Origin of the sequence: Amycolatopsis australiensis, from assembly GCF_900119165.1 — a bacterium.
In the GTDB taxonomy this organism is placed as follows: domain Bacteria; phylum Actinomycetota; class Actinomycetes; order Mycobacteriales; family Pseudonocardiaceae; genus Amycolatopsis; species Amycolatopsis australiensis.
In genome coordinates, this window is record NZ_FPJG01000006.1 from 4,843,015 (window position 1) to 4,955,171 (window position 112,157).

Annotated in this window: 110 protein-coding genes, 4 tRNA genes and 3 pseudogenes (2 of these 117 only partly in view); 79 read left to right on the top strand and 38 right to left on the bottom strand. The window is 71.6% G+C overall.

Annotated features, from left to right (window positions below; all coding sequences use genetic code 11):
• Positions 1-624 carry the 5' portion of an AraC family transcriptional regulator gene (locus BT341_RS23935; RefSeq protein WP_218177765.1) on the bottom strand. 339 nt of this gene lie to the left of the window's left edge, so the window shows 624 of its 963 coding nt (coding positions 1-624); its start codon is at positions 622-624; its stop codon lies beyond the left edge, outside the window.
• Positions 625-774: 150 nt separating this feature from the next.
• Here BT341_RS23935 and BT341_RS23940 point away from each other — a divergent pair, with 150 nt between their 5' ends.
• The 11 genes from BT341_RS23940 to BT341_RS23990 all read left to right on the top strand — a co-directional run bounded on the left by BT341_RS23940 (position 775) and on the right by BT341_RS23990 (position 13,955).
• The gene (locus tag BT341_RS23940) at positions 775-978 is read left to right on the top strand and encodes a hypothetical protein (protein ID WP_072478410.1); all 204 of its coding nucleotides are present in this window, start codon (positions 775-777) and stop codon (positions 976-978) included.
• A 14-nt stretch (positions 979-992) separates the two neighbouring features.
• The gene (locus tag BT341_RS23945; RefSeq protein WP_072478411.1) at positions 993-3,020 is read left to right on the top strand and encodes a hydantoinase/oxoprolinase family protein; all 2,028 of its coding nucleotides are present in this window, start codon (positions 993-995) and stop codon (positions 3,018-3,020) included.
• Between the two features lie 5 nt (positions 3,021-3,025).
• A complete protein-coding gene (locus BT341_RS23950) occupies positions 3,026-4,948 on the top strand; it encodes a hydantoinase B/oxoprolinase family protein (protein ID WP_072478412.1) in 1,923 nt (640 codons plus the stop codon).
• Positions 4,945-5,670: a hypothetical protein gene (locus BT341_RS45465; protein WP_072478413.1), complete on the top strand. Its 726-nt coding sequence runs from the start codon at positions 4,945-4,947 to the stop codon at positions 5,668-5,670. The genes BT341_RS23950 and BT341_RS45465 overlap by 4 nt, the downstream gene beginning before the upstream one ends.
• The gene (locus tag BT341_RS23960) at positions 5,667-7,118 is read left to right on the top strand and encodes an aldehyde dehydrogenase family protein (protein WP_177328886.1); all 1,452 of its coding nucleotides are present in this window, start codon (positions 5,667-5,669) and stop codon (positions 7,116-7,118) included. The genes BT341_RS45465 and BT341_RS23960 overlap by 4 nt, the downstream gene beginning before the upstream one ends.
• Positions 7,115-8,647 carry a class I adenylate-forming enzyme family protein gene (locus BT341_RS23965; RefSeq protein ID WP_072478414.1) on the top strand — a complete coding sequence of 511 codons (1,533 nt, stop codon included), beginning with the start codon at positions 7,115-7,117 and terminating at the stop codon, positions 8,645-8,647. The genes BT341_RS23960 and BT341_RS23965 overlap by 4 nt, the downstream gene beginning before the upstream one ends.
• The gene (locus BT341_RS23970; RefSeq protein ID WP_072478415.1) at positions 8,644-9,426 is read left to right on the top strand and encodes an SDR family NAD(P)-dependent oxidoreductase; all 783 of its coding nucleotides are present in this window, start codon (positions 8,644-8,646) and stop codon (positions 9,424-9,426) included. Before BT341_RS23965 ends, BT341_RS23970 begins: the two co-directional genes overlap by 4 nt.
• Positions 9,427-9,526: 100 nt before the next feature.
• Positions 9,527-10,414, top strand: a complete 888-nt coding sequence (locus BT341_RS23975; RefSeq protein ID WP_072478416.1) for an HpcH/HpaI aldolase/citrate lyase family protein — start codon at positions 9,527-9,529, stop codon at positions 10,412-10,414.
• Between the two features lie 28 nt (positions 10,415-10,442).
• Positions 10,443-10,907 (top strand): MaoC family dehydratase, encoded by a 465-nt coding sequence (locus BT341_RS23980; RefSeq protein ID WP_072478417.1) that lies wholly within the window; start codon positions 10,443-10,445, stop codon positions 10,905-10,907.
• The gene (locus BT341_RS23985) at positions 10,900-12,798 is read left to right on the top strand and encodes an AMP-binding protein (protein ID WP_072478418.1); all 1,899 of its coding nucleotides are present in this window, start codon (positions 10,900-10,902) and stop codon (positions 12,796-12,798) included. The genes BT341_RS23980 and BT341_RS23985 overlap by 8 nt, the downstream gene beginning before the upstream one ends.
• Complete coding sequence (locus BT341_RS23990) at positions 12,795-13,955, top strand: acyl-CoA dehydrogenase family protein (protein ID WP_072478419.1); 1,161 nt, start codon at positions 12,795-12,797, stop codon at positions 13,953-13,955. Before BT341_RS23985 ends, BT341_RS23990 begins: the two co-directional genes overlap by 4 nt.
• On the opposite strand, the gene BT341_RS23995 is transcribed toward BT341_RS23990, so the two are convergent.
• The 3 genes from BT341_RS23995 to BT341_RS24005 are packed head-to-tail and all read right to left on the bottom strand — an operon-like array spanning position 13,949 to position 16,288.
• Positions 13,949-15,061 carry a low temperature requirement protein A gene (locus BT341_RS23995; protein WP_218177766.1) on the bottom strand — a complete coding sequence of 371 codons (1,113 nt, stop codon included), beginning with the start codon at positions 15,059-15,061 and terminating at the stop codon, positions 13,949-13,951. The two genes, BT341_RS23990 and BT341_RS23995, sit on opposite strands and share 7 nt — an antisense overlap.
• A 2-nt stretch (positions 15,062-15,063) precedes the next feature.
• Positions 15,064-15,432, bottom strand: a complete 369-nt coding sequence (locus BT341_RS24000) for a DUF2255 family protein (protein WP_072478421.1) — start codon at positions 15,430-15,432, stop codon at positions 15,064-15,066.
• Positions 15,416-16,288, bottom strand: a complete 873-nt coding sequence (locus tag BT341_RS24005) for a helix-turn-helix domain-containing protein (RefSeq protein WP_072478422.1) — start codon at positions 16,286-16,288, stop codon at positions 15,416-15,418. The genes BT341_RS24000 and BT341_RS24005 overlap by 17 nt, the downstream gene beginning before the upstream one ends.
• A 132-nt stretch (positions 16,289-16,420) precedes the next feature.
• On the opposite strand from BT341_RS24005, the gene BT341_RS24010 reads away from it, so the two are divergent.
• Genes BT341_RS24010 through BT341_RS47375 form a run of 3 tightly spaced genes read left to right on the top strand, consistent with a single transcriptional unit; the run spans position 16,421 to position 18,021 of the window.
• The gene (locus BT341_RS24010; protein WP_072482158.1) at positions 16,421-17,332 is read left to right on the top strand and encodes an alpha/beta hydrolase; all 912 of its coding nucleotides are present in this window, start codon (positions 16,421-16,423) and stop codon (positions 17,330-17,332) included.
• Between the two features lie 27 nt (positions 17,333-17,359).
• A complete protein-coding gene (locus tag BT341_RS47370; RefSeq protein WP_218177768.1) occupies positions 17,360-17,704 on the top strand; it encodes a nitroreductase family protein in 345 nt (114 codons plus the stop codon).
• Entirely contained in the window at positions 17,689-18,021 is a 333-nt protein-coding gene (locus BT341_RS47375; RefSeq protein WP_218177769.1) for a nitroreductase, read from the top strand. Before BT341_RS47370 ends, BT341_RS47375 begins: the two co-directional genes overlap by 16 nt.
• A gap of 229 nt (positions 18,022-18,250) precedes the next feature.
• On the opposite strand, the pseudogene BT341_RS44455 reads toward BT341_RS47375, so the two are convergent.
• Positions 18,251-18,505 (bottom strand): annotated as a pseudogene (locus BT341_RS44455) (M1 family peptidase); the annotation flags it as partial.
• 420 nt (positions 18,506-18,925) lie between these two features.
• Between BT341_RS44455 and BT341_RS24025 the strand changes: the two are divergent.
• Complete coding sequence (locus tag BT341_RS24025; RefSeq protein ID WP_072478424.1) at positions 18,926-19,297, top strand: hypothetical protein; 372 nt, start codon at positions 18,926-18,928, stop codon at positions 19,295-19,297.
• Positions 19,298-19,474: 177 nt separating this feature from the next.
• On the opposite strand, the gene BT341_RS24030 is transcribed toward BT341_RS24025, so the two are convergent.
• From BT341_RS24030 to BT341_RS24045, 4 genes are all read right to left on the bottom strand, one after another.
• On the bottom strand, positions 19,475-20,395 hold the full coding sequence (locus BT341_RS24030; protein WP_072478425.1) for a hypothetical protein: 921 nt from the start codon (positions 20,393-20,395) through the stop codon (positions 19,475-19,477).
• Positions 20,392-21,741 carry a hypothetical protein gene (locus tag BT341_RS24035; RefSeq protein WP_072478426.1) on the bottom strand — a complete coding sequence of 450 codons (1,350 nt, stop codon included), beginning with the start codon at positions 21,739-21,741 and terminating at the stop codon, positions 20,392-20,394. Before BT341_RS24035 ends, BT341_RS24030 begins: the two co-directional genes overlap by 4 nt.
• Positions 21,734-22,036: a DUF6403 family protein gene (locus tag BT341_RS24040; RefSeq protein WP_072478427.1), complete on the bottom strand. Its 303-nt coding sequence runs from the start codon at positions 22,034-22,036 to the stop codon at positions 21,734-21,736. The genes BT341_RS24035 and BT341_RS24040 overlap by 8 nt, the downstream gene beginning before the upstream one ends.
• A 248-nt stretch (positions 22,037-22,284) precedes the next feature.
• Positions 22,285-22,767, bottom strand: coding sequence for a MarR family winged helix-turn-helix transcriptional regulator (locus tag BT341_RS24045; RefSeq protein ID WP_072478428.1), 483 nt, complete (start codon positions 22,765-22,767; stop codon positions 22,285-22,287).
• A gap of 88 nt (positions 22,768-22,855) precedes the next feature.
• On the opposite strand from BT341_RS24045, the gene BT341_RS24050 reads away from it, so the two are divergent.
• Together BT341_RS24050 and BT341_RS24055 are read left to right on the top strand one after the other, a co-directional pair.
• Positions 22,856-23,260, top strand: a complete 405-nt coding sequence (locus BT341_RS24050; protein WP_072478429.1) for a RidA family protein — start codon at positions 22,856-22,858, stop codon at positions 23,258-23,260.
• 393 nt (positions 23,261-23,653) lie between these two features.
• A complete protein-coding gene (locus BT341_RS24055) occupies positions 23,654-23,950 on the top strand; it encodes a hypothetical protein (RefSeq protein ID WP_072478430.1) in 297 nt (98 codons plus the stop codon).
• A 58-nt stretch (positions 23,951-24,008) separates the two neighbouring features.
• On the opposite strand, the pseudogene BT341_RS24060 reads toward BT341_RS24055, so the two are convergent.
• The 4 genes and pseudogenes from BT341_RS24060 to BT341_RS46680 form a co-directional block, all read right to left on the bottom strand.
• Positions 24,009-24,749 (bottom strand): annotated as a pseudogene (locus BT341_RS24060) (DDE-type integrase/transposase/recombinase).
• Between the two features lie 355 nt (positions 24,750-25,104).
• The gene (locus tag BT341_RS24065) at positions 25,105-28,077 is read right to left on the bottom strand and encodes a PDZ domain-containing protein (protein ID WP_084742983.1); all 2,973 of its coding nucleotides are present in this window, start codon (positions 28,075-28,077) and stop codon (positions 25,105-25,107) included.
• A 1,259-nt stretch (positions 28,078-29,336) separates the two neighbouring features.
• Entirely contained in the window at positions 29,337-29,780 is a 444-nt protein-coding gene (locus BT341_RS46675) for a Rossmann-fold NAD(P)-binding domain-containing protein (protein ID WP_245805086.1), read from the bottom strand.
• Positions 29,781-29,794: 14 nt separating this feature from the next.
• Positions 29,795-30,109, bottom strand: coding sequence for a Rossmann-fold NAD(P)-binding domain-containing protein (locus BT341_RS46680; RefSeq protein ID WP_245805087.1), 315 nt, complete (start codon positions 30,107-30,109; stop codon positions 29,795-29,797).
• A 64-nt stretch (positions 30,110-30,173) separates the two neighbouring features.
• Here BT341_RS46680 and BT341_RS46685 point away from each other — a divergent pair, with 64 nt between their 5' ends.
• The 4 genes from BT341_RS46685 to BT341_RS45470 all read left to right on the top strand — a co-directional run bounded on the left by BT341_RS46685 (position 30,174) and on the right by BT341_RS45470 (position 31,593).
• Complete coding sequence (locus BT341_RS46685) at positions 30,174-30,437, top strand: hypothetical protein (RefSeq protein WP_245805088.1); 264 nt, start codon at positions 30,174-30,176, stop codon at positions 30,435-30,437.
• 127 nt (positions 30,438-30,564) lie between these two features.
• Positions 30,565-30,993 (top strand): DUF5994 family protein, encoded by a 429-nt coding sequence (locus tag BT341_RS24075; RefSeq protein ID WP_072478432.1) that lies wholly within the window; start codon positions 30,565-30,567, stop codon positions 30,991-30,993.
• Between the two features lie 241 nt (positions 30,994-31,234).
• Positions 31,235-31,438, top strand: a complete 204-nt coding sequence (locus BT341_RS45980; protein ID WP_072478433.1) for an RGCVC family protein — start codon at positions 31,235-31,237, stop codon at positions 31,436-31,438.
• Positions 31,435-31,593, top strand: a complete 159-nt coding sequence (locus tag BT341_RS45470; protein ID WP_177328887.1) for a DUF6307 family protein — start codon at positions 31,435-31,437, stop codon at positions 31,591-31,593. Before BT341_RS45980 ends, BT341_RS45470 begins: the two co-directional genes overlap by 4 nt.
• 387 nt (positions 31,594-31,980) lie before the next feature.
• Here the strand turns inward: BT341_RS45470 and BT341_RS24090 are convergent, their stop codons facing one another.
• Positions 31,981-32,184, bottom strand: coding sequence for a hypothetical protein (locus BT341_RS24090; protein ID WP_072478434.1), 204 nt, complete (start codon positions 32,182-32,184; stop codon positions 31,981-31,983).
• Between the two features lie 777 nt (positions 32,185-32,961).
• Here BT341_RS24090 and BT341_RS24095 point away from each other — a divergent pair.
• The 6 genes from BT341_RS24095 (at position 32,962) to BT341_RS24120 (ending at position 40,073) form a co-directional block, all read left to right on the top strand.
• Complete coding sequence (locus BT341_RS24095) at positions 32,962-33,768, top strand: alpha/beta fold hydrolase (RefSeq protein WP_072478435.1); 807 nt, start codon at positions 32,962-32,964, stop codon at positions 33,766-33,768.
• 80 nt (positions 33,769-33,848) lie between these two features.
• Positions 33,849-35,339, top strand: coding sequence for an ABC transporter substrate-binding protein (locus BT341_RS24100; RefSeq protein ID WP_177328888.1), 1,491 nt, complete (start codon positions 33,849-33,851; stop codon positions 35,337-35,339).
• Positions 35,336-36,349: an ABC transporter permease gene (locus BT341_RS24105; RefSeq protein ID WP_072478437.1), complete on the top strand. Its 1,014-nt coding sequence runs from the start codon at positions 35,336-35,338 to the stop codon at positions 36,347-36,349. Before BT341_RS24100 ends, BT341_RS24105 begins: the two co-directional genes overlap by 4 nt.
• A complete protein-coding gene (locus tag BT341_RS24110) occupies positions 36,336-38,003 on the top strand; it encodes a dipeptide/oligopeptide/nickel ABC transporter permease/ATP-binding protein (RefSeq protein ID WP_072478438.1) in 1,668 nt (555 codons plus the stop codon). The genes BT341_RS24105 and BT341_RS24110 overlap by 14 nt, the downstream gene beginning before the upstream one ends.
• Positions 37,996-38,832: an ABC transporter ATP-binding protein gene (locus tag BT341_RS24115; protein ID WP_072478439.1), complete on the top strand. Its 837-nt coding sequence runs from the start codon at positions 37,996-37,998 to the stop codon at positions 38,830-38,832. The genes BT341_RS24110 and BT341_RS24115 overlap by 8 nt, the downstream gene beginning before the upstream one ends.
• Positions 38,829-40,073, top strand: coding sequence for a metal-dependent hydrolase family protein (locus tag BT341_RS24120; RefSeq protein WP_072478440.1), 1,245 nt, complete (start codon positions 38,829-38,831; stop codon positions 40,071-40,073). Before BT341_RS24115 ends, BT341_RS24120 begins: the two co-directional genes overlap by 4 nt.
• Before the next feature lie 198 nt (positions 40,074-40,271).
• On the opposite strand, the gene BT341_RS44465 is transcribed toward BT341_RS24120, so the two are convergent.
• Complete coding sequence (locus BT341_RS44465) at positions 40,272-40,517, bottom strand: hypothetical protein (RefSeq protein ID WP_143168629.1); 246 nt, start codon at positions 40,515-40,517, stop codon at positions 40,272-40,274.
• Between the two features lie 990 nt (positions 40,518-41,507).
• Between BT341_RS44465 and BT341_RS45475 the strand changes: the two genes are divergently transcribed.
• Positions 41,508-41,747 (top strand): hypothetical protein, encoded by a 240-nt coding sequence (locus tag BT341_RS45475; protein WP_177328889.1) that lies wholly within the window; start codon positions 41,508-41,510, stop codon positions 41,745-41,747.
• 624 nt (positions 41,748-42,371) lie between these two features.
• Here BT341_RS45475 and BT341_RS24130 read toward each other — a convergent pair.
• From BT341_RS24130 to BT341_RS47675, 3 genes and pseudogenes are all read right to left on the bottom strand, one after another.
• Entirely contained in the window at positions 42,372-42,815 is a 444-nt protein-coding gene (locus BT341_RS24130; protein ID WP_072478441.1) for a DoxX family protein, read from the bottom strand.
• A 1,017-nt stretch (positions 42,816-43,832) separates the two neighbouring features.
• Positions 43,833-44,510 carry an AAA-type ATPase lid domain-containing protein gene (locus BT341_RS47380; RefSeq protein ID WP_281256003.1) on the bottom strand — a complete coding sequence of 226 codons (678 nt, stop codon included), beginning with the start codon at positions 44,508-44,510 and terminating at the stop codon, positions 43,833-43,835.
• 424 nt (positions 44,511-44,934) lie between these two features.
• Positions 44,935-45,531: pseudogene (locus BT341_RS47675) on the bottom strand (GAF domain-containing protein); the annotation flags it as partial.
• Between the two features lie 124 nt (positions 45,532-45,655).
• Between BT341_RS47675 and BT341_RS24145 the strand changes: the two are divergent.
• The 10 genes from BT341_RS24145 to BT341_RS24190 all read left to right on the top strand — a co-directional run bounded on the left by BT341_RS24145 (position 45,656) and on the right by BT341_RS24190 (position 55,469).
• On the top strand, positions 45,656-47,293 hold the full coding sequence (locus tag BT341_RS24145) for a ferritin family protein (RefSeq protein ID WP_072478443.1): 1,638 nt from the start codon (positions 45,656-45,658) through the stop codon (positions 47,291-47,293).
• A 67-nt stretch (positions 47,294-47,360) separates the two neighbouring features.
• Positions 47,361-48,407, top strand: coding sequence for a 2Fe-2S iron-sulfur cluster-binding protein (locus tag BT341_RS24150; RefSeq protein WP_072478444.1), 1,047 nt, complete (start codon positions 47,361-47,363; stop codon positions 48,405-48,407).
• 11 nt (positions 48,408-48,418) lie between these two features.
• A complete protein-coding gene (locus BT341_RS24155; protein WP_072478445.1) occupies positions 48,419-49,522 on the top strand; it encodes an aromatic/alkene monooxygenase hydroxylase subunit beta in 1,104 nt (367 codons plus the stop codon).
• Complete coding sequence (gene mimD / locus BT341_RS24160; protein ID WP_425426400.1) at positions 49,519-49,869, top strand: propane 2-monooxygenase effector subunit MimD; 351 nt, start codon at positions 49,519-49,521, stop codon at positions 49,867-49,869. The genes BT341_RS24155 and mimD overlap by 4 nt, the downstream gene beginning before the upstream one ends.
• Positions 49,870-49,962: 93 nt before the next feature.
• A complete protein-coding gene (locus BT341_RS24165; RefSeq protein ID WP_072478447.1) occupies positions 49,963-50,997 on the top strand; it encodes an amidohydrolase family protein in 1,035 nt (344 codons plus the stop codon).
• Positions 50,994-51,719: a metal-sulfur cluster assembly factor gene (locus BT341_RS24170; protein ID WP_072478448.1), complete on the top strand. Its 726-nt coding sequence runs from the start codon at positions 50,994-50,996 to the stop codon at positions 51,717-51,719. The genes BT341_RS24165 and BT341_RS24170 overlap by 4 nt, the downstream gene beginning before the upstream one ends.
• The gene (locus tag BT341_RS24175) at positions 51,716-52,741 is read left to right on the top strand and encodes an NAD(P)-dependent alcohol dehydrogenase (RefSeq protein ID WP_072478449.1); all 1,026 of its coding nucleotides are present in this window, start codon (positions 51,716-51,718) and stop codon (positions 52,739-52,741) included. Before BT341_RS24170 ends, BT341_RS24175 begins: the two co-directional genes overlap by 4 nt.
• A gap of 16 nt (positions 52,742-52,757) precedes the next feature.
• Positions 52,758-54,404, top strand: a complete 1,647-nt coding sequence (gene groL, locus BT341_RS24180; protein ID WP_072478450.1) for a chaperonin GroEL — start codon at positions 52,758-52,760, stop codon at positions 54,402-54,404.
• 57 nt (positions 54,405-54,461) lie between these two features.
• On the top strand, positions 54,462-54,923 hold the full coding sequence (locus BT341_RS24185) for an MmyB family transcriptional regulator (RefSeq protein ID WP_143168630.1): 462 nt from the start codon (positions 54,462-54,464) through the stop codon (positions 54,921-54,923).
• A 93-nt stretch (positions 54,924-55,016) separates the two neighbouring features.
• Positions 55,017-55,469, top strand: coding sequence for a MaoC/PaaZ C-terminal domain-containing protein (locus BT341_RS24190; protein ID WP_072478452.1), 453 nt, complete (start codon positions 55,017-55,019; stop codon positions 55,467-55,469).
• Here the strand turns inward: BT341_RS24190 and BT341_RS24195 are convergent.
• The 3 genes from BT341_RS24195 to BT341_RS24205 are packed head-to-tail and all read right to left on the bottom strand — an operon-like array spanning position 55,466 to position 57,895.
• Positions 55,466-56,584 carry a zinc-dependent alcohol dehydrogenase gene (locus tag BT341_RS24195; protein WP_072478453.1) on the bottom strand — a complete coding sequence of 373 codons (1,119 nt, stop codon included), beginning with the start codon at positions 56,582-56,584 and terminating at the stop codon, positions 55,466-55,468. The two genes, BT341_RS24190 and BT341_RS24195, sit on opposite strands and share 4 nt — an antisense overlap.
• Complete coding sequence (locus tag BT341_RS24200) at positions 56,581-57,105, bottom strand: nuclear transport factor 2 family protein (protein WP_072478454.1); 525 nt, start codon at positions 57,103-57,105, stop codon at positions 56,581-56,583. Before BT341_RS24200 ends, BT341_RS24195 begins: the two co-directional genes overlap by 4 nt.
• A gap of 1 nt (position 57,106) precedes the next feature.
• Complete coding sequence (locus tag BT341_RS24205; RefSeq protein WP_084742985.1) at positions 57,107-57,895, bottom strand: SDR family NAD(P)-dependent oxidoreductase; 789 nt, start codon at positions 57,893-57,895, stop codon at positions 57,107-57,109.
• Positions 57,896-57,999: 104 nt separating this feature from the next.
• On the opposite strand from BT341_RS24205, the gene BT341_RS24210 reads away from it, so the two are divergent.
• The 5 genes from BT341_RS24210 to BT341_RS24230 are packed head-to-tail and all read left to right on the top strand — an operon-like array spanning position 58,000 to position 63,989.
• Positions 58,000-59,568: a class I adenylate-forming enzyme family protein gene (locus BT341_RS24210; protein WP_084742986.1), complete on the top strand. Its 1,569-nt coding sequence runs from the start codon at positions 58,000-58,002 to the stop codon at positions 59,566-59,568.
• Between the two features lie 26 nt (positions 59,569-59,594).
• The gene (locus BT341_RS24215) at positions 59,595-61,508 is read left to right on the top strand and encodes a flavin-containing monooxygenase (protein ID WP_072478456.1); all 1,914 of its coding nucleotides are present in this window, start codon (positions 59,595-59,597) and stop codon (positions 61,506-61,508) included.
• Positions 61,505-62,254, top strand: coding sequence for an SDR family NAD(P)-dependent oxidoreductase (locus BT341_RS24220; RefSeq protein WP_072478457.1), 750 nt, complete (start codon positions 61,505-61,507; stop codon positions 62,252-62,254). Before BT341_RS24215 ends, BT341_RS24220 begins: the two co-directional genes overlap by 4 nt.
• Complete coding sequence (locus tag BT341_RS24225; protein ID WP_072478458.1) at positions 62,254-63,177, top strand: alpha/beta hydrolase; 924 nt, start codon at positions 62,254-62,256, stop codon at positions 63,175-63,177. The genes BT341_RS24220 and BT341_RS24225 overlap by 1 nt, the downstream gene beginning before the upstream one ends.
• Positions 63,178-63,218: 41 nt before the next feature.
• Positions 63,219-63,989, top strand: a complete 771-nt coding sequence (locus tag BT341_RS24230) for a FadR/GntR family transcriptional regulator (RefSeq protein ID WP_072478459.1) — start codon at positions 63,219-63,221, stop codon at positions 63,987-63,989.
• A 1,137-nt stretch (positions 63,990-65,126) separates the two neighbouring features.
• Here BT341_RS24230 and BT341_RS24240 read toward each other — a convergent pair.
• From BT341_RS24240 to BT341_RS24255, 4 genes are all read right to left on the bottom strand, one after another.
• Positions 65,127-65,201, bottom strand: a tRNA-Val gene (locus BT341_RS24240).
• 1 nt (position 65,202) lies between these two features.
• Positions 65,203-65,273: transfer RNA gene (locus BT341_RS24245), tRNA-Cys, on the bottom strand.
• A 24-nt stretch (positions 65,274-65,297) separates the two neighbouring features.
• Positions 65,298-65,370: transfer RNA gene (locus BT341_RS24250), tRNA-Gly, on the bottom strand.
• A gap of 113 nt (positions 65,371-65,483) precedes the next feature.
• A complete protein-coding gene (locus BT341_RS24255) occupies positions 65,484-65,909 on the bottom strand; it encodes an SsgA family sporulation/cell division regulator (RefSeq protein ID WP_033293569.1) in 426 nt (141 codons plus the stop codon).
• A gap of 390 nt (positions 65,910-66,299) precedes the next feature.
• On the opposite strand from BT341_RS24255, the gene BT341_RS24260 reads away from it, so the two are divergent.
• The 13 genes from BT341_RS24260 (at position 66,300) to BT341_RS24320 (ending at position 76,915) form a co-directional block, all read left to right on the top strand.
• Positions 66,300-66,371, top strand: a tRNA-Val gene (locus BT341_RS24260).
• 621 nt (positions 66,372-66,992) lie between these two features.
• On the top strand, positions 66,993-68,519 hold the full coding sequence (locus BT341_RS24265) for a sugar transferase (protein WP_072478460.1): 1,527 nt from the start codon (positions 66,993-66,995) through the stop codon (positions 68,517-68,519).
• A gap of 163 nt (positions 68,520-68,682) precedes the next feature.
• Complete coding sequence (locus BT341_RS24270) at positions 68,683-69,297, top strand: malonic semialdehyde reductase (RefSeq protein ID WP_072478461.1); 615 nt, start codon at positions 68,683-68,685, stop codon at positions 69,295-69,297.
• 132 nt (positions 69,298-69,429) lie between these two features.
• Positions 69,430-71,457 (top strand): threonine--tRNA ligase, encoded by a 2,028-nt coding sequence (gene thrS / locus BT341_RS24275; RefSeq protein ID WP_072478462.1) that lies wholly within the window; start codon positions 69,430-69,432, stop codon positions 71,455-71,457.
• Entirely contained in the window at positions 71,454-71,996 is a 543-nt protein-coding gene (locus tag BT341_RS24280) for an HIT family protein (protein ID WP_072478463.1), read from the top strand. The genes thrS and BT341_RS24280 overlap by 4 nt, the downstream gene beginning before the upstream one ends.
• A 74-nt stretch (positions 71,997-72,070) precedes the next feature.
• Entirely contained in the window at positions 72,071-72,592 is a 522-nt protein-coding gene (locus BT341_RS24285; protein ID WP_072478464.1) for a MarR family winged helix-turn-helix transcriptional regulator, read from the top strand.
• An 89-nt stretch (positions 72,593-72,681) separates the two neighbouring features.
• The gene (pgsA, locus tag BT341_RS24290; RefSeq protein WP_072478465.1) at positions 72,682-73,305 is read left to right on the top strand and encodes a phosphatidylinositol phosphate synthase; all 624 of its coding nucleotides are present in this window, start codon (positions 72,682-72,684) and stop codon (positions 73,303-73,305) included.
• Positions 73,302-74,219 carry a phosphatidylinositol mannoside acyltransferase gene (locus tag BT341_RS24295; protein WP_072478466.1) on the top strand — a complete coding sequence of 306 codons (918 nt, stop codon included), beginning with the start codon at positions 73,302-73,304 and terminating at the stop codon, positions 74,217-74,219. The genes pgsA and BT341_RS24295 overlap by 4 nt, the downstream gene beginning before the upstream one ends.
• Positions 74,220-74,236: 17 nt before the next feature.
• A complete protein-coding gene (locus tag BT341_RS24300) occupies positions 74,237-75,382 on the top strand; it encodes a glycosyltransferase family 4 protein (RefSeq protein ID WP_072482161.1) in 1,146 nt (381 codons plus the stop codon).
• On the top strand, positions 75,379-75,861 hold the full coding sequence (locus tag BT341_RS24305) for an NUDIX hydrolase (RefSeq protein ID WP_072478467.1): 483 nt from the start codon (positions 75,379-75,381) through the stop codon (positions 75,859-75,861). Before BT341_RS24300 ends, BT341_RS24305 begins: the two co-directional genes overlap by 4 nt.
• 10 nt (positions 75,862-75,871) lie before the next feature.
• Complete coding sequence (locus BT341_RS24310; protein WP_245805089.1) at positions 75,872-76,132, top strand: hypothetical protein; 261 nt, start codon at positions 75,872-75,874, stop codon at positions 76,130-76,132.
• Entirely contained in the window at positions 76,129-76,386 is a 258-nt protein-coding gene (locus BT341_RS24315; protein WP_072478469.1) for a hypothetical protein, read from the top strand. The genes BT341_RS24310 and BT341_RS24315 overlap by 4 nt, the downstream gene beginning before the upstream one ends.
• A 19-nt stretch (positions 76,387-76,405) precedes the next feature.
• Positions 76,406-76,915, top strand: a complete 510-nt coding sequence (locus tag BT341_RS24320) for an XdhC family protein (protein ID WP_072478470.1) — start codon at positions 76,406-76,408, stop codon at positions 76,913-76,915.
• A 59-nt stretch (positions 76,916-76,974) separates the two neighbouring features.
• Here BT341_RS24320 and BT341_RS24325 read toward each other — a convergent pair whose 3' ends face one another.
• Positions 76,975-79,083 (bottom strand): elongation factor G-like protein EF-G2, encoded by a 2,109-nt coding sequence (locus tag BT341_RS24325; protein WP_072478471.1) that lies wholly within the window; start codon positions 79,081-79,083, stop codon positions 76,975-76,977.
• Positions 79,084-79,211: 128 nt separating this feature from the next.
• Between BT341_RS24325 and BT341_RS24330 the strand changes: the two genes are divergently transcribed.
• The 3 genes from BT341_RS24330 (at position 79,212) to pdxS (ending at position 82,682) form a co-directional block, all read left to right on the top strand.
• Positions 79,212-80,654 carry an FAD-binding oxidoreductase gene (locus BT341_RS24330; protein WP_072478472.1) on the top strand — a complete coding sequence of 481 codons (1,443 nt, stop codon included), beginning with the start codon at positions 79,212-79,214 and terminating at the stop codon, positions 80,652-80,654.
• A 31-nt stretch (positions 80,655-80,685) separates the two neighbouring features.
• On the top strand, positions 80,686-81,669 hold the full coding sequence (locus BT341_RS24335) for an ArsR/SmtB family transcription factor (RefSeq protein ID WP_072478473.1): 984 nt from the start codon (positions 80,686-80,688) through the stop codon (positions 81,667-81,669).
• Between the two features lie 89 nt (positions 81,670-81,758).
• Positions 81,759-82,682 (top strand): pyridoxal 5'-phosphate synthase lyase subunit PdxS, encoded by a 924-nt coding sequence (gene pdxS, locus BT341_RS24340; RefSeq protein WP_218177770.1) that lies wholly within the window; start codon positions 81,759-81,761, stop codon positions 82,680-82,682.
• Positions 82,683-82,686: 4 nt separating this feature from the next.
• Here the strand turns inward: pdxS and BT341_RS24345 are convergent, their stop codons facing one another.
• Entirely contained in the window at positions 82,687-83,250 is a 564-nt protein-coding gene (locus BT341_RS24345) for a helix-turn-helix domain-containing protein (RefSeq protein WP_072478475.1), read from the bottom strand.
• 68 nt (positions 83,251-83,318) lie between these two features.
• Here BT341_RS24345 and BT341_RS24350 point away from each other — a divergent pair, with 68 nt between their 5' ends.
• From BT341_RS24350 to BT341_RS24370, 5 genes are all read left to right on the top strand, one after another.
• Positions 83,319-84,011, top strand: coding sequence for an AzlC family ABC transporter permease (locus tag BT341_RS24350; RefSeq protein WP_072478476.1), 693 nt, complete (start codon positions 83,319-83,321; stop codon positions 84,009-84,011).
• Positions 84,011-84,331, top strand: a complete 321-nt coding sequence (locus tag BT341_RS24355; RefSeq protein ID WP_072478477.1) for an AzlD domain-containing protein — start codon at positions 84,011-84,013, stop codon at positions 84,329-84,331. The genes BT341_RS24350 and BT341_RS24355 overlap by 1 nt, the downstream gene beginning before the upstream one ends.
• Positions 84,332-84,747: 416 nt before the next feature.
• A complete protein-coding gene (gene pdxT, locus BT341_RS24360) occupies positions 84,748-85,365 on the top strand; it encodes a pyridoxal 5'-phosphate synthase glutaminase subunit PdxT (protein ID WP_084742987.1) in 618 nt (205 codons plus the stop codon).
• Positions 85,366-85,406: 41 nt separating this feature from the next.
• Positions 85,407-86,162, top strand: coding sequence for a YebC/PmpR family DNA-binding transcriptional regulator (locus BT341_RS24365; protein ID WP_072478478.1), 756 nt, complete (start codon positions 85,407-85,409; stop codon positions 86,160-86,162).
• Between the two features lie 86 nt (positions 86,163-86,248).
• Positions 86,249-86,797 (top strand): DUF4262 domain-containing protein, encoded by a 549-nt coding sequence (locus BT341_RS24370; protein ID WP_072478479.1) that lies wholly within the window; start codon positions 86,249-86,251, stop codon positions 86,795-86,797.
• Here BT341_RS24370 and BT341_RS24375 read toward each other — a convergent pair.
• A complete protein-coding gene (locus BT341_RS24375; protein ID WP_072478480.1) occupies positions 86,794-87,234 on the bottom strand; it encodes a cupin domain-containing protein in 441 nt (146 codons plus the stop codon). The two genes, BT341_RS24370 and BT341_RS24375, sit on opposite strands and share 4 nt — an antisense overlap.
• Before the next feature lie 74 nt (positions 87,235-87,308).
• On the opposite strand from BT341_RS24375, the gene ruvC reads away from it, so the two are divergent.
• From ruvC to BT341_RS24415, 8 genes are all read left to right on the top strand, one after another.
• Entirely contained in the window at positions 87,309-87,893 is a 585-nt protein-coding gene (gene ruvC / locus BT341_RS24380; RefSeq protein WP_072478481.1) for a crossover junction endodeoxyribonuclease RuvC, read from the top strand.
• Positions 87,890-88,486: a Holliday junction branch migration protein RuvA gene (gene ruvA / locus BT341_RS24385; RefSeq protein ID WP_072478482.1), complete on the top strand. Its 597-nt coding sequence runs from the start codon at positions 87,890-87,892 to the stop codon at positions 88,484-88,486. The genes ruvC and ruvA overlap by 4 nt, the downstream gene beginning before the upstream one ends.
• A 9-nt stretch (positions 88,487-88,495) precedes the next feature.
• Positions 88,496-89,569 carry a Holliday junction branch migration DNA helicase RuvB gene (ruvB, locus tag BT341_RS24390; RefSeq protein ID WP_072478483.1) on the top strand — a complete coding sequence of 358 codons (1,074 nt, stop codon included), beginning with the start codon at positions 88,496-88,498 and terminating at the stop codon, positions 89,567-89,569.
• A gap of 119 nt (positions 89,570-89,688) precedes the next feature.
• Entirely contained in the window at positions 89,689-90,087 is a 399-nt protein-coding gene (gene yajC, locus BT341_RS24395; protein WP_177328890.1) for a preprotein translocase subunit YajC, read from the top strand.
• 220 nt (positions 90,088-90,307) lie between these two features.
• The gene (gene secD, locus BT341_RS24400; RefSeq protein WP_072478485.1) at positions 90,308-92,107 is read left to right on the top strand and encodes a protein translocase subunit SecD; all 1,800 of its coding nucleotides are present in this window, start codon (positions 90,308-90,310) and stop codon (positions 92,105-92,107) included.
• A 1-nt stretch (position 92,108) separates the two neighbouring features.
• Positions 92,109-93,338: a protein translocase subunit SecF gene (gene secF / locus BT341_RS24405; RefSeq protein WP_072478486.1), complete on the top strand. Its 1,230-nt coding sequence runs from the start codon at positions 92,109-92,111 to the stop codon at positions 93,336-93,338.
• 1 nt (position 93,339) lies between these two features.
• Positions 93,340-93,858: an adenine phosphoribosyltransferase gene (locus BT341_RS24410; RefSeq protein WP_072478487.1), complete on the top strand. Its 519-nt coding sequence runs from the start codon at positions 93,340-93,342 to the stop codon at positions 93,856-93,858.
• 131 nt (positions 93,859-93,989) lie between these two features.
• Positions 93,990-96,344, top strand: coding sequence for a RelA/SpoT family protein (locus BT341_RS24415; RefSeq protein ID WP_072478488.1), 2,355 nt, complete (start codon positions 93,990-93,992; stop codon positions 96,342-96,344).
• On the opposite strand, the gene BT341_RS24420 is transcribed toward BT341_RS24415, so the two are convergent.
• Positions 96,320-97,606, bottom strand: coding sequence for an amidohydrolase family protein (locus tag BT341_RS24420; protein WP_072478489.1), 1,287 nt, complete (start codon positions 97,604-97,606; stop codon positions 96,320-96,322). The two genes, BT341_RS24415 and BT341_RS24420, sit on opposite strands and share 25 nt — an antisense overlap.
• A 71-nt stretch (positions 97,607-97,677) precedes the next feature.
• Between BT341_RS24420 and BT341_RS24425 the strand changes: the two genes are divergently transcribed.
• Entirely contained in the window at positions 97,678-98,103 is a 426-nt protein-coding gene (locus tag BT341_RS24425) for a MarR family winged helix-turn-helix transcriptional regulator (RefSeq protein WP_072478490.1), read from the top strand.
• On the opposite strand, the gene BT341_RS24430 is transcribed toward BT341_RS24425, so the two are convergent.
• Together BT341_RS24430 and BT341_RS24435 are read right to left on the bottom strand one after the other, a co-directional pair.
• On the bottom strand, positions 98,100-98,501 hold the full coding sequence (locus tag BT341_RS24430; RefSeq protein WP_072478491.1) for a DUF1304 domain-containing protein: 402 nt from the start codon (positions 98,499-98,501) through the stop codon (positions 98,100-98,102). The two genes, BT341_RS24425 and BT341_RS24430, sit on opposite strands and share 4 nt — an antisense overlap.
• On the bottom strand, positions 98,498-98,911 hold the full coding sequence (locus BT341_RS24435; RefSeq protein WP_072478492.1) for a cupin domain-containing protein: 414 nt from the start codon (positions 98,909-98,911) through the stop codon (positions 98,498-98,500). The genes BT341_RS24430 and BT341_RS24435 overlap by 4 nt, the downstream gene beginning before the upstream one ends.
• Positions 98,912-98,998: 87 nt before the next feature.
• Between BT341_RS24435 and BT341_RS24440 the strand changes: the two genes are divergently transcribed.
• Entirely contained in the window at positions 98,999-100,018 is a 1,020-nt protein-coding gene (locus tag BT341_RS24440; RefSeq protein WP_072478493.1) for a helix-turn-helix transcriptional regulator, read from the top strand.
• Here BT341_RS24440 and BT341_RS24445 read toward each other — a convergent pair.
• Complete coding sequence (locus tag BT341_RS24445; RefSeq protein ID WP_072478494.1) at positions 100,015-100,848, bottom strand: alpha/beta fold hydrolase; 834 nt, start codon at positions 100,846-100,848, stop codon at positions 100,015-100,017. The genes BT341_RS24440 and BT341_RS24445 overlap by 4 nt on opposite strands.
• Positions 100,849-100,921: 73 nt before the next feature.
• Here BT341_RS24445 and BT341_RS24450 point away from each other — a divergent pair, with 73 nt between their 5' ends.
• Positions 100,922-101,701, top strand: a complete 780-nt coding sequence (locus BT341_RS24450) for an enoyl-CoA hydratase-related protein (RefSeq protein ID WP_072478495.1) — start codon at positions 100,922-100,924, stop codon at positions 101,699-101,701.
• Positions 101,702-101,712: 11 nt separating this feature from the next.
• Here BT341_RS24450 and BT341_RS24455 read toward each other — a convergent pair whose 3' ends face one another.
• From BT341_RS24455 to BT341_RS24470, 4 genes are all read right to left on the bottom strand, one after another.
• A complete protein-coding gene (locus BT341_RS24455) occupies positions 101,713-102,273 on the bottom strand; it encodes an ATP-binding protein (RefSeq protein ID WP_072478496.1) in 561 nt (186 codons plus the stop codon).
• 65 nt (positions 102,274-102,338) lie between these two features.
• On the bottom strand, positions 102,339-103,136 hold the full coding sequence (locus BT341_RS24460; RefSeq protein WP_072478497.1) for a LysM peptidoglycan-binding domain-containing protein: 798 nt from the start codon (positions 103,134-103,136) through the stop codon (positions 102,339-102,341).
• A 322-nt stretch (positions 103,137-103,458) separates the two neighbouring features.
• The gene (locus tag BT341_RS24465; RefSeq protein WP_072478498.1) at positions 103,459-104,241 is read right to left on the bottom strand and encodes an aminotransferase class IV; all 783 of its coding nucleotides are present in this window, start codon (positions 104,239-104,241) and stop codon (positions 103,459-103,461) included.
• A complete protein-coding gene (locus BT341_RS24470) occupies positions 104,238-105,113 on the bottom strand; it encodes a peptidylprolyl isomerase (RefSeq protein WP_072478499.1) in 876 nt (291 codons plus the stop codon). The genes BT341_RS24465 and BT341_RS24470 overlap by 4 nt, the downstream gene beginning before the upstream one ends.
• A 147-nt stretch (positions 105,114-105,260) precedes the next feature.
• Between BT341_RS24470 and BT341_RS24475 the strand changes: the two genes are divergently transcribed.
• Together BT341_RS24475 and BT341_RS24480 are read left to right on the top strand one after the other, a co-directional pair.
• Entirely contained in the window at positions 105,261-105,827 is a 567-nt protein-coding gene (locus tag BT341_RS24475; RefSeq protein ID WP_072478500.1) for an MBL fold metallo-hydrolase, read from the top strand.
• A 2-nt stretch (positions 105,828-105,829) separates the two neighbouring features.
• On the top strand, positions 105,830-106,471 hold the full coding sequence (locus BT341_RS24480) for a hypothetical protein (protein ID WP_072478501.1): 642 nt from the start codon (positions 105,830-105,832) through the stop codon (positions 106,469-106,471).
• Here the strand turns inward: BT341_RS24480 and BT341_RS24485 are convergent.
• Positions 106,443-108,170, bottom strand: a complete 1,728-nt coding sequence (locus tag BT341_RS24485) for a YibE/F family protein (protein ID WP_072478502.1) — start codon at positions 108,168-108,170, stop codon at positions 106,443-106,445. The genes BT341_RS24480 and BT341_RS24485 overlap by 29 nt on opposite strands.
• Positions 108,171-108,243: 73 nt before the next feature.
• Positions 108,244-109,221 carry a GlxA family transcriptional regulator gene (locus BT341_RS24490; protein WP_072478503.1) on the bottom strand — a complete coding sequence of 326 codons (978 nt, stop codon included), beginning with the start codon at positions 109,219-109,221 and terminating at the stop codon, positions 108,244-108,246.
• A gap of 98 nt (positions 109,222-109,319) precedes the next feature.
• Here BT341_RS24490 and BT341_RS24495 point away from each other — a divergent pair, with 98 nt between their 5' ends.
• Both BT341_RS24495 and BT341_RS24500 read left to right on the top strand, forming a co-directional pair.
• Positions 109,320-110,024, top strand: coding sequence for a DJ-1/PfpI family protein (locus tag BT341_RS24495; protein ID WP_072478504.1), 705 nt, complete (start codon positions 109,320-109,322; stop codon positions 110,022-110,024).
• A 101-nt stretch (positions 110,025-110,125) separates the two neighbouring features.
• On the top strand, positions 110,126-112,157 hold the 5' portion of the coding sequence (locus BT341_RS24500) for an AfsR/SARP family transcriptional regulator (protein ID WP_084742989.1). The gene runs 1,340 nt beyond the window's last position; 2,032 of the gene's 3,372 nt are visible here — the first part of the coding sequence; the start codon lies at positions 110,126-110,128; its stop codon lies off the right edge, out of view.

Genomic DNA, 112,157 nt, shown 5'->3' on the forward strand with positions numbered 1-112,157 from the left:
CCGGCTGTGCAGGCTTTCGGTGAGCTGGCTCGGCACCGTCATCAGCAGCTGCGTCATCAACGCCGACTCCAGCTCGTGGCACGCCGCCGGGATCGTCGAGATCCCGCCTTCGCGGCTCAGCTCGGCGTACAGGAACCCCGCGGTCGCCACCAACGCCTGTCCCGTGCTCGACGCCAGCGGGAACGTCAGGTCGAACCGGATCTCCTCGCCGGCGGGGTGCCCGGTCAGCTTCGCCGCGTGCGCCTCCAGGAGGTCCTTCGGCAGCTTCACGTGGTACTGCCACGAATCCGCGCTCCAGCGCACCAGCACGGGCGCGCGCGGCACGAACGCCACGCCGGCCTCACCCGCCGCGAAGGTCCGGCGGACACCGTTCTGCTCCACCGTGCTTTCGCCGGTGACCGGCAGGTTGACGTGGTAGCACAGCCGCATCGGCGGGCCGACGATCGTGGTGTCCGCGCCGTAGGACATCCGGCCGATCGTCAGGCGGGGCGCGGGCGCGATGTCCAGCCGGAATTTCAGCTCGCCCTGGTCGGCGACGTGCACGTCGTGGCTCGCGAACGTCTTGGTGACCTGTTCGCGCGCGACGTCGAGGTCCGCGGTGCGGAAGCTGAGCGGCTGAGCCACCGTTCGAATATATCATATTTGACTCGGCGATGCCGTCACCTGCGGAAAGTGGACAGCCGGCTTCGCTGCACGGATGGTGGCGGCCGCCACCCCGGACTTACGGTCACCTTCGTCCAGTGACCTCCGGCACACCACCGAAAGCTGTGCGACATGACTGAACAAGCTCCGGTCCTCGACCGGATCCCCGTGGCCGGACCCTGTCCCCGGTGCGGCGCCGAAGAGCTGCACCGCTACCCCGTGGTGTCCGAAGGCGGCTGGTTCCAGGTCGTCAAGTGCCGGAACTGCCTGCTGTCGGTCGAGCGCGAACCGTGGTCGCGGCTCGGCCCGATCCAGCTGCTCTCCGACCTGCTGTAGCGAAGGGATCGACGATGATCGCAGTCGACGTCGGCGGCACGTTCACCGATGTGGTGGCCCTCCAGGACGGGCGCATCCGCACGGCGAAGGTCTCCACCGACTACACCGGGGTCCACGGGCCGGTCCTCAAGGGCGCCGCGACCCTCGGCGTCGAGGACGCCACCGTGTTCAACCACGCCAGCACCCACGGCCTCAACGCCGTGATCACCCGCCGGCTGCCCAAGATCGGCTTCCTGGCCACCGAAGGGCACCGCGACATCCTCGACATGGGACGGGTCTGGCGGCCCGCGTCGGCCATCCTCGACCCGCGCTGGCGGCGCAGCTTCGGCGACGCCGCCCGCCCGCTGGTCGAGCGCTACCTGCGCCGCGGCATCCGCGAGCGGATCACCGCCGGCGGCGGCGTCCTGTTCGAACTGGACGAGGAGCAGGCCCGCGCCGAACTCGAGGTGCTGCGGCGCTGCGACGTCTCCGGTGTCGCGATCTGCCTGCTCAACGCCTACGTCAACCCGGCGCACGAGCTGCGGCTGCGCGAGCTGGTCCGCGAGGTCGTCGGCGACGTCCCGTGCTCGGTCTCCAGCGAGGTCTCGCCGCTGGCGAAGGAGTACGCGCGGGCTTCGACCACGGTCGTGGACACCTTCATGAAGATCATCTACGCCGACTACACCGCCAAGCTCGAGAAGGGCCTCGCCGACCTCGGGTTCACCGGGCGGCTCAACTTCGCCGACTGCGCGGCGACGCTCGTCCCGGCCGGGCGGGCGATGGAGCAGCCGTTCCGGATCGTCTTCTCCGGCCCGGCCGCGGGCACCGTGGCGTGCGCGCACTTCGGCGCCCTCATCGGCGAGACCGACCTGCTCTGCGCCGACGTCGGCGGCACCTCGTGCGACATCAGTGTCGTCACGGCGGGGGAGCCGTTCGTCAACACGACGTTCGAGCTGGAGCACGACCTCGTGGTCAACGCGCTGGCCAACGACATCTCCAGCATCGGCGCCGGCGGCGGCAGCATCGTCGCGGTCGGGCCCGGTGGCGAGATCCAGGTCGGCCCGGACAGCGCCGGCGCGGCCCCCGGCCCGGCCTGCTACGGCCGGGGCGGCACCCGGCCGACCACCACCGACACCTGCCTGATGATCGGCATCCTCGACCCCGGCCGGTTCGCCGGCGGCGAGGTCGCCCTCGACCCGGAGCTGGCGAAGCAGGCTTTCGAGAACCTCGATTCGGAGTTCACGCTCGCCCAGCGCGTGCGCTACGCCTACGAGATGGCCGTGAACAACATGGCCGAAGGCGTCTTCAACATCGCCATCAAGAACGGTGTCGACCCGCGCGACTACAGCCTCGTCGCCTACGGCGCGGCCGGCCCGATGCTGCTGCCCGCGGTGCTCGGCACCGTGCACTGCAAGCAGGTGATCGTGCCGCCGAACCCCGGCCTGTTCTCGGCGCTCGGCCTGCTGTCGGCCGACCAGGTCTTCACGGTCAACCGCAGCGCCTACCTCGTGCTCACGCCGGACGCGGCCCCGCGGATCGGCGAGCTGTTCGCCGAAATGGAAGCCCGGCTGCGCGAACGCCTCGACCCGGGCACCCGGGTGACGCTGCACCGCAGCATGGACGCCCACCTGGTCGGGCAGAGCTGGGAGACGCCGTTCGTGCCGGTGCCGGACGGCGAGATCGACGAGGCCGCCATCGCCGCGATGATCGCGTCGTTCCACGACACCTACGAAGGCCGGTCGGGCAACCGCTTCGAGATGCTGCCCGTGGAAGGCGTGACCTTCCGCGTGCGGGCGGTGCTGGACACCCCGAAGGTGACCTACCCCGAGGTGCCCGGGCGCGGCGACGAGCCGCTCACGCCGGTCCGCACGACGGAGCTGCGCTACCTCGGCGAGGGCGAAAGCACCCAGGAGGCCGCCGTCTACGACCGCGCGGCGCTGCGCGCGGGCGACGTCCTCGACGGACCGGCCATCGTGGACGAAGGACTGTCCACCACGCACATCGGCGCCGGCCAGCGCGCGAGCGTCGGCCGCTACGGCGAACTCGTCATCCGGAGGAAGTGACCACCATGGACACTCGTCTGCGCGACCTCTCCGACGAGGACTTCGCCGCCGCGTACGGCGGTGACCGGTTCACCTCGGCGGTCATCCTGAACCGCCTGCGGTACGCGGTGGAGCACATGTCGACCGGCTTCATGCGGGAGGCGTTCTCGCCGATCATCCGCGACTGGTACGACTTCGCCTGCACGATCAGCGGCCCACCGTCGGCCGGGTACCCGATGGCGGTGGTGAGCAACAGCCTGGTCGTCTTCCTCGGCACGCTCGGCGACGCCGTGCGCAACACCGTCGAGGAGTACGGGCCGGAGAACCTCTCCCCGGGCGACGTGCTGATCTGCAACGACCCGTACCGCGGCGGCACGCACGTCAACGACGTGTGCTTCATCCGCCCGGTCTTCGCCGGCGGCGAGATCGTCTCGTTCGTCAACATGCGCGCCCACCAGCTCGACATGGGCGGCACCGTGCCCGGCGGCTTCTCCGCCACGAAGTCCAATGTGTACGAAAACGGCCTGGTCATCCCGCCGATGCTGCTGTGGGCCGGGGACGAGCCGGTGCGCTCGACGTTCAGCCTGATCTTCGACAACACCCGCTGGGGCGGCATGCTGCTGCCGGACTTCAAGAGCATCCACCAGCAGCTCAAGCTCGGCGAGCAGCTCGTGCTGGAGAACATCGGGCGCTACGGCCTCGACGCCTACCTCGGCACCCTCGCCTACGCCTGCGACACCTCGGCCGAGCGGATGCGCGAGGCCATCGCGCTGGTGCCGGACGGCGACTACACCGGCTCGGCGCTCATCGACGCCGACGGCCTGGACGACACCGTCGACTACACGGTGCGCGTCACCCTGCGCAAGCGCGGGCAGGACGTCGAAGTCGACCTGTCCGGCACGTCGGCGCAGGCGCGGACGTGCATCAACTGCGGCGTGCTCGACGCCAAGACCGCCGCCGGGGTGGCGCTGACGATGCTGCTGGACCCCGAGGTGCCGTTCACCTCGGGCACCTGGCGCACCATCGACCTGGCCGTGCCGCCCGGAACGCTGGTGTCGTCGCTGCCGCCGGACGGCGGGATCATGATGTTCTGGGAAGCGTCCGGCGCGGTCGTCTCGGCGATCTTCGACGCGCTCAACCCGGTGCTCGGCGCGAAGGGCGTCGCGGGCGACTACGGCTCGACGAACACGCACAACGCGTCCGGCCTGACCGCCGGCGGCACCCCCTGGACCAGCGCGACGCAGTGCGGTGGCGAGCACGGCCCGTGGGGCGCCACGAAGGAAGGCGACGGTGACAGCTACACCGTCCTGTTCTTCCTGAACAACCTCGACCCGGCGACCGAGACGATCGAGCACGACGCCCCGGTCGTCATGCTCCGCAAGGAACACGCGATCGACACCGGCGGGGCCGGCACGTTCCGCGGCGGCGCGGCGAACCTCAAGGACACGCTCTGGCTGGCCGACGCCAACCACTACCTTTCGCCGTTCCGGACGAAGGTGCCCAGTGGCGTGGGCGCCAACGGCGGCCAGGCCGGCCCGGCCGGGGCGATGTGGTTCTTCCCGCCCGGCGACCGCGAGCCGGGGCTGCTCGGCACCGGTAAGGACGTCTACGCGGCCAGCGTCCCCGTCGCGGGCGTGCTCGACCCGGAAACCAAGGCACTGGACCCGGAAAACGGCGTCTACCACTACTTCGCCAGCCGGCCGGTGTGGCAGACGAAGGCCGGCACGGTCCTGCGGTGCGTCACCAACGGCGGCGGTGGCTGGGGCGACCCGTTCGCCCGCGACCCGGCCAGGGTGCTCGCCGACGTCCGCAACGAGTACGTCAGCGTCGAGGCCGCCGCCCGCGACTACGGCGTCGTCGTCACCGGCGACCCGCACCACGACCCGGAAGGCCTGCGCGTCGACGAGCAGGCCACCGCGAAACTCCGGACGAAGAGGACAACGGAATGATTCCCGCCTTCGAGCACCGCACGCTGTTCTTCGCCTTCTGCACCTTCACCGGCGAACGCGAGACGTTCGACCGCTGGTACGACGAAGAGCACATCCCGCAGGTGATGGACACGACCGGCATGGTCGGCGCCCAGCGGTTCGTGGTCGCGGACACCAAGCCGCTGGCCGGCACCGAACCGGTCGACTTCGGGCACGCGGCCCTGTACGAACTGGACGGCAGCCCCGCGGGCTTCCGCGAAGAGGTCAAGCGGATGCTCATGTCCGGCGACATGGTGCTGCCGGAGTTCATGGTCCAGCCGTTCACGGCCCTGTTCCTGGAGCCGGTGAGCGAACCGCACCACAGCGACCGCTTCGCCGGGCTCACCGACCTCGACGACCGGCATCTCTGGCTGGTCTTCAGCGAGCGCCCGGAGCAGCCCGAAGCCTACGACAAGTGGTACGACGAGGAACACATCCCGCAGGTCCTGGCCGCGCCGGGGTTCGTGCGCGCGCAGCGGTTCGTCACCTCCGGCGTCAAGCCGCTGCCGGGTGTCGTGACGCCCGAAGTGAGCCACCTGGCGATCTACGAGACCATCGGGGACCTCGGCCCGATGCGCGAGGACGTCAAGCGGCAGCTGGTCTCCGGGGAGATGGTCCTGCCCGAGTTCATGAAGCTGCCGTTCGGCTCGATGTTCCTGCGGCCGGTGAGCCCGTTCTTCCCGGCGAAGGGAGCCGGCTCGTGATCGTCGCCGACGTGGTGGTGCCGCACCCGGACGAGGTGTTCGTGGCCGGGGAGTGGGTGGCCGCCGGAGACTCCGGCGAGGTCGTCTCGCCGGCCACCGGCCGCCCGGTCGCCGAGGTCGGGCTGCCGTCCGAGAAGCACGCCCTCGCCGCCGTCCAGGCCGCCCGCGACGCCCTGGCCACCTGGGCCGAACTGCCGGTGGCTCGCCGCGTCGAGATCTGCGGCCGGTTCTGCGCGGCGATGGAAGCCCGCCTGGACGACCTCGGGACCGTGTGGGCGGTCGAGTCCGGGATGCCGGTCCGCTACAGCCGCACCCTGCACAGGTTCGCCGCGGTCGCCGCTTGGCGGACGCTGCTGGAGTCCGCCGGGAACGTCCTGTGCGACGACTCCCGCGAGTCCGCGCTCGGCGCCATCGTGCTGCGGCGCGAGGCGGCGGGCGTGGTCGCGGCCGTCATCGCCTACAACGGCCCCCTGGTCACCGTCGCCAGCAAGGTCCTCCCGGCCCTGCTGGCCGGGTGCCCGGTGATCGTCAAGGCCGCGGTGGAATCGCAGCTGATCATGCGCATCGTCGCCGACTGCGCGGCCGGGGCCGGCTTCCCGGCGGGCGCGCTGAGCATCCTCTGCGGCGACGCGGAGCTCGGCCGGACGCTCACCGCGCACCCGGCCGTCGACATGGTGTCGCTGACCGGCGGCCGGATGGCCGCCCAGGCGATCATCGAGGCCACCCGGCACCGGTTCGCCCGCACCCACCTGGAGCTGGGCGGCAAGTCCCCGGCGCTGATCCTCGACGACGCCGACCCGGCCGTCGTGCTCAAGACGCTGGTCCCCGGCGCGACCAGCGGCGGCGGCCAGGTCTGCGCGGCACTGTCGCGGATCCTGGTGCCCGAGCGGCGCCACGACGAGTTCGTCGCGCTGCTCGAGCAGGCGTGGGAGGGCCTGGTCATCGGCGATCCGCTGGACCCGCGCACCCAGCTCGGGCCGCTGGCGTCGCCGGCGGTCGTCGAGCGCACCGAGGGCTTCCTCGCCCGTGCCGTCGCCGACGGCGCCCGCGTGGTGACCGGCGGCCGCCGCCCGGCCGGGTTCGACGGCGGCTGGTGGTTCGAGCCGACGCTCGTCACCGGCGTCGCCCGCGACTCCGACCTGGCGCAGAACGAGGTGTTCGGGCCGGTCACCGCCGTGCTGACGTACGCGGACCCCGAAGACGGGCTGCGGCTGGCCAACGACACGTCGTACGGGCTGTCCGCCAGCGTCTACACCGCCGACGAGGCGAAAGGCGTCGAGTACGCCCGCCGGATCCGGGCGGGCTCGGTCGCGGTCAACGCGTTCGGCCCGGCGCTCACCGCGCCCTTCGGCGGGGTGAAGGGGTCGGGCTGGGGCCGCGAGGCGGGCCCGGAAGGCATCCTCGAGTTCACCGAGCTGAAGCAGATCCTGCTCGGAGGCCGGCGATGACGTTCCCGTGGATCCTCGACGCCGCGCCGCGGCGCGACCGGGTCGCGCTCAGCTTCGACGCCCGGGTCCGGCTCACCTACGGCGAGCTGGACGAGCTGACCCTGCGCTACGCCCGCGCCCTGCGCGAACTCGGGCTGCGCAAGGGCGACCGGCTCGGCCTGCTGCTGTACAACGACCCCGAGTACGTGCCGCTGTACCTCGCGGCCGCGAGGCTCGGGCTGATCACCGTCCGGCTGAACTTCCGGCTCGCACCCGCCGAAGTGGAGTTCATCCTGGCCGACTCCGGAGCGTCGGTGGTCGTCGTGCACGGCAGCCTGGCCGGCCGCGTCGAGCCGGTGCCGGCGCGGACGTACGTGGTGCTGCCGGACACCGGCGTGGTGCCGGAGTGGGCGCGGCCGTTCGACGTCCTTCGCGGACACCGGCCGCTGTCCCGGGACCAGCTGCCGGAGCTGTCCGAACGGGACCCGATGAGCCTGCTCTACACCTCCGGCACCACCGGTTCGCCGAAGGGCGCGGTGTGGACGCACCGGAACACCGTCGCGGTGGCGACGGCCCAGGCCCTGCGGTGGCAGTTCGCCGAAGACACCGTCGCGCTCGTGCCCGGCCCGACCTACCACGCGGGCGGGTTCGAGGCGGTGATCGCGCCCGCGTTGCTGATGCACGGCCGCGGCGTCTTCCTGCCTTCGGGGAACTTCACGGTCGACCGGCTGCTCGCCGTGCTGCGTGCCGAGCGGGTGACCGATTGCCTGCTGTTCCCGTTCATGCTCGACGAACTCCTGCACAAGCCCGGCCTCGAGCTGCCGCCGCCGGTGCGGCGGCTGATCCTCGGCGGTGACACGCTGATGCCCTCGACCGCCCGGGAAGTCAAGCGGCGCTGGCCGGACGTCAAGCTCACCCAGGTCTACGGCCTCACCGAAGGCGGCGCGATCGCGACCACCCTGGAGGACGCGGACTTCCTGGCGCAGCCGAAGAGCATCGGCCGCCCGGTGCCGCTGGCGGAGGCGCGGGTGGTGGGCCCGCTCGGCGACGCGGCCGCGGTCGGCGAAGTGGGCGAGATCGAGGTACGCGGCCCGGCGGTGAGCGAGGGCTACTGGAACCGCCCGGAAGCGACGCGGGCGACGTTCCACGACGGCTGGTGCCGCACCGGCGACCTCGGCTACTTCAACGCGGACGGCTTCCTGCACCTCGCCGGCCGGGCGAAGGACATGATCCGCAGCGGCGGGGAGAACATCTACCCGGCCGAGGTCGAAAAGGTGCTGGCGACGCACCCGCGGGTGCGGGAAGCGGCGGTGGTCGCGGTCCCGGACGAGCGCTACAGCGAGGTCGGCTGCGCGATCGTCGTGCCGGAGCCGGGCGCCGCGCCGGACGACCTGGCGGCGTTCTGCCGGGCGCGGCTGGCCGGGTACAAGGTGCCGCGGTACTTCGTCTTCGTGACCGAGCTGCCGCGCAACGCCTCGGGAAAGATCCTGAAATTCCGGCTGCGCGAGGAATACGCGGCCATCGGTTCCGCGGAAAGGGCGGCGACATGAGCAAGCTGGTGCTGGTGAGCGGTGCGGCGGGCGGCGTCGGCTCGGCGACGGCCCGCCGCTTCGCCGCGGACGGCGCGAAGGTGGCCCTGACGGACATCGACGCGGACCGGCTGAAGGTAGTGGCGGACGAAGTCGGCGGGCTCGCCCTGCCCGCGGACGGCACCCGGCGCGACGAGGTCGCCGCGGTGGTCCGCCGGGCGGTCGCCGAGCTGGGCGGCCTGGACACGGTGATCGCGGCGCAGGGCGCGGCGGTGTCGGGCACCGCGAGCCCGAAGGCGGACGACGCCTGGTTCCGGGCGTTCGACGTCAACCTGCACGGCTCGTTCTACCTGGCGAGCGAGGCGCTGCCGCACCTGGTTCCGCGCCGCGGCTCGCTGGTGCTGTTCGCGTCGACGGCGGGCTTGCTCTCGGGGCCGCCGGGTACCGCCGGCTACAGCGCGGCGAAGGCGGGGGTGATCGGCCTGGTGCGCTGGCTGGCCCGCGACTTCGGGCCGCGGGGCGTGCGGGTCAACGGCGTCTGCCCCGGCTGGGTGCGCACCCCGCTGGGCGACGGCGCGATGCGGTACCTCGCCGAGCGGGAGGGCATCGCGGTCGAGGAGGCCTACCGCCGCGTGGCCGAGCACGTCCCGCTGCGGCGGGTGGCCGAGCCGGCGGAGATCGCCGCGGTGTGCGCGTTCCTGGCGTCGGCGGACGCGTCGATCGTGACCGGGCACGTCCTGGTCGCCGACGGCGGCGGCGCGGCGGTCGACCCGGCGACCACGCTGTTCGACCAGGGGTGATCGGGCCGGGACCTCGAGCGGGCGCGATCCGCGGGGGATGACAGCCTGGTGCCTCGTAGTATATATTTTATATTCAGCACCGGATGTCGAAGGAGATGCGATGAAGCCCTACCGCTCGATGCTTTTCGTCCCCGGGCACAAGGGATCCTGGGCGGACAAGGGTGTCGCGTCCGGGGCGGACGCCCTGATCCTCGATCTCGAGGACTCCGTTCCCGCCGCCGGGAAGGAGCAGGCCCGGGTCACGGTCGCCGAGACGATCGACCGGCTGCACGGCGCCCGGCCCGATCTGTGGGTGCGCGCCAATCCCGAGGTCAGCGGCCTGCTCGGCGCCGACCTCGAAGCAGTCGTCCGGCCGGGCCTGACCGGGCTGTTCCTCGCGAAGGTCTTCGACGCCCAGGAGATCGTCCGCCTCGACGCCGTCCTCACCCACATCGAGCAGCGGGACGGCCTCGAACCCGGAGCCGTGCGGCTGATCGTCTCCTACGAGACCGCGTCCTCGATGGCGCACTGCGAGGAAATCGCGGGCGCCAGCCCGCGAGTCGCTTCGCTGCTGGGGGCCACCGGGCCGAACGCCGACGTCGGCCGCGAGCTCGGGTTCGAGTTCACCCCGGCCGGCCTGGAGACGCTCTACCTGCGCAGCCGGCTCGTCCTCGCCGCCCGTGCGAACGGCCTGCACCACCCGGTCACCGGCGTCTGGCAGGACATCAAGGATCTCGACGGCTGTCGGCGGTTCTGCCTGGACAACCGCGCCCTCGGCTACCGCGGCCTGGTCGCCATCCACCCCTCGCACGTGGCGGTCGCCAACGAGGTGTTCTCGCCGACGCCGGAGCAGGTCGACCACGCGCGCCGGATGATCGCCGCCTTCCGGGCGGCCGAGGCCGCGGGCAGCGCCGCCGTCGACTTCGAGGGCCAGCACATCGACATCGCGCACGTGAAGACCGCCGAGGGCGTGATCGCGCTCGCCGACGCGATGGCCGTGCACGCCTGACCACCTCCACCGAGAAGGGAACCCCGCCATGCCAGGTCTGTACTTCGAAGAGTTCGAGCCCGGGATGGTCATCGACCACCCGACCCGCCGCACGGTCACCGAGGCCGACAACACGCTGTTCAGCGTCATGACGCTCAACCTCGCCCCGCTGCACCTGGACGCCGAGTACAGCAAGAACTCGATCTACGGGCAGCGGCTGGTCAACAGCCTGTTCATCCTCGGCCTGGTCTCCGGGGTCACCGTGCCGGAGACCACGCAGGGCACCACGCTCGGCAATCTCGGCTTCGAGCAGATCAAGTTCCCCAAGCCGGTGTTCCACGGCGACACGATCCACGTGCGCACCGAGATCGTCAGCAAGCGGGAGTCGAAGAGCCGCGGCGACTCCGGCATCGTCATGTTCCGCCACCTCGGGCTCAACCAGCGCGACGAGATCGTCTGCGACGCCCTGCGCGCGGGCCTGATGCTGAAGAAGCCGGTCGCGGCGCATGCCTGAGTTCGCCTGGGTACCGGACGACGCGGTCCGGCAACGCAGCAGGCTGCCGGCCGCCTTGCGGAAGTGGGGCATCGCCGACGTCACCGAGCTGAACGAGCGGGCCATCGCGGACCCCGAGTGGTTCTGGCGCGCGGTCGTCGAGGACCTGGACATCGGCTTCACGACGCCGTTCGAGCGCGTGCTCGACGAGTCCGCGGGCAAGCCGTTCCCGAAATGGTTCCCCGGCGGCCGGATCAACGTCGCCGACCTCGCCGTGCGCGGCGAACCCGGAAAACTCGCCGTGGTCTACGAAGGCGACTCCGGGCAGCGCCGGACGCTCACCTTCGCCGAGCTGGACGCGCAGGTGCGCCGGTTCGCCGCCAACCTGGCCGCGCTCGGGGTGTCCCGTGGTGACCGCGTCGTGCTGTTCATGCCCGTGGTGCCCGAAGCCGCCGTCGCGTTCCTGGCGGTCGCGAAGCTCGGCGCCATCTCGGTGCCCGCCTTCAGCGGCTACGCGGCCGACGCCCTGGCGACCCGATTGCAGGACTCCGAAGCCGTCGCGCTCATCACCGCCGACGGCACCACCCGGCGCGGCAAGGAGGTCCCGCTCAAGGCGACCGCCGACGCCGCGCTCGAGGACGCGCCGGACGTGCGCACGGTGGTCGTCGTCCGGCACCTGGGCACCGACGTGCCGATGCGGGCCGGCCGGGACGTCTACTTCGACGAACTCGGCGAAGCACCGCCGGTCGAGACCGCGCCGACCGAGTCGAACGACCCGCTGACGATCGTCTACACCTCGGGCACCACCGGCCGTCCCAAGGGGATCGTGCACTCACACGGCGGTTTCGCGGTGAAGACGGCGACCGACTTCGCATACGGCTTCGACACCCACGCCGACGACGTCGTCTGCTGGATCACGGACCTCGGCTGGCTGGTCGGCCCGATGCTCATCACCGGGCCGCTGCAGCTGGGCGCGACGATCGTCATGGCCGAAGGCCTGCCCACGCATCCCACGCCGGAGCGGCTGTGGGACGTCGCCGAGCGCAACGGCGTCACCGTGCAAGGCATCGCGCCGACGGCGGCCCGGGCACTGCGGGCGGCTTCGGAAACGCCGTCGCACACCCTGAGCACGCTGCGGTCGTTCGTCTCCACCGGCGAAGCCTGGGACGAGCCGACGTGGTGGTGGCTGTTCGACCAGGTCGGCAAGCGGCGCGTGCCGATCGTCAACTACAGCGGCGGCACCGAGGTCGGCGGCGGCATCCTGGTCGGCTACCCGTTCCTGCCCGCCGCGCCCGCGGCGTTCACCGGCGCCTTGCCCGGCGTCGACGCGGCCGTCCTGGACGACGACGGCAAGCCGGTGACCGGCGCGATCGGCGAGCTGGCCGTGCGGAACACGTTCCCCGGCATGACGCACGCGTTCTGGCACGACCGGGAGCGGTACCTGGAGACGTACTGGTCGCGCTTCGACGGCGTGTGGGTCCACGGCGATCTGGCCAGTGTGGACGCTGACGGCTCGTGGCTGATCCACGGTCGTTCCGACGACACGCTGAAGCTCGCCGGCCGCCGGGTCGGCCCGGCCGAGATCGAGGCCGCGCTGCTGCGCGACGAGCGGATCGCCGAAGCCGCGGTGATCGGCGCACCCGACGAACGTCGTGGCCAGCGCGCGGTCGCGTTCGTGGTGGTGAAGGGGTCAGTGGACCTCGACGATCTGCGCGCGACGGCGCTGGCGAACGCCGGGCGGTCGTTCGCCCCTGAAGTGCACGTCGTGGCGACGCTGCCGAAGACCAAGAACGGCAAGATCATGCGCCGCGCGATCCGGGCGCGGTTCACCGGATCCCCGGTGGGCGATCTGTCCTCTTTGGACCCGTCGACCCCGCTCGAGGCCATCCCCGAAGACCAGGAGAAACGATGACGGACACCGAAAGCACGGTCGAGATCGTCCGGAAGGCCACCCGCGAGCTGGCCCGCAAGTTCGACAACGACTACTGGCTGGACAAGGACCGCAAGCACGAATACCCGTGGGACTTCGTCAAGGCGTTCGCCGCCGGCGGCTGGCTCGGCGCGATGATCCCGGAGGAGTACGGCGGAATCGGCCTGGGCCTGCGGGAAGCCGCCGCGATGATGACGGAGATCTCGTCGTCGGGTGCCGGGATGAGCGGCGGCTCGGCCATCCACTTCTACGTCTTCCCGCCCGCGCCGGTCGTCAAGTACGGCTCGGAGGAGCTGAAGCGCGAGTTCCTGCCGCAGCTGGCGTCGGGCGAGCTGCTGATGGCGTTCGGTGTCACCGAGCCCGACGCGGGTGTCGACACGTCGCGGATCAAGACCAAGGCCGTCAAGGTGGACGGCGGCTGGAAGGTCAACGGCCAGAAGGTGTTCATCACCAACGCCCAGAACGCGCAGAAGATCCTCCTGCTGGCCCGGACCTCCCCGCGTCGCGAGGACAAGCCGTTGTGGGGCATGTCGTTGTTCCTGGCCGACATGGACCGCGCGCACATCGCGGTGCGGGAGATCGACAAGCTCGGCCGGGCGGCGATCGACACGAACGAGCTGTTCATCGACGACCTGTTCGTGCCCGAAGAGCGGCTCGTCGGTGAGGTGGACAAGGGGTTCTACTACCTGCTCGACGGGCTCAACCCCGAGCGCATCGTGGTCGGGCTCGAAGGTGTCGGCCTCGGCCGCGCGGCGCTGGAACTGGCCACCGAGTACGCGAAGAACCGCGTCGTGTTCGACCGGCCGATCGGGCAGAACCAGGCCGTGGCGCACCCGCTGGCCGACTCGTGGATCCGGCTGGAGGCGGCCGAGGGCATGGCGATGCGGGCGGCGGAGCTGTTCGACGCGGGACAGCCGTGCGGACCGGAAGCGGCGGCGGCGAAGTACCTCGGCGCGGAGGCCGGGTTCGAGGCGTGCGATCGCGCGTTCTCGACCCTGGGTGGTTACGCGTACGCGAAGGAGTACCACATCGAACGGCTGTGGCGAGAGGTCCGGTTGCTGCGCAACGCGCCGTTCTCGCAGGAGATGGTGCGCAACTACGTGTCGCAGCAGGTCCTCGGTCTGCCGCGGTCCTACTGATTCCGCAAGGCGGCGGCCAGGGCGGCGAGGACCACGACCAGGAGCGCGACCACGGCGTAGCCGGGCAGCCAGTACGCGGCCACCGCCGCCACGGCGAGCACTCCGGTGCCGATCGCGCGGGGGCGCCAGCCGGTTCCGGTCTCCACGCGGAAGTAGATCGTCTGGGACAGCAGGTAGATCGCGGGCCCGGCGAGCGCCAGGGCACCGCCGACGCCGGCGCGCGCGTCGTGGACGTGCGCGAGGACCAGCTCGATCCCCGCCGCGAACGTGACCAGCCCGGTCAGGACGCCGTAGAGGACGTTCATCCCGATGTGGACCGACCGGACCGGGTCTTCGGCGGCTTCCGTGTGCTGTTCGACCTGTTCCTCGGAGCGTCCGAAGTAGACCGCCCACAGGCCGACCAGCGACGCGAAGCCGCCGACGGCCACCAGCACCGTGAGGACCTCCGGGGTGTGTTCGGAGAGCACCCGGCCCAGCGCCAGGACCGTCTCGCCGAGCAGGATGATGAGGAACAGCCGCATCCGCTCCAGCATGTGCCGGGCGTCGAACTCGATCCGCTCGGTGGCGGTCGTCCGGCCCGGGAAAGGGTGCGCGGTCCAGGTACCGGCCAGGTCGACCAGCGCCGCGGCGGCCCACCACCACAGCCGGGTTTCGGGGTCGGCGGCGGCGCCGACGACCCACAGCGGCGTGGACACGGCGAACCAGAGCAGCACGCGGGCGAAGTGCCGGCGCAGTTCCGCGTCCGGTGCGGCGAGCGCCGCGTAACCGCCGGGGCCGACGAGCGCGACCAGCATCGGGACCGCGAACAGCCACGGGCCCCCGGCGAACGCACGCGTGATGCCCGCGTTCATGAACAGGCCGAGGCCCATCACCACGACCGTGATCACCCGGGTCGCGCCGCGCTCGACGTCGAGCAGGGTGACTTCGAAGGACGTGAACGTCCAGACGCCGCACACCGCGACCAGCGCCACCAGCGTCTCGGCGGCGCCCCGCCGGCCCAGGTGGGCGAGCAGGTGGTGGGTCAGCTGGCCGACCGCGAAGACGAAGACGAGGTCGAAGAAGAGTTCGAGCGGAGCGACCTCGCGCCGGACGTTCGGAGTGGTCACGCTCAGCCCGCGGCGTCCAGCCGCACGGTGGACCCGGCCGCCGCCGGGGCGAGCATCGGCTCCAGCGAGCTCGGCTGGCTCCGGTACTTGGCCCGGTAGGCGGCGTCGACCTCGGTGTTCGCCGACGGCTCGGGCGTGAGGGTCACGTCGGTCTCGACGCCGTTCGCCCGGATCCGCGCGGCCCGGTTCTTCATCGCATTGCGGTACCAGCCGCCTTCGGAACCGTAGGCGGAGCGGATGTACAGCTCGTCACCCACACGGACGACCCAGATCGGTGTCCAGCGGCGGGCGGTGCCGTCCTCCCGCAGGCTCGTGATGTGCAGCTCCGGCGTCGAGCCGAGGCGGTCGAGCACGTCATTGTCCCAGGTCATGGCGTTCCTTTTCGGGGGCGATCTCGGTCGCGGTCCAGCTCGCCAGCAGCTGCAGGGCCTCCGCGGACGGCGAGCCCGGCTCCGCGGTGTAGCCGATCAGGGTGAGCCCCGCGGCGCTCGTGACCTCCAGGGCCTCGAAGCGCAGCGTCAGCTCGCCGACCACCGGGTGGCGGAACCGCTTGGTCCCGCGCCGGTGGGCGACCACGTCGTGGGCGGCCCAGCGCGTGCGGAATTCGTCGCTGCGGGTCGCCAGGTCGCCGACCAGGCCGGTGACCGCTTTCGAGTACGGCGAGCGCGCCGCTTCGACGTGCAGCAGCGCCACCGAGTCGTCGGCGGCCTTCGCCCAGTCGGGGAAGAGCTCGTCCGCCCGGCCGTCCAGGAAGATGAACCGCGCCAGGTTCGGCGCGCCGGTCGCGCGGGCGAAGACGTCGCCGTAGAGCACCCGGCCGAGCGCGTTCGCGGCGACGATGTCGAGGTGCCCGTTCTGGACGATCGCCGGGGCGGTCACCATCGAGTCCAGGAGCGCCTGGACGCTCTCCGGCACCGACGGCCGCGCCCGGGTGGGCCGCTTGCGCCGGGTGGCCGCGCGCGCCAGGTCGAACAGGTGCGCCGTCTCGACGTCGTCGAGCTGCAGGGCGGTGGCGATCGCGTGCAGGACCTCGTCGGAGACGCCGGCGACGTGCCCGCGCTCGATCTGGACGTAGTACTCGGCGCTCACGCCGGCCAGGCTCGCGACTTCCTCGCGGCGCAGGCCCGCCACCCTCCGGCGGCCACCGGCGACGAGCCCGGCTTGCTCAGGAGTGATCTTCGCGCGGCGCGTCATCAGGAACTCCCTGATGTCCTTGGCGATCTCCATGACCCGAGCCTAAGCCCGCTCCGGGCGTCGATGCAGGGGCTGGCGGTACCCCCGATAGGCGGCCTCTGCCACGCGCACGTGAACCGCCGCAGGGTGGAAGGCGAACCACCACCGACGACACAAGGAGTGACCGTGGAGGCCATCACCTTCCCCAACGGCCCGATCACCATGGCCGGGAACCTCTACCTGCCCGAGGGTTTCGACCCGAAGGGCAGCTACGCCGCGATCGTCACCGTTCACCCCGGCGGGGGAGTGAAGGAGCAGACCGCGGGCCTGTACGCGAGCAAGCTGGCCGAGCGGGGTTTCGTGGCCCTCGCCTACGACGCGTCCTACCAGGGCGACAGCGGCGGCGAGCCGCACTTCCTGGAAGACCCGGCGGCCCGCGTCGAAGACGTCCGCGCCGCGGTGGATCACCTGCAGACGCTGGACTACGTCGACTCGGGGCGCATCGGCGTCCTCGGCATCTGCGCCGGCAGCGGGTACGCGGTCAGCGCGACCATGACCGACCACCGGATCAAGGCCCTCACCACGGTCAGCGCCGTCAACATCGGCAGCGCGTACCGCAAGGGCTGGTTCGGCACCGACGCCGACTCCGCCGCGGTGCCCACCCTCGAAGCCGCCGCCCAGCAGCGCACGGCCGAGGCCGGGGGCGCCGACGCCGCGTATATCCCGTACGTGCCCGCGGAAACCGACGAGAACACCCCGCGCGACATGGTCGAGGCGCACGACTACTACCTGACGCCGCGCGCGCAGCACCCCAACGCGCAGAACAAGAAGCTGTTCACCAAGAGCATCTCGCGGATCTTCGCGTTCGACGCCTTCCACCTGGTGGAGGACCTGCTGACGCAGCCGGTCCTGATGGTCGCGGGCAGCGAGGCGGGGTCGTTGTGGCACACCACCGAGCTGCACGCGAAGGTGCGTTCGCCGAAGAAGCTCGTGGTCGTCGACGGCGGCACCCACATGGACTTCTACGACGTGCCGCAGTACGTGAAGCGGGCCGTCGAGGAGGCAGTGCCGTTCTTCACCGAGAATCTGTCCGAATAAAATATATTATTTGCTAGGCTGGGTGGCATGGACTTCAGGAAGCTGGTCAGCGAGCGCTGGAGCTGCCGGGCGTACCTGCCCGACCAGGTGCCGGACGACGTCATGCGCGAGATGTTCGAGATCGCGCAGCAGACGGCCTCCTGGTGCAACACCCAGCCCTGGCAGGTCCACGTGACGAAGGGCGACGCGACCCGGCGGTTCGCCGAGAGCCTGACCGAGTACGTGAAGACCCACGAAGAGGCGCCGGACCTGGGCATGCCGAGCGGCTACCACGGCGTCTACCGGGATCGGCGGCGGCCGCCGGGTACGCGCTCTACGCCAGCCTGGGAATCCGGAAGGAGGACTGGGACGCCCGCGTGCGGCAACGGCTGAAGAACTTCGAGTTCTTCGGAGCGCCCCACGTGGCGATCGTGACTACGGACCGCGACCAGGGAACGTACGGCGCGATCGACTGCGGTGGCTACGTCGCGAACCTGCTCCTGGCGGCCCGGTCACTCGGTGTGGCCACGATTCCCCAGGCAGCCATCGCGATGTACGCCGGCCACGTGCGGCGCCACTTCGGGCTCCCGGACGACCGGCTGGTCGTGTGCGCGGTGTCCTTCGGCTACGCCGACACATCCCACCCGGTCAACCGGTTCCGCACGACAAGGGCGGCAGTGGACGACACCGTCGTCATGGTCGGCGGCTGACAAGCCGGGCCCCGGCGTGCCGGGGGGACGTGGATCTCGTGGGTGGCCCGCGGCCCGAGAAGGGCCGGACCAAGACGCCTGCGGGCACGAGGTCCGTTGCCCTACCGCCGGGCATCGCGGTGCGCTACGAAGAGCCGATGGACAGCCACCGCGAGCCGTTCGCCATGTGCACGCCGGAGGAGCATCCGGGCGCGGGGGAGCGGCGGCCGCCGGTCCTGCCGACGTTCACCGGGTACGGCCCGAACTTGCTCGTCAGGAACCCGAGCACCTCGGGCAGTCTGCCACCGATCGCGCGCCGGGCGTCGGCACCCGGCGCGTACGCCGAAACCACCGGCGTGCCGTCCGGCAGGGTCGAGCGGTCGACGCTGAACTTGCCGATCGCGATCGTCGTCAGGTAGCTCGCGACCGGGTTCGGCTCGGTCCAGGTGCCGGGCGGGCCCTCGCGGCCGTTCGAGATCACCTTCCACCCCCGCGGGACGTGCCCGTCGACCAGGTGTCCGGCCTGCCTGGCGGTGACTTGACTGCGTTAACCGGAGAGTTCTTGGCTCGAGTCCAAGCGGGGTAGCAAAGGCGCTAAAGACCACGCCCGCAACGGCGCCGGAGCTTCAGGCATCCGCGCAACACGTAGGCGCTGCTGTGCAACGCGAAGAGGGCATCCGCGTCAGCGTGGGTGAAGGGGCGCAGTCGCAGACGAGCGGTGTCCAGCGTCGGGTGCCGACCGTTCTATCGGGATCTATCACGCTTCCGGCTGAGTCAGCTGCGCTCATCCGCGATCGACACTCCGACACTCGCGGAGGTACCAACTGACCACGGGATCGGTCGAGCCACGCCGGACGGTTCGGCCGGCCAGATACGCCCTTCTGCCTTGCTGATGGTGCCGCCGCCTGACTGGCGACCATCGTGCTTGTCGGCCCATCCGGTCTTCGCCGCCTGCGTGGCGATCGCGGCCATGGCGGGCGCGCCGACGTGGCTGGCCCTGGTCCTCCTGCCGGCCGCGGTGGTCGTGCACACGATCGGCGAACTCTGGCAGGCGGCGGGCGGCTTCGAACTGTCGTTCACACTGCACGCGGTCCGCCAGTACCAAGGGCTCTTCGGGAGGGGACTGGGGCTCGGCGTGACGCTGGGGCCGGCGGTGCTGATCGCGCTGTGCATCACCTGGGCACTCCGGGCTGGACCGGGGGCGTCTTCGCCCCGACCGGCCTGGCTGTTCCCGCGGTGGTCCGCTGGGCCGAGCGTGACCGGTCGCGGCAGGCTGCGTCGAGCGCAGGCCGCGTGACCGGTTTGCTGGTGGGGCAGGGGTTGTCGCCGCGCTGCCGGATACTCCGAGACGGTGTCCCGCTGGGTGGTCGGCGGCTGCCGTGGCCGAGCCGGTCAGGCTGAATTTGCGGGCCGGCCCGGCTCGCCGGTGGCGGGTCGTGCTGCTCGGATCGCTGCGCGGCGAGAAAGGGGCGGGTCACCGGGATGTTCTCTCCGCGGTCCGGCGCGGCCGCGCGGCGGCGAGGTTGCGGGAGCGGCGCAGCATCTCCTCGACCCGCCGGGTCAGCTTGGGTACGTCCGCGCCGGGGTCGGACAGTTCGGGCAGCAGGGCTGCGTAGTCGGCGACCAGGCGCCGGTAGCCGCGCGCGAAGCTGCTCTCGGCCGTGCGTGTTCCGCGGGTGTAGCGGGTGTCCAGGTCGATGATCTCCTGGGCCAGGACCGCGGCCGCGGCGGCGAGCTTCGCGTGGGCGTCGTCGGCGGCGTCGCGCCGTTCGCGGCGGGCTACGGCGGTGCGCGCGGCGCGGCGCCCGGCCAGGTACAGGGCCGCCGCGCCGAGCAGGACCGCCGTCACCGCGGTCACGGCGACCAGGTAGCGCGGCAGCGAGGGGCTGACCGTGCGCGCCCCGTCGGGCACGGTGCCCGCCTTCACCAGCAGGTCGTAGTTGACGACCGTGACCTTCAGCGCGTCGAGCGGCCGGTCGGTGAAGCCGTCGACGCCGTTGCCGATCAGCTGCTCGGACACGAACGACTTGCCGAAGGTGCCGGCGTCGTCGCCGGGCAACCGCGAGCAGCCGTACTTCTCGTAGTCGTCGCCGTCGCGGCTGAGCATCAGCGCGAGCGTGCCGTCCGCGGCGTTCCCGAGACCCGAACAGGCGGCCGAGAGGTCCGCGCCGGGCTCGAGGAAGGCGACGACGAGCCGCCGGTTGCCCACGACGCGTTCGGCGGCCGCCTGGTCGAGCCGGATCCCGGGCGCCGCGTACACCGACGACGTCCGCAGCTGGCGGGCGACCGGGCCGTCGAAGGCGCCCGCCGACCACACCGCCCAGCCCGCCAGCGCCAGGCAGGCCAGCACCGCGCCGCCGAACGCGGTGCCGAAGAACCGGATCGCCCGACTCACACCAGCCTCCCCTGCAGGTACATCGCAGGCCGGTAGTCGGGCCGGCCCAGCAGCTTTGCTGTGGTGTCCAGTTCGGCCTCCGCCGCGTCGAGCAGGCCGCGGACGTGCTTGTCCGGCAGGCGTTCCCCGAACGCCTCGCGGGCGGCCGTCAGCTGCGTGATGCCGCGGGTGAGGGAAGCGGCGGACGGCCCGTCGGTGAGCCCGGAGACCTCGACGGCGAGCGCCGTCAACCCGGCCAGCCTGCCGGGCACGGCCGACCGGCCCGGGAGCGCGCGGCGGCCGGGACGCAGCACGGCCCGCGCCGAGAGGACAAGGAAGCCCAGCGCGCAGGCGGCGAAAATCCAGGGCAGCGCGGGCAGCGCCACCCGCAGCGGGTCGAACGGCGTGTACGGCAACGGCCGGTCGAAGAGCCCGGCGTACCGGATGGCCGTGACGCGGTCGAGGTAGGCCCCGAGCACGTTGCCTTGCGGGTAAGCGTACCGGCTGAGGCGATCGGCGAACTGGCCGTAGAAGCTGGCCGTCGCGACCTCGGCGAACTCCGCCGCCGCGGGGCCGTCGTACTCGATCCACGAGCCGTAGAGCACGACGACCGGCCGGCCGGGGAACGCCGCCGCGAGCGCCGGGCCGTAGTGCACCAGGGGCTGCCCGGCCGGCTGTTGCGGCAGCGCGACGTAGAGCGGCTGGGTGCCGCCGAACGCGGGCGTGCTCCCGGGGAAGTCCGTCAGCGACGCGCCGGGCGCGGTGTAGTGGCCGGCACGCCGCAGTTCACCGGTCACGGTGGCGAGCTCGGCCGGGGTGGGGTCGCGCCGGGCGAGCGCGGGCGGGTCGGCGGGGGAGGGTTGGTGGTTCAGCGCGGCGATCAGCGTCGTCAGCGGGCCGGTGACGTCGCCGGTGGCGAACTGGCGCTGCCACTCGCTCGCCCGGTCGGCGCTCGCCTGGTAGGCGCCGCCGGTGACCTCGGTGCCGAGCACCCGGACGGTCGCGGCGTCGACCTGCCGCAGACGGTCGCGCGCGTCCTCGGCGAGGCCCGGCGGGGCGACGAGGATCCGCACGTCCGCGGTCCCGATCGCGGCTCGCACCGGCCGCTCGTCCCAGGTGGCGATCGAGCCGGGCAGCCGGACGACGGGGTTCGTCTTGACCATCGCCGTCAGCTGTTGGGCCGTGGGCACGGTGGCCCCACTCAGCTCCCCGGCGCTGCCTTCGGGGATCGAGTCGGCCGCGGCCGGCGCCTGGGCGTAGCTGACCTGCGCGCTCTGCCGCTGCGCAAGGATGAACGCCACGAGCACCGCCACCGCGACGGCCAGGAGGATCCACCGTGGCCAGGGGCCGCGCAGCCGCTCAGCCACCGGTCACCGCCCGCCACCGGGTGTCGGCGCGGTGCGCGCAGTCGCGGGCGGCCCGGGCCGCCCGCACCCCGCCGTGCCCCGCGGCCAGGGTCTCGGCCCTGGCCAGCAGCTGCTCGGCTTCGGCGTCCCGGCCACCGGCCGCGTCCCGGCTCACGGCGGCGCTGCCGATCGCCGCCCGAGCGGCCGACCAGGCCACGCGCCGCCGCAGCGCGCGGTCGCGCCACCAGGGCACCGCCACGGCAGTGCTCCCCGCGACGACGACCACCACGGCGCCGACCACCCAGACCCACCCCATCGCCCGACCGCTCCTCCCGAGTCCACTCCGGAGCGATCATTCTGACCCGCGGTGCACCGGCGCGTGCCGACGTTGCAGGTTCGTGTCCTGTGACGCGCCCGCACTGACGAGCGGCTTCGTTCGGCACTACGGTCCGTCAAGTCGGCTCGCGACTTCACGTGGCTGGTCGAAGGTCTGAGGCGCCACGCGTCCGCTATGACGCTGTGAGCAGGGATGCCTTCGGCCGCGCCGGGTCGGTGGCACCCCGATCAGCGCGGGTTTTGACGGTAGTCGGACGGGAGAGTGCGGAGCTTCGCGGCGATCCGGGCCAGCGCCTCGCGATCGGCCTTGTCGAGGGGATCGAGTACGAGCTCCCGTACCGTCCGCAGGTGGATCGGGGCCGCTGCGGCGAGGACCTCGTAGCCGGGGCCGGTAAGCGTGGCCAGGGTGTAACGGCCGTCCGTGGGGTCCGGTGCGCGGGTCACCCAGCCTCGGTTTTCGAGTCGTTTGACGACGTTCGACAGCCGGGACAGCGAGCCGTTGGTCAGGTAGGCCAGCTCGCTCATGCGGATCGTGCGCGCGGGCGCCTCAGAGATCTGGCTCAGTGTCATATATTCGAACAACGTCAGGCCGGCTTCCTGGTGCAGTGGAGCTTCGAGGCGCCCGGGCATCAGCAGAGCCATCGAGATGAGCCCGGTCCAGGCGTCCTTTTCCGCTGCATCGAGCCAGCGAGGCTCCGGATCTGTGGCCACCGGCGCACTGTACCGCGCGCATTTGACTTCACGTTTGAAGTGCTGCACAGTGGAGTTACTTCAAGCGTGAAGTCATAAGGAGTGTGTGATGACGGTTTCCCTGATCAACCCCGACGGCCACGTCCGGGTTCCGCTCTACCACCACGTGGCGGTGGCGACGGGCTCCGAGCAGGTCCACGTGGCCGGACAGGTGGCCTGGGACGAGAACGGCACACTGGTCGCGCCCGGCGACCTGGCCGGGCAGGTCGTGCAGGTGTACCGCAACGTGGCGAAGTCACTGGCCGCCGCGGGGGCGACGTTCGCCGACGTCGTCCGCTTCACCTGGTACGCGGCGGGCTGGAAGCGGGAGATGTACGACGCGTTCAACGCCGGCGTCGAGCAGGCGGCGAAGGAGTTGGACATCACCGCGCCGCCAGCGTCGCTGATCGGCGTCGAAATTCTCTTCGAGCCGGGGATCCTGGTCGAAGCCGAGGTCACTGCCGTCATCGGCTGACCGGACCGCCGGGCGCCCCACCGGGGTGAAGGAGCCGCGAAGGGCAGCGAGCACCCGGACGCAGGCGACCGTGCCGGGCAAGCGGTGGGTGCGGGCCGGGCCCGCATCCACCGCAGGGCTCGGTGGGTGGTGGAAGTCGTTGCTGGAGCCGATGTTCGTTGGGACAAGGCCGTCAGCTCGGGCAGGCTGCAGAACTCCGGCGATCTGCGCAGGCGGGTCAGCGAAGCCGGAGCACCCGGCCACCACGCGAGTCCGGTACGACGGGAAGTACACCGACGACAACGGCAAACCGTACCTGGACGACGAGATCTGTACCGGCACCGACAACGGCAGGCCGGTCAAGCGCTGCGTCCAGATCAAGACCGTCAAGGGCCTGCGTGGTCTGGCCCGGACATGCGCGACGGGGCCGAGCAGCTCAACGGCCGGAAGAACGGCTCAGACGAGAAGTGCCCGCCGGGTTTCGAGCGCGTCCTGGTGATCGGACTGGAGCCCTCCGTCGGGCCGGGAATGATGTATGGGGGCATCCGTCCCGCCGTGGAGGCATTCCTCAAAGACAAGAGGAGCCAGCAAGCCCGCCAGAATCTCTGCGGTCCCAACGGGACCGACCTCGTCGACCGGCTGGTGATCGTCAACGCCGCCGGAACCCGCGAGTGGACCGACCTGGGCAAGACCCTCGGGACCCCCTGCTGACCCGACGCCGACGCAGGATCCGCCGCACCTTCCACGTCCGCACGTCACCGCCGGCCCTCTAGTTGTACTGGCCTGTGAGGTCGGGGACGCGGCTGGCCGGTGGGTGGCCCGCGTGTGCGGTGTCGCCGCGGTGGTGGTTGTAGGTGTGCAGCCAGTGTGGCAGGGCTTGGCGTCGTTGGGTTTCGGTGCGGTCGAGCTGGGCGTAGGCCCTTTCCTTCAGCAGGTGCGGTTGAACCGCTCCACCTTGCCATTGGTCTGCGGGCGGTAGGGCCGGGTGCGTTTCGGGTCGATCGCCGCGTCGCGCAGCGTGTCGCGCCACAGACGTGAGCGGTAGCAGGCGCCGTTGTCGGTCAGCACTGTTCGGACAGTGATGCCGCAGCCGGCGAAGAATGCCTGGCTCGGGGCCAGAACGCGACCGCGGTCCCCGGGTCTCATCGGCCAGGATTTCGGTGTAGGCCAGGCGGGAGTGATCGTCCACGGCGTTGTGCGGGTAGGCATAGCCGTGGCCACGTTGACCGCTGTTGCGGCGCCCGGCGGCGTGCACCGTGGAGAGGCTCAGGCCGAGCAGGTAGGCGGTCCGCGTCGGTCCCCACCGGCCGGGACTGGGTGCGCGGCGGCTGGACCGGGCGGCCAATTCGGGTTCGCCGAGGTCGCGGTTGCGGCCGGCCCATCGGGCGGCGGCGCAGACCGACATCTGGAACGGTTCCGCGGCCCGTCGTAGCGGCCGGCCGTCCTCGACGACGCAGCGGGCCAGGCGGAGTCTGCCAGTCGGGGTGAGGGGTGCGTTAGCGTGGGTCACGAGGGCCTCGAGGACAGCCGGTGCGGATGCCGCAATCCACACCGAACCCGGAGGCCCTCCCGCACACCACCATCATCCGATCACGTGTCACCACGATCGCGACCTGCCCGGGCAGAAGGGCTCCAGACCGGCGCGGCACATCCGGAACGGTCGACGCCCTGGCCCTCAGTGCGGACGGCCGGACCTGGCCGCCGGGGCATGCACGGCGCGTTGCGGCTGTTCAGCGTTCGCCGCCGCGCTTGGCGAGGGGCCGCCGAAGACTGGACCAGCTGCGCAGCGGTGGGCCGCTTACGTGATCTGGGAACGGAAAGTGCCGTGCGCCGGCGAGCGCACGGCACTTTCCGGAACGGGCCGGTCAGGGATGCGTCCGGAACGCGTCCACGATCAGGTAGCTGCCGTTCTTCATCGTGCCGGTGATGGTGTGCACGCCGGGCTGGAGGCCGGAGATGCTCGCTACCGTCGACTGGTAGATCCGTTCCGGCGTCACGAAGCTGATCGTGTGGTATGCCGCGCCGTCGAGGGTCAGGTCGACGTCTCCTTCGTCGGTGTTGGTTTCGGAGATGATGTCGATGCCGGTGCCGTAGAAGGTGAGGCTCCACGAGTCGCCGATGTTCTGGGTGGCCCAGATGTCGTCGAGGTAGGACCCGCCACCGCCGGCCGCGGCGCCGCGCCAGATCCAGCCGGTCGGCGGGTTTCCGGTGTTGGTGTAGACGACGCCGGAGGTGTCGTTGAGCTGCTCGGCTTCCTTGGTCTTGGCCAGGTGCAGCGTCACGTCGGCTTGGCCGCGGCGCACGGCCAGCGTGATCGGGGCGCCCGGGGCCAGTTTGTTGTAGGCGAACCAGAACGTGTTGCGGTCGTCGGTGACTTCCGTTCCGTTGATCGCGGTGATGTCGTCACCGGAGACCAGGCCGTTCTGGGCGGCGTAGCTGGCCTGCGGCACGGTCGGCAGGTACAGGCCGTACGGCTTGGTCAGGCCCAGCGACGACTGCACGGCGAGCGACGGGATGTTGGTCGCGGTGGCGCCCATCAGCATTTCCGGCTGGACGATCAGCCCGTTGCCGGGTGTGCCGCCGGAACCGGGGCCGTACGGGAAGACTGCCTTGGGCGGCAGCGCCGCGCCGCGGGCGCCGAAGCCGGTCATCGGGAAGCCCTGGTAGCCGAGGCCGGCGGCGGGGGAGTCGGCGGCGACCGTGAAGTCGTAGCTGCCGAGCGGGTCGGCGGCGGTGAACTTGGGGTCGGCGACGAGCGAATGGGTGTCCATGCCGGCCCGGACCCACGCCGACTGCCCGTTGATCCTGGCACCGTCGGCGGAGAGCGCTTCGTTGCCGCTGCCGTCGGGGTTGACGTACACCGGGTAGCCGCTGTTCCAGAACAAGTTCTTGTCGATGCCGTACTTGGCGGTGGCCGGGTTGTTCAGGACGTTGTTGTACGCCTGCGGTCCGAGGGTGATGTTGTGCTCGATCACGTCGCCGCAGTCGGAGTGGCTGACCTGCTCGTACACCGAGCCGTCCACCAGCAGGTTGTTGCGCACGGTGCGGTCGTAGCCGTCGCGCAGCTTGATGCCGCCCTTGAGGATCAGGTTGTCCAGCAAGCGGAAGTTCGACGAGCCGTCGTCCAGGTCGATCGCCCAGTCGCCGCCGTGCCAGAACCGGTTGTGCCGGATGGTGATCGGGGTGACGACGTCGAGCTTCATCATCTTCTCGGCTTGCGCGTCGGTCAGCGCGGTGCCGGTGGACCCGTCGAAACTCGTGCCGGGGGCGAGGCTGTTGTTGCCGGAGGAGGCCCAGAACCGGCCCCGGCCCCAGACGTTGATCGAGCCGTTGTCGCCGGTTTCCTCGACGCAGTCGAAGAGGTCGTTGTTCTTGATGTCGTGCCCGCCCCAGGTGCCGTCCTCGATGTTGAGGCAGGCGCGCGGGCTGTCGGAGATGGTGTTGCCGTCCACCGTCACGTCGGCGCTCATCGAGATGTTGACGCCGGAGGACTGCTTTTCGAAGCGGCCCATGTCCTTCATGACGTTGTTCCGCACGAGGATGTCGCGGGGATAGTCATCGGTCTTCGGACCGGCCGCGGTGTCGGTGACGGCGACGTTCTCGAAGTAGTTGCCGGAGTAGTCGCGCACCGCGCCGGGCGAGCCGACGATCTGGACGTCGGAGGCGCCATCGGCGTCGAACCTGTTGTCGCTGACGGTGTCCTGCCGGTTGTAGCCGTCCAGGAAGACGCCGTTGCCGCCGAGCTGGTCGAAGAACGAGCCGGAGACGGACACGTCCGCCGCGTTCTTCAGCCGCACCGCGCCCTTGCGGACCACGGACCAGTCGCCCTTGGCGATGCTTTCGAAGGTGCTGTCGAACAGCGTGCGGTGCGTCTGGGTGAAGTGCAGGCCGCGGATCGCGATGTCGTGGACCGGGTCAGTCGCCGAATTTCCGGTCAGGGTGAGCAGCTGGTCCTGCTCGGCGGTTTCCACGGTCGCGGCGGAAAGATCGGTGCCGTCCGGCGGGTAGTAGAGCAGCTCGCCGGTCTTGCGGTCGTAGAACCACTCGCCGGGTGCGTCCAGTTCCTCCTTGACGTTTTCGGCCATCGCCGGCCCGACCCGGCCGGGCCCGTCGCCCTTGGCCAGCCCGCAGTCCTGGGGCCGGTTGTTGTCGCCGACGTAGTGCAGGTCGAGCCCGTCGCCGGTGCGTCCGCTGACCGTGAACGAGACCGAGCCCCAATCGCCGCAGTGCATCGCGCGGACCAGCGCGGTCGACGGGACGGACCACTTGGCGGATTCCTCGTTCAGGCGGGCCAGCGAGGTCGAGCCCTGGAGCCGGGCGGCGTTCGGGTCGTAGTTCGGATAGCGGGCCAGGATCTGGCGCTGCCCATTGACGAACAGGCCGTCGAAGTCCAGCCCGGACGGGACGGTCGCGGTCATGACCTTGCTGCCGGGCGCGGAGGGCTGCCACTTCGGTCGCAGCGCCCGGCCTCCGCTGATCGTCACCGGCGCCGAGCTGGCGGGCTCCCAGGTGACGGTGTGGCCGTCGCGGCCGGAGTCCTGCGGGCCGAACGCCAGCGGCGTGTCGAGGTAGTAGGTGCCGCCGGCCAGCTTCACGACGATGTCGCGGTTCTTGCCGACGCCGGTGCCGAGGAGGTGCCGGACCCGCTGCTGTGCCTGAGGAAGCGAACAAGGCTGCGGCTGAGAGCACGGGTTGCCGGGCGGCGCGTCCGCGCCCGGAGCGGCGTACACCGCCATCGGCGGCGGTCCGCTCGCCACGGCGGGTGGGGCGACAGCGAGTGTCCCTCCCAGCACGGCGACAGCTGACACGACGATGCACCGAAGGCGGCGGTTCGGCATCAGGTCCTCCTTGACCAGGCATCCACAGACGTCCCCAACACATCCAGGACATCCGATGTCTGGGGAGACTATGCAGGAGGCGGGAACGGTCGTCAAGGAGCGTCGCGAGAGCGCTCCAGCGGCTCTCTGTGAGGGCTGATGTGCAAAAATAGAAACGTGACCGTGCTGCACGGGTTAGCTCTCGACCGCTGGGCGTGGCCGCTTCGCGCGGCAGCGGAGGCCCCCGGTACATCCGATCTATTCGCGTTCGACGGTGCGAGCGCCCCGAGAATCGGCGGCTGGAGCCGGACTCGTAGGCCGCACGGACCAAGCCCCGCGCAGCGGCGGTGAACCCGCGCAATGCCGTCTGAACCTGACCGCGCCAGTTCCGCCAAGCAACTCACCTGGCGGCCCGCCGGGTGACGGGGCCGCCGGGCCGCGGAAGTCGGCTCTCGCTTGAGGCATCCTGCCGGGTCCGGCCGTCGCGGAATCTGGGGAAGGTCACCCGCGAGGAGCTGGCGCTGTCGCTCGCCGACCGTTCTCCGGCGGCCACGGACTTCGCCACGCGGTACCGACGGCGTCGGCGCGGCCAAGGCATTCATCCGCGAGCTACAGCCACATCGCTGAGCTGCGACACCACCTCACCGACTTCCTGAACCGCAGCCGGTCCGACGATCCCGTCTAGCCACCGGATGGGTACGCAGGCCTGGCAGAAGAGGGCGCTGGCGCCGATTCGGCCTGACGGGTGGACCGCGCTCGTCACGGGGCGGCACTCGGCAGCGGAGCGCCGAATGGGCCTCAGGTCACGATCGGCGAACTCGCGCGCTCCGGCCGTCCGAGCACGGCAAGCGCATCCTCGGGGAGGCCGCGGATGAGGAGGCGCCAGCTGGTGAGGTGCTGGTCGGACAGGACGGTTCGTGGCCGGCGTGGTCTTCGTGGTCGCGGAGGTAGTCGTTGGTGAAGGGCAGCCACCTCCCGGCACCTCGTGAATCATGCCGCAGTCGGCGATCCGGTGCGAGGTGGCAGTTGATCGTGTTCCGGGCGATCACGGCAGGAAAAGCTGGTTTCACTTGCTGTCGTTCCGGGGCTGCTGGTGGGACCCACGGCGTGCCGACGCGCGGGTACCGGATGCGGGCGCGGAAGCACCCCTGACGACCCGGAGTGCCGGCTGTTCGCCGCCCTGCACGTCGTCGACGGGAAGATCGCCGAGCTCACCGGATTCGACGCCACCGGCGTCTCCTCGGAGCTGTCGGCATCCGGGCCGTGTCGCCGCGGGCCGCTCACCGGCGGTGGTGCGGGTATTCCGGTGAGCGGTGCTGGAAGGACAGGATCGCGGGGTTCCGGATCACGCCGTCACGGATCTCGACGGCGCGCCGGAGGGTCTCGTGTTCGTCCCATGTGGAGTGTCCGGAAAGGACTGCCCGTAAGTGGGGGAGCAGGGCTTCGCTGATTTCCCAGGTTGCCGAGTTCCACAGGTAGGACGGGCTGTGGTCGACGGCGTAGTAGGTGATGCCGTTGCCGAGGGGGAAGATCGGCCGGGTGAACGTGGTGGGCCGGGCCCAGCTGAAGCCCATGCCTTCGTCGCAGGAGACGTCGACGATGAGGCTGCCGGGGGTGAACGCGGCGAGGTCGTCTTCGATCAGGAAGGTCAGTGGCGCGTCGGTGTCCTGCAGCACGCAGCTGACGACGATGTCGTGCGTGGCGAGGAACCCGGCCAGCGGCACCCGGCCATGCTCGGTCAGGGCGTGGCGCTGAGCCCGCGAGCGGTGAGCACGTCGACGTCGTGGATCCCGTGGGCGTTCAGCGCGGTCACCGAGCCGCGCGCGGTCGCGCCGAAGCCGATCACCACCGCGCGCAGCCGGCGGCCGTAGTCGCCGGTCGACCCGTTCAGCTGCAGCGCGTGCAGCACCGAGCAGTAGCCGGCCAGCTCGTTGTTCTTGTGGAACACGTGCAGGCCGAACGAGCCGTCACGCCGCCAGTGGTTCATCGCCTCGAAGGCGATCACGGTCAGCCGCCGGTCGATGGCCAGCTGGGTCAGCTCGGTGTCCTGCACGCAGTGCGGCCAGCCCCACAGCACCTGACCGGGCCGCAGCTCGGCAACGTCCTCCCGCAGGGGCTTGGCCAGCAGGACGACGTCGCACTCGGCGATGATCTGCGCGCGTGCGCAGTCCCGCGACGGCGCCAGCCAGCCGCTCGTCGGGCACGCCGAAGGGTTCGCCGTAGCCGTGTTCGAGGTAGATCGTTTCGCGGAGATCGGCGTCGATCCGGTCGAAGTCGTGCGGGTGGACCGGCAGCCGCCGTTCGTTCTCTTTGCGGGAACGCCCGATGACGCCGAGGCTGAGCTGGTGCACGGTGGCCCCTTTGCTAGAACCCCGTTCTGACACACCCGGTGCGGTCGTCGTGTACGCTGGGCAATGTCCGAGAGCATTTCGTGCGCGAGTAGTCAAGCCTGCGCCGTCCTCGGCCCCAATCCGGCCGGTAGCCCCAGCCGGGGACGGGAGCGCCGACATGCCGTCGGTCCCGAGCACCACCCCATCCACCCCATCCACCGCACCTCGCCTGCGGCTGAAACCGGCCGGGCCCGCAACCGGCAACGCCGACGGAGCGTGGTGGCCCCGCACCCGTGACTTGTCCGCCGAGCTGCCCGCGCTGCTCGCGGCGATGACCGCCCGCCTGGGGCGGATCGACCGGGTCACCTACCACCTCGCGGACTGGCCGGTACCGGCCCGGCGGCTCACCGTCGACGACGGCGCGGTCCGGCTCGAAGGCTTCCGGTCCCAGCAGGGCGGGACCCTGACGGTGGTCGGCTGGGACCGGCACCGGCTGACCCTGCTGGTCGTCGCGCCGGACACCGATTCCGACGTCGCGCAACACGCCCTCACCGCCGCCGCGGTGCCCGAATCCGCCACGGGCGGCGACGTACCGCTTCGCGCCTGATTCACGCCGTCCACGGACGGCACCGGAAAGGACCTCCGATGATCACTTCCACATTGGGCACTTCGTTGTTCAGCCATCCCGAAGCCGGGCAACCACGGCCCGGAGCACTCGCCACGCCGCAGGACGCCCGGTACGGGAGCTTGTTCCTGCCGCCGGTGTACACCCCGGCACCGTCGTCCGACATCGCCCGGACAGCGACGCCGTCGTCGCACCAGCGGACCAGGCGACAGACTTCGCCGTCATGACCAGGACCGAGGTGAAGCCCCGCACCGTCGACACGGGAACGAGCGGCACGGCCGGAATCGCCTGCGCGGCTTGCCCGCACGGCCAGGACTCCCATGACGTGATCGCACGCCGCTACTGCACGGCCGCTGTGGCGGGTGGCTTCCACCGCGGATGCGTTTGCGTCGGCGGGAACGGCGAACCGATGGAGGACAGATCATGACCACGGATGCCGCCTTTGTCTCCCGGTACGACGTGCGGGTCAAGCAGGTGCGGGACGTCCTGAAGGACAACACGGAATTGCCCGACGACGCCTGCCAGGCGCACGCGGTGCGGCTCCTGCACACCATGGACGCCATTCCCGAACGAATGCGGTGAACAAGCTCGGGACTGCCTGACGCCGGGGGACCGTTACCGGTCGGTGCCTGCATCACTGCGACACCGACCGGCTGACAGTGTTCCCCGGAGTCCGTCACTTGTGGACGGATCAATCGGCGACCATCGGGGCTGGGCGGGTCTTCCGGCCGCTTTGGCCGGTATCCGGGATGCTCTTCGGCCGGCAGGTCGACGGCGTGGCCGTCATGGAACACGTCGGAGGCCGGCTCGCGCGCGAGGCGGACCAGCTCACCTGCGCTGCGTCGGCTGGCCTGGATGTCGCGGCCGGCGGCAGCTACCGGAAGTTCGCCGTGCTCGCCGACACCGAGACGCTCGGCCTGCTGCACCATGAGCCGCGCCTGGCGCGTCCGATGTGGACGGTCCTGGTGCTCACCCGCCTGGCGGGCCGGAACGCGGGAGCGGTGGTGGCTCCGCGATGCCGTCGGCCGGTTCGAGGCCGAGAACGGCGAGCAGCAAGGCGCAGTCCTCGGCGTCGTTCGCCGCCGATGCCACCACGCGGGCACCGTGGTAGCGCTGGTCGCGCGTGAGGTCGAAGCCGGTCTCGGGCAGTGGTGGTGCCGTGGGGCGCCTCATCGGCGCGGGCGTCGGGAAGTCGCGGTGGTCATCGGTCCTCCGCCGGTATCGGCTGCTTCCGGTGGCACCGCCGGGGGGCGGGACGCACGTCTGCTGCTGACGCGGCGTCAGCGCAGCCGGACTTTCCATGGTAGCGCCAACGGCGGCGGAGTGGGTCGATCACGGTGGACGGAGACGAACGGGGGCACCGCGTCGGTGACCAGCTTCATCCCCTCCCGTGCGTGGGTCGCGGCCGTATGTCCCTTCGTCGTCTCGGACAACTCGGGGCGGTACATGAGCCGGACGTATGCGGTGTGCTCGCGGGAGAACCTCACCCGTCGGCACTGCCGCCACCACGCCGGTGGTGCCAGCCTGTCAGCCGGACTTGACCGGCTCTCAGAGTCGTGCGGCGGAGCGTCGTACGGCCGATTACCGTCGGGAGCTAGACCGGCGGCGTCCCGGCGACCTTTCCGGAAGCACGTGGACGCCGTCGAGCGCGGCCAGGCGACCGGCGCGTGCCCGGGCGACCACGCGCGGCACCGCCGACGCTGGCGCTGCTGGCCGAGCACGAACATTCGGAGCCCGAGCTGATCCTCGCCGGCCCGGAACGAGCAGTGACCATCACCACCCGGAAAGATCCGGGTCCAGCTGAGATCGTCGTCCGTTGCTGCGCGTTTCCGGTCCCCACCGTCGTGAAACGGTCTGGTGGCGCGGTTCGGTAGGCGGACCGCGGGCGTGGCTCGACCGGCGGTGAGGGCGAACACTCCCGGCACGTCCTCCGACCACGCAGGGAGCCGCATGACGACGGTGGAATATGGCTACGCCACGGTGCCCGGCGGGCCGGTGCGCTACACGGAGCAGGGCACCGGCCCGGCCGTGCTGCTGCACCAGACCCCGCGCTCGCCCGACGAATTCGGCGAACTCCGGCCGTTGCTGGCCGTGGACCACCGGGTGATCGCCTTCGACACGCCGGGGTTCGGCAACAGCACGCCGCTACCCGGTCCGCAGCACATCGGGGACTACGCCCGGGGCGTGCTCGCGGCGCTCGACACGCTCGGGGTGGATCGCGCGGCCGTGGTCGGTCACCACACCGGCGGCGTGGTGGCGGTCGAGCTGGCGGCCGCGGCGCCCGACCGTGTCACGGCCGTGGTCCTGTCGTCCAGGCCGTGGGCGGCCGCGGGCTACCCTGCGTCGCACGTGGATGGTCCGGGTGTCGACGACGCCGCTCGTGACCCGGGTGGCGGCCATCGGTTCGCGTGGTGGGAGCAGCGGCGCCCGTACTACCCGAAAGCGGCGACTGGCCTGCTCGCCCGGTTCGTCCCGGACGCCTTGGCCCCTGGTGTCGATCCGCGTGGAGGTCACCTGGCGTGCGCGCGGTACGAGAGGGAACAGCGGATCGGGCAGGTGCGTGCACCCGTTCTGCTCCTCGGCGCGGGAGCCGACCCGTTCGCTTTGCCGGCTCTGGAGCGTCTGGGGCGAAATCTGGTCTCGGCAGCCGCTGTTGAGCGGGCCGTCATCGACGGTGGCGCGGTCGCGCTCATGGAGGACAAGGCCGATGAGGTCGCGGCCGTGGTGCTGCCGTTCCTGCGCGGGTTCGTCCGATGAACCCGGGCAGGTCGGCGCGCCGTCGGAGTCCCGCGGTCGCGGTCGCCGTGCTGCTTTGCACCGCCGCGGCCGGGTGCGGGGTGGCCACGGGTTCCCCGGACACGCTCTACATGTCCCTGAACACCGATCCCGCGACCTTCGACCCGGCCCTGGCCAAGGGCGGCGACGACTACACCGTGGCCCGCATGCTGTTCGACACCCTGGTGCGCAAGGACCAGGGCAACTCCCTGGCACCCGGCATCGCGTCTCGCTGGACGGCCGAAGACGCGGCGCACTACACCTTCACGATCCGGCCGGGACTGTCCTGTTCGGACGGCAGCCCGATCACTCCCTCGGTGGTCGCGGCGTCGCTGAACCGGTTCGTCGCCCCGAAGACCGGCTCGACCGCCCGGACGCTCGCGCTCGGCACGGCGAAGGCGACGTTCACCGCCGACGACGGCACACACACGGTGCGCGCCACCCTGACCAAGCCGTGGGCCGACTTCCTGACCGGGTTGTCCCTGCCGCAAGCGGGGATCGTCTGCCCGGCCGGGCTGGCCGACCTCCCGGGCCTCACCGCGGGCTCGGTGGCGGGCGCGTTTTCCGGCCCGTACACCTTGACGTCGTCCCAGCCCGCCGTGAGCTATGACCTGACGCTGCGCGCGGACTACACGGCGTGGCCGCGATTCAAGAGACCGCTGGAGGGGCGTCCCGCCCGCCACGTCACCTTCACCCCGATCGGCAACTATTCCACCATCGCCACCCAGTTGCTGGCCGGTGGCCTGGACGTGGGCACCATCGGCGACGAAAGCGCCAACCGCTTCGACGGCAACACCGCCTTCACCGCGTCCACCGCCGACAACATCACCACCTACCTGACGTTCAACGAGCGGCCGGGCACGGCCTTCGCCGGCCGGCAGGACCTGCGCGTCGCTGTCGGCCAGGCACTCGACGCGACGATTTTCAGCGACGTGATCAGCGGCCGGCGCGGCAGCACGACGAAATCCGTCGGCGCCGCGAAAGTGCTGTGCGCCAACACCGACGCGTCCTTGCTGGTCAAGCCCGACCTCGCGGCCGCTCGCCGGAAACTCAGCGGTCTGCACCTCACCGTCGCGGGCACGAACCTGCTCCAGGGCGGCAACGACTACGTCGCCGAGGCCCTGCGCAACGCCGGGGCGGTGGTCACGCTCGCGTCGGTCGACAACGCCACCTGGAGCACGATGACCGCCGGCGGTACCAGCTGGGACATCAACGTCCAAGCCGACAACAACCTGATGGGCACGCTGACCTCGTCGCTGCTGCGCGTCATGGGCCCGGTGACCGAAAAGGGCGGCCGCAACAAGACCGGTGACGTCGACGACGGGGGATACGCGGATCTCACCGGCGCGATGAGCCAGGTCGACCGCGTCGCGCAGTGCAGCAGGCTCCAGTCCGCCCAGGCGTCGTTCCTGCGGCGGGTCGACGCGATCCCGCTGGCCACGCTGCCCTCGACGACCTTCGCCGTCCGCGGCGTCAGCGTCCGGCAGTTCGACGACTACCTCGACCCCGCCACTCTCCGCATCACCGCCCAGCCGGAAGGCCGCTCATCATGACCGTTGCTCTCGATCGGCCGGCCCGCGCGGCCGGAGCCGGCTCGATCTGGCCGAAGTTCGCGTTGCGGCGGATGGCCGGCCTCGCCGCCATCTTCCTCGCGCTGCTCGTCGTCTCGTTCCTGATCGTGCAGCTGATCCCCGGCGACCCGGCCACGGCACTGGCGGGCGCCGACGCGGGACCGCAGGAGATCGCCCTGGTGCGTCATCAGCTCGGGCTGGACCAGCCGCTGTGGCACCAGTTCGCGAGCTACACCGGCAACGTTCTTTCCGGGCACTTGGGCACGTCGTTCATGTACCGGCAGCCGGTGGCGACCATCGTCTTCAACCGGCTGCCCTTCACCGCCACGATCGCGCTGACCGGCATCGTCGTGGTCCTGCTCGTCGCGATTCCGCTCGGCATGCTGATCGGGGTGCTGACCCGCGGCGGCCGCCGCAGGGGGCTGGACACGACCTTCGGGATGACCACCGGGTTCCTCGACTCGGTCCCGGGCTACATCATGGCGTCGTTCCTGGTCGTCGTGTTCGCCCGGGGGATCGGCCTGGTCCACCTGTTCCCGCCCGCGTACACCCCACGCTACGGCGTGAGCTCGTTCGTCCTGCCCGTCGCGGCGATCGTGCTCGGGCCGATCTGCACGGTCGCCCGTGTGGTGCGCCGTGAGACGGCCGTCGTCCTCGAAACCGACTACATGCGCACCGCTCGCGGGTGGCGGCTGCCCGCGCTGCGGCGACACCTCCGCTGGGCGCTGCCGAACCTGCTCACGACCACACTCACCCTGAGCGGCCTGGTGCTGACCGGCATGATCGGCGGCGCGATGATCATCGAGTCCGTCTTCGCGCTGCCGGGCCTCGGCAGCGGCATCATCAAGGCGATCCTCGACCGCGACTACCCGGTCATCCAGGGCATGGTGCTCGTCATCGGCATGATCACCGCGCTGGTCAACCTCCTGGTCGACGTCGTGCTCGGCCTCATCGACCGCCGCACCCTCGGAGGTTCGCATGTCGCGGTGTGAGCGCAACCGCACTGCGCAAGCGGGGCTGGCGATCGGCCTGATCCTGCTCGCCCTGGTCCTCGTGGTCGCCGTCGCCGCTCCGGTTCTGTTCTCCGCCCAGGCCGACGTCCTGGGGCCGCGATTCGCGTCGCCGTCCGGCGAGCACCTGCTCGGGACGGACGCAGCCGGGCACGACGTGTTGCTGCGCAGCCTGGTCGCCGCCCGGCTCACGGTGCTCATGACCGCCGCGGCCACGGCCGTCGCGGTCGTGCTCGGAGTCTTCGCGGGCACCGGCGTCTGGCTCCTGCGGCCACGCGGCCGGGAGCTGAGCCTGCGGGTGATCGACGCGATGGTCGCCTTCCCCGGGCTGCTGCTGGCCCTGGTCGTGGCCGCCGTGCTGGGCGCGGGCGCCGGCTCGGCGGTGGTGGCGATCGGCGTCGCCGGTATCCCGTACTTCGCGCGTCTGACGGCGAACCTGGCCGCGCGCATCTCCCAGCAGGAGTACGTGTCCACCGCCCGGCTGCTCGGGGTCGGCCCGCTGCGCGTCGCCGTGCGGCACATGCTGCCCAACATGGCCGAGCCCCTGCTGGTACTGGCCGCGTCCACGTTCGCCACCACGCTCACTGCCATCTCGGCCCTGTCCTTCGTCGGCCTGGGTGTCCAGGCACCGGCCTACGACTGGGGGAAGCTGCTCAACGAGGCCCTGCCGTCGTTGCTGGCGGGCCGGCCGGCCCAGCTGGCCGGTCCCGCCGTGCTCATCGTGCTGGCCGGGCTGGGCGCGGTGCTGATCGGCGACGGGCTGGCAGCCCGGGCCAACCCCCGCGCCGCGGCGTCACGGGCCCGCGCGAGCGCTTCGGCCGCAGCGGCGGCACCGGCGGGCGACTTCCTCGTCGAGGTCCGGGACCTGCGGATCAGCGCCGGTGACCGGGAGTTGGTGAAAGGCATCTCCTTCGACGTCCGCGACGGCGAGGTCGTCGGGATCGTCGGGGAAAGCGGATCGGGCAAGACGCTGACCGCGATGGCGCTCGCGCAGTTGCTCCCGGACGGGCTCTCGGCGAAGGCCGCGCGGCTGTCCTTGGCCGATCTCGACCTGGCGGTCCCGGTCGCGCCGGCCCGCATGGCCGAGGCGGTGAGCCTCGTCTACCAGGACCCGGGATCGACGTTCAACCCCGCTTTGCGGATGGGCACCCAGCTCACCGAGGTGCTGCGGGTGCACCGGCGAACGGGGGCGCGCGCCGCCCGGGAGCGGATCATCGACGCCCTCCGCGCGGTCCGGCTCACCGAGCCCGAACGCCGGATGCGGCAGCACCCGCACGAACTCTCGGGCGGGATGCGGCAGCGGGCGATGATCGCGACGTCGCTGGCGACGCAGCCGCGGCTGCTGATCGCCGACGAGCCCACGACCGCCCTGGACGTCACCGTCCAAGCGGAAATCCTGCGTGAGCTCCGTCGACTGAACCGCCGCGAGGGGATGGCGATCCTCGTGATCTCCCACGACATCGGCGTCGTCCGCGCACTGTGCGACCGCGTCGTGGTGATGTACCACGGCGAGGTCGTGGAGGAGGTCGCCGCCGCCGATCTGACGGTCGACGGGGTCGGGCAGCCGTACACCAAGGCGTTGCTCGAAGCGACTCCCGAACTCGACCATCCGGTGAAGGAGCCTGTCCATGACTGACGAGCAGTGCGCGGTCCGGATCCGTGACCTCGAAGTGAGCTACGGATCGGGGACCGCGGCGGCCCGCATCCTGCACGGCGTCTCGCTCGACGTCGCGGCCGGCCACACCGTCGGCATCGTCGGGGAGTCCGGCTCGGGCAAGTCCACCCTGGCCCGGACGGTGGTGGGCTCGCTGCGGCCGACGGCGGGCAGCGTGCACATCCGTGGCGTCGACGTGCACGCCGTCCGTGGTACGCGGCGGAAGGTGCTGCGCCGCGCGGTCCAGCTGATCCCGCAGGATCCCTATTCTTCGCTGGATCCGCGCCGGACGATCGGCGAGGCACTCGCCGAGGCGCTCGACCCACGCCGCGCGAACGTCAAGCGCCACCGCGACGACATCGCGCACTGGCTGGAGACCGTCAGCTTGCCCGCGGAGACGATGGCGAAGTACCCGCACGAATGTTCAGGCGGCCAGCGGCAGCGGGTGGCGATCGCGCGCGGGCTGATGCTGCGGCCCGAGGTGGTGATCGCCGACGAGATCACCAGTGCACTCGACGTCTCCGTCCAGGCCGGGATCCTCGACCTGATCGCCCGCCTGCGCGCCGAGCTCGGGCTGACCATGCTGTTCATCTCGCACAACCTCGCCGTCGTGCGGCAGGTGAGTGACGAAGTGGTCGTGCTCTACCACGGCGAAGTCGTGGAACAGGGACCGGCCGCGCAGCTCTACGCCGCGCCGTCGCACGCCTACACGCGCAAACTGCTGGACTCGGTGCCGGGCGCGCCCGGCTTCGACATCGAACCACTGGACATCGAGGCGGGGACCGACCTCGCGGAACGGAGTGCGCGATGACGCGGACCGTCTTCACCGGAGCGACCCTCATCGACGGCGGTTCGGACGCCGCGGTGCCGGACGCGGCGGTCGTGGTCGAGGACGGCGTGTTCACCTACGCCGGCCCGGCGGCGGCCCGCCCGTCCGTTCCGGACGAGCGGGTCGTCGACCTGAGTGGCCGCACCGTGCTGCCGGGCTTCTTCGACTGCCACGTCCACTTCCTGATGGACAGCAACGCCGACTTCCGCGGCAAGATGCTCACCAACCGGCCGGTCGTCAACGTCTTCGAGCGGGCCCGGCGCATGCGCGACACGCTGCACGCGGGGGTGACGACCGCCCGGGATCTCGGCGGAATCGAGGCAGGCTACCGGGACGCGGTGGAGCAGGGACTCATCGACGGCCCTCGGCTGCACGTCGCGCTGCGGTTGATGAGCCACACCGGAGGGCACGCCGACTTCCGGCTGCCGAGCGGGTTCGACCCGTCGCGATTGCTGGGGCCGTTCAGCGAGATCGTGGACAACCCGGACGAGGTGCGCGCCGCTGCGCGCAGGCTGATGGCCGAAGGCGCGGACGTGATCAAGGTGTGCGCGACCGGCGGGGTCAACAGCCCGAGCGACCAGCCGGAAGACGAGGGCCTGACCGTCGAGGAAATCGCGGCGATCGCCGACGAGGTCCGGCGGCACCGCGGGCGGCCGATCGCGGCTCACGCCCAAGGCGCGCAGGGGATCAAGAACGCCCTTCGCGGCGGCGTGACGAGCATCGAACACGGCTACCTGATCGACGACGAAGGTATCGATCTGATGCTCGAGCGAGGGGCTTACCTGGTCCCGACGCTTTCCACGTTCGACATTGACCCGGCGGCGTACACGCCTGCCGCATACGCCAAGAAACAGCGGCTCGCCGAAACGGCGATGGCCCGGTTGAGCGAGGCAGTGCGCCGCGGCGTCAAGGTGGCGCTCGGCACGGACTCGGGAGTCGGCCCGCACGGCCGGAACCTCCGGGAGCTCGCGCACCTGGTCAAGCTCGGGATGTCGCCGTCGGAGGCGATCCGCGCCGGCACGGTCAACGCCGCCGGGCTGCTGGGCGTCGAGGACCGGCTGGGCAGCATCTCCGCCGGGAAGATCGCGGACTTCGTGGTGTGCGAGGGCGATCCGCTCGCGGACATCGAGGTCCTCGGAGATCCGCGCGCCGTCTCCTTGGTCGTGCAGGGCGGTGCGGTGAAGAAGGGGTCGCTGGAGCAGTTCGGTTTCGCGGTCCGCTGACTGAACCTCGGCGTTGGATGACATCGCCGTGGCCTGCGGGCGGCAGCACTCGCCAGCGGCACGACATCGTCCGCCGTGGCGCCGAGTCTGATGCGGTAGTGCCGGAGCAGGTACCTCTGCCGGACGTGGAAGATCATTAAGTTCGCCTCCCGAGATCACTGGCGGTGCGTGGCCGAGCCGAGCGATCGTCGCCGGCAGTTATAAGCCGGGGATCCTGCGAACAAAGCGCCCCGCGACGGCCAGTTGTCCCACCTGGCAGGAGGAGTAGTGTTCGGGCGACGCACCGGGCCGTTGTCGGTGTTCACCGTGATGCCTGGCCAGGCGTGCGGGCAGGTACGACATCGCCGCGCCGATGGGGTCCGCGGTGCACTCGACCTTGGACAGCAGCGTGACGTTGCGTTCCTTGTCCGGGTGATCGGGGTAGGTGACCGGCCACTGCTGCAAAAGCTCCCATTGTCAGTGCACGGCGACCCGACCGCGATGACAGGGCGGCCACCCCTGCTTCGGGCGTACCGGGCGACCGATGCCGGCGGAGCCGTCACCGCCGACGAGTAGCCGACCGGATCCGCGCCCAGCTCGGCGGCGGCCGACCGCTCCAGGACCTCCCGCGCGGCCGGGAAGTCCCGCGGCCCGTCTTGCGTGGCCGGTATGGCACGGACATCGTCGTAAAGCAGTTACCTCGGGTTCGACGCCGCCGACCGACACCTGACCGCCGCCACCACCAGTCCAGACCCAGCCCTGGTCGCGACAATCGGCTACACCCGCGACGCGACCAACCGGCTGTGCGCCGCGACGCATCCGCCGGAGATCACCAAACCACTGCGCTCTATGGCTACCGCGGCGGCGGCGACGTCGCCGCGGTAGCCCACGACGCAGACAAACGACTGCTCACCCGCAGCCTGTCCTTGCCCGGCGGCGTCCTGCTGACCCTGACCTACTCCGGCGGGACCGCGCCAGCGAATACGACCACCCCACCATCCGTGGCGACATGCTGCTGACGACCGATAGCACCGGCAAGCAGGCCGGACAGGTGTTCGCCCATGACCCGTACGGCGAGCCGCTGCGCATCGACGGGACGCCGGACACGAACTCCGTCCCTGACAACCAACCTGGCAAGCTCGACTACGGTTGGCTCGGCCAACACCAACGTCCCTACGAGCGCGCTGGCGGCTTGTCGCTGGTGGAAATGGGAGCCCGACATACAGCTCGAGCCTCGGCCGGTTCTTCTCGGTCGACCCCGTTGATGGCGGGACTCCAACGACTACATCTATCCCCAAGACCCGATCAACCAGAGCGACCTCAGCGGGGCCTGCTTCTGGGACGCATGCATCGCTGAAGGCATCGGCACTTTCGAACTGGGTCTGGCGATCGTCGCAGTGCCGGCGCCATCCGCCACAAATCAGTATTCCGACGCCCCAGGCAGTCCCGGGATCGATGTGGCTGGTGATCGTGATCAACCCCCTGATCGCGGTCCTCGTCGCCCTCGCCGCAACCCTCCTGATCAGGCGTCCGTGGGCCCGCGGCCTCGCGGTATCCATGGAGGTGGTGGGCGCCGTGAGCGTGCTGATCAGCGTCCTCACGGGCTACCCCCAAGCCGTGATCGCGATCCTGCCGGCCATCGGCGTGATCGTGCTGGTGACCTCCTGCACTCACCGCCCCACCCGCGCCGCGTGAGGAGATCGGCTCCATGAAAGATCATGCCGTGTCCCGGTTCCGCCTGGTCACTCTCGCGAGCGCCGTCGTCCTGCTTCTCGCCCCCGGAACTCTGTCGTCCCGATCGTCCCCCGCAGCGCGAACGGCCCGGCCCGACGGACGGTCGGAGAATAGCCCCGGTTTCCGGGGCCGACCGCGTCATCTGCACGTGAAGCTGCGAAGCGCCTTGGCCGGCACCCAAGCGCGGCCCAGCGACAAAGAGAACTCCACGGGACTCGAAGTCCTTCGGCGCACCGCCGGAGCGGCGGGCCGTGTGCCCGCCAGGGGCACCGGCGGAGTCAGCGCCCTTGAGAAGTTCCTCCCGCGTGGCCCAGAGTTGGATCCGGCGCGTCTCGCGCGAGTCCTCGAAAGCCGGCCACCGGTCATGAACCGTGGTACTGACGGGCCGGTGCCGTCGAGCGGCGGAGCAATGCGGGTCGCGGTGCGGCGAACAGCTGGTTCCGGTGTGGTTTCGTGCGCCTCGGGGCCGGTCAATGAGCGCGTTTGCAATGCACGGCATCGAGACCCGACGGAAGCCGGCAGCCTTCCGCAGGGAGCACGGACTCCCGCGGTGCCGACCGCGATCCGGTCGGCGACCGCGAGCCGTCAGGCCGTTGCCGCGTCAGGCGGGGCGGCCGGGTGGCGGGCCAGGGAGCCGAGCGCGACGGCGCCCGGGCCGGTGAAGACGAGCAGCAGGAACGCCCAGCAGAACAAGGCGGAGGACTCGCCGTGGTTCTGCAGCGGCAGGAGCCCGTCGGGCTGATGGACCACGAAGTAGGCGTAGGCCATGGAACCGGAGGCGAGAAACGCCGCGCTGCGGGTGAATACGCCTGCCGCGACCAGCAGCCCGCACACCAGCTGGATCACCGCCGCGTACCAGGACGGCCAGGCTCCGGCCGCGACGGTTCCGCCATTCGTGCCGACCGCTCCGCCGAAAACTCCGAAGAGCGAGGCGGCGCCGTGAGCAGCGAAAAGCAGACCGATGACGACGCGGAAGACGCCGAGCGCGACTGGAGCCGCCTTGTCGATGGTCGAACTGGGCACGGGCATGATTACTACTCCTCGTCGAGAAAGTTAGGCAAGGCTCGCCTACCATAGAGAGGTGCCGCAGGACCGTCCAGAGGCTGTGATCCGGGTCAAAGCGGGACGTGCCGGACACTGGATCTTGATCGACCTGCTCGCGATGCCGCTGCGGATGTGCTGGCCTGCAAAAACTCTGAACCACGGGAGTCCAGGCTGGAGACCGCGCGTCGCGGGCAGCGACCTCCGGCTCCCGCGTCCCGGGCCGCGGAGGTCACCGAACCCCCGCGCACCTAGCGGCTGATGCTCGTCGCGCTCGCCCAGCGGGACCTGCGGCAGGAAGCCCACCCCAGCCGCTGACCCTGGCAGCTCGTGGCCGAGGAGCTCGACGAGGTGGACCCGCGACGGACCGCCAAGCGGGTCGAGCACCTCGTCACCGGCGTCTGCCCCTGCTTGGGTGGAATGGTGATCGCGCCGGAGACCGTGAACCGCACCACGCCTCCTCGCCGTTCACCACGACGAGCGCGATCTTGGCGCGGCAGGTGCCGGTTCCGTAGTCGTCGGCAAGCACGCGGACCACGTGCCCGGAGTGCACACTGCGGACCCGTCTTCGTCGGTCAGGGGGCTCGCCGCGGTCGAAGATCACCCGTACGTCACCGTCGCGGCAACCCCGGGTGCATGCGTCCACGGTGACCAGTGAGCGTACCGCGTAGACCGCCAGCCAGACCACGCCGCGCCGCCCGCAGCGAGGCGATCGACAAGCCCGAGCCGACCGATCCCGCGCCGCTGCTTCTTTCGGCCCGCCTGCATCACCGTTGGTCACCATACTGCTCAGGGGGAGACTCAGGAATGGGACGCCTTCGGTGAGGAGGTGCCCGACGATGATGTTCCGCCGAGGATCATCCGAAGCGCGTGCAGAGACGTCTCGTGGTCCCAGCCGGGTGAAGCTGTCGACGGTGTGCCGGGCGCTCTGGGGGAGCACGGCGCCCGGTGCAGGTGGTTGGCCGGTTCGAGTCCGAGTGGGACGACTTGTCGGATCGCCCGAAGCTAGGAGTGGTCCGGGACGATTCCGAACGCGCGGATCTTGCGGTAGATCGTCGCCCGGGACATGCCGAGGTCGGCCGCTGCGTGTTCCTTGTTGCCGCGGTTGGCGGCCAGGCTGCGCACGATCGCGTCGCGCTCGATCGCCTCCAGCTTGGTCAGCTGGCGGCGGGTGAACGTGCGGCACTCGGCGGGCAGGTCCGCCACTTCGATCGTCCCGCTCCGGCGCCGGCGCGCGGCGTCCGCCAGCACCTGGTCCAGCTGCCGGACGTTCCCCGCCCACGGCAGCCGCATGAGCTGGCGCAGGCAGGCGTCCGACACCGTGAGCGGCCGGTTCGCGGTGTGGCGCGCGAGCAGGTGGGGTACCAGCCGCTGCAGGTCGTCGAGCCGGTGGCGCAGCGGCGGGACCTCGACGGTGTGCGCGAAGAACGGCATCAGGCAGCCCTGCACGTCCGAGCCGGCCGACTCGTCGCCGAGGGTGACGACCACCCAGGCCGGGGCCTGGTCCGGCGGCGCGCCCTGCCACCCGGTCAGCAGCGTGGTGAGCCGCTGCAGGCCGTCGCCCGACAGCGTGTCGGCGCGCCGGACGATCACCACCGGCGGTTCGCCGCGGGGCACGTCGTCGGCCAGGTCGTCGGCCCACTCCTCGTAGCCGTCGGCCACCGCGGCGCAGTCCACCAGCACCGGGCGCCGCCGGGTCGCTGCGGGCCGCCCGGCGCCGGGACTGGGCCTGGTTCTTCACGCGGAACACGCCGCCCGCGAGCACGGAGCCGCTGTAGACCGGCCGGTACTCCAGCCGGGCGACGATGCCGGACGGCAGGTCGGCGACCACGGTCGTCGGCTTCGTCGAGCCGACCAAGTCGGCCGTGTGGGTGATGAGCGCGGCCCGGTCGGTCACGTCGTAGAGCTCCTCGGCGTGGCTGTTGACCATCACGACGTCCTGGTTGACGGCCAGGACGGCGCCCGAGCCGCGCCGGCAGGAGGCGAGGTACTCGCGGAACAGGCTGAGCTCGCGGGCGCCGGTGGTGGCGAGCATCGCCTCCTCGATCCGCTTGGCCGTGGTGCGGGCCAGCGTCAGGAGCAGCGGGCCGCAGGCGTCGGCCCACGACGTGAGGTCGAGTACGCCGGCCAGGTTTCCCCTGATCGGGTGGACGATCGGCGCGCCGGCGCACTCGAACTCCGTGAGGCTGCCGTTGAAGTGCTCGAACCCCGACACCAGCACCGACTTCTGGCACTCCAGCGCCGTGCCGATGCCGTTCGTGCCCACGGACTCCTCGGCGTAGCTGTACCCGGGCGCGAGCGAGACCTTGTCGAGTCCCGTGGTCAGGGCCCGGTCCGTGGTCACCCGGCTGACCACGAGACCGTTCGCGTCGGTCAGCAGGATGGCGACGGGGTGGCCGGCCATCTCCTCCGACAGGTTCGCCAGAACGGGTGTCGCGCTGTGGGCCAGCAGGCTGTCTTCGTCGCGGTCGGTGACGTACACCGGGTCCGGCTCCTCCGCGTCGACCCGGTTCGCCAGCGCGCGCCGCCACGACGCGCTGATGACGTCCCGCACGCCCGGCAGCTCGGCCGGGGGCGAGGACAGGAACATCTCCCGCAGGTCACGCATCGGCTGTGGTCCCTGCCGGTCTCGGTGCGTCGTCACCAGCGTCTCCTTCGACGGTCGGTGCCCCGGGCGGGTGGTGGAACGGCCCGTGCCCGCCATGGTCGCGCGGACCGGCGTCCCGCTCGGTCTCACATTGAGACAGAACCCGGGTGCGATGCGCAACACACTCTCCCCGTCAGACGTACGGCCGGGCTGAGAGACCCCGGTTTCGAGGAGGCCGATTTTGAGCAGGCAGAGTCTCACCAAAGCGCACAACAAGATCACCGAGCTGTCGTGGGAGCCGACGTTCGCCACGCCGGCGACCCGGTTCGGGACGGACTACACGTTCGAAAAGGCGCCCAAGAAGGACCCGCTGAAGCAGATCATGCGCTCCTACTTCCCGATGGAGGAGGAGAAGGACAACCGGGTCTTCGGCGCGATGGACGGCGCGATCCGCGGGAACATGTTCCGGCAGGTGCAGCAGCGCTGGCTCGAATGGCAGAAGCTGTTCCTTTCGATCATCCCGTTCCCGGAGATCTCGGCGGCCCGCGCGATGCCGATGGCGATCGACGCGGTGCCGAACCCCGAGATCCACAACGGACTCGCGGTGCAGATGATCGACGAGGTTCGCCACTCCACGATCCAGATGAACCTCAAGAAGCTGTACATGAACAACTACATCGACCCGGCGGGCTTCGACATCACCGAAAAGGCGTTCGCGAACAACTACGCGGGCACCATCGGCCGCCAGTTCGGCGAGGGGTTCATCACCGGGGACGCGATCACCGCGGCCAACATCTATCTCACGGTCGTGGCCGAGACCGCGTTCACCAACACGCTGTTCGTCGCGATGCCCGACGAGGCCGCCGCCAACGGCGACTACCTGCTGCCGACGGTGTTCCACTCCGTGCAGTCCGACGAGTCGCGCCACATCAGCAACGGCTACTCGATCCTGCTGATGGCGCTGGCCGACGAGCGCAACCGGCCGCTGCTGGAGCGCGACCTGCGCTACGCGTGGTGGAACAACCACTGCGTCGTCGACGCGGCGATCGGCACGTTCATCGAGTACGGCACCAAGGACCGCCGCAAGGACCGCGAATCCTACGCGGAGATGTGGCGCCGCTGGATCTACGACGACTACTACCGCAGCTACCTGCTGCCGCTGGAGAAGTACGGCCTCGTCATCCCGCACGACCTCGTCGAGGAGGCGTGGAACCGGATCACCAACAAGTTCTACGTCCACCGCGTCGCGCAGTTCTTCGCGACCGGCTGGCCGGTGAACTACTGGCGGATCGACGGGATGACCGACGCCGACTTCGAGTGGTTCGAGCACAAGTACCCCGGCTGGTACGACCAGTTCGGCAAGTGGTGGGAGGCCTACAACCGGCTGCGCTACCCGGGCCGCAACAAGCCGATCGCGTTCGAGGACGTCGGCTACGAGTACCCGCACCGCTGCTGGACCTGCATGGTGCCCTGCCTCGTCCGCGAGGACCTCGTGGTCGACAAGGTCGACGACCAGTGGCGCACGTACTGCTCGGAGACCTGCGCCTGGACCGACAAGGTCGCCTTCCGGCCCGAGTACGAGGGCCGTCCGACGCCCAACGCCGGCCGCCTGACCGGCGCCCGCGAGTGGGAGACGCTGCACCACGACCAGGACCTCGCCGACATCGTCGGGAACCTCGGCTACGTCCGCGACGACGGCCGGACCCTGATCCCGCAGCCGCACCTCGACCTGGACGACCCCAAGAAGCTCTGGACGCTCGACGACCTGCGCGGCATCCGGTTCGCCAGCCCCAACGTGCTGCTCAACCAGATGTCCGACGCCGAACGCGAGCAGTGGGCCGCGGCCTACCGCGCCAACCCGAACGTCACGGTCGCCTGACCCCGAGACCGGCGGCCGGCGGCCGTGTCCGCACTCCGCCGGCCGCTTCCCGAGAATCGAGGCAACCATGGCCGACAAGCACCGCATCTCGTTCGAGCCGGTCGACGTCACGATGGAGGTGGGCGAAGACGAGAAGATCCTCGACGCCGCCTTCCGCCAGGGCATCCACCTCATGCACGGCTGCCGCGAAGGCCAGTGCTCGGCGTGCAAGTCCTACGTCCTCGACGGCGAAATCCAGATGGAGCGCTACTCGACGTTCGCCTGCAACGACGCCGAGGTCGAGGAAGGCTACGTGCTGCTGTGCCGCGCGCACGCCTTCAGCGACTGCACCATCGAGCTGCTGAACTTCGACGAGGAGGAGCTGCTCAACTCCGCGCCGCTGCAGCACGTCCGGACCGAGGTCGCCGAGATCGTCGAGCACACCCGCGACATCGTCGGCCTCAAGCTCAGGCCGGTCGACCCCCCCGGGTACGAGTTCAAGGCCGGGCAGTACGCCGACCTGACCATCCCGGGCACCGGTGAGCGCCGGTCGTTCTCGATGGCGACGACACCGGCCACGACCGGGCACATCGAGTTCGTCATCAAGAAGTACCCGGGCGGCCGGTTCTCGTCGCTGCTGGAAGACGGCATCGCCGTCGGCGACCCGATCGAGCTGACCGGGCCGTACGGCAACTTCACGCTCAAGAGCGGGCACGCGCTGCCCCTGGTGCTCATGGCGGGCGGCGCGGGCATGGCCCCCGTGCTCGGCCTGCTGCGGCACCTCAGCGAGACCGGCGACCCCCGCCGGATCCGGTTCTACTACGGCGCCCGCACCGCCGCGGACCTGTTCTACCTGGACGAGATCCGCGCCCTGGGCGAGCGGCTGGCGGACTTCGGGTTCGTCGTCGCCCTTTCGGAGTCCACCGACGGCGCCGCCGGGCTCGGCGTCCACGCGGAGCCGGGGATGGTCACCGACGTCGTCGAGGCCGCGGAGCCGCAGCTGCACCGGAGCGAGGTCTACCTGTGCGGGCCGCCGCCCATGGTCGACGCCGCACTGGCCTTGGCCGCCCGCCAGGGCGTTCCGGACGACCAGGTGTTCTACGACAAGTTCACGACCGCGGTCCACGACGAGTAAGAGGAGACGACATGGCAACACCCGCGCCGAAAGCGCGCAGCTTCCCGAAGGTGGAGTTCACCGACTCGGAAGCCGGCGCCCTCGAGTTCCCCAGCTCCAAGAGCCGGGCCTACTCCTACTTCAAGCCGGCCAAGCTGCGGGCGACGGTGTACGAGGACGTGACCGTCGACGTCCAGCCCGACCCCGAACGGCACCTGTCGCAGGGCTGGATCTACGGCTTCGGCAACGGGCCCGGGGGCTACCCGCCGGAGTGGACCCGCGCGAAGTCCTCGAACTGGCACGCCTTCCTCGACCCGAACGAGGAGTGGGAGCAGACCATCTACCGGAACAACTCCGCGGTGGTCCGGCAGGTCGCCCTCGGGCTGGAAAACGCCAAGCGCGCCAACGCCTACGGTGGCTGGAACGCCGCGTGGCAGAAGTTCATCGCCCGCAACCTCGGCGCCTGGATGCACGCCGAGAACGGGATGGCGCTGCACGTGTTCACCTCGATCCAGCGTTCCGGCCCCACCAACATGATCAACACCGCGGTCGCGGTCAACGCCGCGCACAAGATGCGCTTCGCCCAGGACCTCGCGCTGTTCAACCTCGACCTCGCCGAGTCGCTCGACACCTTCGACGGCGCGGTCCACAAGGAGGTCTGGCAGTCGGCCCCCGAGTGGCAGCCCACCCGGCGCGTGGTCGAGGAGCTGACCGCCGTCGGCGACTGGGCCGAGCTGCTGTTCGGCACCAACGTCGTGTTCGAGCAGCTCGTCGGGCAGCTCTTCCGCTCGGAGCTGGTGATGCAGATCTCCGCCAGGAACGGCGACTACATCACCCCGACCATCGTGGGCACCGGCGAGCACGACTACAGCCGCGACCTCACCTGCACCCGTGCCCTGTTCCGGCTGCTCACCCGCGACGAGCGGTTCGGCGCCGCCAACCGGGAGCTGTTCGGCCAGTGGCTGTCGACCTGGGTGCCGCGGTGCCTGGACGCCGCGCTCGCGCTGCAGCCGATCTGGTCGCAGCCCGCCGAGAAAACCCGCACCTTCGCGGACTCGCTCGCCGCGACCAAGGAGAAGTTCGCCCAGCTGCTCTCGGAGCTCGGGCTCGACGTGCCGAAGGAGCTGGACCAGTGAGCACTCCCATGCAGTTCGGGTCGCAGACAGAGGCGTCGAACATGTGCGGCGTCACCCTGATGAACACGCCGATCGGCCGCGTCGTCGCCGACGTGATGGGCGCCAAGGACGACGTGGCCCTCGTCGAGTACCCGTCCATGATCCGGGTGGACGGCCGCAAGCTGCTCGAGTTCGACTACGCCGAGCTGACCGACGCCCTCGGCCAGCCGTTCGACGGCTCGGTCTTCGAGGAGATCAGCTCCACCCACTACGGGCGCATGGTGCACCTGGACGACCGCACCCTGCTGTTCGCCAACCCCGAGGACGCCGCCGAGTACATCGGCTTCGACCTCTCGGCCCACGGCTGAGCGGACCGCGCCCACCCGGTGGTGGCGGGGCACCGGGGGCCCCGTCACCACCACCCCCACCACACACGACGCACCGAAGGGTGAGGATCTCCGATGTACGAGAAGGATGGCGAGCAGTACTACGTCGTCGACGGCCACGTCCACATCTGGGACGCCCGCGAGGCCAACCTCAAGAACGTCCACGGCAAGCAGTTCATCGACTGCTTCTACGACTACCACCGCAACCTCAGCCCCGAAGAGGTCGTCTGGGACTACGACACCTACACCTACTACGGTGCCGAGCGGTTCATGAAGGACGTCTTCGGCGAAGGGCACGTCGACCACGCGATCTTCCAGGCCACGCTGCTCACCGAGTTCTACAAGACCGGGTTCGGGCAGACCGAGGAGGCGTTCGGCCTCGCCCGGCAGCACCCCGACAAGCTGACCTACAACCACGCCTACGACCCGCGCGACGGCGAAGCCGGCCTCGAGCGGCTGCGCCGCGACGCCGAGCGGATGAACCTCAAGGGCGTCAAGCTCTACACCGCGGAGTGGCACGGCGACTCGCGCGGCTACAAGCTCGACGAGCCGTGGTCGCGCCGCTACCTGGAGGAGTGCCTCGCCCTCGGCATCCGCAACATCCACGTCCACAAGGGACCGACGATCCGGCCGCTGGACCGGGACGCCTTCGACGTCGCCGACATCGACAAGGTCGCGACCGACTACCTCGACCTCAACTTCATCGTCGAGCACGTCGGCCTGCCGCGCCTGGAGGACTTCTGCTGGATCGCCACCCAGGAGTCCAATGTGTACGGTGGGCTGGCGGTGGCGATCCCGTTCATCCACACCCGGCCGCGGTACTTCGCCCAGATCATCGGCGAGCTGCTGTACTGGCTCGGCGAAGACAAGATTCTCTTCGGCAGCGACTACGCGCTGTGGACGCCGAAGTGGCTCGTCGAGCGGTTCGTCGACTTCCGCATCCCGGGGGACATGACCGAGTACCCGGCGATCACCACCGAACAGAAGAAGAAGATCCTCGGCCTCAACGCCGCCGCGCTCTACGACCTCGACGTGCCGCGCCAGCTGCGGCTGCCGACCCAGGCCGGTGACGCCGGCGCCGAAGTCGCCGCCGGGGCGGGTGGGCGATGACCACGGCCGTGTCGGTGGAAGCCGAGGTCCTCGCGGCGCTGGCCACCGTTCTCGACCCCGAGCTGGACCAGCCGGTGACCGAACTCGGTTTCGTGCGCTCGGTGCGCATCGACGACGACGGCGTCGAGGTGCACCTGCGCCTGCCGACGTCGTTCTGCGCCCCCAACTTCGCCTACCTGATGGTCTCGGACGCCTGCGACGCGCTGGCGGCCGTCCCGGGGGCGGGCCGGGTCCGGGTGCTGCTGGACGACCACCACGACTCGGAAAAGATCAACCGCGGGGTCGCGGCGGGAGCCGGGTACGTCGGCACCTTCGGCGTCGAAGCCGAAGACAGCCTGGAGGAGCTGCGCCGGACCTTCCGGCGCAAGGCGCACCTGGCCGCCGTCGAGCGGTGCTGCCGCGCCGTGCTCGCCGGTGGGGCCTGGACGCTCGAAGAGCTGCCGCTGCTGGAGCTGTTCGACCTGCCCGAAGGCCCGCTGAAGACGGCGCTGCTGCGCCGCCGGGAAGCGCTCGGCCTGCCCACCGGTTCGCACTCCCGCGTGCTCGTCGGCCACGACGGCACTGCGGTCACGAAGGCGGACAGCGCGTTGTGGCTGCGCCTGGCCGCCGCCACCCGTGTGTCCATCGAGGGCAACGCGCACTTCTGCCGGGGGCTGCTCGCCACCCGGTACGGCGACGCGGATCCCGCCCCGCTCGTCACGAACACGAGGAGCCGCTCATGAAAGCCGTCCAGGTCACCGGGTACCACCGGAACCTCGAGCTCCGCGAGGTCGCGGAACCGGAGATCAGCGGCCCGCTGGACGTCGTCGTCCGGGTCGGGGCCGCCGGTGTCTGCCGGACCGATCTGCACATCCTCGAAGGCCAGTGGGCGGAGAAGAGCGGCGTCACGCTGCCGTACACGATCGGGCACGAGAACGCGGGCTGGGTGCACGCCGTCGGCGACGCGGTCACGAACGTCGCGGTGGGCGACAAGGTCATCCTCCACCCGCTGATGACCTGCGGGCTGTGCCGGGCCTGCCGGCTGGGCGACGACGTGCACTGCGAGAACTCGCGGTTCCCCGGCATCGACACCGCCGGCGGGTACGCCGAGTACCTGCTGACGTCGGCACGGTCCTGCGTAAAGCTGGACGACAGCCTCGAACCGGCCGACGTCGCCGCGCTCGCCGACGCCGGCCTGACCGCCCAGCACGCCGCGGCGAAAGCGGCGAAGGTGCTGCGGCCGGGGGACGTCTGCGTCGTCATCGGCGCGGGCGGCCTCGGCCACATCGGCGTCCAGTGCCTGAAGGCGATGAGCGCGGCGACCCTCGTCGTGCTCGACCGCAACCCCGCGGCGCTCAAGCTGGCCGAGCAGATCGGGGCCGACGTCACGATCGTCGCCGACGGGTCCCATGTGGACACCGTGCTCGACCTGACCGGTGGCCACGGCGCGGAAGCCGTCATCGACTTCGTCGGCGAAGGCGGCTCGACCGCCGAAGGCGTGCGGATGCTCCGGCGTGCGGGCAGCTACTACGTCGTCGGCTACGGCGAAAACCTCGACGTGCCGACGATCGACATCATCTCCACCGAGATCAGCTTCGTCGGCAACCTCGTGGGTTCCTACACCGACCTGCAGGACCTGATGGTGCTCGCCGCCCAGGGCAAGGTGAAGCTGCACACCGCCCAGTACCGGCTCGAACAGTTCCAGCAGGCCGTCGACGACCTGAGCGCGGGGCGGGTCCGCGGCCGGGCAATTCTCATCCCCTGAAAGGAAGTAGGAGATCATGGCGAAGGAGCTGCGGTTCAGCGTCGACGCGCGGCGCCGGCTCGAGCTGGGCGTCAACACCCTGGCCGACGCGGTGAAGGTGACCCTCGGCCCCAAGGGCCGCAACGCGGTGCTGGAGAAGCTGACCGGCCCGCCGACCATCACCAACGACGGCGTGACCATCGCCAGGGAGGTCCAGCTGGAGGAGCCCTTCGCCAACATGGGCGCCCAGCTGGTCAAGGAAGTCGCGATGAAGACCAACGGCGCGGTCGGCGACGGCACCACGACCGCCACCGTCCTCGCCCAGGCGATGGTCCGGGAAGGACTGGCCGCGCTCGGCGAAGGCGCGAACCCCATGCGGGTGCGCCGCGGGATCGAAGAGACCGTCGAGGCGGTCGTCGAGCGGCTGCGCAAGTCCGCGGCCGAGGTCACCGGCGAAGCCGAGCTGGAGCGGATCGCGACGCTCGCCGCCAGCGACGACGAACGCATCGGCCGGGTGATCGCGCAGGCGCTGTCGGCGGTCGGCCGGCACGGTGTCGTCGAGGTCGAGGAGTCGGACTCGCCGGGGCTGAGCGTCGAGGTGGTCGACGGCATCGAGTTCGACCACGGCTACACCTCGCCCTACATGGTCACCGACCGGGAGCGGATGGAGGTGAGCTTCGACGAGCCTGTCATCCTGCTCACCAACAAGAAGATCAGCCAGGTCCAGGAGCTGATGCCGACCGTGGAGGCGGCCCGGCGCCTCGACCGCCCGCTGGTCGTGCTCGCCGAGAACGTCGACGGCCCGGCCCTGCAGCTGATCGTCAGCGGCAACGTGCACGGCACCTTCCGCGCGGCCGTCGTCCGCGCGCCCGGCTTCGGGCACCGGCGGGTCGCCGAGCTGGAGGACCTGGCGGCCGCGCTCGGCGGGCGGGTCGTCAGCGAGGACTCCGGCGTCACGCTCGCCGAGGTCACCGAGCGGGACCTCGGCCGCTGCGAGCACATCACGATCACCGAGGACACCACGACGATCATCGGCGGCGCGGGTGCCGAAGCGTCCGTGCGGGCCCGCATCGGGCAGCTGGAAAAGCAGCTGGAACGGGCGCGGATCGAGCACGACCAGGACAGCCTCAAGCTGCGGATCGCCCGGCTGTCCGGCACGGTCGCCGTGGTCCGGGTGGGCGCGGCGACCAGCGTGGAGCTGAAGGAGCGGATGCTGCGCGTCGAGGACTCGCTGGCGGCGGCCAGGGCGGCGCTGGAAGAGGGCGTCGTCGCCGGCGGCGCAGCGCTGGCCCAGGCGGCGACCACCGTCGAGCTGCCCGCTCTGGAGGGCGACGCCGCCCAGGGCCGCGAGATCGTCCGGCGCGCACTCGGCGAGCCGTTGTACTGGATCGCCGAGAACGCCGGCTACGAAGGCGCCGAGGTGCTCGAGCGCGTCGCGGCCATGGACAACGGGCAGGGCTTCGACGCGCTGGCCGGCGCCTACTGCGACCTCTTCGCGGCGGGGGTCATCGACCCGCTGAAGGTGACCCGGTCGGCGCTGGAGAGCGCGGCGTCGATCGCCGCCCTGCTGATCACCACCGAGACGGCGGTCGTGGAGAAGGTGCTGGTCAACCCGGGAGCGATCATCGCGCCGGGTGTCGGCGACCTGGCCGAGGGCATGGTCCGCCCGTCGAACATCTACTGATCGGATGGCGCGGGGTGCGCGTCACGGGCAATCCGTGGCGCGCACCTTGGCGTGTCGATGGGTCCCGGGTCGTCTGCCGGGGGCGCCGCCTACCCGGCCGCGGCTCGCGGCCGCAACCGGTCGGCCACGCTGCTGTTCTCCGACCCGGTCTTCAAGTCGTTGCACCAGGACTGGGAGCCGATGGCCCGCACCGCGGCGGCGATGCTGCGGATGGAGGCCGGCCGCGACCCGCACGACCAGCGGATGGCCGCGCTGGTGGGCGAGCTTTCCTGGCGGGACGAGGATTTCCGCCGCTGGTGGGGCGACCACCGGGCCACCGCCCGCGACCGCGGCAGCAAGGTGTTCAAGCATCCGGTCGCCGGCGAGCTGACCCTCGGCTGGGACGCGCTGACCTGCGTCGCGGACCCGGAGCAGCAGCTGGTGGTGTGGACCGCGGAACCCGGCAGCCCGTCCCATGACGGGCTGATGCTGCTGTCCTCCTGGGCCGCCAGAACCGACAGTTCGGCAGCCGGTCGCTGACCGGTCCGTTCCCGAACAGGGATCGCCGGCGCGGAGGAACGTCCGACGTCGATTGCTCGAACGAAGTACGGTACCTTCCGGAGGTGGTTCACCGTGCCGCTGTGGTTCGAGGATTTCGAGGCGATGGGGGAGGACGACGAACTGGTTTCGCCCGGTCGCACGGTGACTGAGGCGGACGTGGTGTCGTTCGCCGCCACGACCGGGGACTACAACCCGATGCACACCGACGCGGTCGCCGCGGCGGACGGGCGATTCGGCGAGCGGGTCGCGCACGGCGTGCTCGGATTGTCGTGGTGCCTCGGCCTCAGCTCGCGGACCGGCGCGTTCGAGGGCTCGGCGCTGGCGTTGCTGGGCATCGAGAACTGGGAATTCCAGGCGCCGCTTCGGTTCGGCGACACCGTGCACACGAGGGCGCGGGTGATGGGCACGCGGATGACCGGCCGCGGCGATGCCGGGGTCGTCCGGGTGCGGTACGACCTGGTGACTCAGGACGGCGTCGTCGCGCAGACCGGTCTGATGTCCTATTTGATCCGCAATCGTCCTTAGCTCGCGTGCGGGGCGATCATCACGTGCACCGCGTCCTCCCCGGGCACGTGTCCGGCCAGGGTCTCCACGGCTCGCGCGACGGAGTCGAGGCCGAAGGTGTGGGTGTGCATCCGTTCGAGCGGATATTTGCCCGATTCGATCAGCCGGAGCGCGGGCTCGAACGCGCGGATGTCCTGGGACCACAGGCCTTTCACGGTGAGTTCCTTGGTGATCACCGCGTCCGGCAGGAAGCCGGGAACGGTCGCGCCGGAGCCTTTGACCCCGGCCAGCACGACGGTCGCGCCGGGCTTGGCGACGGCGATCGCGTCCACAATGGGCTGGGTCGAGACCGCGGTGACGTCCACGACCACGTCGGCTCCTTCGCCGCCGGTGTGCTCGGCGACCGCGGCCACGGTGTCCTCCTCATCGGCGACCACCGTGACGTCCGCGCCGAAAAGCTTGGCCAGCTCCAATTTGTGCGCGTCGCGGGCCAGGCCGGTCACGATGATCCGGCCGGCGCCGGCGTCGCGCGCGGCGACGACCCCGGCCAGGCCGCGTTGCCCGCAGCCGAGGATCACCACGGTGTCTCCGCTGCGCAGGCCGGAATCGTGGGCGAACCAGCGGATCCCGGCGGCCATCGGCTGGTAGAGCGCGGCCAGCTCCAGAGGCAGATCGTCGTGCAGCTTGTGGAGCACGGTGCGCGGGTGCAGGTACAGGTATTCGGCGTAGCCGCCCCACAAGCTCGGCGTCAGCGCGGTCGGCAGGTAGCCGTAGGCGTTGATCGCCGCGCCGTTGCCGGATCCCTTGCAGCGGCGGTAGGAACCGGTGAGGCAGGACCGGCAGGAACCGCAGCCGAGCACCGGTTCGACGGCGACCCGGTCTCCGGCGCGCACGCCCCAGCGGCGCGCGGCCTCGGGCCCGATTTCGGCGACGGTGCCGATCGGTTCGTGGCCGGGGATGACCGGATAGGTCACGCCGAGTGCGGCGAATCCTCCGTCGTACTGTTCGACGTCACTGCCGCACATGCCGCACGCGTCCACCCGCAGAAGCGCTTCCTCGGGGCCGATCCGGGGCACGTCGAACTCTTCGATCTCGAATCGCCGGTCGGCGACCTGTACCGCGGCGCGGGCTTTCATTTCGCTCCCATCAGGTCTGCGCGGCCGGGGCCGGTGACGAAGTCGGCGTCGCGGCGGGCGCCCTGGACGAACGCTCCGCTGGCGACGCTGCCCAGCGCCCAGGGCGCGAGCACGGTGGAACCGCTCCAGTCGTGGATCATCTGCCGGTAGGCGATGCGCCAGGTTCCGTCGCGCCGTTCGACGCGGTCGACGTAGCGGCCGCAGAAAACGTTGATCTCCTGGTGGTCCTTCTGTTTCTGGAAGGTCAGCACGATCGCCTCGGAGAACGCCCGGTCGCCGTCGAGTTCGACGAGGTGGTTGGTGACCGCGTGGGTGGTCCATTCCGTGGTCGCGAGTTTCGCCGCGACGATCCGGTCCGCGAATTCCCATGCCGGGCCCGCGTCCGCGCCGTGGTTGTCGTAGGCGTCCGGCCAGAACGCCTGCTTGACCAGTTCGGCGTCGCAGCGGTCGATGCCGCGGCAGTACCCGAGCAGCAGGTCGGCGATTTCCTGTTTCGCGGACAGTTCTTCGTGGGTCAGCACGTCAGGACTCCTTCGGCCGGGGCGAGAGTTGGGCTCCGCAGTAGCCCGCGGTCCAGCCACCGTCGACCGGGATGACGGTGCCGTTGACGAACCGGGCTTGCGGGCCGCACAGGAACACGACCGGCTCGGCGATCTCCGCCGGGCCGCACCAGCGCCGCATCGGGGTGTTCGCGCGGATCGACGCGGTCAGGTCGGCGGAGCCGAAGAACGAACTGGTCATCGGGGTTTCGACGACGCCGGGGGCGACGGCGTTGCACCGGATGCCCTGGTCGCCGCACTCCACGGCGATCACCTTCGTGAGCATGATCAACCCCGCCTTGGCGCTGCTGTAGGCGGCTCGGTCGCGGAACGCGGCGAGCCCCGCCATCGACGCGATGTTGACGATCTTCCCGCCGCCCTGGGCGATCATGCCCGGGATCGCTGCCCGCGCCAGCGTGAACGGCGCGACGAGGTCGATGTCGAGCGTGCGCCGCCACTGTCCGGGAGTGAGGTCGAGCAGCGGGAGCACCTCGCGGACCCCGGCGTTGTTGACCAGGATGTCCAGTCCGCCGAAGTGGTCCCGCACCCGGTCCGGCAGCTCGGCGGTCTGCCGGTCGTCGGCGAGGTCGGCCGCGAACGACGCGAGGTCGTCGCCGGGACCCAGGTCCGCGACGGTCCGTTCGAGTGCGGCTTCGTCGACGTCGGCGAGCGCCACACGGATCCCGGCGGCGCGCAGTGCGCGGCAGATTTCCGAGCCGATCGCGCCTGCCGCGCCGGTGACGAGTGCGACTTCGCCGTCCGCTGTGCTCATGAAGGCTCCCTTCGTCGCCATTATTAGTATCATAGTTAGCCCGGCCTTGACAGCCGGCCCGGACGGCGCTTATTAGTATAAGAGTTATCCGAGGAGGTATCGACGTGAACGAACCGAAGGAAGCCTCCGGCGGACCGACGGTGGCGTCCGTGCTGCTGCGCGGGCACCGGGAATTCGCAGACCTGCCCGCGATCCTGGAGCGCGACGGGCGCACGGTGTCCTACCGCGAGCTGGGTTCGCTGGCACGCCGGCTGGTCGGCGGGCTGCGCTCGCTCGGGCTGACCAAAGGCGACCGGGTCGTGGTGCTGACGAAGAACCGGCCCGAATGCTTCGTCCTCGACCACGCGCTGGCGATCGGCGGGTTCGTCCGCGTCGCGCTGAGCTACCGGCTGCATCCGCGCGAGGTGGCCGAGATCGTGGCGGACTGCGGCGCCCGCGCGGTGATCGTCGACGGCGAGCGCCTGGCCGAGATCAGCACGGTCGTCGGCGGAACGCTCGTCGCGCTCGACGAACCCGCCGGGGACGCGGTGCCGTTCCAGGAGCTTTTCCCGGAGCGGGAGGCGGAACCGGCGGAGGTCTGGCCGGGCGACGTCGCGTGGATGCCGTACACCTCGGGCACCAGCGGGAAACCGAAGGGCGTGGTGCACACGCACCGGAGCCTGCTGTCGATCATCCGGAACGTGCTGGTGGAGCTGCCCGGCGCGGCGAGTTCCGACGTGCTGGCGCACACCGCGCCGCTGACCCATCTCAGCGGCTACGCGATGCTGGCGTACTTCATGCGCGGCGCGAGCCAGCTCGCGCTGGGCCGCTTCGACGCCGAGGAACTCGCCGCGCTGGTCGAGAAGCACCGAGTGACCGTGCTGCCGCTGGTGCCGACGATGATCAACCTGATGCTCCCGGTGCTGGAATCCGGCAAGTACGACGTGTCGAGCGTGCACACCGTGCTCTACGGCGGTTCGCCGATCGCGCCGGACCGGCTCGCCCGCGCGATCGCCGTGCTGGGCCCGGTGTTCGTGCAGTCCTACGGGCTCACCGAAATGCCGTGGTCCTCGTGGCTGCCGAAACAGGACCATCTCTTCGACCCCGGCGGCGAACTGCCGCCCCGGCTGGGCTCGGCGGGCCGGGTGAGCCCGTTCATCGAGATGCGGCTGGTGGACGGCGCCGGGCAGCCGGTCGCGGGCGGCGAGGCGGGCGAGATCCAGCTGCGCGGGGACGCGGGGATGGCCGGCTACTGGAACCTGCCGGAGGAGACCGCGGAGACGATCCTCGACGGCGGCTGGATCGCGACCGGCGACGTGGGCCGGATGGTCGACGGGTTCCTGCGGATCGTGGACCGCAAGAAGGACATGATCGTCAGCGGCGGGTTCAACGTGTACCCGACCGAGGTGGAGAACGCGATCTACACGCTGCCCGGCGTCGCGGAGGTCGCCGTGGTCGGCGTTCCGGACGACCGGTGGGGCGAGACGGTGCGCGCGGTGGTGGTCCCGCGCGCGGGAGCGGCGGTGACCGCGGCGGACATCGAGCAGGTCTGTCTCGACACGATCGCGGCCTACAAACGGCCGCGCACGGTGGAATTCGTCGACGAACTGCCCAAGACCGGCACCGGGAAGATCATGCGCCGCGAACTGAAGGCGCGGTACTGGGCGGGCCGCGACCGGCTGGTCAACGGATGACGGGCGACGGGAAAGGACGCTGCGCGATGCACGAAACGTTCGCGACGACAGTGCGTGCCGCGGTCCGGGACGCGAACGTGCCCACGCTGCTGATGGTCCTGGTGCAGCTCACCGGCGACCAGCGGTGGCTGGAAGCGCCGTACCGGCCGACCCGCGGGCGCGGGCTGGACGAGAACGACACCGGCGGCCTGCCCGAGCAGGTGCAGGACGAGATCCGCCAAGCCGCCGCCGACGCGATCATCGCCTGGCACCACGGGAAACCCGTGGCGCTGCCGGATCCGGGCGAGGCGCTGCTGACCCGGATGCTTTCGGTCGCCATGGGCGAGTCCGTCCCGGCCGAGTACGGCCCGATGATCGCCGACGACCTGGGCATCGCCACACGCGGCGAGGATCCGGTCCACGAGACGGCAGTGCCCGCGGGCTTCACCGCGATCGTCGTCGGCGCCGGGATCTCCGGCCTGCTGGCCGCGCACCGGCTCGGCGCCGCGGGGGTGGAGTGCACGATCGTGGAGAAGAACGACCACGTGGGCGGCACCTGGTGGCACAACCGCTATCCGGGATGCGGCGTCGACGTGCCGAGCCATCTCTACTCGTACTCGACCGTCGTGGCGGACTGGCCGCGCTACTACGCCTCCCGCGACCAGCTGCACGACTATCTCGAAGACGTCGCCGACCAATGGCGGCTGCGCGACCGCATCCGGCTGTCCACTGTGGTCCTTTCCGCGGCCTGGGACGAACAGGCGCGAGTGTGGGCAGTCGAGGTCGACGGCCCGGAACGACGGGAAACACTCCGGGCCAACATCCTGATCAGCGGGGTCGGCGCGTTCGGCACGCCGAAGCTGCCGGACCTGCCCGGGCTGGCCGATTTCGCCGGGGAGTCGTGCCACACCGCGCAGTGGCCGGAAGGGCTCGACCTCGCGGGAAAACGGGTCGGCGTGATCGGCAACGGAGCGAGCGCGATGCAGGCGGTGCCCGCGATCGCCGGCACGGCCGCGTCGCTGACGTTGTTCCAGCGGTCGGCGCACTGGGTGGCGCCGTTCGAGAAGTTCCGGCGGGACATCCCCGGACCGGTCCGGTTCCTGCTGCGCGAAGTCCCGCTTTACCGGTTCTGGTACCGGGAACGGCTCGCCTGGGTGCTCAACGACACGCTGTACGAATCCCTGCAACGGGATCCGGAATGGCCGCATCCGGAGCGGTCGATCAACGCGATCAACGACGGGCACCGCCGGTTCTTCACCCGCTACCTGGAAAGCGAACTCGCGGGCCGTCCCGACCTGATCGAGAAGGCCACCCCGGACTACCCGCCGTTCGGCAAGCGCATCCTGCTCGACAACGGCTGGTACCGCACGCTGCGCCGCGACGACGTCGAACTGGTCACCGACCCGATCGAGCGGATCCTGCCGGCCGGAGCCCGGCTGAAATCGGGCCGCGAGGTCGAGTTCGACGTGCTGATCTTCGCGACCGGCTTCGACGTCGTGCGGTTCCTCGCGTCGTTCGAGGTGACCGGCCGGGACGGGCGGACGCTGCGGGAGGTGTGGGACGACGATGACGCGCAGGCCTACCTGGGCACCGCGATCCCGGGTTTCCCGAACCTGTTCTGCCTGTACGGCCCGAACACCCAGGCCGGGCACGGCGGCAGCCTGATCTTCTACCTCGAATGCCAGATGCGGTACGTGCTCAGCCTGCTGGACCGGATGAGCCGGGCGGGCGCGACGGTCGCCGACTGCCGCCCCGAGGTCAGCGAGAAGTACAACGCCGAGGTCGCGGCCGCGCACGAGCGGATGATCTGGACCCACCCAGGCATTACGACCTACTACCGCAATTCGCGCGGCCGGGTCGTGGTCAGCAATCCGTGGCGGGTCCTCGACTGGTGGCGGATGACCAAGGAAGCCGACCTGGCGGACTACCGGATCGACGGTCCGGCGGAAGGACAACGATGAGCAAGCGGTTCGACGGAAAAGTGGCGATGGTCAACGCGGCGGCCGGCGCCGGGATCGGCGGGGTCGTCGCGCGGCGGCTGCTCGCCGAGGGCGCGCGCGTGGTCGTCACCGACCTGAGCGCGAAGCGGCTGGACCGGCTCCAGGACGAACTGACCGCAGCGGCGGGCGCGGAGAACGTGCTCGCCCGCGCGCTGGACGCGGCCGACGAAGCAGGCGTGCGGGCGTTGTTCGCCGACGTGACCGAGACGTTCGGGCAGTTGGACGTCCTGGTCAACAGCGTCGGCCTGAACCAGCTGGCCCCGTTTCCGGACACCAGCCTGGAGAATTGGAACCGGGTGCTGTCCACCTCGTTGACGGCGCACTTCCTGCACGCCCGCGCCGCGTGGCCGTTGCTGCGGCAGTCGGCCTCCCCGGCGATCGTGAACGTGTCCTCGCTGGCCGCGGAATCCCCGGCGCCCTTCGGCGAAGTCGCTTACGCCGCCGCGAAAGCCGGGGTGCTCGGTCTCACCCGGGCGCTGGCCAAGGAAGGCGCGTCCAGCGGGATCCGGGCGAACGCGGTGATGCCGGGCCTGATCTGGAACGACAGCCTCACGAAAGCCGTCGCGGCGGACTATGTCCAGGCGTACCGCGAAGTGCAGCCCCTTGGCCGCGACGGCGAACCGGACGAGGTCGCCGACGTGATCCTGTTCCTCGCCTCGCCCGACAGCAGGCACGTCACCGGGCAGACGATCCGGGTCGCCGCCTGATGCCGGAAATCCCGCTCCCGCCGGAACTGCTGCAGTTCCAGCGGACCCTCGTGCCTCCCGCCGCGGGCAACGCGAAGGAACTCCTCGCTTCGTTCGACGCCTACACCAACCAGGGCATGCCTGAGGTCGGCGGGATCGAGCTGAAGGTTCCTCTTCGCGAGGCGAACGGGTGGCAGGTCACCGCCGACGTCTACCGGCCGATGGGCGAACCGCCGTTCCCGGCGTTGGTGTACCTGCACGGCGGCGCGTGGGTGATGGGGGCGCCGGCCACCCATCGGCGCTTGGCCGCGGACCTCGCGACGCTCGGCCTGCTGACCGTGGTCGTCGACTACCGGCGCGCGCCGCGGCACCGGTTCCCGGCCGCGGTCGAGGACACGCTGCACGCGGTCGCCTGGGCTCGTTCGGCGGCGGCGAGGTTCGGGGGAGACCCGGACCGGCTCCTGCTCGGCGGGGACTCGGCAGGCGCGAACCTCGCGGCGGCGGCACTGGCGACCGGCGCCGCGGGGCCGATCGAGGCCGCTTTGCTGTGCTACGGCATCTACGACGTCCAGCGGTCGTTGCCGGTGGTGGAGCGTCTGGTCGGCGGGCGCGACCCGGACACCCAGCTCTACCTGGAGCCCGACGACGCGCGGCAGCTGCTCGACGATCCGCGGCTGCATCCCGAACGCCACTGCGCCGGGTTCCCGCCCAGCCTCGTCCTCGTCGGCGACCAGGACCCGCTGCTCGGCGAATCCCGCTCGCTCGCCGAACGGCTCGCCGCCGCCGCGGTGCCGCACGAACTGGCGGTGATCGCCGGGGCTCCGCACGGATTCCTCCAGCTGCCGACCCTGCCCGCACACGCCGAGGGGCTGAGCCGGATCGCCCGGTTCCTGACCGCCCGCGGACTCGCCGTCCTGCCCGGCGCCCCGGCTCCGGGCGGGTAATCGGTACACTAGTTGGCGCGGCGCGAGCGGGGAGGGAAGCCATGACAGCGACGGAGTCGGCGATCCGCCGGGGCTCGCTGCCCACGCGCACGGCGCGGCGGATTGTGCGGGACTTCCTGGCGCGAGGGCTCGAACCGGGCGACGCCCTCGCGGACGAGGCGACGCTGATCGAGCGGTACGGCGTCTCGCGCGGCACCTTGCGGGAAGCGTTGCGGCTGCTGACTTTCCTGGGCGCGGTCGTGGTCAAGGCGGGCCCGCGCGGCGGACCGCGGCTGGTGACGCCCGGCCCGTCGGTGGTCGGCAGCGCGCTGGGCATGGTGGTGCAGTTCCGCGGGGCGACGCTGCGCACGGTGTTCGAATCGCGGCTGGCGATCGAACCCGAGGTCGCCGCGCTGGCCGCGGCACACCGCAAGGACGCCGATCTGGAGCTGCTCGACGAGTCCGTCGCGTCGCTGTGCTCGGCCCGCCGCAGACGCGGCCCGGAATTCGCCGCGCACAGCGGGCGCTACCACCTGCGGGTGGCGGAAGCGTCGCACAACGACGTGCTGGCCGCCATCGTGCCCGCGCTGGCGGTGATGACCACGACGGTGCCGTGGCGGTTTCCCAAGGGCAGCCGCGACGAGCTGACCGACCGGATCGCGACCGTGGTGGCCGCGATCCGTGCGGGCGACGGTGCGTCGGCCCGGGCGATCACGCACGTGATGATCAAGTCGGTGGTGGACGGACTGCAGAAGGACCAGCCCGCGAGCCTGGAAAGCCGGATCCTGTGGCCGGACGTGGACGAGGTCCTGTCTGGGGACCGCGAAGCCTGAGCAGGGTCGCGCGGCCTGACGGTTTTCGGCGTCCCGCGCGAATTCGTGTCGTCGTTCCCGGACCAGCGTGCCCCCGGCGTCGGGTTGCCCTGGAGCCGGGCGGAAGGCGCGGGGTCTCGTTGTTGCGAGGTCAGCATCCGGTGACACCGCCCCGGCGCCGCTGCCGAGTGCCGCGCCGGTACCCGCGTCGCACTTGCCTGACCCTGTGCACGACGCTGCTCTTCTGGTGTGGGTTCCGGGAGGCCGGCGGCAGGCCGGATCCCGGTCGGTGGGTCGGGCGACGTCGCGCGCGGGTCAGTACTCCGGCGGGATGATGTTGAAGAACGCCGCAAGCAGGCACGGGTCGTTGCCGAGGAAGTCCCGCACGCGGTGCCAGGCGTGTTCCAGTTCTCGCGTTCGACGGTGAGGTCCGCGAGCGTGGAGCCGGTGAGGTGGTTTTCGTGGGCAGCAGCGGCGCGAAGACGACGCCGAGCGGCGTGTGATCGAGATCCGGATGCCGCTGAAGGAGGTCGCCGGCAAGGTCTACCAGGGCGGCCGCACGAGTGACGATCATCACTCGAATGGCCGTCAGCGGCCACCGACGAGGCGGGAGAACCCTCGGCCCAAAGGGCCGCACCAAGACGCCTGCGGGCACGAGGTTCGTGGCGCTGCCGCCGGGCACCGCGGTGCTCTACGAAGAGCTGATGGACGGCCACCGCGAGCCGTTCGTCATGTGCACGCCTGAGAGGCATCCGTGGCGGCGGTCCAACTTCCGGATCCGGTTCTGGCGGCCGGCGTGGGATGGGGTCTCGCTCGATGCCGACGTTCACCTTCCACGAGGGCCGCCACGCACAGCACCTGGTCGACCGAGGACGGGATCCCGGAGGTGGCCCGCCGGGCGCGGCTGGGGCAGAAGACGAAGGGCATCGCCCGCGTCTACGACCACGTGACGCCCGCGATGGTGAACCCAGATCCTGGGCGCCCTGGAGGAGCGTCGGCTGCGGTCGCCGGCGGCCCTGTATCCGGGGGAGCGGGCCAAACTGGTGTCCTGGTTCCCGTGCCTGCGGTCACGCCGGGCGGCCTGGAGGCCATCGCCATCTGACGTCAGAAGCCCCGCCCCTCCGGGGAGGGACAGGGCTTCTGACCTGCGAAAACACGTGGTGCGCGATACTGGGATTGAACCAGTGACCTCTTCCGTGTCAGGGAAGCGCTCTCCCGCTGAGCTAATCGCGCGAGGTGGAGACGGGATTCGAACCCGTGTACACGGCTTTGCAGGCCGTTGCCTCGCCTCTCGGCCACTCCACCGTGCCAGGCTCGAGAGCCTTTCCGAGCGGATGACGGGATTCGAACCCGCGACCCTCACCTTGGCAAGGTGATGCGCTACCAGCTGCGCTACATCCGCACTCCGCAGCTCCGGGAGGCTGTTCCCCCGTCGCCGTGGTGTGGGAAAACCATATCGGACCCCGGAAACGGCTTCGACACCGGGGTGTCACTCTGCCGTCGCACCCTCGTTGATCAGGCCAGATCGTGTGGGATCAGGTGGGTGAGCGCGTCGTCGACGTCGACCCACAGGTGCTCGTTGCCCGGCAGCACCACGTCGTAGGTCCGGTCGAGGAAGTCGGCCAGCTCCTGGGCGGACGCCTCGAACATGGCGTGCCCGGACGGCGAGTTCAGCTCGATCAGCACCGACTCCGGGTCCTCGACGGAGGGGCGGATGCGGACGTCCCCGTCGCCGGCGTCGGCCAGCAGGCCGTCCGCCAGGAGGTCACGCGCGTACACCCACTCGACCCAGCCGGCCCGGCCGGTGCGGAAGGCCGCGACGACCGCATACGGGTCGCGTGTGTCGTAGCGCAGCTCCACCTTGACCGGAACCGCGGGAGTCCGCGGCGCCAGCAGGTCGAAGACCGCCGTCGAGCGGAGCGTCACGTGATCGTTGCGCATCGTCCTACCCTTCGTCTCCCTTCCCGGCCCGGCCCGGCCGAGGGCGTCACCACTGGGACGCACCGGGAGGCCGATTCCGTCGAGGTGTCTCCGCAGATCACCCGTCCGGACCCATCGGCCCCCGGTCACGCCCGTGATCGCCCCACGGCGCGCGATCGACCGGCGCGCCCCGTGGGGCCCACTGCTCCATACTGCGCGGTTTAGTCGCCGGGCGATAGCACCGTCGCACGGATGTCGAACGTGGTGTCAGGCGGCCCCCGGTCGGCACAGCCCCGGCTAGCTCGGGGTTGTTCGTTCCGTACTCGCCGGTAAGCGGAGTGTGGTCGGCGAGGACCACCCGTTTGCAGGCCCCCGGAAGTCGTACGCTAGAGTTCCTCCAACACCGCGAGCGGGCGATTAGCTCAGCGGGAGAGCGCTTCGTTCACACCGAAGAGGTCACTGGTTCGATCCCAGTATCGCCCACCGATTCGCGGAAAGAGCCCCGTTCACGCCACGCGCGAGCGGGGCTCTTTCTTTGCCTCCGGAGACGACCGGTTCGCGGTGTCGTCCGTCTCGATGTGGCGTTCGCCACCCGAAACCGGAGTGAACGATCCGTTCGGCTCGTCCGTATCCGCTTTCGAGACCTGTTCGGCACCCGTGCCGCCAGGTCCCCGACTTTCGACTGAAGCCCGTCGTCACGGCGGTCTTCTGTCGAACGGCCGACCTCGGCGGTCCATTGTGGACCGCCGGCCCGCCGCGGTGTCCACAGTAGAGCGCGCCGGCCCTGCCGGGCCGTTGGGAACGCGGTGGGCCACCCGGGTGCGGGTATCGCCCTCTCGATTACATTCCGTAGTTTTTCCGGGGATACACCCTATTACGCATCGTCATCGTCTTGTTATGTTCCAGCCATTTTCTGGCCGGAAAGACGCGCGGGATGTGGCTGGAAATCCTTGTAACGATGCTGAGAGGGTCGCCGATACCTTGCCGTGTGAAACCTCCGTGGGCACAGCGCGAGATCCGGATCGTGATGACTCTCCGAAATCACAGACGGTGACGCTGCGTGTTCACGGAACCCAACCCGATCCCTGGTACCCGGGAGGTCTGATGGAAGAGTCGGTGCGGCCGTCGTACACGGTGAGCCAGCCACCGCCGCACATCGACCTCCAGGCCATTCCCCGTCCCGCCCAGCGGGACGAGCAGCAGGCCGAAGCGGCCGCCACGCCGTCCCCCAAGGCACTTCCGGCGGCCTGGGAGGCGAGATACCGGGCCTGGGTCATCGGCAGCGACGTCTTCATCACGCTGTTGGTGATCGCGGTCAGCGCGTTCGTCATCGATCGCGTTGCCCCGCACGACATGCACGCCTTCGGCACGATCCTCGCCGTCTTCGTCTCCCTGCCGGCCAGCCGCGCGTGGAGCCCGCGCGTGCTCGGGGAAGGCGCGGAGGAGTACCGCACCCTCGGCCGCGGCTTCATCACCGCGGCCGTCCTGGTCGCCCTCGGCGGCCTGCTGTTCGGTGCGCTCGAGGTCCAGGTCTGGGTGTTCGTCGTCGTCCCCGCCATCGCGCTCGTCGCCTTCCCGCAGCGTTACCTGCTGCGCCAGGTGCTGCACCGCAAGCGCGCCCGTGGCCTCTGCCTGCTGCCGGTGATGGCGGCGGGCAGCCCGGAGACCGTCGCCGACCTGATCGCCCGCACCCGCTCGGAAGCCCACGTCGGCTGGCGCGTCGAAGCGGCCTGCACGTTCACCGGGCACGGCGCCGACCGCGACAGCGGCGAGATCGACGGCGTCCCGGTCGTCGGCAGGCTCGAGGAGCTGTCCCGGTACGTGCGGCGCGGCGGCTACCGCGTCGTGGCCATCACCGCCGACCAGTACTGGACGCCGAAGCGGCTGCAGCGGCTGGCCTGGGACATGGAGGGCACCGGCGCGGAGATGGTCGTGGCGCCCGTGCTGATGGAGGTCGCCGGGCCCCGCCTGAACGTCACCGGCGTGCTCGGGATGCCCCTGCTGCGCGTCACCGCACCGCGGTTCACCGGCGGGCGGCGTGTGGTGAAGGAGATCCTGGACCGCTTCGGCTCGGCGCTGCTGCTCACGCTGCTTTCGCCGCTGCTGCTCGTGATCGCCGTCGCCATCAAGCTGAACGACCGCGGCCCGGTCATCTACCGCCAGCGCCGCGTCGGCCGCGACGGGCAGACGTTCACCATGCTCAAGTTCCGGACGATGGTCACCAACGCCGACGAGATCCGGAAGACCCTCGAAACGGAGAACGAGGGCGCGGGCCCGCTGTTCAAGATGAAGCGCGACCCGCGCATCACCCGGGTGGGTGGTTTCCTGCGCCGGTATTCGCTCGACGAGGTGCCGCAGCTGTTGAACGTGCTCTCCGGGAAGATGTCGCTCGTCGGCCCGCGGCCGCCGCTGCCGGAGGAGACGGCCCAGTACGCGCCGGACGCCCGCCGCCGGCTGCTGGTGAAGCCGGGCCTGACCGGGCTGTGGCAGGTGAGCGGCCGCAGCGACCTCACGTGGGCCGAGAGCATCCGGCTCGACCTGCGGTACGTCGAGGACTGGTCGCTGGCCCTCGACCTGGTGATCCTCTGGAAGACCTTCCGCGCGGTGATGGGCGGGCAGGGCGCCTACTGACCGTCCGCACCGCGCCGCGCAACCACGGCCGCCGGTCCCGCCACGGGACCGGCGGCCGTGTCCGTTGTGATCCACTTCACCAGGACCCACGGTTGAACGCGAAATAGTTCAACGCTCAACCTGGTTGCAGCGGGTATCCGACAACGGAAGGAAGCGCAGCCCCATGACCACCTTTGCCGAGCAGACCGAAGCCCTGCGGCTCCCCGCGGACGTCCAGAACCTCCTGTTCCGCGAGGCTCGCACGGCCAACAGTTTCAGCTCCGAGCCGGTGTCCGAGGAGCAGGTCCGCGCGATCTACGACCTCGTGAAGTGGGCCCCGACGTCGATGAACACCCAGCCGCTGCGCGCGCTGGTGCTCCGCACGCCCGAGGCGAAGGCCCGCCTGCTCCCGCACATGGCCCCGGGCAACCGGGACAAGACCGAGGCCGCGCCGCTGACCGTCGTGCTCGCCGCGGACGTCGACTTCCACGAGAACATCCCGCAGGTCTTCCCGCACGCCCCGCAGGTGAAGGACAACTTCGCCGACGAGCAGGGCCGCGTCGAGTTCGCCAAGCTGAACTCGCTGCTGCAGGTCGGCTACTTCATCATCGGCGTCCGCGCCGCCGGCCTGGCCGCCGGCCCGATGACCGGCTTCGACGCCCAGGGCGTCGACGACGAGTTCTTCGCGGACAAGAAGTGGCGCTCGCTGGTCATCGTCAACGTCGGCAAGCCGGGCGAGAACCCCTGGCTCGACCGCCTGCCGCGGCTGGACTTCGACCAGGTCGTCGAAACCCTCTGACGCGCTCGGACGGGCCGTCTCCGGAGCCGGAGGCGGCCCGTCCGGCGTTCGCGGACGCGCGGTGAGGCGTGCGCGGGCCGCCGACTAGCATCGACGGCGTCATCTTTGTCACTCCAGCTTGAGGAGCCGATCGTGTCCCAGTCGCCCCCCGTTTCCCCCGTGGCCGCCTCCCGCGTGGTGGTACCGGCGGGCACTACGGCGGGCGCGGCGGTCCGCGAAGCCGGCCTGCCGACCAAGGGCGAGGACACGATCGTCGTCGTGCGCGACGCCGACGGGAAGCTGCGCGACCTCGCCTGGGCTCCCGAGACCGACGCCGAGGTCGAGCCGGTCGCCGCGAACACCGAGGACGGGCGCAGCGTCATCCGCCATTCGGCCGCGCACGTGCTCGCCCAGGCCGTGCAGCAGCAGTTCCCGGAAGCCAAGCTGGGCATCGGGCCGCCGGTGAAGGACGGTTTCTACTACGACTTCGCCGTCGACAAGCCGTTCACCCCGGAGGACCTGCAGGCGCTCGAAAAGCGCATGAAGCAGATCGTGAAGGGCGCCCAGCAGTTCTCGCGGCGCGTTTTCGACTCCGTCGACGAGGCCAAGAAGGAACTGGCGGACGAGCCGTTCAAGCTCGAGCTCGTCGACCTCAAGTCCGAAGTGGACACCTCCGAGGTGATGGAGGTGGGCGAGGGCGAGCTCACCAGCTACGACAACCTCGACCCGCGCACCAAGGAACGTGTCTGGAGTGACCTCTGCCGCGGTCCGCACGTGCCGACCACGAAGTTCATCCCGGCGTTCAAGCTGACCCGGGTCGCCGCCGCGTACTGGCGGGGGAGCGAGAAGAACCCGCAGCTGCAGCGGATCTACGGCACGGCGTGGGAATCCGCCGAGGCGCAGGACGCCTACCTGGAGCGCATCGCCGAGGCCGAGCGCCGCGACCACCGCAAGCTGGGCGCCGAGCTGGACCTGTTCTCCTTCCCCGAGGAGATCGGCTCCGGCCTGCCGGTGTTCCACCCGAAGGGCGGCATCATCCGCCGCGAGCTGGAGAACTACTCGCGCCGCCGTCACGAGGAGGCCGGCTACGAGTTCGTGAACACCCCGCACATCAGCAAGGGCGAGCTGTTCCACACCTCCGGCCACCTGCCGTACTACGCGGACACGATGTTCCCGCCGGTGCAGTTCGACGAGGAGAACTACTACCTCAAGGCCATGAACTGCCCGATGCACAACCTGATCTACCGCTCGCGCGGGCGGTCCTACCGTGAGCTGCCACTGCGGCTGTTCGAGTTCGGCACGGTGTACCGCTACGAGAAGTCGGGCGTGGTGCACGGCCTCACCCGCGTGCGCGGGCTGACGATGGACGACTCGCACATCTACTGCACCAAGGAGCAGATGCCGGGCGAGCTGCGGTCGCTGCTGAAGTTCGTCCTCGACCTGCTCGCCGACTACGGCTTGTCCGACTTCTACCTCGAGCTGTCCACGCGCGGGGACTCCGACAAGTTCATCGGCGAGGACTGGGAGTGGGAGGAGGCCACCGAGACGCTGCGGCAGGCCGCCATCGACTCCGGCCTCGAGCTGGTCCCGGACCCGGGCGGCGCGGCCTTCTACGGCCCGAAGATCTCGGTGCAGGCCAAGGACGCGATCGGCCGCACCTGGCAGATGTCGACCATCCAGCTGGACTTCAACCAGAACAAGCGGTTCGAGCTGGAGTACACGGCACCGGACGGCTCGCGCCAGCGGCCGGTGATGATCCACCGCGCGCTGTTCGGCTCGATCGAGCGGTTCTTCGGCGTGCTGACCGAGCACTACGCGGGCGCGTTCCCGGCGTGGCTCTCGCCGGTGCAGGTGGTCGGCATCCCGATCACCGCCGACCAGGTGGAGTACCTGCAGGACGTCGAGAAGGCCCTGCGCGCCAAGGGGATCCGCGCGGAGGTCGACGCGAGCGACGACCGGATGCAGAAGAAGATCCGCACGCACACGACGCAGAAGGTGCCGTTCATGCTGCTGGCCGGCGCGAAGGACGTCGAGGCGGGCGCGGTGTCGTTCCGCTTCCGCGACGGCGGCCAGATCAACGGCGTGCCGGTGGAAAAGGCGGTCGAGGCGATCGCGGACTGGGTCGCGCGGCGGGAAAACGCGTCGCCGTCGGCCGCGGCGCTGGAGACGGTCGTTCGGTGAGTGAGGGTCCCGAACTCGTCGAGCAGCAGGGCATCGGGGTCCAGGACGCGTTCCAGCGGCTCTGGACCCCGCACCGGATGGCCTACATCAAGGGCCAGGACAAGCCGGAGAACGACGAAGACACCGGCTGCCCGTTCTGCCGCATTCCGTCCCTGGACGACAAGACGGGGCTGATCGTCGCGCGCGGCGAGACCGTGTACGCGGTGCTGAACCTGTATCCGTACAACCCCGGCCACCTGATGGTGGTGCCGTACCGGCACGTCGCGGACTACACCGACCTCACGGTGGAGGAGACGCGCGAAGTCGCGGAGTTCACCCAGCACGCGATGAAGGTGATCCGCGCGGTGTCGGGCGCGCACGGCTTCAACATCGGCCTGAACCAGGGCGTGATCGCCGGCGCGGGCATCGCGGCGCACCTGCACCAGCACCTGGTCCCGCGCTGGGGCGGCGACGCCAACTTCATGCCGATCATCGGCCAGACGAAGGTGCTGCCGCAATTGCTGGGCGAAACACGGGATCTGCTCGCCGGCGGCTGGTGAACCGCGCGGGAAACGCTCGAACGCCGTAACCGGCAAAGCCTTATTGAGTGTTCAACCGCGAGTATGATGGAACCATGTCCGGAACCCGATGGCTCAGCGACGACGAGCAGCGCGTCTGGCGTGAGTTCAACGCGGCCACCCGCATGCTCAGCGCGCACCTCGAGGGCCAGCTGCAGCACGACTCGGGCATGCCGCACACCTACTACGAAGTCCTCGTCGCCCTCTCCGAGGCGCCCGGCCGGCGGCTGCGGATGAGCGAGCTCGCGGACGCCCGGCAGGCGTCGCGCAGCCGGCTCTCGCACGCCGTCGCGCGGCTGGAGGCCAACGGCTGGGTGCGCCGCGAGGCCTGCCCGACCGACAAGCGCGGGGCCTGGGCCGTGCTGACGGACGAAGGCTTCGCCGCGCTCGAGGCGGCCGCGCCCGGGCACGTCGAGGCCGTCCGGGAGAGCCTGTTCGACCCCCTGACGCCGGAGCAGGTCACCGCGCTCGGCGAGATCAGCGCCGCCATCCGGCGCCGGCTGTCGCCGAAGTGCGCCGCCGCCGTGGCCGCCGAAGAGGCGCGGGAACACGAGGGCGAGCTCTCGAAATCGGGCTGACGCGGGGCGGCGCGTCGGGTTCCCCGGAGCGGGTCGATAGGCTTCCCTCGCCCACCCGACCCTCGCAGCCAGGTGCCTCAGACGAACCGATGCTCAATATCTTCGCGCGTGCCTCCGTTTCCCGCGTCACCGACCCGATCGGCCAGGCGCTGGTCCGCGTCGGGCTGACCCCGAACGCGATGACCGTGCTCGGCACCGCCGGCGCGGTCGTCTGCGCCCTGGCCTTCTTCCCGAACGGCTACCTCCTCTGGGGCACCTTCACGGTGTGGGGCTTCGCCATGCTCGACCTCCTCGACGGCGCCATGGCCCGTGCCCGCGGCTACGGCACGCCGTTCGGCGCGGTCCTCGACGCCACCTGCGACCGGCTGGTCGACGGCGCCCTGTTCGCCGCCATCGCGTGGTGGTGCTTCGTCGTCGACGACAACCACCCGGCCGCCGCCGCGGCGCTGCTGTGCCTGGTGCTCGCCCAGGTCATCTCCTACGTCAAGGCCCGCGCCGACGCCTCCGGCCTGCCGGTCGACGGCGGGCTGGTCGAACGCGCCGAGCGGCTGATCATCGCCCTGGTCGGCACCGGCCTGCACGGCTTCGGCATCCCGTACACCGTCGACGTCACGCTGTGGCTGCTGGCCGCCGGCTCGGTCGTCACCCTGCTGCAGCGCTTCGCCGCCGTGGCCAAGGCGGCCCGCGAAGCCGCCGGGGAGCAACGGGCATGAGCAAGCTGTCCGAGCGGTTGAGCGCCTTCGGCTACGCGGCCGGGTGGCGGCTGGCCGGCTGGTTGCCCGCCGGGTTCGGCGCCACGGTGTTCTCGCTCGGCGCCGACCTCGCCGTCCGGCGCGACGGCGGGGGAGTGCGGCAGCTGCGCGCCAACCTCGCGCGCGTCGTGCCGCAGGCCGATCCGGCCGAGCTCGACGAGCTCACGCGGCGCGCGATGCGCTCGTACGCCCGCTACTGGCACGAGACGTTCCGGCTGCCGTCGATGGACCACGCCGAGGTCAGCAAGAAGGTCTCGGGCTCGATCACCGGCGTCGAGAACCTCGACGCGGCGCTCGCCGAGGGCAACGGCGCGGTGATGGCGCTGCCGCACAGCGGGAACTGGGACGTCGCCGGCGTGTGGCTCGCCGACTACCTCGGCGGGTTCACCACCGTCGCCGAGCGGCTGAAGCCCGAATCGCTCTACCGCCGGTTCGTCGAGTACCGCGAGTCCCTCGGCTTCGAGATCGTCCCGCTGACCGGTGACAGCTCGGCGATGCGCGTGCTGCTGAAGCGGCTGCGCGAGAACAAGGCCGTCTGCCTCGTCGGCGACCGCGACCTGACCACCAGCGGGATCCCGGTGAAGTTCTTCGGCGAACCGGCCCGGTTCCCCGGCGGCCCGGCCCGCCTGGCCGCCACGACCGGCGCGGCGCTGATCCCGGCCGGCTGCTGGTTCACCGAGGACGGCTGGCAGATCCGGCTGCACCCGCGGATCCGGGTCACCGCGCGCGCCGAGGTCGCGGCCGCGACCCAGGCGCTGGCCGACATCTTCGCCGGCGACATCGCCGCGCACCCGGCCGACTGGCACATGGTGCAGAAGTTCTGGCCTGCCGACCTCGAGGCCGGCGAGCGGACCGGCCTGGAAGAAGCGAGCTGACGGTGGCCGCGCGTCCGCTGCGCGTCGGGATCGTGTGCCCTTACTCGTTCGACGTGCCCGGCGGGGTCCAGGGGCACGTGATCGACCTGACGAAGGCGCTGCTCGCCCGCGGGCACGCGGTGTCGGTGCTCGCCCCCGCCGACGACGACGCGGACCTGCCCGGGTTCGTGCACCCGGCGGGCAAGGCGCTCGGGATCCCGTACAACGGCTCGGTCGCGCGGCTGCAGTTCGGCCCGGTGTCCTACGCCCGGGTGCGCCGCTGGATCCGGGAGGGCGACTTCGACGTCCTGCACCTGCACGAGCCCGCCGCCCCCAGCCTTTCGCTGCTGGCGCTGCTCATCGCCGACGGCCCGATCGTGGCGACGTTCCACACCGCGACGACGCGCTCGCGCACGCTGTCGGCGTTCCAGCCGGTGCTGCGGCCGCTGCTGGAGAAGATCACGGCGCGCATCGCGGTGTCCGCGCTGGCCCGCCGGGTCCAGGTCGAGCACGCTGGCGGGGACGCCGTCGAGATCCCCAACGGCGTCGACGTCGGGTTCTTCTCCGCGGCGACGCCGCTGCCGGGCTACCCGCGGGCCGGCGGCACGGTCGGGTTCGTCGGCCGGTACGGCGAGCCGCGCAAGGGCATGGGCGTGCTGCTGGAGGCGCTGCGGCTGCTCCTGCCGGAGTTCGCGGACCTGCGGCTGGTGGTGGTCGGCCGCGGCGACGCCGAGCAGCTGCGCCGGGACGCCGGTCCCGGGCTGGCGCCGCACCTGGAGCTGCTGGGGCAGGTCGACGACGGCGTGAAAGCCCAGGCCCTGCGCAGCGTCGACGTGTACTGCGCGCCGAACACCGGTGGCGAGAGCTTCGGGATGATCCTGACCGAGGCGATGGCGGCGGGCACGCCGGTGCTGGCCAGCGGGCTCGACTCGTTCCGCAGGGTGCTCGACGACGGCCGCGCCGGGATGCTCGTCGAGACCGGTGACCCGGCCGCGCTCGCGGACGGGCTGCGCGAGCTGCTCGGTGACCCGGCGCGCCGGGCGTCGCTGGCCGCGGCGGCGGGGGAGCGCGTCACGATGTACGACTGGTCGGTGGTGGCCACCCAGGTGCTGCGGGTGTACGAGACGGCGATCGCCGCCGATCCGCGGCGCGTCGCGGCGCCGGAGCGGGAGCCCGCCCGGTGAGCGTGCTCGGCTGGCTGCTCCCGTTGCTCGCGCTGGTCGTCGTGCTGGGCGGGCTCTTCCTGGTGGCGACCGCGAACCGGCTGGACCGGCTGCACATCCGGATGGACGCGGGCTGGGCGGCGCTCGACGCGGCGCTGGCGCGCCGGGCGGTGGTCGCCCGCGCGGTCGCGGCGGTGGTGGGCGACCCGGAGCTGCGGGTCTCGGCCGAACGCGCGGAAGCGGCGCCGCGAGCGGACCGCGAAGCCGAAGAAGGCGACCTGACGCTGCGGCTGAGCCGCGTCGACCGGACTGCCCTGCCCGCCGAGCTGGCCGAGGAGCTGACCGACGCGGAACACCGGGTGGTGATCGCCCGCCGCGTCCACAACGACGCCGTCCGCGACACGCTGCGCCTGCGGCGGCGGCGGAAGGTCCGGTACTTCAGGCTGGCGGGGACGGCGCCGCTGCCGGAGTACTTCGAGTTCGCCGAACCGGAGGTCTGACGTGTGGTGGGTGGTCGTCGAAGAGCAGCGCGGCGGCGGGGAAGCCCGCACGTGGTCCGTCACCGAGACGAAGCCGGCGGGCGGCGACCGTGAGCACGCCGACGAGGTGGCGCGCAGGCTCGCGTTCGGCCACCGGCCGGTGCACCCGGCCTCGGTCGAGGAACGCAAGGTGCTGCGGGTCGGCGAGGGCTACCTGGTCATCGCGACCGGCCGGACCGGGTCCGGCCATTTCCGGGTGACGCTCGGCGAGACCGTGGCGGAGCCGGCGTGAGCTGGTGGGTGGTCATCGAGGAGCAGCGCGGCACGGGCGACGGCCGGAGCTGGTCGCTGTCGGAGACGTTTCCGCACGCCGACCGGGAGACGGCCGAAGCCGAAGCGCTGCGGCTCGCCCGCGAGTACCAGCCGGCCCACCCGTGGTCGCCGAAGTCGCGGAAAGTCCTGCGGGGCCCGGGCGGGTACCTCGTCATCGTCGAGGGCCGGACGTCGACCTTCCACTTCCGGCTGAGCGTGGTCGAGGAGATCTGAGGCTGCCACACTGAACGCCATGAGCGAACCCGAGGCTTGCGACGTCGCGCACGGCACGGCCGAGGCGGACTCCGGTGTGCGGACCCTGGTCGCGGTCTTCGCCTCGCCCGTCTCGCGATTCCTCCTGAAGTTCGCGCGGGACCTCGGCTTCCACGTCGCGTTGTACGAGCCCGATCCGGCGCGCGTCACCGACGTTCCCGAGGGTTTCGAGGCGGACACCACGCTGCCGCCGCTGGACGCGTCCGCGGACGTCGTGGTCACCGACCACCACCGGCCCGAGCTGGGCGAGGTGCTGAAGGCCGCGCTGGAAGGCCGGCCGCGGTGGATCGGGGTGCTCGGCAACCCCCGCCATCCCGGCCCGCACGTCGCGGCCCTGCAGGGCCTGGGCGTGGCCGACGCGGACATCGCCCGCGTGCACCGGCCGGTCGGGCTGAACATCGGCTCGCGGACACCGCCGGAGATCGCGCTGGCCACCCTGGCGGGCCTCGTCGCCGACCGCAACGGCCGTCCCGGCGGCTTCGACTTCTGACGCACGCCGGTCGTGAGTGGGAAACAGCGTTGGAACACTGTTTCCCACTCACGACCGGGTCAGTGCACCGCCAGCCCTTCCGGCATCGGCTCGAACCTCGCGTGGCGGCGGGTGAACGTCGCCGTGCCCGAGGTCATCGAGCGCAGGTCGATCAGGTACCGCACCAGTTCCGTCGCCGGGACCTCCGCGCGGATCACCGTCCGGCCGCCTTCGCCTGCTTCGGTGCCCAGCACGCGGCCGCGGCGGGACGAAAGGTCGCCGAGCACCGTGCCCAGGTGCTCGTCGGGCAGCCGGATCGCCACCTCTTCGAGGGGCTCCAGCATCGTGATGTGCCCGTTCGCCGCCGCGTCCCGCAGTGCCAGGGCCCCGGCCGTCTGGAACGCCGCGTCGGAGGAGTCGACGCTGTGCGCCTTGCCGTCGACCAGCGTGACCTTCACGTCGACCACCGGGTGCCCGTCGCCGAGGCCCTTCTGCAGCTGGGCCCGCACGCCCTTCTCGACGCTGGGGATGAACTGGTGCGGCACCGCGCCGCCGACGACCTTGTCGACGAACTGGAAGCCGCTGCCGCGCGGGAGCGGCTCCACCTCGATGTCGCAGACCGCGAACTGGCCGTGGCCGCCGGACTGCTTGACGTGCCGCCCGTGTCCCTTGGCCGGCTTGGTGAAGGTCGAGCGCAGGCTGATCTTCACCGGTTCGGTCTCGACGTCCGCGCCGCCGGCCCGCAGCCGCGACAGCACGACGTCGGCGTGGGCCTCGCCCATGCACCACAGCACCAGCTGGCCGGTTTCGGCGTTGCGGTCCAGCCGCAGCGTCGGGTCGCCGGCGACCAGCCGGGAAAGGTTACGCGCCAACGTGTCTTCGTCGCTGCGGGTCTTCGCGACCACCGCCACCGGCAGCAGCGGCTCCGGCATCGCCCACGGCTCCATCAGCAACGGCTCCTCCGGCGCGGACACGGTGTCGCCCGTCTCGGCCGAACCGACCTTCGTCAGCGCGCACAGGTCACCCGCGACGCAGTACGGCACTTCCCGCAGATTCGCGCCGAGCGGGGAGTAGAGGTGGGCGACGCGCTCGTCCGCGTCGTGGTCTTCGTGCCCGCGTTCGGCCAGGCCGTGCCCGGACACGTGCACCGGCTTCTCCGGGCGCAGCGTCCCGGAGAACACCCGCACGAGTGACACCCGGCCGACGTACGAGTCGACGGCCGTCCGGACGACCTCCGCGGCGAGGGGGCCCGCGGGGTCGGCGGTGAGCGGCTCGTGCGGCGTGCCCTCCGGCGTGGTCACGTCGGGTGGCCGGTGCTCCAGCGGGGACGGGAACGCCCGGACGATCCCGTCGAGGACCTCGGCCAGGCCGATCCCGCTGGTCGCGCACACCGGGATGACCGGGTGGAACGACCCGCGCGCGACGGCGGTTTCGAGGTCGGTGATCAGCGTGTCCTCGGCGATCTCCTCGCCGGCGAGGTAGCGGTCCATCAGGGACTCGTCCTCGCTCTCGGCGATGATGCCTTCGATCAGCGCGTTGCGGGCCTCGGCCATCCGCTCGAGGTCGGCCGGGTCCGGCTCGCCGATCTTCGGCGGGTGCCCGGCGGAGTAGTCGAAGTACCGCTGGGTGATCAGCCCGACCAGGCCGTCGCCCGCGGGCAGGTAGAGCGGCAGCACGCCGTCGCCGAACGCGGCCTGGCAGGCGGCGATCTCGGCCATCGCGTCGGCGCGGTGGTGGTCGAGGCGCGAGACGACGACCGCGCGCGGCATCCCGACCGCGGCGCACTCCTCCCACACCGCGACCGTCGCCGCGTCGACCCCTTCGGCGGCGCTGACGACGAACAGCGCCGCGTCGGCGGCGCGCAGCCCGGCCCGCAGCTCCCCGACGAAGTCGGCGTACCCGGGCGTGTCGATCAGGTTGATCTTGTGTCCCTGATGCAGCACCGGCGCGACCGAGAGGCCGACCGAGCGCTGCTGGCGGACCGCCGCGGGGTCGTGGTCGCACACCGTCGTCCCGTCGACGACCGAGCCCGGGCGCGGCACGGTGCCGGACGCGGCGAGCAGGGCCTCGGTGAGGGTCGTCTTGCCGGAGCCGGACGGGCCGACGAGCACGACGTTGCGGACCTTCGCGGGGTCGTCCACAGCGACGGCGGCCCCGGTGTCGGCGTTCCTGGCTTGTTTGTCTGCCATGACGACTCCTCGGCGAACGGCTGGTGTACGGGATGTGTCCTCGATCACACACCCGCTACCCTGGTCACGGCAAGGCAGGGCTCCCGGGACCAGCCGAATGCCCGGGGGACGCGGGGTGGGGGAGTGGCATGGACAGGCGGACCTTCTTGCGGATCTCCGGGGCGGTGCCGGTGGCGGGCCTGGCGGCGTGGCCACCGGCGGACGACTGGGCGCGGCTGCGGAAGCGGCTGGCGGGACCGCTGTTCCGGCCGGGCGACCCCGGCTTTCCGGAGGCCAAGCAGGGCTTCTTCACGCTGTACGACGACCGGACGCCGGCGGCCGTGGTCGGCGCCGCGCGGGTCGAAGACGTGCAGGCGGCCGTCGCCTTCGCCGCCCGGCACGGGCTGCCCGTCGCGGCCCGCAGCGGCGGGCACAGCTATCCGGGGTATTCCACAGTGGACGGCGGGATCGTCGTGGACCTGAGCCGGTTTTCCGGTATCGACGTGCGCCCGGACGGCCGCGCGGTGATCGGCGCCGGCGCGCGGCTGGAGCCGGTCGCGGCGACGCTCGCCGCGGCGGGGCGGGTGCTGCCGGCGGGCAGCTGCGGCACGGTCGGCATCGCCGGGCTCGCCCTCGGCGGCGGCGTCGGGGTGCTCGACCGCGAGCACGGGCTGACGTGCGACCACCTCGAGGCGGCGCGGATCGTCACGGCCGACGCCCGGGTGCGCACGGTGTCGGCGGTGGCGGAGCCGGACCTGTTCTGGGCGCTGCGCGGCGGAGGCGGCGGCAACTTCGGGATCGTCACGGCGTTCACCTTCCGGACCGTTCCGGTGGCCGACGTCGCGACGTTCAAGCTCGCGTTCCCGGTGGGCACGCAGGCCGCGCTCCTGGCCGCCTGGCTGGAGTGGCAGCCGTCGATGCCGGACGAGCTGTGGTCCGGGATGGGCCTCGGCGCCGGCCACGCCACGCTCGACGGCACCTTCCTCGGTCCGGAGGCCCGGATGAACGAGCTGGTCGACGACCTCGTCCGCCGGGTCGGCACCCCGCCGGCCGAGCGTGGCGCCCGCGTACTGGACCACCTGGGCGCGATGCGCGCGTTCGACGACCGGGATTCGCGCCCGGGACCGGCCGCGGACCGTGCGGCCTACGTCGGCACCTCGCGGATGCTGATGCGGCCGCTCGCCGACCCGGGCGCGGTCGCCGGTGTGCTGACCCGTGACCCGCGGCTGGGCACGATCATCGACGCCGGCGGCGGCGCCATCGCGCGGGTCGGCGTCCGCGAAACGGCGTTCCCGCACCGGACGGCGCTGGCCGGCTTCCAGTTCCTGCACGGCGCCGAAGCCGCCGACGGCGGCGAAGCCGAAGCGCGCCGGTCGGTCGCCGCCGCGCGCGACGGGCTCGGACCGGAGTTCGGCACCACCGGCTACGTCAACTACCTCGACCCGGAGATGCCGGACTGGGCGCAGGCGTACTACGGAGTGAACCTGCCGAAGTTGCGCGCTGTCGCCCGGAAGTATGACCCGCGAGGGGTCTTCGCCTTCCCGCAAGGGCTTTCGGCACCCCGCTCGACTGTCCACATCGGAGACACTTAGGATTCGCCGACCCGCGGCAGAAAGGCAGCGCGTGCTCGACCTGGCATTCTCCACCGAGGACCTGGCGCACACCCGGTTCGCGTTCTCCCCGGCGTGGGAGATCGTGGCGAGCGTCCGCGTCCTGAACCAGCCGGGGGAGCACGCCCTGCACCTCCCGTGGGTCAAGCGCGCCACCGCGGCGCTGGACGAGGCGGGGCTCGACATCGGCCTGCTGCGCGACCTCGTCCCGCTGCGGCACCTGCCCGGCTTCCTGGCCGGCACCCCGGCGACGCCGCTGCCCGAGCTGGCCGACGAGCTGGCCGACCTGCGTGACGTGCCGGCTCGCGTCGTCCGGCGGGAGCTGGACGCGATGGCCGGGCCGCGCACGCCCGCGCTGAACCGGTTCCACCGCGACCCCGAGGCCGGTCTCGAGCGGCTCGCGACGCTCATGGAGCGGTACTGGGACCTCGTCCTGGCCCCCGACTGGCCCCGCATCCGCGCGCTGCTCGAGGCCGACGTGCTGCACCGTTCGCGGCTGCTGGCCCAGGGCGGGGCCGCCGAGCTGTTCAACGACCTGACCCCGATGGTCCGCTGGCAGGGCGGCACGCTCACCGTCGCCCACCGCCACCTGCACGCGGCCGTGCCCCTCGACGGGCGCGGCCTGGTGCTGGTGCCCTCGGCGTTCGTCTGGCCGCGCGTGTTCTCCAAGACCGACCCGCGGTGGCAGCCGGTGCTGCGCTACCCACCGCGCGGGATCGCCACGCTCTGGGAGACCGGCACCGCCGCCGCGCCCGGTGCGCTGGCCGCGGTCGTCGGCCGGGGCCGGGCCATGCTGCTGGCCGAGCTGTCCGCGCCCGCGTCCACCACCGAGCTGGCCCGCCGGACCCGCCTGAGCGCCGGGGCGGTGTCGCAGCACCTCGGCGTCCTCAAGGCAGCGGGCCTGGTCAGCGGGCATCGTGCCGGACGTCACGTGCTCTACGCCCGCACCCGGGCCGCGGAGGTCCTGGTCGCGGGCGTGCCGGAAGTGGACTGCTGAGATACCCGCGTACTGGCCTGCTTCAAGAGGCCACCACAGACCTACCCTCGACAGGTGTAACCCCCGTTTTCGTGTCGAAAGGCCCACCCGTGTCCGAGCAGCAGACCACTCCCCCCACCGGCACCGTCCAGTCCGTCACCGGCACCGCCAAGGTGAAGCGCGGCATGGCCGAGATGCTCAAGGGCGGCGTGATCATGGACGTGGTCACCGCCGAGCAGGCCAAGATCGCCGAAGACGCCGGCGCCGTCGCGGTGATGGCCCTGGAGCGGGTGCCCGCCGACATCCGCGCCCAGGGCGGTGTCGCCCGGATGAGTGACCCCGACCTGATCGACGGCATCATCGAGGCCGTCTCGATCCCGGTCATGGCCAAGGCCCGCATCGGCCACTTCGTCGAGGCGCAGATCCTGCAGTCGCTGGGTGTCGACTACATCGACGAGTCCGAGGTCCTCACCCCGGCCGACTACGCCAACCACATCGACAAGTGGGCGTTCACCGTGCCGTTCGTCTGCGGCGCGACCAACCTCGGCGAGGCCCTGCGCCGCATCACCGAGGGCGCGGCGATGATCCGCTCCAAGGGCGAGGCCGGCACCGGCGACGTCTCCAACGCGACCACGCACATGCGCAAGATCCGCCAGGAGATCCGGCGGCTGCAGTCGCTGCCCGAGGACGAGCTGTTCGTCGCGGCGAAGGAGCTTCAGGCGCCGTACGAGCTCGTCCGCGAAGTGGCCGAGGCGGGCAAGCTGCCGGTCGTGCTCTTCACCGCGGGCGGCATCGCCACCCCGGCCGACGCGGCGATGATGATGCAGCTCGGCGCCGAGGGCGTGTTCGTCGGCTCCGGCATCTTCAAGTCCGGCAACCCGGCCCAGCGCGCGGAGGCGATCGTCAAGGCGACGACGTTCTACGACGACCCGGACGTGCTGGCCAAGGTGTCACGCGGCCTGGGCGAGGCGATGGTCGGCATCAACGTCGAGGAGCTGCCGGAGCCGCACCGGCTCGCCGAGCGCGGCTGGTGACGTCCTAGACGTACTCGGAGATCTCGACGCCGTATGTCCCCGGCTCGAGGGCTTCGAAGATGTGCGGGACGTCGCCCGGGTAGGAGATGTAGTCGCCGGGGTTCAGCTCTTCCGGCGCGTCCAGCACGCCCACCCGGGCGCGTCCCGCGCACAGCACGATGTGCTCCATCACCCCGGTCATGTGCGGGTCGCTGCGTCGCGGCGTGCCCGGTTCGGCCCGGATGAGGTACATGTCCCGCCGCGCGGACGGGGGACAGGCCGACAGCAGCGTGCACGCGTAATCGGCGTGCTCGGCGAACACCGTCGGGCCCTTGCCCGCCCGGATGACGCGGACTTTCGGCCGTTCGGGTTCGACCAGGCGGGAGAACGGGACGTCGAGGGCGACGCCGAGCGCCCACAGCGTCTCGACGCTGGGGTTGCCGGTACCCGACTCGAGCTGCGACAGCGTCGACTTGGCCAGGCCGGCGCGGCGCGCGACCTCGGTCAGGGACAGGCCCGCGCGGGCGCGTTCCCGGCGCAGGGACGCCGCGATGATCTCGAGCGGCGCACCGGTGGTTTCCTGCGACATTCTGTTCGCTCCATCGGTCGTTGTGTTCGGCTTGACGAACACGGGCCTCTGTGTTCACCATAGAACACATGCGTTCGATCTGGCGAACACTCGACCGGGGCCTCGCCCGCGACATCGGCCTCGTGTGCCTGGCCGATTGTCTCGTGGGCGTGTCCTACGGGGCCATCGCGGTGAGCTCGGGCTTCCCCCTGTGGCTGCCGATGCTGATGTCGCTGCTGGTCTTCGCCGGCGCGTCGCAGTTCATGTTCGTGGGGATCGTGGCCGCGGGCGGCAACCCGTTCGCGGCGGTGCTGGCGGGCCTGCTGGCCAACGCGCGGCACCTGCCGTTCGGGTTCGCGGTCGGCGACGTGCTGGGCCGACGGTGGGCATCACGGCTGGCGGGCAGCCACCTGATGATCGACGAGTCGGTGGCGTTCGCGCTGGCCCAGCGCGAGGCGCAGCGCCGCCGCGCGGCGTACTGGGCGTGCGGGATCGGCCTGTTCGCCTGCTGGAACCTCGGCGTGGTGGCGGGCGCGTTCGCCGGGACGGCGATCAGCGACACCGATGTGTTCGGCCTCGACGCGGCGTTCCCGGCGGTGCTGCTGGCCCTGGTGCTGCCGTCCCTGCGCGACAAGGCGGCCCGGCTGCCGGTGCTGATCGGGGTGCTGGTCGCACTGGCGACGACCCCGTTCCTCCCGGCGGGGCTGCCGGTGCTGCTGGCGCTGGCCGGCGTGGTCGCGGGCGTCGCGGCGAAGGAACCGGAACCGCAGGAGGCGCGCTGATGGACGGGATGGAGCTGCTGATCGGCACGGCGGTGCTGGCGCTGGGGACGTTCGCGTTCCGGTTCGCCGGCCCGGTGCTGCGCAGCCGGGTGAAGCTGTCCCCGAAGGCGGAACGCCTGATGGCACTGGCGGCGGTGGTCCTGCTGGCGGCGCTGGTGGCGGTGAGCGCGCTGACGGAGGGCCACGGGTTCGCGGGCTTCGCCCGCCCGGCGGGAGTGCTGGTGGCGGGGGTGCTGGCGTGGCGGAAGGCACCGTTCGCGCTGGTGGTGGTGGCCGCCGCCGCGACGGCGGCCCTGCTGAGGCTGGCCGGAGTCCCCTGACGGCGATCGCCGTCCGGGGTGGCCGACGGGCTCGGGCAGGACGTCGATGTGCGGCCGGGGACGGTGGCCCGGCGGTCGGCTGGGGGTCGGGTCGCCCGGCCGGCTGGTCGGGGTGACCGACGGGCTCGGGCGGGACGTTGATGTGCGGCTCGCTAGCCGGGCCGGCGGGCAGTCGGCCGGCGCCGGGAGCCTCGGCTCGCTGGCTGGCCGGCCGGCTCGCTGTTGTCCGGTTGCCGGCGCCCCAAGGCGGCCTTGGTTGCGTCTCACGCACCGAAGGCCGCCTTCGTTGCGTCCGACGCACCGAAGGCCACATTGGGGCGTTCGGGGCCGGCGTGCCCGGCAGGGCGGGGCTGACCTGCCGGGAAGCCGCCGGGCGCGGGCGTCTAGGCTGGTGGGAAGGTCTTTCGGGAGGTCGGGTGTCGTCGGAACCACTCATCGGGGTGCTCGCCATGCAGGGCGCCGTGCGGGAGCACGTCGCCATGCTCGAGGCGGCCGGCGCGCGGGCCGTGCCGGTCCGGCGGGCCGGTGAGCTGTCCGAAGTGGACGGTCTGGTGCTGCCCGGCGGCGAGTCGACCACCATGTCGCGGCTGCTGGAGAGCTTCGAGCTGCTCGAACCCCTCAAGGCGCGGGTCGCCGAAGGCATGCCCGCCTTCGGCTCGTGCGCCGGGATGATCCTGCTCGCGCGGCAGACCCTCGACGGGCGGCCCGACCAGCAGCAGATCGGCGGCCTGGACGTCGTCGTGCGGCGGAACGCCTTCGGCAGGCAGGTCGACTCCTTCGAAGCCGACCTCGACTTCGCCGGCGTCGACGGCGAAGTCCGCGCGGTCTTCATCCGGGCGCCGTGGGTCGAGAAGGCCGGTGACGGCGTCGACGTGCTGGCCACGGTCAGCGGCGTGCCCGGCGCGGAAGAGGACACCGCTAGGATCGTCGCGGTCCGGCAGGGGGCGGTGCTGGCGACCGCGTTCCACCCGGAACTGACGCCCGACGTGCGGGTGCACCGGCTGTTCGTCGACCTCGTGCGAAAGGCTGCCTGAGACGCGGTGCCCGGCCGGGGTACGGAACAGATGGAGGAGAGATGAGCGGCCACTCCAAGTGGGCCACCACGAAGCACAAGAAGGCCAACCTCGACGCGAAGCGCGGCAAGCTCTTCGCCCGGTTGATCAAGAACATCGAGGTGGCCGCGCGGACCGGCACCGGTGGTGGCGACCCGGATGGCAACCCCACGCTCTACGACGCCATCCAGAAGGCCAAGAAGAACTCGGTCCCGCAGGACAACATCGAGCGCGCCCGCAAGCGCGGCGCCGGTGAAGAGGCCGGTGGCGCCGACTGGCAGACCATCACCTACGAAGGCTACGGCCCGAACGGCGTCGCCGTCCTGATCGAGTGCCTCACCGACAACCGCAACCGCGCCGCGTCGGAGGTCCGCACCGCTTTGACCCGCAACGGCGGCTCGCTCGCCGACCCGGGCTCGGTCGCCTACCTGTTCAACCGCAAGGGCGTCGTGCTCATGCCCAAGGGCGACGCGGCCGAGGACGACGTCCTCATGGCGGTGCTCGACGCGGGCGCCGAAGAGGTCAACGACCTCGGCGAGAGCTTCGAGATCGTCTCCGAGGCGACCGACCTGGTGCCGGTCCGCAAGGCGCTGCAGGACGCCGGCTTCGAGTACGAGTCGGCCGACCTGACGTTCCTGCCGTCGGTGAGCGTCCCGCTCGACGCGGACGGCGCGAAGAAGGTCTTCAAGCTCATCGACGCCCTCGAAGACTGCGACGACGTCCAGAACATCTACGCGAACTTCGACGTCTCCGACGAGGTCCTCGCCGAAGTCGGCTGAGTTCTTCCTTGCGCCGCAACGCTTTCGTGCCCGGGCCGGAAACTTTCCGGCCCGGGCACTGTGCTCCGGCGGGCTTGTCGGGCAGAATGTGCGCCGTGACCTCGACGACGCCCGCCTCCGCCGATCTCGCCGCCGAACTGACGCCGGACGAGCAGCGCCTCATCGAATGGATCGAGACGCAGGCGAAGGAGCGCGGCAACGCCGTCATCACGGTCGCCGGTGACGAGCAGGGGGCGGGCTACTGCTTCACCGCCTGCGCGTGGGCCCTGCACAACGTGCCTGAGGCCGTCGTGGTCGGGCTGCCCGACGGGATGGGGCCGGTGCTGCTCGACGCGTACGTCGACCGCGCGGCCAACGGCGAGATCTTCGAGGTCGGCAAGCGCTACGACGACTTCTTCGAGGGCGTCCCGGTGGTCCTCGAACGCGTCAACAAGGGCCACTACCCCGAGTACTTCGGTTCGGCGTTCCTCATCTACCCGGACGGCGACTTCCCGGCACTGCAGCTGATCGTCGCCACGCCGGAGGGCAAGTTCCCGTGGCACCCGGACGCGCCCGAGGGCTTCGCGCAGTGGCAGCCGGTGCTCACCGCGAGCGGTGACCCCGAAAGCTGGACCCCGGGCGTCGACGGCCCCTAGAACGCGCGCAGGTCGGCGGCCGCTTCCGGGTACCGCGCGGCCAGCTCCGACGGCGACGCGAACTCCACGCAGTCGTCGGTGTAGGGCGGCACGACGACCGTCCCGAGCAGGCTCCACGCGCCCCGCGTGACGGTGGCCTGCCACGTCCCGGCGGGCACCACGACCTGGGGACGTTCGCCCGCGGCGACGTCGGTGCCCAGCACCGGACGCGCCACCGAGCCGTCCGGGTGCAGCAGCAGCATCGCGGCGGGCGCGCCCGCGTGGTGGACGTAGACTTCGGCCCGGTCCAGGCGGTGTGGCGCCGAGAACTCCGGCGCGACGAGCAGGTAGTAGATCGCGGACCCGGTTTCGGACCGCCAGCTCTGCGCCCACCGCCCGCCTTCGACGGGCAGCGGCTGAAGTCCCAGGTGGGTGACGAAATCCGACGGCTCCGGCATGTCACCCATCCTGCCGCAGGCGCGCCCAGTAGCCTGCAGACATCGAACTGATGTTCGCGGCGGGAGGAATGCGGGTGCGGGTGCTCGGGGTCGACCCCGGTCTGACCAGGTGCGGCCTGGGGGTGGTCGACGGCGGCAAGGGCCGCGCCGTCCGCTGCGTCGCCGTCGACGTGGTGCGCACGCCGGCCGACGCCGACCTGGCGCACCGGCTGCTCGGCATCTCCGACGAGGTCGAGCGGTGGATGGACAAGTACAAGCCCGCCGCCGTGGCGGTCGAGCGCGTCTTCGCCCAGCACAACGTCCGGACCGCGATGGGCACCGCGCAGGCGGGCGGGGTCGTCGCCCTGGCCGCCGCCCGCCGGGGCCTGCCGGTCGTCTTCCACACGCCGAGCGAGGTCAAGGCCGCGGTCAGCGGGTCGGGCCGAGCGGACAAGGCGCAGGTCACGGCGATGGTGATGCGCCTGCTCAACCTCGAGGTCGCGCCCAAGCCCGCCGACGCCGCGGACGCCCTCGCCCTGGCCATCTGCCACCTCTGGCGGGAGCCGATGCGGGCCCGGCTCGCCGAGGCCGAAGCCCGCGCCGCCGAAATGGCGCGCACGCACAAGGCCCGCCTCGCCGCGGCCGCGAAGCAAGCGAAGAACCCAGGAGCAGCACGATGATCTCGTCGGTACGCGGGGAAGTCCTTTCGGTCGGCCTGGACCACGTCGTGGTCGAGGTCGGCGGCGTCGGCTTCGCGGTGCAAGCCACCCCGGCGACGCTGGCCACCCTCCGCCGCGGCGAAGAAGCCCGCCTGCACACCGCGCTGGTCGTGCGCGAGGACTCGCTCACGCTGTTCGGCTTCGCCGACGCCGACGCGCGCGAGCTGTTCGGCCTGCTGCAGACGGTCTCCGGCATCGGGCCGCGGCTCGCGCTGGCCACCCTCGCCGTGCTCGACCCGGACAAGCTGCGCGCGGCGCTCGTGGAAGGCAACATCACCGTGCTCACCTCGGTGCCCGGCATCGGCCGCAAGGGCGCCGAACGGCTCACCCTCGAGCTGCGCGACAAGGTCACCGCGCTCGGCGGCGGCGACGGTGCCCCGGCGGTCACCGCGCCCGGTGCCCTGCGCTCCGAGGTCGTCGAGGCGCTGGCCGGGCTCGGTTTCCCGGCCAAGCAGGCCGAGCAGGCCGTCGACAAGGTCCTCGCCGACGGCGACGGCCACACCACCGCCAGCGTGCTGCGCGCCGCGCTGGCCACCCTCGGCCGCAAGCGGTAGGGCGCGGGCATGGAGTATGAGGCCGTGACCGACGACGAGGACGACGCCCTGTCGGCGTGGGCCCAGACCGGCGACCGCGACGTCGAGGGCACGCTGCGGCCGCGCAAGCTGGACGAGTTCGTCGGCCAGCCGCGCGTGCGCGAGCAGCTGGAACTGGTGCTGGAGAGCGCGCGCCGCCGCGGCGTGCCGCCCGACCACGTGCTGCTGTCCGGCCCGCCCGGGCTCGGCAAGACGTCGATGGCGATGATCGTCGCGGCCGAGCTGGGCGCGGCCATCCGGATCACCTCCGGCCCGGCCCTGGAACGCGCCGGCGACCTCGCCGCGATGCTGTCCAACCTGGCCCCCGGCGACGTGCTGTTCATCGACGAGATCCACCGGATCGCCCGCCCGGCCGAGGAGATGCTCTACCTCGCGATGGAGGACTTCCGGGTCGACGTCGTGGTCGGCAAGGGCCCGGGCGCCACCAGCATCCCCCTCGAGATCGCGCCGTTCACGCTGGTCGGGGCGACCACGCGGTCCGGCTCGCTGACCGGGCCGCTGCGCGACCGGTTCGGCTTCACCGGCCAGATGGAGTTCTACACCGACACCGAGCTGGAGCTGGTCGTCCGCCGCGCGGCGACGATCCTCGACATCCCGATCGACCGCGACGGCTGCGCGGAGATCGCCCGCCGCTCACGGGGCACCCCCCGGATCGCGAACCGGCTGCTGCGGCGCGTCCGCGACTACGCCGAGGTCCGCGCCGACGGCAAGGTGACCCGCGAGGTCGCCCGCGCCGCGCTCGCCGTCTACGACGTCGACGAGCTGGGTCTCGACCGGCTCGACCGGGCCGTGCTCACCGCGCTGACCAAGTCGTTCGGCGGCGGGCCGGTGGGCATCTCGACGCTGGCGGTCGCCGTGGGGGAGGAGGCGACCACCGTGGAAGAGGTCTGTGAGCCCTACCTCGTGCGCGCCGGTATGCTCGCCCGCACCCCGCGCGGCCGGGTCGCCACCGCGACCGCGTGGGAACACCTCGGCCTGGTGCCGCCCGCGGACCTCCCCGGGCGTCCCGACCAGGGCGGGCCGTCGCTGTTCGACCAGGACTGAGCGGCCCGAACCGGCGGGTGGGTGCCGCGTCCGCGCTGGTACCTGGCACACTTGACCGGAGCACATACCCAAGAACCGGACATTTCGGCAGGGCCGGAGTGTCCGTCGAACGGAGAAACATGCAAAGTCTATTGCTGCCCCTGCTGCTCGTGCTCGTCCTCGCCGTGCCGCTGGTGATGAGCTCGCGGAAGCAGAAGAAGCAGCAGGCGGCGCAGCAGGAGCTGCAGAGCAGCCTGGCGCCCGGTGACCGCGTGATGACCACCTCGGGTCTCTACGGCACCGTCGCCGACGCCTCCGGCGACACCACGATCGACATCGAGATCGCGCCCGGCGTCGTCACCACCTGGCTGCGGCTGGCGGTCCGCGAGAAGGTCGAGCCGGTCGTCGAGACCGAGGAGGACTCCGCGGACGAGGTGGTGGCTCCCGCCGAGGAGACGATCGCCGAGCCGGCCGCCAAGGCCGACGAGCCGCAGACCACCGCGCAGGTGGCGCCGCCGCTGGAGCACGGCAAGAAGTAACTCCCCGCGGCATCCCCTGGGCGCGCCGGGAAACCACCGACGAAAGTCGGTGTGGCCTCGAACGCCGGGCTCACGCAGCACCGAGTAGTGTCTCGGTGCTGCGTGCGTGTCCGCCGTCATACCCGTGCCCGGGAGTGAATCGCACACAGTCCCTCCCGGTAACCCTCCGGGCGGGCACCGCAACGTTGGGGTCCACCCAGTCCGAGGAGACCGAAGCACCGTGGCAGCTTCAGCCGGGCATCTCCGCCCGGGACGCTATCTCGCCCTGTTCGCCCTGATCGTGGTCGTGCTGTACGCGCTGGTGTTCCTCACCGGCAACCACAAGCCGACCCCGAAGCTGGGCATCGACCTGCAGGGCGGCACCCGGGTCACCCTCACCGCCCGCACCCCCGACGGCGGCCAGCCGACCCGGGAATCCCTGAACCAGGCGCGCCAGATCATCGAAAAGCGCGTCAACGGCATCGGGGTCGGCGGCACCGAGGTCCTCCTCGACGGCAACAACGTCGTCATCACCGTCCCCGGCGAGCAGGGCGACCAGGCGAAGAACCTGGGCCGGACGGCGAAGCTCGGCTTCCGCAAGGTCGTCGCGAACGCGACGCAGCCGGTCGTGCCGCCGCAGACCACCACCCCGCCGGCCACGGGCGCGCCGACCGCGCCGACCGCGCCGTCTTCGGGGGCTCCCAGCAGCTCCGCGCCGCCGTCCGCGGGCGCCCCGACGCCGACGGCCACGAAGTCCGGCGGCGGTGGCGCGCCGGGTGCCGCGCCCGCGCAGCAGCCGAGCACCCCGCCGGCCGCGCCGAGCAGCAGCACCCCGCCGCCGGCGTCCGGCCAGGCCCCGACGCCCAGCGACGGCTCGGTGGACGCGCAGACCGCGCAGGAGATCCAGGCGGCCAAGGCGATCCGCCAGAACAAGGACCTCGTCGGTGCCGACGGCCAGCCGAACCAGGAGCTCGTCGCCAAGGCGATGGCGTCGCTGACCTGCGCGCCGAACGCCAAGGACCCCCTCGAGGGCAACGACGACCCGAAGCTGCCGCTGGTCGCCTGCGGTGACCACGACACCTACAAGTACCTGCTGGAGCCGGAGTTCCTGCCGGGCACGGAGATCTCCGACGCGACCTCGGGCTACGACCAGCAGCGCGGCCAGTGGGTGGTGAACCTCAGCTTCAAGAGCGCGGGCACCAAGATCTGGGCCGACTTCACCTCGAAGAACGTCAACCAGCAGGCGGCGTTCGTGCTCGACACGCAGGTCGTGTCCGCGCCGAACATCCAGGTGGCGATCCTCGACGGCAACACCCAGATCACCGGCAAGTTCACCCAGTCCGAGGCGAAGAACCTGGCGGACATCCTCAAGTACGGCTCGCTGCCGCTGTCGTTCGCGTCCTCGGACGCGACCACGGTGTCGGCCACCCTCGGCTTCGCGTCGCTGCAGGCCGGCCTCATCGCCGGCGGCATCGGCCTGCTGGTGGTGTTCGTCTACTGCCTGTTCTACTACCGGCTGCTCGGCGTGCTCACCATCCTGTCGCTGGCCCTGTCCGGCGCGCTGGTGTTCGCGGTGCTGGTGCTGCTCGGCCGCTGGATCGGCTACACGCTGGACCTCGCGGGCATCGCCGGCCTGATCATCGCCATCGGGATCACGGCCGACTCGTTCGTCATCTACTTCGAACGGCTCAAGGACGAGATCCGGGAGGGCCGGACGTTCCGGTCCGCGGTGCCGCGCGGCTGGGTCCGCGCCCGGCGCACCATCCTGGCCTCGGACGCGGTGAGCTTCCTGGCCGCGGCCATCCTGTACGTCATCGCGGTCGGCGACGTCCAGGGCTTCGCGTTCACCCTCGGCATGTCCACGGTGCTCGACCTGGTCGTCGTGTACCTGGTGACGCACCCGCTGGTCGCGATGGTGTCGACGTCGAAGTCGCCGTTCCTGTCCAACCCGAGGCACCTCGGCCTCGGTGCCGTGCAGCAAGTGGGTTCGCAGCGTAAGAAGTCGACCGCGGTCGGCCGCGCGAACGTGAAGGAGGCCTGACATGGCGGTCGAAGAACCGGTCACGGACGCCGAAGGCAACACCACGGTGGCGGCGAAGCCCGGCAAGCGGGAGAGCATCTTCCACCGGCTGTACGTGGGCACGGGTGCGTTCGACGTCGTCGGCAAGCGCAAGCGCTGGTACATCTTCTTCGGCGCGCTGGTGCTGGTGTGCCTCGCGTCGATGATCTTCCGCGGCTTCAACATCGGCATCGAGTTCGAGGGCGGCACGCAGATCCAGATGCCTGCCAACGGCATCCACGGCGTGATCACCGAGAACCAGGCCAAGGAATCGTTCGAGAAGGCCCTCGGGCGCCCGGCCGCGGAGACGCAGAAGGTCGGCACGGGTGCCGCCTCGACCATCCAGATCCGCACCGACACGCTGGACGCGGCCGACGTCGCGAAGGTCAAGCAGGGCCTGTTCCAGGACCTGGGCCCGAAGGGCACCAACGGCCAGCCCAGCGTCCAGGCGATCAGCGACAGCGCGGTGAGCGCGTCCTGGGGCGACGAGATCTCGCAGAAGGCGCTGATCGCGCTCGTCGTGTTCCTCGTCGCGGTCGTCATCTTCCTGGCGATCTACTTCGACCCGCGGATGGCGGCAGCGGCGCTGATCTCGCTGCTGCACGACATCCTCGTCACCGCCGGCGTGTACTCGCTGGTCGGCTTCGAGGTCACCCCGGCGACCGTGATCGGCCTGCTGACGATCCTCGGGTTCTCGCTGTACGACACGGTGGTGGTGTTCGACAAGGTCCGCGAGAACACGCGCGGCCTGCTCGGGCTGACCCGCCGCACGTACGCCGAGGCGGCGAACCTGGCGCTGAACCAGACGCTGATGCGGTCGTTCAACACGGCGTTCATCGCGCTGCTGCCGATCCTCGGCCTGCTGATCGTCGGGTACGTCCTGCTCGGCTCCGGCACGCTGCAGGACCTGGCGCTGGTGCAGCTCACCGGTACGCTCGTCGGCGTCCTGTCGTCGGTCGCGCTGGCGACGCCGCTGCTGGTCGACTTCAAGATGCGCGACCCGAAGTACCGGCAGCAGGCCGAGCGGGTCCGCCAGCGCCGCCTCAGCCAGGAGCGCAAGGCGGCCGGCGCGGAGGATTTCGACGCTTCGGACGACGACGCACTGGCGAAGGAGCTGCGCAAGGAGAAGGCGTACGCGGCCGCGGCCAGCGTCCCCGCCCGGATCCAGAAGCAGCGCCCGTCCGGCAAGCCCGCGGGCAAGCGGAAGCGCTGACGTGCAGCTGGACGACGCCCTCGGCCTGATCGCCGAGGTGCCGGACTTCCCTGAGCCCGGCGTGCTGTTCCGCGACCTGAGCCCGCTGTTCGCGGACGCGGGCGCGTTCAAGGCGGTGGCCGACGCGCTGGCGGGCACCCTCGGCCCGGGGGTCGAGGCGCTCGCCGGCGTGGAGGCCCGCGGGTTCCTCCTCGCCGCGGCCGTCGGGTACGCCCGCGGCCTCGGCGTGGTCCTGATCCGCAAGCCGGGCAAGCTGCCGCAGGTGGCGGGCCGCGTCGACTACGCCCTGGAGTACGGCACGGCGACGGTCGAGCTGCCCGCGGGCGTGGTCCGTCGCGGTCAGCGCGTCGCGATCCTGGACGACGTCCTGGCCACGGGCGGCACGGTGGCGGCGACGGCCAAGCTCCTCGAGGACGCCGGCGCCGTGGTCGACGGCGTGTCGGTGGTCCTGGAGCTGGCGGCGCTGGGCGGCCGCGAGGTGCTGGGGGACCGGAAGGTGCACGCCCTCCGCTCCTGTTAGCGGTCCGCCGCGGCTGGTGAAGCCGCTGGTCGGCGTCGTCGCATCCCCCTGAACGGGCGCACCCGGGAGGGCCGCGAGGAGCAGCGGCTACCCTGGTGTTCCGAAGGCCGCACGAGCAGCAGGAGGTGCGGGTGAGCCAGGAGCTCGACGCCGCGGTGCCCGCGAAGCAGGGCGCCCAGCAGAACGGGCAGGCGGCGGCACAGCCCGCACCGCCGAAGCCGAACGGCGCGGCGCCGAGCCCGTCCGCGACCCGGCGGGTCCGGGCGCGCCTCGCCCGGCGGATCACCGCGCAGCGCGCCGCCCCGGTCAAGCAGGTCCTCGAGCCACTGGCCGTCATCCACCGCGAGCTCCACCCGAACGCCGACCTCGGGCTGCTCCAGCGCGCCTACGACGTCGCCGAGGAGCTGCACCGCAACCAGCGGCGCAAGTCCGGTGACCCCTACATCACCCACCCGCTCGCCGTCGCGACCATCCTCGCTGAGCTGGGCATGGACACCACGACCCTGGTCGCGGCGCTGCTGCACGACACGGTCGAGGACACCGGCTACGCCGTCGAGAGCCTGAAGGCCGACTTCGGCGAGAAGGTCGCCGAACTCGTCGACGGCGTCACGAAGCTGGACAAGGTCAAGCTCGGCACGTCCGCCGAAGCCGAGACCATCCGCAAGATGGTCATCGCGATGGCGAAGGACCCGCGCGTCCTGGTCATCAAACTCGCCGACCGGCTGCACAACATGCGCACGATGCGCTTCCTGCCGCCGGAGAAGCAGGCCCGCAAGGCCCGCGAAACGCTCGAAGTGCTCGCCCCGCTGGCCCACCGCCTCGGCATGGCCACGGTCAAGTGGGAGCTGGAAGACCTCGCGTTCGCGATCCTGCAGCCGAAGAAGTACGACGAGATCGTGCGCCTGGTCGCCGACCGCGCGCCCTCGCGCGACATCTACCTGCGGTCGGTCATCACCGACCTGACCAGCAACCTCGTGTCGTCGCGGATCACCGCGAAGGTCGAGGGCCGGCCGAAGCACTACTACTCGATCCACCAGAAGATGATCGTCCGCGGCCGCGATCTCGACGACATCCACGACCTGGTCGGCGTCCGGATCCTGGTCGAGGACGTCCGCGACTGCTACGCGGCGATGGGCGTGGTGCACGCGCTGTGGCAGCCGGTGCCCGGCCGGTTCAAGGACTACATCGCGCAGCCGCGCTTCGGCGTCTACCAGTCGCTGCACACCACGGTGATCGGCCCGGACGGCAAGCCGCTCGAGGTGCAGATCCGCACCTACGAGATGCACCGCACCGCCGAGTACGGCATCGCCGCGCACTGGCGCTACAAGGAAACCAAGGGCACGCACACCGGCAACGCCATGGACGTCGACGAGATGGCGTGGATGCGCCAGCTCCTCGACTGGCAGCGCGAGGCGGCGGACCCGGGCGACTTCCTCGAGTCGCTGCGCTACGAGCTGGCCGCGCGCGAGATCTTCGTCTTCACGCCGAAGGGCGACGTCATCACGCTGCCGGTGGACTCGACGCCGGTGGACTTCGCCTACGCCGTGCACACCGAGGTCGGCCACCGCTGCATCGGCGCCCGCGTCAACGGCCGCCTGGTCGCGCTCGAACGCAAGCTGGAAAACGGCGAAGTCGTCGAGATCTTCACGTCGAAGGCGGAGAACGCCGGCCCGTCGCGCGACTGGCTGCAGTTCGCCGGTTCGCCGAAGGCGCGCGCCAAGATCCGGCAGTGGTTCGCCAAGGAGCGCCGCGACGAGGCGATCGAAGGCGGCAAGGAAGCCATCACCAAGGAGATCCGCAAGGTCGGCCTGCCGATCCAGCGGCTGGTCTCCGCGGAGTCGATGGGCGCGGTGGCCACCGAGCTGCGCCACGCGGACATCTCGTCGCTGTACGCGGCGGTCGGCGAAGGCCACACCAGCGCGAAGCACGTCGTGCAGCGGCTGGTGGCCCTGATCGGCGGGGTCGACGCGGCCGAGGAGGAGCTGGCCGAGCGCGCGACGCCGTCCACGGTCACCCGCCGCCGCGGCTCCAACGACGTCGGCGTGGTCGTCAAGGGCGCCAGCGACGTGTGGGCGAAGCTCGCCCGCTGCTGCACCCCGGTGCCGGGCGACGAGATCCTCGGGTTCGTGACCCGCGGCGGCGGTGTCTCGGTGCACCGCACGGACTGCACGAACGCCGGTGACCTGAAGTCCCAGCCCGAGCGGCTCGTCGAGGTCGAGTGGGCGCCGTCGGCGTCGTCGGTGTTCCTGGTGGCGATCCAGGTCGAGGCGCTCGACCGGCACCGGCTGCTGTCGGACGTGACCAAGGTGCTGGCCGACGAGAAGGTCAACATCCTCTCGGCCTCGGTGACGACCTCCCGCGACCGGGTCGCGGTCAGCCGGTTCTCCTTCGAGATGGGCGACCCGAAGCACCTCGGCCACGTCCTCAAGGTGGTCCGCGGCGTGGAAGGCGTCTACGACGTCTACCGCGTGACGTCGGCGTCCTGAGGCTGCCACGAGCCGTCGACGGCGACGCCGGCGGCCGCGGCGATGCGGTCACGGGACTCCAGCAGCCGGGCACGCAGCGCCGGCAGGTCGACGTCGAGGAGCCTGCCGTCCCGTTTGACCGCTTTCCCGGCGACGAAGACGCTGTCGACCAGGCCGGGGTGGCCGGCTGTCACGATCGTGCCCACGGGGTCGCCGACCGGGAACACCGAGAGGTCTTCGGCGTCGAGCAGGACGAGGTCGGCGTCCTTGCCGACGGTGAGGCTGCCGGTCCGGTCGTCGCGGCCGCAGGCCCGGGCGCCGTCGATCGTGGCGAACGCGAGGACGTCCCGCGCCGTGACGGCACGCTCCACCGCGGTCGCCGTGCGCATGGCGCCGAACATGTCGCCGCCGGCCGACAGGCAGTCGTCGACCGACAACGACGGACGGATTCCGGCGGCCAGCGCCCGGCCGGTGACGAGCGGTGCGAAGCCCATCTTCAGCTCGACGTCCGGGCTGACCGACACCGAGCTGCCCGCGTCGGCCAGCATCGCCAGCTGGTCGCCGGAAAGCCCGTTGCCGTGCACGATCGTGGTCCGCTCGTCGAGCAGGCCGCGCTCCCGCATGTCGGCGATCGGCCGGTCGCCGTGCGGCCAGCCGCCGGTGCCGTGGACGTGCGTGCTCACGCGCAGCCCGAGTTCCCGCGCCAGTGCGACGTCCGCCGCCGTCTCCTCCATTGTGGACATCACCGGTCCGCGCAGGCCCAGCGCCAGGTCGTCGTCCGGCAGCACCGCCCGCACCCGCCGGAGCTCCGGGGCGATGTCCGGGCCCGCGGCGCCGTAGCAGAAGATCGAGTGGCCGGGCGCGTCGCGCAGGGCCTGGATCGCGGCGTCGGCGTTCTCCGGGTGGTCTGCGCAGTGGAACCAGTCCAGCAGGGTCGTCACGCCGGAGCTGAGCGCTTCGAGCCGGCCGAGCAGGTTGCCCACGTACACGTCCTCGGGCCGGTAGTGGCGCCGCAGCGTGCCATGCATGGCGGCGCGGTACTGGTCGAACGTCCAGTCCGCGCCGAGGCCGCGGAACGCGGTCTGCCAGGTGTGCCGGTGGCTGTCCACGAACCCGGGCATGACGATCTTGCCCGTCGCGTCCACGACCTCGGCGCCGTTCCCGTCCACGGTCGGCGCGATCGCGGCGATCCGGCCGTTCTCGATCAGCACGTCGCCGCGGGGGAGATGGCCGACGGCCGGGTCCATGCTGACCACCATGCCGCCGCGCACGAGAGTTCTCATCGGCGTCCCTTCGTTAGTTGACGCGTCAACTCTAGGTCCGGCGGAGTTGACGCGTCAACTAAGCTGCGGGCATGAGCCCCGAAGACTGGCAGTTCTGGGACACCTGGATGCGGGCGCACCGGCTGCTCGTCGCCGAACTGGACCGGGCCCTGCAGCGCGACTGCGGCATCTCGAAGGCCGAGTTCAGCGTGCTGATGACGTTGCGGCAGCCGATGCGCGTCGGCGCGCTGGCCGACGCGCTCGGCTGGGAGAAGAGCCGCGTCTCGCACCTGCTGACGCGGATGGAGCACCGCGGCCTGGTCGAGCGGACCGAAGACGGCGCCAGTGGCCGCCGCACCGGCGTCGGCCCGACCGCCGACGGCCGGCGCACCGCGGAGCGCGCGATCCGCGCGCACGGCGGCAACATCCGCCGGCTCGTCCTCGACCGGCTGACGCCCGAGCAGGCCGCGGCCATCCGCGGCTGGAGCGAGCAGGTCGTCCGCCGTCTCGACGGCTAGAAGGCCGCCGCGACCAAGGCGGCGAGGGCGGGGACGAGCTGGGCGAGCGCGCCGCCGCGCCCGGCACCCCGTGGCCGGCTGAGCGCCAGCAGATCCGACACGCCGAGGGCGACCCCGGCCAGCGCCATGAACCCGCAGCAGTAGAGCACCAGCGCGCGTCCCGCGTCGGCGTGGCCGGTGTGCAGCAGGACCAGCCCGACGACCGGCCCGGCGGCCAGGAACAGGTTGTAGAACCCGACGTTGAACGACCACAGCCGGGTGGCGGGCAGATTCGCCGTGGGGATCCGGAAGATGCCTTCGTGCACGCCCGGCCGTTCGAACAGCAGCACCTCCCAGGCGAACGCCAGCAGGTGCACCAGCACCGCCACCGCGGCGAAGACCTGCGCGACGGCGTTCACGACGTCAGCTCGATGCCGTGCCGCCCGGCGATCTCCGGGATCCGGTCCGGGGTGGCCTGGTCCACGTCGCGGAAGAAGCGGCCCATCCCGCCGGACAGGCACACCGCCAGGAACTTCGCCGACGGCGTGTGCACGGTGAACGTGTTCGGCGTGCCCGCCGGGATGCTGATCGACGCGCCGGGGCCGAGGTCGTGCAGCTCGCCGCCGGCGTAGACGGTGATGCGGCCGTGCAGGACGTAGAAGCTCTTCGCCCAGGGATCGGCGTGCGGCGGGACCGACGGGCCGCGCGGCGCGTCGACTTCGAACACCTCGTAGGCGTCGCCGGTGTGCTCGGCGCCGACCTTGACGGTGATCATCGCGTCCTTGGAGTCGAGTTCCGGGCCTTCGCCCGGCGCGCTGAAGTGGGTCATGCCGCCGACGCTAGGAAGGGCCCGGCCGGGTGACCATCCCGGAAAAGTGGGATACCGGCCGGCCGCGGCGCGGCGCATACTGCGACCATGTGGGAGGGCCGGGCGCAGGGAGTACGGCGGGACGTCGCCGCGCTGGCGACGGCGGGCCTCGGCGTCGCCGAGCTGCACGCCGCCGCCATCGAGCTGGTCGACCGCGTGGTGCCCGCGGAGCTCACCTGCTGGGCGTCGCTGGACCCGGACACCGCGGTGATCAGCTCGATGACCAGCGGGCGGGCCCGGATCCCCGGCGAGTACGAGCCGCTGCTGGCGACCTACGAGTACGACGGCGCCCAGCCCCACACCTTCGCCGAGCTGGCCCGGCGGCCGGTGCCGGTGGCCCGGCTGTCGGACCTGCCCCGCCGCGACGTCGAGCGCAGCGGGCGGCTCACCGAGGTCTGGCGGCCGCTGGGGCTGGGCCACGAGCTGCGCGCGGTGTTCCGGGTCGACGGGACGAACTGGGGCGCGGCCGGCCTCGTGCGGCGCGGCGAGTTCAGCGACCGCGAAGTCGAGTTCCTGACGGCGGTCGCGCCGGCGCTGGCCGCGGCGACGCGGGTGGCCGCGCGCACGCGGGACACGGGGGAGCGGGCCGAGCCGGCGATCGTGGTGGTCGGCCCGGACGGCAGGCAGCGGGCGGCGACCGCGGCGGCCGCGCAGTGGCGGTCCGAACTGGACGAAGTCGCGCCCGGCCGGTTCGCGGTGCTGGTGCGCGCGGTGGTGGCGGGAGCGCGGGCCGCGGCGACGGGCTCGTTCCGCGCCCGGGTGCGCGACGCCCGCGGTGGCTGGCTGGTGCTCCAGGCCAGCCGGCTGGTGGGGGCGGAGGACGACGAGACGGTGGTGACGGTCGCCCGCGCGTCGGGAGCCGATCTGCTGGGCGTGCTGCTGGCGGCCTACGGCCTGACCGCCCGGGAACGCGACGTCTGCCGCGAGGTACTGGCCGGGCGGTCCACATCGGACATCGCGGGCCGGCTCGGGATCTCCGCGCACACGGTGCAGGACCATCTGAAGGCCGTGTTCGGCAAGGTCGACGTCCGCAGCCGCGGCGAGCTGACGGCGAAGCTGCTGTCCTAAAGGAACTTGCGCAGCAGCGCGTTGACTTCCCCGGGCCGTTCCATCGCCGGAAGGTGGCCGGTGTCGGGCAGTTCGACGAGTTCCGCCGCCGGCAACGACTCCGCCAGGTGCCGGGACAGCTCCACCAGCCCCGGTGCGTCCGCCGTGCCGATCACCACCAACGCGGGCGTCCCGATCTCGGCCAGCCGGTGCCGGGTGTCCGTGATCCGCTCCGTCCACTGTGGAGCCGTCCACTCGCGCCGGTAGACTTCCTCGCACATTTCCCGGACCAGCGCGAGCATTTCCGCGGGCAGCACGGACACGTCCCGGTCCGGACCGGCGACCAGGTAGCGGATGTTGGCCTCCGCCATGGCCCGCACGTCCGCCGGGTCGACGTCGCCTTCGCGGGCGGCGTAGCGGGCCAGGCGCTCGGCGGGGACGATCTCCGCCGTCAGCCGCGCGATGTCCCGCTGCATGTGGTCCGGCCACGTGTGCCCGGTCAGGCCCGAGCCGAGCAGCGCGAGCCGGGTGATCCGCTCCGGCGCGGCGAGGGCAGCGTCCAGCGCGCACGCCCCGCCCATCGACGCCCCGACCAGCGCGGCCCGCTCGATCCCCCGGGCATCGAGCAGGGCCAGCAGGTCCTCGTAGTGGGCGTGCTCGCCGGTGCGGCCGCCGGTCTCCCCGAAACCGCGGCGGTCGTAGCGGATCACCCGGTGCGTGGCGGCGAGCGCGGTGAACTGGGCGTCCCACATCCGGCGGTCGCCGATCGCGGAGTGCAGCAGCACGACGGCGGGCCCCTCACCCGCTTCGTCGTAGCCGAACGCCGTCCCGCCCACCTCGATCGTCGCCATGGCCCCAAGCTACCGCCGCGAACGCGTCACAGACGCGGGGTTTCGCTGAGGGCGAGCGGCTAGGGTGCCGGGCATGACCGACGGATTCGACCTGACGCGCGACGGCGAGGTCGCGCGCCTGACGTTCACGCGGCCGGCGAAGATGAACGCCATCACCTACGGCATGTGGGCGGCGATCCCGGACGTCGTCGCCGAGGTGGAGGCCGATCCGGCGCTCAAGGTGCTGCTGCTCACCGGCGAGGGCGAGCACTTCTCGGCGGGCGCGGACATCAGCGAGTTCCGGGACCTGCGGACGACCGCCGAAGGGGCGGCGAGCTACGACAAGGCGGTCGAGGGCGCGGTGGCGGCGCTGACCGCGATGCGCAAGCCGTCGGTGGCGATGATCCGGGGCAACTGCATCGGCGGCGGCTGCCAGGTGTCGGTGGCGTGCGACTTCCGGTTCGCGGCCGAGGGTTCCCGCTTCGGCATCACCCCGGCGAAGCTCGGCATCGTCTACCACTTCGACTCGACGCGCCAGCTGGTGTCCCTGGTCGGCCCGGCGCACGCGAAGTACTTCCTGCTGTCCGGCGAGCTGATCACGGCGGCCCGGGCACGCGAGATCGGACTGCTCAACGACGTCTTCCCGGCCGCCGAGCTGGAAGCGTCGACGCGGGCGTTCGCGGCCACGCTGTGCGTCCGCTCGCAGGCTTCGATCCGCGGGATGAACCGGATCATCGAGAAGATCGTCGCGGGGCAGGAGACGCCGGACGCGGAGGTCGAGCAGATCCGGTCCGACGCCCTGCACGGAGTGGACTACGCGGAGGGCGTCGCCGCCTTCCTCGAGCGCCGCCCGCCGCGGTTCGCCTACCGCTGATCCGGGCCCGCTCAGGCGTCGAGGTAGGGGCGGAAGTGGTCGGCGACCACGTCGGTGACGGCGGCCGGGCCGAGCTTGCCGTCGACCTCGATGACGCGGATGCCGAGCTCCCGCGCCGAGCGCACGGCCTGCGCGGCGAGCATCCGGTCGCGGGTCAGCCGGGTCCGCTGGCGCGGGATCGCGGGCTCGTCCGCCCGGTGCCGCAGCTGGTGCTGGCGGAACAGCTCGGTCGGGACCAGCACGACCATCCGGCTCGGCGAGTCCACGAGCGGCGCGACCAGCTCCGGCCGCAGCCCGCGGCCCTCGGCGACGATGGGCCGCGGTGACGTCAGCGCGCGCAGGTCGTCCAGCGCCCACTCGAACCGCTGCCGGAACTCGGCGAGCACGGCGGTCAGCTGGTCGCCTGCCGGGACGTCGTCGGGCGGGCTCGCGGGCCGGATCCGGTCGTCGTGGTGGTAGGTCGTGAGCCCGTGGCGCGCGGCCAGCAGCCGGGCGACGGTCGACTTGCCGCTCCACGGCGCGCCGCCGATCCACAGCGCCTTCCGCAGGGTCCCGAACGGATCCGAGGTCATCTTCCGACTATCGCGGCACCGGCGGGCCGAAGGCCAGTGTTCGGGCGCCGGTTGATCCGTTCAGCTCAGGGCCGCTCGCCCTCGTCCTCGGCGACGAGCACGGTGGAGCCGCCGGCGCAGCCCGGCCGGCCGCCGACCCGGAAGTGGAACCGCGAGCCCGGCCGGACGGCGGCGATCACCTGCGTGTCGGCCGTGTCGAGCACGATGATCGCGTGCTCGGCGGTGATCGGCTCAGGGCGCGGGATCTCCGGGGGCACGACCGGGATGGGCAGCGTGCCGCTGACCGAGCCGGAGCCGTCGTCGTGCTCGTTCTCGCCGGCGGCAGGCTCGAACGGCGGCGGCGGGACCAGCCGCGGGCGGCGGCGCCACCAGAGGCCGGCGAGCAGGCCGGTCAGCAGGCCACCGGTGCCGCTGACGGCGGAAGCGAGCCCGGCGCCGAGCCCGGAGGACTCCGGTGCCGCGGCGGGTTTCGCCGGTTGCGCGACCGGCGGGGCCGTCGGCAGCGGCCCGAACCGCACGCCGGGGTCGCGGGCGTCGTCGGGCAGCTGCAGGACCTGGCCGGGCTCGATCGCGGTGGGATCGGTGAACGGCGTGCCGTCCGGACGCGCCCGGCCCTGGTTGAGCCGGAAGATCTCGGGGAAGCGGCGGCCGTCGCCGAGAGCGCGTTCGGCGATCTTGAAGAGCGTGATGTCGTCGGGGTTGCCGGCGTGCGGGACGATGTAGTACTTCACCGGCGGCGGAGGCGGCGCGCTCTGCGCGAGCGCGGGCCCACCGGCGAACACGGCGAAGAGGATGCCGGCGGCACCGGCCTGCCCGGCCCGCCCGAGGACGCGGCGCACCGCGGGAACCCGGTTTTCGCCCATGGCCGCCCACCTCTCCCCGGCGACCCCGGCGGGTCTCCGGTGTTGCCCGGGTACACGGGGGCGGAGCGGGCGAGGTTCAGATCTCGCCGCAGGGCACGGTGCGCGGTGGTTTGCGGGCGAAGTTCGGGTCTTGCCGGACGCGACCGCGATCGGCGGCTTGCGGGCCGGGTTCGGACCTTGCCGGACGGCACGGTGCGCGGTGGTTTGCGGGCGAAGTTCGGACCTTGCCGGACGCGACCGCGAGCGGCGGATTGCCCGGGGTGCGAGATCGAGCGCGCGACTCGCGCGGCCGGCTGCACCCGCGGGCATCAGAGGCCGCAGATCAGATCTCGTCCCAGGGCACCGTCTCGTACGCCTCCGCCAGCAGCTTCACCGCGCGGTCCGCCGGTGGCAGCACCAGGTCGTCGACCGCGGCGACCGGACGGCCCGGGGTCTCCGAGTTCGTCAGGAACATCGCGTCGAACTCGCGGAGGTCCGCCGGCCGGACCGGGCGCGTCTGCTGCGGGACGCCGAGCCGGCGCAGGGCTTCCTTCTGCACCAGCATCGTGATGCCCGGCAGCACCGCGGCTTCCGGCCACACGATCGTGTCGCCCGCCAGGAACCCCGCGTTCCAGATCGACGCCTCGCTGATCCGGCCTCCGGCGTCGACGAACAGCGCGTCGTCGAAGCCGGCCAGCCGGGCCTGGCGGCTCTGGTGGATCAGGCCGAACGTGCCGAGGTGCTTCACCTGCGGCAGTTCCCGCTGGTAGCGCACGGTCCGCAGGCGCAGCGGCGCCGGGTCGGGCGGGCGCGGCGGGTGCGTGCGGACCAGGATCTCCGGGGTCATCGGCTCGTCGAACGACCGCGTGACGACCACGACCCGCACCGACAGCGCCGGCTCGTCCGCGATCGCCTTCCGGACGTACGACCGCACCCGGTCCGGGTCGAGGTCGGTGCCGAACAGCAGCCGGGTGCTCGTGGCGAGCCGTTCGAGGTGGTACGCGAGCCCGCGGACCCGCCCGTCCCGGACCTGCATCGCGGTGAAATGGCCGTAGGCGGTCATTCCCGCGACGAAGGCACCCGGGCCGAGCGGCTCCCCGTTCAGCTCGACGCGCGCCGCCGTCACTGGACGGTGACGCCGGTGAACTTCACCTGCTTCGTCGGTGCCCCGGTGCCGTCCTGCGGGTTCGGGTTCGCGATGCCCGCCTTGGCGACCGCGTCGAGCACCTTCAGGCCCTCGTCGCTGATGCTGCCGAACACCGAGTAGTCCGCCGGCAGGCCGTCGGCGTTGCCGTAGACCATGAAGAACTGGCTGCCGCCGGAGTTCGGGGCCTGCGTCTTGGCCATCGCCAGGATGCCGCGGCCGTACTTGATCTCCGGGAACGCCTCGTCCGGCATCGTGTAGCCGGGGCCGCCCTGGCCGTCGGTCGTCGGGTCGCCGGTGGCCGTCGGGTCACCGCACTGCAGCATCTGCAGGCCCTCGGTGCCCAGCCGGTGGCACATCGTGTCGTTGTAGAAGTTCTGCTTGGCCAGGCTGACGAAACTCTGCACCGCGCACGGCGCGAGCGACCGGTCGAGCGTCAGGGGGATGTCGCCCGCGGTGCTCTTGAGCGTCACGTTCACCGTGCCGGTCGACGGGACGTTCTTGCCGTCGGGCAGGTTCACCTTCTTCGGCGCCTTGCCCGTCGTGTCGGCCTTGAAGTCGCACGTCGTCGGGTTCGGCAGCGGCGTCGACCGCTTCGGCAGCGGCGTCCGCTGCGTCGGGATCTGGAGGTCCGTCGGCGGCGGGGCGGCCGAGGACGACGACGCCGCCGTGTCGGTGCCGTTGCCGCTGTTGGCGCTCACGATCCACACCACAACGCCGGCGACGACGAGGACGGCCACACCGACCACACCAGCGCCGATCCTCCGGCGTCGCTTCTGCTGCTCCAATCGGCGCTCGAGCTGCCGCTCGAGCTTGCGCTTCGCAGCTTCGCGGCGCTGCTGGTTGGTCGCCACCCCGTACCCTCCAGGTTTCCGCTCGTGTCACACGTCTGAGGTAGCGGCAGTGTATGGGCACAGCCTGTGAGGACCATGTACAGGGCCCGCTAGTCTCAACCCGATCGTGATCGGCGCCATCCGGCGCGGATGTCCGGGAGGCGTTCGGTGCTCGTCGTCGGGTTCGGCTGCGGCCCGCTGCAGGCCAACTGCTACCTGCTGGCGGAGGCCGCCGGCGGGCCGTGCGTGGTCGTGGACCCGGGGCAGGAGGTGGCCGGTCCGCTGGCCGCCGCGCTGGCCGGGCACCGGCTCGTCCCGGCGGCCCTCCTCGCCACCCACGGCCACCCGGACCACGTCGCTTCGGCCGCGGCGCTGTCGGCCGAACACGGCGTCCCCCTGCACCTGCACCCGGCCGACGCGCCGCTGTACGACGGCGACAGCGTCCCGCTCGAACCAGGCACCTTCGCCGGCCTGGACGTCGGCGTCCGGCACGCGCCGGGGCACACACCGGGGTCGGTGGTGCTGGACCTGGAGACGGCCGAGGGCGGCAGGCTCGCCCTGACCGGCGACACGCTGTTCGCGGGCTCGGTCGGGCGCGGCGACGTCACGGAGTCGCTGCGCCGCCTGCTGGCGAGCCTCCCGGACGACACGGTGGTGCTGCCGGGACACGGCCCGGCGACGACGATCGGCCGGGAACGCGCGGGCAACCCGTTCCTCGCCGGAACGGGGGCGTGAGCATGGCCGGAGAGACGACCGAGCGGCTGGCGCTGTTCGAGGAGGACCCGCGCGGACGGCGGCGGCGCGGGATCTCGGGCCTGATCGGCGTGGTGATCGTCGCCGCGGCGTTCGGCGGGATCGCCGGCCTGATCGGCGGCACCGTTGCCGGCCTGGTCGTCGCCGTGGCCGTCGCGGCGCCGCTGCTGTACGTCATGGCGGTCAGCATCCGGCGGCGCGTCTGGCTGGAGGGCTCGACGCTGATCGTCCGCACCTGGGGGCTGCGCCGCGTCGACCTGGTCGCCGCGACGCGGCTCGACCTCGTGATCGGCGACGTCCGCGGCAACCGGACGGTGAGCCTGCTCGTCAACGCCGGGCAGCGCGGCAAGGTCGCGAAAGTCGACCTCGCGGTGTTCTCCGGCACCGGCGGCCGCGAGCTGGGCGTCCTGCAGCTGCGGAAGCTGGCGAACGCGCTGATGAACAACGTCGAGGCGAACGGCCTGGTGTTCGGCGAGCTGCTCGTCGCCGAACTGAAGGCCGAGGCCCGGGGCGCCGCGGTGGCGGAACGCCCGCTCTACCGGCTGGCTTCGGTGGCGCCGTCGGGCAAGTACGTCCAGCGGTTCACGATGGAAGCCGTCAGCCGGTTCGTGGCAACGCTGGACTGAGCTGCGCGGCCGGCTCCCGGGACGCGATCAGCGCGGCCAGGATCGTCGTCACCGGGACGGCCGCGACGATGCCGACGCTGCCGGCGAGCGTGCGGACGATCTCCTGGGCGATCTCCTCGCTGCCGAGCAGCGAACCGAGCCCGACGCCGGAGATCGACGAGTACAGCAGCACCGGCAGCGCGGCACCGGCGTAGGCCATCACGAGCGTGTTGACCGCCGAACCGACGTGGTCGCGGCCGATCCGCAGGCCGGAGCGGTACAGCTCGCGCCAGCTCAGGTCCGGGTTGGCGCGCCGCAGCTCCCACACCGCGCTGGTCTGGGTGACGGTGACGTCGTCGAGCACGCCGAGCGCGCCGATCACGACCCCGGCCAGCAGCAGGCCGCGCGAGTCGATGCCGTGGCCCAGCGAGCCGATCAGGGTGGACGTGCTGTCGTCGAGGCCGGTCAGCGAAGCCGCGGCGGAGAAGATGGCCGACAGGACGCCGATGAGGGCGAGACTGACGAGCGTGCCGAGGACGGCCGCGGACGTTCTCGCGGACAGCCCGTGGGTCAGGTACAGCGCGATGAACATGATCGCCCCCGACCCGGCGATCGCCACGACCAGCGGGTTCTCCCCGGCGAGGATGGCCGGGAGGATGAACAGCGCGATCACGACGAAGGACAGCCCGAGCGCGACGAGCGCGGCGACGCCCTGCCAGCGCCCGAGCACGAGCACGGCGACGGCGAACAGCGCGGCGAGCACGAGCAGCGGGGTGCCGCGCTGAAAGTCGACGAGCTGGAAGCTGGCCGGGTCGGCGGCGTTCCCGCCGTTGTAGGACAGCACGACGGCGTCCCCGGCGGCGAACCGCGGCGTGCTGGGCTCGATCGGGACGGTCAGCTTGAGCGCCTTCCCGCTCGCCGGCCCGTCGGTCATGGTGAGGTCGACGGTCAGGCACGGCTTGGCGTTCGGGTCGGCCTGGTCGCCGACCTGCACCTGGCCCTGGGCGAGGCAGGGACCGGTGGCGGTGGCCGAGATGTCGGCGGCGACGGGCGTGCCCTGCGGCACGACGCTCTTCGGGTCCGGCTTGCCCCAGGGGTAGAGGACGATCATGCCGACGACGGTGGCGAGCGCCAGCGGGGCGAGCAGCCAGATCAGGAGCAGCTTGACCCGCCGTGACGCCGGGGCGGCGGGGCCGTGACCGTGGCCGTGCCCGTGGCCGGTTTCGGCGGGTTTCCGGGCCGCGCGGGCGGGTTCTGCCGTCGGGGTACTCGCCGGGACGCGCTGTGGTCCGGTGTCGCCGCGCCTTGCGCCGCGCTGCGGCCCGGTGTCGGCTCGCCTCGCGGCGCGTTGGGGTCCGGTGTCGGTGCGGCTGCGTTCGGCCGGGGTGCGGTGGGTGCCGGTGTCGCCGGGGTGGCCGGTTGCCGGCGTGCGTTGGGGTCCGGTGTCGGTGCGGCCGCGTTCGGCGGAGGTGTGGGTGTCGGCGGGTTGGCCGATGACCGGCGTGCGCTGGGAACCGGTGTCGGTGCGGCCGCGCTCCGGCGGGACCCGCTGGGCGCCGGTGTCGGTGCGGCGGCGCCCGGCGTCCGCCGGCTGCCTGCGGGCGGGTTTCCGGGGCGTACCCGGCGTTCCGGACCTTCCGCCGCCTGCCGAAGGGGACACCTCGTCCGTGATCCGGCGAATCGGGCCGGTGGGGTCGTCGTCCAGGTCGGGGCGGTCCACGCGCACATCCTGACAGCGGGTTCCGCCCGGCCGCGCGAGGGGCCGGTGGCGGCCCGGTTCGTCCGGATGCGGGTCAGCCGTGGGCCTGCCGGACGTGGACCCGCCGGTACGCCGACGGCGGCGTGTCGAAGTGGTCGAGGAACGCCTGCCGCAGCGTCTCCGTCGAGCCGAAGCCGCAGCGGCGGGCGATCGTCGCCAGCGGGAGGTCCGTGCCCGACAGCAGGCGCGCCGCGTGCTCGGTGCGGACCGTCCGGACGTACCGGCCCGGTGTCGTGCCCAGGTGCGCGTCGAACAGGCGGGTCAGCTGGCGCGTGCTGAGGCCCGCGCGGGCCGCCAGCGCCGGCGTGCCCAGGTCCGCGTCGAGGTGCTCGGCGATGTACGCGGTCAGGTCCCGGACCTCGCGGTGCTCCGGCGGCGGGCCGGCCAGGAACAGGCTGACCTGCGCCTGGTTGCCGGGCCGCTGCAGGTAGGTGACCAGCGCCCGGGCCGCCTCGCGGGCCAGGGACGGGCCGTGGTCGGCCTCCACCAGCGACAGCGTCAGGTCGAGCCCGCTCGTCACGCCCGCCGCCGTGTAGACGTTGCCGTGCCGGACGTACAGCGGCACCGGGTCCACCGTCACCGCCGGGTAGTCGCGGGCCAGCCGGGCCGCGTACCGCCAGTGCGTCGTCGCCCGGCGCCCGTTGAGCAGCCCGGCCGCGGCCAGCACCTCGGCGCCGGTGCACACCGACGCGATCCGGCGGCTGCTGCGGGCGAGCCGCCGGACGTGGCCCAGGACGCGCTCGTCGGCCGCGGCGGCCGTGCTTCCCCAGCCGCCCGCCACGACGAGCGTGTCGAGATCCCCGGCGACCTGGTCGAGCCGCAGGTGCGGCTGCAGGGTGAGCCCGGAGCCGGTGCGGATGCCGTGGCCGTCGACCGACGCCAGCTGCAGCTCGTACGGCGGCCGCGCGCCGAGCCGGTTGGCGGCGTCGAACACGTCGGCGGGGCAGGCGATGTCCAGCAGCTCGGCGTCGGCGTAACCGACGATCGCGACCCGTCTGGGTGACCCTGGCATGATCGAACGCTAGCAGCCGGACCGGCAGTCGGACGCGGTTCGCAGGATTTCGGACATCCGCGTCCTCCGCGGCGGCGGGCGTCGCCAGGGTGAGGGTCATGACCGCTGAGCAGAAGACCCTCGCCTTCGTCGTCTACCCGGGCTTGACGCCGCTCGACCTCGTCGGGCCGCTGCAGGTCCTGAGCGCCCTCGCCCAGATGGACCGGAGTTACCGGACCGTCGTCGTCGGCGCCACGAAGGACACCGTCGGTACCGACACGCCGTTGCGCGTCGCGCCGAGCCACACGTTCGACGAGGTGCCGTCGCCGTTCGCGGTGCTGGTGCCCGGCGGGACCGCGCCGACGCTGCACGCGATGTCGGACGAGCGCCTCCTCGCCTGGCTGCGTGCCGCCGCCGGGGGCGCCGAGCTGGTGACGTCGGTCTGCACCGGCTCGCTGATCCTCGGCGCGGCGGGACTGCTCGAAGGCAGGCAGGCGACGACGCACTGGATGTTCCGGGACCTGCTGACCGGGCTGGGCGCGACGCCCGTCGCCCGGCGCTGGGTGGAAGACGGCCCGGTGATCACCGCCGCCGGCGTCTCGGCCGGGATCGACCTGGCGCTGCACCTGGTGGAACGGCTCGCCGGCAGGCAGGTCGCGACGAACATCCAGTTCGCGATCGAGTACGACCCGCAGCCGCCGCAGGGCGGCCTGGACTGGGCGAACCAGCCGTACGGCGACCTCAAGCCGCTGCGGGAGCACACGCTGCGCGAGGCGCTGGCCGCGAACCCGGAGCTGCTGGGCAGGCTGCTCGCGCACACCTGAACCAACGTCGTCGTCCATCCGGGTGATCGAGGGAAATGCCAGGCGCCGGACGGCTAGATTCAGCTCGCTCGATCAGGTGATCTCGCGGGTGGGGTGTAGCCGTGCGGTTCCAGGTCCTCGGCCCGTTGACGGCCTCCGTCCCGCTGCCGTCGGCGGCCCAGCCGCGGCGGCTGCTCGCCGTCCTGCTCGCCCGCGCCGGCCAGTTCGTCGGGCGGAACACGCTGGTCGACGAACTGTGGCCGGACGGCGCGCCGTCGAGCGCCGCGGCGATCGTCCAGGTGACGGTGTCGAAGCTGCGCAAGACGCTCTCGCCCGGCCTCGGGGCGGCCGAGGCCGGGCAGCGCCTGCGCTCCGGGCCGCGTGGCTACGCGCTGGCCGTCGAGCAGGGGGAGCTGGACGCGGACGACTTCCTGACGCTGCTGTCGTCCGGCGCCGACGACCGGGCGCAGCGCCGGCGCGCGCTCGAACGGGCGTTGGCGTGCTGGCGGGGTGACGCGTTCGCCGACGTCGCGGGCGGGCCGCTGCTGGAGGCGCACAAGCTGTGGCTGGAGGACCGGCGCTCGGCGGCGCTGCTGCAGCTGGTCGAGCTGGAACTGGCCGACGGGGACGGCCGGGCGGTGGTCGAGCGGCTGGACCCGGTCGTCGCGGCCCGGCCGGCCGACGAGCGCTTCGCCGCCCGGCTCGCGTCCGCGCTCGGCGCCGTCGGCCACCGCGAGTCGGCGCTGGAGGTGCTGCGCCGGACGCGCCGGGCGCTGTGGGAGGAGGCCGGTGTGTGGCCGGGCGAAGACCTGCTCGCGGTGTACCGCCGGATCGCCGGCACCGAGTGGACGACGCCGGGACCGCCCGCCCAGCTCCCGCCGGCCGTCCCCGACTTCACCGGCCGCGCGGCCGAGCTGGCCGACGTCGGCCGCGCGCTGCGTGGCCCGGCGCCGGTGGTGCTGCACGGGGCCGCCGGGGCCGGGAAGTCGGCGCTGGCCGTCCAGGCGGCCTGGCGGGCCCGCCGCCGGTTCCCCGACGGCCAGCTGAGCGCGTCCCTGCGCGGCCCCGACGGCACCCCGGCCGACCCGGCGACCGTGCTGACGGGGTTCCTGCGGCTGCTCGGCGCGACGCCGGCGGAGCTGGCGGACCGCGCCGGCCTGACCGGGCTATGGCACAGCTACACCGCGGACCGGAGGCTGCTGGTGCTGCTGGAGGACGCGACGGCCGAGGCGCAGGTGCGGGCACTGCTGCCGAGCGGGCCGGGCTGCGCCACGCTCGTGACGACGCGCCGCGAGCTGCCCGGCCTCTGCGGCGGGCGGCCCGTCCCGGTGCGCGGACTGTCCACAGAGGACGCCTGGGCGCTGCTGGCGGCGATCGTGGGGGAGCGGCGGCTGCGCGCGGAACCCGAAGCGACACAACGGTTGCTCGGGCACTGCGCAGGGTTGGCGCTGGCGGTCCGCATCGTGGGTGCGAAGCTGGCGGCGCGCCCGCACCAGCGAGTGGCCGAACTGGCGGCGCGCCTGGCCGACGACCGCCGCCGCCTCGACGAGCTGGCGACGGGAGACCTGGCGGTCCGGACGGCGGTGACATCGGCACTGCGCGAGCGCCCGGCGGCGGACCGCCGGCTGCTGCGGCTGCTGGCGGCGTTCGCGGGCCCGATCCCGGACTGGAGCGCGGCGGCCCTGCTGGACTGTTCGGTGGCGGAGGCGCGCGACCGCCTGGAGGCGTTGGCGGCGGCGCACGTGCTGGAGCCGCTCGGGGCCGCCGACCGGCCGGACGGGCACCTGCCTGACGCGGCGGGAGAAGATGCGGCGGGTCGGCCGGGCACGGCCATCGACCGGCCGGACCGGCGCGGGGAAGCTGCTCGCGCTCGGCGCGCCGCTGCCGCCGACGCGCCGGGCGGGTGGGGAGAAGCTGCCGCCGACCGGCCGGATGGGCGCGGGGAAGCTGCGCGCGCTCGGCGCGCCGCTGCCGCCGACTGGCCGGGCGGGTGGGGAGAAGCTGCCGCCGACCGGCCGGACCGGCGCGGGGAAAGCACTCCCGACCGGCTCGGCGGCCGCGCGCAGCCGCGCGGCGCGGCCCAAGGGAATCCTTGCGGCCACCCGCGATTCGCCGCCGAGCAGGCCGACCGGGCCGGGGGAGAGCCCGCCGACC

What these genes read in the sequence shown, in the direction of transcription:
- BT341_RS45470 (WP_177328887.1), top strand. Translation starts at nt 31,435, where the DNA reads ATGACCACGGATGCCGCCTTTGTCTCCCGGTACGACGTGCGGGTCAAG.
- BT341_RS24330 (WP_072478472.1), top strand. Translation starts at nt 79,212, where the DNA reads ATGGACAGGCGGACCTTCTTGCGGATCTCCGGGGCGGTGCCGGTGGCG.
- BT341_RS23985 (WP_072478418.1), top strand. Translation starts at nt 10,900, where the DNA reads ATGCCTGAGTTCGCCTGGGTACCGGACGACGCGGTCCGGCAACGCAGC.
- BT341_RS24005 (WP_072478422.1), bottom strand. Translation starts at nt 16,288, where the DNA reads ATGGAGATCGCCAAGGACATCAGGGAGTTCCTGATGACGCGCCGCGCG.
- BT341_RS24110 (WP_072478438.1), top strand. Translation starts at nt 36,336, where the DNA reads ATGTCGCGGTGTGAGCGCAACCGCACTGCGCAAGCGGGGCTGGCGATC.
- BT341_RS45465 (WP_072478413.1), top strand. Translation starts at nt 4,945, where the DNA reads ATGATTCCCGCCTTCGAGCACCGCACGCTGTTCTTCGCCTTCTGCACC.
- BT341_RS45475 (WP_177328889.1), top strand. Translation starts at nt 41,508, where the DNA reads ATGTGGCTGGTGATCGTGATCAACCCCCTGATCGCGGTCCTCGTCGCC.
- BT341_RS24345 (WP_072478475.1), bottom strand. Translation starts at nt 83,250, where the DNA reads ATGTCGCAGGAAACCACCGGTGCGCCGCTCGAGATCATCGCGGCGTCC.
- BT341_RS24075 (WP_072478432.1), top strand. Translation starts at nt 30,565, where the DNA reads ATGCCGTCGGTCCCGAGCACCACCCCATCCACCCCATCCACCGCACCT.
- BT341_RS24435 (WP_072478492.1), bottom strand. Translation starts at nt 98,911, where the DNA reads ATGACCCACTTCAGCGCGCCGGGCGAAGGCCCGGAACTCGACTCCAAG.
- BT341_RS24155 (WP_072478445.1), top strand. Translation starts at nt 48,419, where the DNA reads ATGGCAACACCCGCGCCGAAAGCGCGCAGCTTCCCGAAGGTGGAGTTC.
- BT341_RS24205 (WP_084742985.1), bottom strand. Translation starts at nt 57,895, where the DNA reads ATGAGCACAGCGGACGGCGAAGTCGCACTCGTCACCGGCGCGGCAGGC.
- groL (WP_072478450.1), top strand. Translation starts at nt 52,758, where the DNA reads ATGGCGAAGGAGCTGCGGTTCAGCGTCGACGCGCGGCGCCGGCTCGAG.
- BT341_RS24495 (WP_072478504.1), top strand. Translation starts at nt 109,320, where the DNA reads ATGACCGCTGAGCAGAAGACCCTCGCCTTCGTCGTCTACCCGGGCTTG.
- BT341_RS45980 (WP_072478433.1), top strand. Translation starts at nt 31,235, where the DNA reads ATGACCAGGACCGAGGTGAAGCCCCGCACCGTCGACACGGGAACGAGC.
- BT341_RS24325 (WP_072478471.1), bottom strand. Translation starts at nt 79,083, where the DNA reads ATGGCAGACAAACAAGCCAGGAACGCCGACACCGGGGCCGCCGTCGCT.
- BT341_RS24175 (WP_072478449.1), top strand. Translation starts at nt 51,716, where the DNA reads ATGAAAGCCGTCCAGGTCACCGGGTACCACCGGAACCTCGAGCTCCGC.
- BT341_RS24370 (WP_072478479.1), top strand. Translation starts at nt 86,249, where the DNA reads ATGTGCGCCGTGACCTCGACGACGCCCGCCTCCGCCGATCTCGCCGCC.
- pgsA (WP_072478465.1), top strand. Translation starts at nt 72,682, where the DNA reads ATGCTCAATATCTTCGCGCGTGCCTCCGTTTCCCGCGTCACCGACCCG.
- BT341_RS24220 (WP_072478457.1), top strand. Translation starts at nt 61,505, where the DNA reads ATGAGCAAGCGGTTCGACGGAAAAGTGGCGATGGTCAACGCGGCGGCC.
- BT341_RS47370 (WP_218177768.1), top strand. Translation starts at nt 17,360, where the DNA reads ATGGACTTCAGGAAGCTGGTCAGCGAGCGCTGGAGCTGCCGGGCGTAC.
- BT341_RS24320 (WP_072478470.1), top strand. Translation starts at nt 76,406, where the DNA reads ATGAGCGAACCCGAGGCTTGCGACGTCGCGCACGGCACGGCCGAGGCG.
- BT341_RS24130 (WP_072478441.1), bottom strand. Translation starts at nt 42,815, where the DNA reads ATGCCCGTGCCCAGTTCGACCATCGACAAGGCGGCTCCAGTCGCGCTC.
- BT341_RS24065 (WP_084742983.1), bottom strand. Translation starts at nt 28,077, where the DNA reads ATGCCGAACCGCCGCCTTCGGTGCATCGTCGTGTCAGCTGTCGCCGTG.
- BT341_RS24265 (WP_072478460.1), top strand. Translation starts at nt 66,993, where the DNA reads ATGGAAGAGTCGGTGCGGCCGTCGTACACGGTGAGCCAGCCACCGCCG.
- BT341_RS23945 (WP_072478411.1), top strand. Translation starts at nt 993, where the DNA reads ATGATCGCAGTCGACGTCGGCGGCACGTTCACCGATGTGGTGGCCCTC.
- BT341_RS24445 (WP_072478494.1), bottom strand. Translation starts at nt 100,848, where the DNA reads ATGGCGACGATCGAGGTGGGCGGGACGGCGTTCGGCTACGACGAAGCG.
- BT341_RS24375 (WP_072478480.1), bottom strand. Translation starts at nt 87,234, where the DNA reads ATGCCGGAGCCGTCGGATTTCGTCACCCACCTGGGACTTCAGCCGCTG.
- BT341_RS23990 (WP_072478419.1), top strand. Translation starts at nt 12,795, where the DNA reads ATGACGGACACCGAAAGCACGGTCGAGATCGTCCGGAAGGCCACCCGC.
- BT341_RS24120 (WP_072478440.1), top strand. Translation starts at nt 38,829, where the DNA reads ATGACGCGGACCGTCTTCACCGGAGCGACCCTCATCGACGGCGGTTCG.
- BT341_RS24055 (WP_072478430.1), top strand. Translation starts at nt 23,654, where the DNA reads ATGCGCGACGGGGCCGAGCAGCTCAACGGCCGGAAGAACGGCTCAGAC.
- BT341_RS24050 (WP_072478429.1), top strand. Translation starts at nt 22,856, where the DNA reads ATGACGGTTTCCCTGATCAACCCCGACGGCCACGTCCGGGTTCCGCTC.
- BT341_RS24225 (WP_072478458.1), top strand. Translation starts at nt 62,254, where the DNA reads ATGCCGGAAATCCCGCTCCCGCCGGAACTGCTGCAGTTCCAGCGGACC.
- BT341_RS24230 (WP_072478459.1), top strand. Translation starts at nt 63,219, where the DNA reads ATGACAGCGACGGAGTCGGCGATCCGCCGGGGCTCGCTGCCCACGCGC.
- BT341_RS24095 (WP_072478435.1), top strand. Translation starts at nt 32,962, where the DNA reads ATGACGACGGTGGAATATGGCTACGCCACGGTGCCCGGCGGGCCGGTG.
- BT341_RS24195 (WP_072478453.1), bottom strand. Translation starts at nt 56,584, where the DNA reads ATGAAAGCCCGCGCCGCGGTACAGGTCGCCGACCGGCGATTCGAGATC.
- BT341_RS24425 (WP_072478490.1), top strand. Translation starts at nt 97,678, where the DNA reads ATGAGCCCCGAAGACTGGCAGTTCTGGGACACCTGGATGCGGGCGCAC.
- BT341_RS24165 (WP_072478447.1), top strand. Translation starts at nt 49,963, where the DNA reads ATGTACGAGAAGGATGGCGAGCAGTACTACGTCGTCGACGGCCACGTC.
- BT341_RS24490 (WP_072478503.1), bottom strand. Translation starts at nt 109,221, where the DNA reads ATGCCAGGGTCACCCAGACGGGTCGCGATCGTCGGTTACGCCGACGCC.
- BT341_RS24185 (WP_143168630.1), top strand. Translation starts at nt 54,462, where the DNA reads ATGGGTCCCGGGTCGTCTGCCGGGGGCGCCGCCTACCCGGCCGCGGCT.
- BT341_RS24460 (WP_072478497.1), bottom strand. Translation starts at nt 103,136, where the DNA reads ATGGGCGAAAACCGGGTTCCCGCGGTGCGCCGCGTCCTCGGGCGGGCC.
- BT341_RS24350 (WP_072478476.1), top strand. Translation starts at nt 83,319, where the DNA reads ATGCGTTCGATCTGGCGAACACTCGACCGGGGCCTCGCCCGCGACATC.
- BT341_RS24355 (WP_072478477.1), top strand. Translation starts at nt 84,011, where the DNA reads ATGGACGGGATGGAGCTGCTGATCGGCACGGCGGTGCTGGCGCTGGGG.
- BT341_RS24255 (WP_033293569.1), bottom strand. Translation starts at nt 65,909, where the DNA reads ATGCGCAACGATCACGTGACGCTCCGCTCGACGGCGGTCTTCGACCTG.
- BT341_RS23970 (WP_072478415.1), top strand. Translation starts at nt 8,644, where the DNA reads ATGAGCAAGCTGGTGCTGGTGAGCGGTGCGGCGGGCGGCGTCGGCTCG.
- secF (WP_072478486.1), top strand. Translation starts at nt 92,109, where the DNA reads ATGGCGGTCGAAGAACCGGTCACGGACGCCGAAGGCAACACCACGGTG.
- BT341_RS24215 (WP_072478456.1), top strand. Translation starts at nt 59,595, where the DNA reads ATGCACGAAACGTTCGCGACGACAGTGCGTGCCGCGGTCCGGGACGCG.
- BT341_RS23975 (WP_072478416.1), top strand. Translation starts at nt 9,527, where the DNA reads ATGAAGCCCTACCGCTCGATGCTTTTCGTCCCCGGGCACAAGGGATCC.
- BT341_RS23965 (WP_072478414.1), top strand. Translation starts at nt 7,115, where the DNA reads ATGACGTTCCCGTGGATCCTCGACGCCGCGCCGCGGCGCGACCGGGTC.
- BT341_RS24090 (WP_072478434.1), bottom strand. Translation starts at nt 32,184, where the DNA reads ATGAGGCGCCCCACGGCACCACCACTGCCCGAGACCGGCTTCGACCTC.
- BT341_RS24455 (WP_072478496.1), bottom strand. Translation starts at nt 102,273, where the DNA reads ATGACCTCGGATCCGTTCGGGACCCTGCGGAAGGCGCTGTGGATCGGC.
- BT341_RS23940 (WP_072478410.1), top strand. Translation starts at nt 775, where the DNA reads ATGACTGAACAAGCTCCGGTCCTCGACCGGATCCCCGTGGCCGGACCC.
- BT341_RS23950 (WP_072478412.1), top strand. Translation starts at nt 3,026, where the DNA reads ATGGACACTCGTCTGCGCGACCTCTCCGACGAGGACTTCGCCGCCGCG.
- BT341_RS24285 (WP_072478464.1), top strand. Translation starts at nt 72,071, where the DNA reads ATGTCCGGAACCCGATGGCTCAGCGACGACGAGCAGCGCGTCTGGCGT.
- BT341_RS24170 (WP_072478448.1), top strand. Translation starts at nt 50,994, where the DNA reads ATGACCACGGCCGTGTCGGTGGAAGCCGAGGTCCTCGCGGCGCTGGCC.
- BT341_RS24295 (WP_072478466.1), top strand. Translation starts at nt 73,302, where the DNA reads ATGAGCAAGCTGTCCGAGCGGTTGAGCGCCTTCGGCTACGCGGCCGGG.
- ruvA (WP_072478482.1), top strand. Translation starts at nt 87,890, where the DNA reads ATGATCTCGTCGGTACGCGGGGAAGTCCTTTCGGTCGGCCTGGACCAC.
- BT341_RS24440 (WP_072478493.1), top strand. Translation starts at nt 98,999, where the DNA reads ATGTGGGAGGGCCGGGCGCAGGGAGTACGGCGGGACGTCGCCGCGCTG.
- ruvB (WP_072478483.1), top strand. Translation starts at nt 88,496, where the DNA reads ATGGAGTATGAGGCCGTGACCGACGACGAGGACGACGCCCTGTCGGCG.
- BT341_RS23980 (WP_072478417.1), top strand. Translation starts at nt 10,443, where the DNA reads ATGCCAGGTCTGTACTTCGAAGAGTTCGAGCCCGGGATGGTCATCGAC.
- yajC (WP_177328890.1), top strand. Translation starts at nt 89,689, where the DNA reads ATGCAAAGTCTATTGCTGCCCCTGCTGCTCGTGCTCGTCCTCGCCGTG.
- BT341_RS24115 (WP_072478439.1), top strand. Translation starts at nt 37,996, where the DNA reads ATGACTGACGAGCAGTGCGCGGTCCGGATCCGTGACCTCGAAGTGAGC.
- BT341_RS24150 (WP_072478444.1), top strand. Translation starts at nt 47,361, where the DNA reads ATGGCCGACAAGCACCGCATCTCGTTCGAGCCGGTCGACGTCACGATG.
- BT341_RS24420 (WP_072478489.1), bottom strand. Translation starts at nt 97,606, where the DNA reads ATGAGAACTCTCGTGCGCGGCGGCATGGTGGTCAGCATGGACCCGGCC.
- BT341_RS24000 (WP_072478421.1), bottom strand. Translation starts at nt 15,432, where the DNA reads ATGACCTGGGACAATGACGTGCTCGACCGCCTCGGCTCGACGCCGGAG.
- BT341_RS24040 (WP_072478427.1), bottom strand. Translation starts at nt 22,036, where the DNA reads ATGGGGTGGGTCTGGGTGGTCGGCGCCGTGGTGGTCGTCGTCGCGGGG.
- BT341_RS24105 (WP_072478437.1), top strand. Translation starts at nt 35,336, where the DNA reads ATGACCGTTGCTCTCGATCGGCCGGCCCGCGCGGCCGGAGCCGGCTCG.
- BT341_RS24480 (WP_072478501.1), top strand. Translation starts at nt 105,830, where the DNA reads ATGGCCGGAGAGACGACCGAGCGGCTGGCGCTGTTCGAGGAGGACCCG.
- BT341_RS24450 (WP_072478495.1), top strand. Translation starts at nt 100,922, where the DNA reads ATGACCGACGGATTCGACCTGACGCGCGACGGCGAGGTCGCGCGCCTG.
- BT341_RS24365 (WP_072478478.1), top strand. Translation starts at nt 85,407, where the DNA reads ATGAGCGGCCACTCCAAGTGGGCCACCACGAAGCACAAGAAGGCCAAC.
- BT341_RS24270 (WP_072478461.1), top strand. Translation starts at nt 68,683, where the DNA reads ATGACCACCTTTGCCGAGCAGACCGAAGCCCTGCGGCTCCCCGCGGAC.